The sequence below is a fragment of the Rhodococcus sp. NPDC057135 genome (genome assembly GCF_042670865.1).
Classification (GTDB): domain Bacteria; phylum Actinomycetota; class Actinomycetes; order Mycobacteriales; family Mycobacteriaceae; genus Rhodococcus_F.
In genome coordinates, this window is record NZ_JBHUUU010000001.1 from 1 (window position 1) to 115,343 (window position 115,343).

At 62.7% G+C, this 115,343-nt stretch carries 100 protein-coding genes, 2 tRNA genes and 1 pseudogene (1 of these 103 running past the window's edge); 53 read left to right on the plus strand and 50 right to left on the minus strand.

Features of this window, described 5'->3' with window-relative positions:
- From ACFT1A_RS00005 to ACFT1A_RS00020, 4 genes and pseudogenes are all read right to left on the minus strand, one after another.
- Positions 1–400, minus strand: a pseudogene (locus ACFT1A_RS00005) (sensor histidine kinase); the annotation flags it as partial.
- A gap of 21 nt (positions 401–421) precedes the next feature.
- Entirely contained in the window at positions 422–1,213 is a 792-nt protein-coding gene (locus ACFT1A_RS00010; protein ID WP_378445142.1) for an ABC transporter permease, read from the minus strand.
- Entirely contained in the window at positions 1,210–2,148 is a 939-nt protein-coding gene (locus tag ACFT1A_RS00015; protein ID WP_378445144.1) for an ABC transporter ATP-binding protein, read from the minus strand. The genes ACFT1A_RS00010 and ACFT1A_RS00015 overlap by 4 nt, the downstream gene beginning before the upstream one ends.
- Positions 2,145–2,381: a hypothetical protein gene (locus ACFT1A_RS00020; protein ID WP_378445146.1), complete on the minus strand. Its 237-nt coding sequence runs from the start codon at positions 2,379–2,381 to the stop codon at positions 2,145–2,147. The genes ACFT1A_RS00015 and ACFT1A_RS00020 overlap by 4 nt, the downstream gene beginning before the upstream one ends.
- A 234-nt stretch (positions 2,382–2,615) precedes the next feature.
- Between ACFT1A_RS00020 and ACFT1A_RS00025 the strand changes: the two genes are divergently transcribed.
- Entirely contained in the window at positions 2,616–4,697 is a 2,082-nt protein-coding gene (locus ACFT1A_RS00025) for a PhoX family protein (protein WP_378445149.1), read from the plus strand.
- Positions 4,698–4,776: 79 nt separating this feature from the next.
- On the opposite strand, the gene ACFT1A_RS00030 is transcribed toward ACFT1A_RS00025, so the two are convergent.
- From ACFT1A_RS00030 to ACFT1A_RS00040, 3 genes are all read right to left on the minus strand, one after another.
- The gene (locus ACFT1A_RS00030) at positions 4,777–10,023 is read right to left on the minus strand and encodes an isopeptide-forming domain-containing fimbrial protein (protein WP_378445151.1); all 5,247 of its coding nucleotides are present in this window, start codon (positions 10,021–10,023) and stop codon (positions 4,777–4,779) included.
- 971 nt (positions 10,024–10,994) lie between these two features.
- Positions 10,995–11,741 carry a glycoside hydrolase family 25 protein gene (locus tag ACFT1A_RS00035; protein ID WP_084325600.1) on the minus strand — a complete coding sequence of 249 codons (747 nt, stop codon included), beginning with the start codon at positions 11,739–11,741 and terminating at the stop codon, positions 10,995–10,997.
- A 56-nt stretch (positions 11,742–11,797) separates the two neighbouring features.
- Positions 11,798–13,135, minus strand: a complete 1,338-nt coding sequence (locus tag ACFT1A_RS00040; RefSeq protein WP_378445154.1) for an amylo-alpha-1,6-glucosidase — start codon at positions 13,133–13,135, stop codon at positions 11,798–11,800.
- A gap of 110 nt (positions 13,136–13,245) precedes the next feature.
- On the opposite strand from ACFT1A_RS00040, the gene ACFT1A_RS00045 reads away from it, so the two are divergent.
- The 3 genes from ACFT1A_RS00045 (at position 13,246) to ACFT1A_RS00055 (ending at position 16,441) form a co-directional block, all read left to right on the plus strand.
- Positions 13,246–13,944 carry a haloacid dehalogenase type II gene (locus ACFT1A_RS00045; protein WP_378445156.1) on the plus strand — a complete coding sequence of 233 codons (699 nt, stop codon included), beginning with the start codon at positions 13,246–13,248 and terminating at the stop codon, positions 13,942–13,944.
- A 72-nt stretch (positions 13,945–14,016) separates the two neighbouring features.
- Positions 14,017–14,928 carry a cation transporter gene (locus ACFT1A_RS00050; RefSeq protein WP_378445158.1) on the plus strand — a complete coding sequence of 304 codons (912 nt, stop codon included), beginning with the start codon at positions 14,017–14,019 and terminating at the stop codon, positions 14,926–14,928.
- A gap of 118 nt (positions 14,929–15,046) precedes the next feature.
- Positions 15,047–16,441, plus strand: a complete 1,395-nt coding sequence (locus ACFT1A_RS00055; protein ID WP_378445160.1) for a DUF222 domain-containing protein — start codon at positions 15,047–15,049, stop codon at positions 16,439–16,441.
- Positions 16,442–16,515: 74 nt separating this feature from the next.
- Here the strand turns inward: ACFT1A_RS00055 and ACFT1A_RS00060 are convergent, their stop codons facing one another.
- Positions 16,516–17,517, minus strand: a complete 1,002-nt coding sequence (locus ACFT1A_RS00060; RefSeq protein WP_378445162.1) for a PHP domain-containing protein — start codon at positions 17,515–17,517, stop codon at positions 16,516–16,518.
- 60 nt (positions 17,518–17,577) lie between these two features.
- Between ACFT1A_RS00060 and ACFT1A_RS00065 the strand changes: the two genes are divergently transcribed.
- Positions 17,578–17,988: a TIGR03668 family PPOX class F420-dependent oxidoreductase gene (locus ACFT1A_RS00065; RefSeq protein ID WP_378445165.1), complete on the plus strand. Its 411-nt coding sequence runs from the start codon at positions 17,578–17,580 to the stop codon at positions 17,986–17,988.
- Positions 17,989–18,132: 144 nt separating this feature from the next.
- Entirely contained in the window at positions 18,133–18,882 is a 750-nt protein-coding gene (locus ACFT1A_RS00070; RefSeq protein ID WP_378445762.1) for a cyclase family protein, read from the plus strand.
- Here the strand turns inward: ACFT1A_RS00070 and ACFT1A_RS00075 are convergent.
- The 4 genes from ACFT1A_RS00075 to ACFT1A_RS00090 all read right to left on the minus strand — a co-directional run bounded on the left by ACFT1A_RS00075 (position 18,879) and on the right by ACFT1A_RS00090 (position 23,181).
- On the minus strand, positions 18,879–20,492 hold the full coding sequence (locus ACFT1A_RS00075) for a diguanylate cyclase domain-containing protein (protein WP_378445167.1): 1,614 nt from the start codon (positions 20,490–20,492) through the stop codon (positions 18,879–18,881). The genes ACFT1A_RS00070 and ACFT1A_RS00075 overlap by 4 nt on opposite strands.
- A gap of 149 nt (positions 20,493–20,641) precedes the next feature.
- Positions 20,642–21,520, minus strand: a complete 879-nt coding sequence (locus ACFT1A_RS00080; protein WP_378445169.1) for a metal ABC transporter permease — start codon at positions 21,518–21,520, stop codon at positions 20,642–20,644.
- Between the two features lie 3 nt (positions 21,521–21,523).
- Positions 21,524–22,258 (minus strand): metal ABC transporter ATP-binding protein, encoded by a 735-nt coding sequence (locus ACFT1A_RS00085; RefSeq protein ID WP_378445172.1) that lies wholly within the window; start codon positions 22,256–22,258, stop codon positions 21,524–21,526.
- Positions 22,255–23,181, minus strand: a complete 927-nt coding sequence (locus ACFT1A_RS00090) for a metal ABC transporter substrate-binding protein (protein WP_378445174.1) — start codon at positions 23,179–23,181, stop codon at positions 22,255–22,257. Before ACFT1A_RS00090 ends, ACFT1A_RS00085 begins: the two co-directional genes overlap by 4 nt.
- Before the next feature lie 77 nt (positions 23,182–23,258).
- Between ACFT1A_RS00090 and ACFT1A_RS00095 the strand changes: the two genes are divergently transcribed.
- From ACFT1A_RS00095 to ACFT1A_RS00105, 3 genes are all read left to right on the plus strand, one after another.
- The gene (locus ACFT1A_RS00095; protein WP_378445176.1) at positions 23,259–23,936 is read left to right on the plus strand and encodes an SDR family oxidoreductase; all 678 of its coding nucleotides are present in this window, start codon (positions 23,259–23,261) and stop codon (positions 23,934–23,936) included.
- Between the two features lie 139 nt (positions 23,937–24,075).
- Positions 24,076–24,984 (plus strand): TIGR04222 domain-containing membrane protein, encoded by a 909-nt coding sequence (locus ACFT1A_RS00100; RefSeq protein WP_378445178.1) that lies wholly within the window; start codon positions 24,076–24,078, stop codon positions 24,982–24,984.
- 11 nt (positions 24,985–24,995) lie between these two features.
- The gene (locus tag ACFT1A_RS00105) at positions 24,996–25,889 is read left to right on the plus strand and encodes a TIGR04222 domain-containing membrane protein (RefSeq protein WP_378445180.1); all 894 of its coding nucleotides are present in this window, start codon (positions 24,996–24,998) and stop codon (positions 25,887–25,889) included.
- On the opposite strand, the gene ACFT1A_RS00110 is transcribed toward ACFT1A_RS00105, so the two are convergent.
- Genes ACFT1A_RS00110 through pdhA form a run of 5 tightly spaced genes read right to left on the minus strand, consistent with a single transcriptional unit; the run spans position 25,818 to position 31,713 of the window.
- A complete protein-coding gene (locus ACFT1A_RS00110) occupies positions 25,818–26,924 on the minus strand; it encodes a Glu/Leu/Phe/Val dehydrogenase dimerization domain-containing protein (RefSeq protein ID WP_378445182.1) in 1,107 nt (368 codons plus the stop codon). The genes ACFT1A_RS00105 and ACFT1A_RS00110 overlap by 72 nt on opposite strands.
- 25 nt (positions 26,925–26,949) lie before the next feature.
- Positions 26,950–28,359 carry a dihydrolipoyl dehydrogenase gene (gene lpdA / locus ACFT1A_RS00115; RefSeq protein ID WP_378445184.1) on the minus strand — a complete coding sequence of 470 codons (1,410 nt, stop codon included), beginning with the start codon at positions 28,357–28,359 and terminating at the stop codon, positions 26,950–26,952.
- Complete coding sequence (locus tag ACFT1A_RS00120) at positions 28,359–29,582, minus strand: dihydrolipoamide acetyltransferase family protein (RefSeq protein ID WP_378445186.1); 1,224 nt, start codon at positions 29,580–29,582, stop codon at positions 28,359–28,361. Before ACFT1A_RS00120 ends, lpdA begins: the two co-directional genes overlap by 1 nt.
- Positions 29,579–30,583, minus strand: coding sequence for an alpha-ketoacid dehydrogenase subunit beta (locus ACFT1A_RS00125; RefSeq protein WP_378445188.1), 1,005 nt, complete (start codon positions 30,581–30,583; stop codon positions 29,579–29,581). Before ACFT1A_RS00125 ends, ACFT1A_RS00120 begins: the two co-directional genes overlap by 4 nt.
- A 2-nt stretch (positions 30,584–30,585) precedes the next feature.
- Positions 30,586–31,713 carry a pyruvate dehydrogenase (acetyl-transferring) E1 component subunit alpha gene (gene pdhA, locus ACFT1A_RS00130; protein ID WP_378445190.1) on the minus strand — a complete coding sequence of 376 codons (1,128 nt, stop codon included), beginning with the start codon at positions 31,711–31,713 and terminating at the stop codon, positions 30,586–30,588.
- 154 nt (positions 31,714–31,867) lie between these two features.
- Here pdhA and ACFT1A_RS00135 point away from each other — a divergent pair, with 154 nt between their 5' ends.
- The 3 genes from ACFT1A_RS00135 to ACFT1A_RS00145 are packed head-to-tail and all read left to right on the plus strand — an operon-like array spanning position 31,868 to position 33,532.
- Positions 31,868–32,338 (plus strand): Lrp/AsnC family transcriptional regulator, encoded by a 471-nt coding sequence (locus ACFT1A_RS00135; RefSeq protein WP_378445192.1) that lies wholly within the window; start codon positions 31,868–31,870, stop codon positions 32,336–32,338.
- 46 nt (positions 32,339–32,384) lie between these two features.
- The gene (locus tag ACFT1A_RS00140; protein WP_378445194.1) at positions 32,385–33,209 is read left to right on the plus strand and encodes a DUF692 domain-containing protein; all 825 of its coding nucleotides are present in this window, start codon (positions 32,385–32,387) and stop codon (positions 33,207–33,209) included.
- Complete coding sequence (locus ACFT1A_RS00145) at positions 33,206–33,532, plus strand: hypothetical protein (protein ID WP_378445196.1); 327 nt, start codon at positions 33,206–33,208, stop codon at positions 33,530–33,532. Before ACFT1A_RS00140 ends, ACFT1A_RS00145 begins: the two co-directional genes overlap by 4 nt.
- On the opposite strand, the gene ACFT1A_RS00150 is transcribed toward ACFT1A_RS00145, so the two are convergent.
- The 7 genes from ACFT1A_RS00150 to ACFT1A_RS00180 form a co-directional block, all read right to left on the minus strand.
- Positions 33,521–34,315, minus strand: coding sequence for a family 1 encapsulin nanocompartment shell protein (locus ACFT1A_RS00150; RefSeq protein WP_230816233.1), 795 nt, complete (start codon positions 34,313–34,315; stop codon positions 33,521–33,523). The genes ACFT1A_RS00145 and ACFT1A_RS00150 overlap by 12 nt on opposite strands.
- Entirely contained in the window at positions 34,312–35,370 is a 1,059-nt protein-coding gene (locus ACFT1A_RS00155) for a Dyp-type peroxidase (RefSeq protein WP_378445199.1), read from the minus strand. Before ACFT1A_RS00155 ends, ACFT1A_RS00150 begins: the two co-directional genes overlap by 4 nt.
- Before the next feature lie 69 nt (positions 35,371–35,439).
- On the minus strand, positions 35,440–36,396 hold the full coding sequence (locus ACFT1A_RS00160; protein ID WP_378445201.1) for an SMP-30/gluconolactonase/LRE family protein: 957 nt from the start codon (positions 36,394–36,396) through the stop codon (positions 35,440–35,442).
- A 33-nt stretch (positions 36,397–36,429) separates the two neighbouring features.
- Positions 36,430–37,386: an alpha/beta fold hydrolase gene (locus tag ACFT1A_RS00165; protein WP_378445203.1), complete on the minus strand. Its 957-nt coding sequence runs from the start codon at positions 37,384–37,386 to the stop codon at positions 36,430–36,432.
- 1 nt (position 37,387) lies between these two features.
- Positions 37,388–37,762, minus strand: coding sequence for a nuclear transport factor 2 family protein (locus ACFT1A_RS00170; RefSeq protein ID WP_276117230.1), 375 nt, complete (start codon positions 37,760–37,762; stop codon positions 37,388–37,390).
- A gap of 65 nt (positions 37,763–37,827) precedes the next feature.
- A complete protein-coding gene (locus ACFT1A_RS00175; RefSeq protein WP_378445206.1) occupies positions 37,828–38,508 on the minus strand; it encodes a hypothetical protein in 681 nt (226 codons plus the stop codon).
- 545 nt (positions 38,509–39,053) lie between these two features.
- Complete coding sequence (locus ACFT1A_RS00180; RefSeq protein WP_378445208.1) at positions 39,054–39,365, minus strand: hypothetical protein; 312 nt, start codon at positions 39,363–39,365, stop codon at positions 39,054–39,056.
- A 261-nt stretch (positions 39,366–39,626) separates the two neighbouring features.
- Between ACFT1A_RS00180 and ACFT1A_RS00185 the strand changes: the two genes are divergently transcribed.
- Entirely contained in the window at positions 39,627–40,448 is an 822-nt protein-coding gene (locus ACFT1A_RS00185; RefSeq protein WP_378445210.1) for an HAD family hydrolase, read from the plus strand.
- Positions 40,449–40,716: 268 nt separating this feature from the next.
- Here ACFT1A_RS00185 and ACFT1A_RS00190 read toward each other — a convergent pair whose 3' ends face one another.
- Positions 40,717–42,222 (minus strand): MFS transporter, encoded by a 1,506-nt coding sequence (locus tag ACFT1A_RS00190; protein WP_378445212.1) that lies wholly within the window; start codon positions 42,220–42,222, stop codon positions 40,717–40,719.
- Positions 42,223–42,646: 424 nt separating this feature from the next.
- Entirely contained in the window at positions 42,647–45,493 is a 2,847-nt protein-coding gene (leuS, locus tag ACFT1A_RS00195) for a leucine--tRNA ligase (RefSeq protein ID WP_378445214.1), read from the minus strand.
- Between the two features lie 101 nt (positions 45,494–45,594).
- Here leuS and ACFT1A_RS00200 point away from each other — a divergent pair, with 101 nt between their 5' ends.
- Both ACFT1A_RS00200 and ACFT1A_RS00205 read left to right on the plus strand, forming a co-directional pair.
- Positions 45,595–46,089, plus strand: coding sequence for an SdpI family protein (locus tag ACFT1A_RS00200; RefSeq protein WP_378445217.1), 495 nt, complete (start codon positions 45,595–45,597; stop codon positions 46,087–46,089).
- Between the two features lie 5 nt (positions 46,090–46,094).
- Positions 46,095–47,054 (plus strand): DUF1648 domain-containing protein, encoded by a 960-nt coding sequence (locus ACFT1A_RS00205; RefSeq protein WP_378445219.1) that lies wholly within the window; start codon positions 46,095–46,097, stop codon positions 47,052–47,054.
- On the opposite strand, the gene ACFT1A_RS00210 is transcribed toward ACFT1A_RS00205, so the two are convergent.
- Complete coding sequence (locus tag ACFT1A_RS00210) at positions 47,023–47,718, minus strand: FadR/GntR family transcriptional regulator (RefSeq protein WP_378445221.1); 696 nt, start codon at positions 47,716–47,718, stop codon at positions 47,023–47,025. The two genes, ACFT1A_RS00205 and ACFT1A_RS00210, sit on opposite strands and share 32 nt — an antisense overlap.
- A 162-nt stretch (positions 47,719–47,880) precedes the next feature.
- On the opposite strand from ACFT1A_RS00210, the gene ACFT1A_RS00215 reads away from it, so the two are divergent.
- On the plus strand, positions 47,881–49,050 hold the full coding sequence (locus ACFT1A_RS00215) for an MFS transporter (protein ID WP_378445224.1): 1,170 nt from the start codon (positions 47,881–47,883) through the stop codon (positions 49,048–49,050).
- Positions 49,051–49,054: 4 nt separating this feature from the next.
- The gene (locus ACFT1A_RS00220; protein WP_172932922.1) at positions 49,055–50,035 is read left to right on the plus strand and encodes a bile acid:sodium symporter family protein; all 981 of its coding nucleotides are present in this window, start codon (positions 49,055–49,057) and stop codon (positions 50,033–50,035) included.
- Between the two features lie 266 nt (positions 50,036–50,301).
- Here the strand turns inward: ACFT1A_RS00220 and ACFT1A_RS00225 are convergent, their stop codons facing one another.
- Positions 50,302–50,907 carry a YqgE/AlgH family protein gene (locus ACFT1A_RS00225; RefSeq protein ID WP_378445226.1) on the minus strand — a complete coding sequence of 202 codons (606 nt, stop codon included), beginning with the start codon at positions 50,905–50,907 and terminating at the stop codon, positions 50,302–50,304.
- Positions 50,908–50,961: 54 nt separating this feature from the next.
- Positions 50,962–51,657 carry a TetR/AcrR family transcriptional regulator gene (locus ACFT1A_RS00230; protein ID WP_378445228.1) on the minus strand — a complete coding sequence of 232 codons (696 nt, stop codon included), beginning with the start codon at positions 51,655–51,657 and terminating at the stop codon, positions 50,962–50,964.
- A gap of 134 nt (positions 51,658–51,791) precedes the next feature.
- Between ACFT1A_RS00230 and ACFT1A_RS00235 the strand changes: the two genes are divergently transcribed.
- The 4 genes from ACFT1A_RS00235 to ACFT1A_RS00250 are packed head-to-tail and all read left to right on the plus strand — an operon-like array spanning position 51,792 to position 56,363.
- Positions 51,792–52,733: an NAD-dependent epimerase/dehydratase family protein gene (locus ACFT1A_RS00235; RefSeq protein ID WP_378445230.1), complete on the plus strand. Its 942-nt coding sequence runs from the start codon at positions 51,792–51,794 to the stop codon at positions 52,731–52,733.
- Between the two features lie 54 nt (positions 52,734–52,787).
- Positions 52,788–53,411, plus strand: a complete 624-nt coding sequence (locus ACFT1A_RS00240) for a TetR/AcrR family transcriptional regulator (RefSeq protein ID WP_378445232.1) — start codon at positions 52,788–52,790, stop codon at positions 53,409–53,411.
- Positions 53,395–55,032 carry an acyl-CoA dehydrogenase family protein gene (locus tag ACFT1A_RS00245; protein WP_378445234.1) on the plus strand — a complete coding sequence of 546 codons (1,638 nt, stop codon included), beginning with the start codon at positions 53,395–53,397 and terminating at the stop codon, positions 55,030–55,032. Before ACFT1A_RS00240 ends, ACFT1A_RS00245 begins: the two co-directional genes overlap by 17 nt.
- Before the next feature lie 23 nt (positions 55,033–55,055).
- A complete protein-coding gene (locus tag ACFT1A_RS00250; RefSeq protein ID WP_378445236.1) occupies positions 55,056–56,363 on the plus strand; it encodes an MFS transporter in 1,308 nt (435 codons plus the stop codon).
- Here ACFT1A_RS00250 and ACFT1A_RS00255 read toward each other — a convergent pair.
- Positions 56,347–57,798 (minus strand): CCA tRNA nucleotidyltransferase, encoded by a 1,452-nt coding sequence (locus tag ACFT1A_RS00255; protein WP_378445238.1) that lies wholly within the window; start codon positions 57,796–57,798, stop codon positions 56,347–56,349. The two genes, ACFT1A_RS00250 and ACFT1A_RS00255, sit on opposite strands and share 17 nt — an antisense overlap.
- Positions 57,799–57,990: 192 nt before the next feature.
- Between ACFT1A_RS00255 and ACFT1A_RS00260 the strand changes: the two genes are divergently transcribed.
- From ACFT1A_RS00260 to ACFT1A_RS00280, 5 genes are read left to right on the plus strand one after another with little or no spacing between them, the layout of a single operon-like run.
- Positions 57,991–58,512: an NUDIX hydrolase gene (locus ACFT1A_RS00260; RefSeq protein ID WP_378445240.1), complete on the plus strand. Its 522-nt coding sequence runs from the start codon at positions 57,991–57,993 to the stop codon at positions 58,510–58,512.
- Positions 58,509–60,863: a DUF6049 family protein gene (locus ACFT1A_RS00265; protein WP_378445242.1), complete on the plus strand. Its 2,355-nt coding sequence runs from the start codon at positions 58,509–58,511 to the stop codon at positions 60,861–60,863. Before ACFT1A_RS00260 ends, ACFT1A_RS00265 begins: the two co-directional genes overlap by 4 nt.
- Positions 60,860–64,876 (plus strand): lipid II flippase MurJ, encoded by a 4,017-nt coding sequence (locus ACFT1A_RS00270; RefSeq protein WP_378445244.1) that lies wholly within the window; start codon positions 60,860–60,862, stop codon positions 64,874–64,876. Before ACFT1A_RS00265 ends, ACFT1A_RS00270 begins: the two co-directional genes overlap by 4 nt.
- Positions 64,877–64,923: 47 nt before the next feature.
- Entirely contained in the window at positions 64,924–65,550 is a 627-nt protein-coding gene (gene sigM / locus ACFT1A_RS00275; RefSeq protein ID WP_378445246.1) for an RNA polymerase sigma factor SigM, read from the plus strand.
- A gap of 53 nt (positions 65,551–65,603) precedes the next feature.
- Entirely contained in the window at positions 65,604–66,320 is a 717-nt protein-coding gene (locus ACFT1A_RS00280) for a hypothetical protein (RefSeq protein ID WP_378445248.1), read from the plus strand.
- 9 nt (positions 66,321–66,329) lie between these two features.
- Here the strand turns inward: ACFT1A_RS00280 and ACFT1A_RS00285 are convergent, their stop codons facing one another.
- Positions 66,330–66,896: a helix-turn-helix domain-containing protein gene (locus ACFT1A_RS00285; RefSeq protein ID WP_020909857.1), complete on the minus strand. Its 567-nt coding sequence runs from the start codon at positions 66,894–66,896 to the stop codon at positions 66,330–66,332.
- Positions 66,897–66,994: 98 nt separating this feature from the next.
- On the opposite strand from ACFT1A_RS00285, the gene nox reads away from it, so the two are divergent.
- The 4 genes from nox to ACFT1A_RS00305 all read left to right on the plus strand — a co-directional run bounded on the left by nox (position 66,995) and on the right by ACFT1A_RS00305 (position 71,050).
- Entirely contained in the window at positions 66,995–68,206 is a 1,212-nt protein-coding gene (gene nox, locus ACFT1A_RS00290; protein ID WP_378445250.1) for a 4,4'-dithiodibutanoate disulfide reductase, read from the plus strand.
- Between the two features lie 131 nt (positions 68,207–68,337).
- Positions 68,338–69,369 (plus strand): thioredoxin-disulfide reductase, encoded by a 1,032-nt coding sequence (gene trxB / locus ACFT1A_RS00295; protein WP_378445252.1) that lies wholly within the window; start codon positions 68,338–68,340, stop codon positions 69,367–69,369.
- Positions 69,370–69,407: 38 nt separating this feature from the next.
- Positions 69,408–69,731, plus strand: a complete 324-nt coding sequence (gene trxA, locus ACFT1A_RS00300) for a thioredoxin (protein WP_003942530.1) — start codon at positions 69,408–69,410, stop codon at positions 69,729–69,731.
- A 128-nt stretch (positions 69,732–69,859) separates the two neighbouring features.
- Entirely contained in the window at positions 69,860–71,050 is a 1,191-nt protein-coding gene (locus ACFT1A_RS00305) for an N-acetylmuramoyl-L-alanine amidase (RefSeq protein WP_378445254.1), read from the plus strand.
- Positions 71,051–71,070: 20 nt separating this feature from the next.
- Here the strand turns inward: ACFT1A_RS00305 and ACFT1A_RS00310 are convergent, their stop codons facing one another.
- The 12 genes from ACFT1A_RS00310 to rpmH all read right to left on the minus strand — a co-directional run bounded on the left by ACFT1A_RS00310 (position 71,071) and on the right by rpmH (position 81,029).
- Complete coding sequence (locus ACFT1A_RS00310; RefSeq protein WP_283305626.1) at positions 71,071–71,754, minus strand: GNAT family N-acetyltransferase; 684 nt, start codon at positions 71,752–71,754, stop codon at positions 71,071–71,073.
- Positions 71,755–72,009: 255 nt separating this feature from the next.
- Positions 72,010–73,050 carry a ParB/RepB/Spo0J family partition protein gene (locus ACFT1A_RS00315; protein ID WP_097386590.1) on the minus strand — a complete coding sequence of 347 codons (1,041 nt, stop codon included), beginning with the start codon at positions 73,048–73,050 and terminating at the stop codon, positions 72,010–72,012.
- 1 nt (position 73,051) lies between these two features.
- On the minus strand, positions 73,052–74,053 hold the full coding sequence (locus ACFT1A_RS00320) for a ParA family protein (RefSeq protein ID WP_378445257.1): 1,002 nt from the start codon (positions 74,051–74,053) through the stop codon (positions 73,052–73,054).
- A gap of 81 nt (positions 74,054–74,134) precedes the next feature.
- Entirely contained in the window at positions 74,135–74,815 is a 681-nt protein-coding gene (gene rsmG / locus ACFT1A_RS00325; protein ID WP_019746204.1) for a 16S rRNA (guanine(527)-N(7))-methyltransferase RsmG, read from the minus strand.
- 1,096 nt (positions 74,816–75,911) lie between these two features.
- On the minus strand, positions 75,912–76,397 hold the full coding sequence (locus ACFT1A_RS00330) for a DUF6301 family protein (protein ID WP_378445259.1): 486 nt from the start codon (positions 76,395–76,397) through the stop codon (positions 75,912–75,914).
- 97 nt (positions 76,398–76,494) lie between these two features.
- Positions 76,495–76,695 (minus strand): hypothetical protein, encoded by a 201-nt coding sequence (locus tag ACFT1A_RS00335; protein WP_378445261.1) that lies wholly within the window; start codon positions 76,693–76,695, stop codon positions 76,495–76,497.
- Positions 76,696–77,250: 555 nt separating this feature from the next.
- Positions 77,251–78,183 (minus strand): GNAT family N-acetyltransferase, encoded by a 933-nt coding sequence (locus ACFT1A_RS00340; RefSeq protein ID WP_378445263.1) that lies wholly within the window; start codon positions 78,181–78,183, stop codon positions 77,251–77,253.
- A gap of 223 nt (positions 78,184–78,406) precedes the next feature.
- Positions 78,407–78,970, minus strand: a complete 564-nt coding sequence (locus tag ACFT1A_RS00345; RefSeq protein WP_003942504.1) for a protein jag — start codon at positions 78,968–78,970, stop codon at positions 78,407–78,409.
- A gap of 20 nt (positions 78,971–78,990) precedes the next feature.
- Positions 78,991–80,097, minus strand: a complete 1,107-nt coding sequence (yidC, locus tag ACFT1A_RS00350; protein WP_378445265.1) for a membrane protein insertase YidC — start codon at positions 80,095–80,097, stop codon at positions 78,991–78,993.
- A gap of 4 nt (positions 80,098–80,101) precedes the next feature.
- Positions 80,102–80,482, minus strand: coding sequence for a membrane protein insertion efficiency factor YidD (gene yidD / locus ACFT1A_RS00355; protein WP_007729147.1), 381 nt, complete (start codon positions 80,480–80,482; stop codon positions 80,102–80,104).
- Complete coding sequence (gene rnpA / locus ACFT1A_RS00360) at positions 80,479–80,859, minus strand: ribonuclease P protein component (RefSeq protein WP_378445267.1); 381 nt, start codon at positions 80,857–80,859, stop codon at positions 80,479–80,481. Before rnpA ends, yidD begins: the two co-directional genes overlap by 4 nt.
- Before the next feature lie 26 nt (positions 80,860–80,885).
- Complete coding sequence (rpmH, locus tag ACFT1A_RS00365; RefSeq protein ID WP_003942540.1) at positions 80,886–81,029, minus strand: 50S ribosomal protein L34; 144 nt, start codon at positions 81,027–81,029, stop codon at positions 80,886–80,888.
- 780 nt (positions 81,030–81,809) lie between these two features.
- On the opposite strand from rpmH, the gene dnaA reads away from it, so the two are divergent.
- The 16 genes from dnaA to ACFT1A_RS00445 all read left to right on the plus strand — a co-directional run bounded on the left by dnaA (position 81,810) and on the right by ACFT1A_RS00445 (position 102,151).
- On the plus strand, positions 81,810–83,372 hold the full coding sequence (gene dnaA, locus ACFT1A_RS00370) for a chromosomal replication initiator protein DnaA (RefSeq protein ID WP_003942491.1): 1,563 nt from the start codon (positions 81,810–81,812) through the stop codon (positions 83,370–83,372).
- 584 nt (positions 83,373–83,956) lie between these two features.
- Positions 83,957–85,141, plus strand: a complete 1,185-nt coding sequence (gene dnaN, locus ACFT1A_RS00375; protein ID WP_007729165.1) for a DNA polymerase III subunit beta — start codon at positions 83,957–83,959, stop codon at positions 85,139–85,141.
- A 44-nt stretch (positions 85,142–85,185) separates the two neighbouring features.
- Positions 85,186–86,094, plus strand: a complete 909-nt coding sequence (gene gnd, locus ACFT1A_RS00380) for a phosphogluconate dehydrogenase (NAD(+)-dependent, decarboxylating) (protein ID WP_378445269.1) — start codon at positions 85,186–85,188, stop codon at positions 86,092–86,094.
- Positions 86,095–87,324 carry a DNA replication/repair protein RecF gene (gene recF / locus ACFT1A_RS00385; protein ID WP_378445271.1) on the plus strand — a complete coding sequence of 410 codons (1,230 nt, stop codon included), beginning with the start codon at positions 86,095–86,097 and terminating at the stop codon, positions 87,322–87,324. It begins immediately after the preceding gene.
- Positions 87,317–87,862, plus strand: coding sequence for a DUF721 family protein (locus ACFT1A_RS00390; protein WP_003942471.1), 546 nt, complete (start codon positions 87,317–87,319; stop codon positions 87,860–87,862). The genes recF and ACFT1A_RS00390 overlap by 8 nt, the downstream gene beginning before the upstream one ends.
- Positions 87,863–87,986: 124 nt before the next feature.
- Complete coding sequence (locus ACFT1A_RS00395) at positions 87,987–88,898, plus strand: metal-dependent hydrolase (RefSeq protein ID WP_378445273.1); 912 nt, start codon at positions 87,987–87,989, stop codon at positions 88,896–88,898.
- Positions 88,898–90,019, plus strand: coding sequence for a PDR/VanB family oxidoreductase (locus ACFT1A_RS00400; protein ID WP_378445763.1), 1,122 nt, complete (start codon positions 88,898–88,900; stop codon positions 90,017–90,019). The genes ACFT1A_RS00395 and ACFT1A_RS00400 overlap by 1 nt, the downstream gene beginning before the upstream one ends.
- Positions 90,020–90,058: 39 nt before the next feature.
- Positions 90,059–90,982, plus strand: a complete 924-nt coding sequence (locus ACFT1A_RS00405; RefSeq protein ID WP_378445275.1) for an alpha/beta fold hydrolase — start codon at positions 90,059–90,061, stop codon at positions 90,980–90,982.
- Positions 90,983–91,179: 197 nt separating this feature from the next.
- Entirely contained in the window at positions 91,180–93,216 is a 2,037-nt protein-coding gene (gene gyrB, locus ACFT1A_RS00410) for a DNA topoisomerase (ATP-hydrolyzing) subunit B (protein WP_378445277.1), read from the plus strand.
- Positions 93,217–93,311: 95 nt separating this feature from the next.
- Positions 93,312–95,843: a DNA gyrase subunit A gene (gyrA, locus tag ACFT1A_RS00415; protein WP_378445279.1), complete on the plus strand. Its 2,532-nt coding sequence runs from the start codon at positions 93,312–93,314 to the stop codon at positions 95,841–95,843.
- Complete coding sequence (locus ACFT1A_RS00420; protein WP_378445281.1) at positions 95,843–97,222, plus strand: DUF3566 domain-containing protein; 1,380 nt, start codon at positions 95,843–95,845, stop codon at positions 97,220–97,222. Before gyrA ends, ACFT1A_RS00420 begins: the two co-directional genes overlap by 1 nt.
- 75 nt (positions 97,223–97,297) lie before the next feature.
- Positions 97,298–97,371 (plus strand) — tRNA-Ile (locus ACFT1A_RS00425).
- A gap of 176 nt (positions 97,372–97,547) precedes the next feature.
- A tRNA-Ala gene (locus ACFT1A_RS00430) sits at positions 97,548–97,620 on the plus strand.
- A gap of 289 nt (positions 97,621–97,909) precedes the next feature.
- Positions 97,910–99,019 carry a hypothetical protein gene (locus ACFT1A_RS00435; protein WP_378445283.1) on the plus strand — a complete coding sequence of 370 codons (1,110 nt, stop codon included), beginning with the start codon at positions 97,910–97,912 and terminating at the stop codon, positions 99,017–99,019.
- Between the two features lie 62 nt (positions 99,020–99,081).
- Positions 99,082–100,746: an alpha/beta hydrolase gene (locus ACFT1A_RS00440; protein WP_378445285.1), complete on the plus strand. Its 1,665-nt coding sequence runs from the start codon at positions 99,082–99,084 to the stop codon at positions 100,744–100,746.
- Between the two features lie 127 nt (positions 100,747–100,873).
- Complete coding sequence (locus ACFT1A_RS00445; protein WP_378445287.1) at positions 100,874–102,151, plus strand: lipase family protein; 1,278 nt, start codon at positions 100,874–100,876, stop codon at positions 102,149–102,151.
- Positions 102,152–102,208: 57 nt separating this feature from the next.
- On the opposite strand, the gene ACFT1A_RS00450 is transcribed toward ACFT1A_RS00445, so the two are convergent.
- Positions 102,209–102,661, minus strand: a complete 453-nt coding sequence (locus ACFT1A_RS00450) for a hypothetical protein (RefSeq protein ID WP_283305659.1) — start codon at positions 102,659–102,661, stop codon at positions 102,209–102,211.
- A gap of 90 nt (positions 102,662–102,751) precedes the next feature.
- Here ACFT1A_RS00450 and ACFT1A_RS00455 point away from each other — a divergent pair, with 90 nt between their 5' ends.
- Together ACFT1A_RS00455 and ACFT1A_RS00460 are read left to right on the plus strand one after the other, a co-directional pair.
- Positions 102,752–103,279, plus strand: a complete 528-nt coding sequence (locus tag ACFT1A_RS00455) for a peptidylprolyl isomerase (protein WP_283305660.1) — start codon at positions 102,752–102,754, stop codon at positions 103,277–103,279.
- 17 nt (positions 103,280–103,296) lie between these two features.
- Positions 103,297–104,241, plus strand: a complete 945-nt coding sequence (locus ACFT1A_RS00460) for a rhomboid family intramembrane serine protease (RefSeq protein ID WP_065351693.1) — start codon at positions 103,297–103,299, stop codon at positions 104,239–104,241.
- Between the two features lie 50 nt (positions 104,242–104,291).
- Here the strand turns inward: ACFT1A_RS00460 and ACFT1A_RS00465 are convergent, their stop codons facing one another.
- Positions 104,292–104,819, minus strand: coding sequence for a lipoprotein LpqH (locus tag ACFT1A_RS00465; RefSeq protein ID WP_378445291.1), 528 nt, complete (start codon positions 104,817–104,819; stop codon positions 104,292–104,294).
- Positions 104,820–105,124: 305 nt separating this feature from the next.
- On the opposite strand from ACFT1A_RS00465, the gene ACFT1A_RS00470 reads away from it, so the two are divergent.
- Positions 105,125–106,468 carry an MFS transporter gene (locus tag ACFT1A_RS00470; protein WP_378445293.1) on the plus strand — a complete coding sequence of 448 codons (1,344 nt, stop codon included), beginning with the start codon at positions 105,125–105,127 and terminating at the stop codon, positions 106,466–106,468.
- Here ACFT1A_RS00470 and ACFT1A_RS00475 read toward each other — a convergent pair.
- Positions 106,459–108,324, minus strand: coding sequence for a helix-turn-helix domain-containing protein (locus tag ACFT1A_RS00475; protein ID WP_378445295.1), 1,866 nt, complete (start codon positions 108,322–108,324; stop codon positions 106,459–106,461). The two genes, ACFT1A_RS00470 and ACFT1A_RS00475, sit on opposite strands and share 10 nt — an antisense overlap.
- Before the next feature lie 139 nt (positions 108,325–108,463).
- On the opposite strand from ACFT1A_RS00475, the gene ACFT1A_RS00480 reads away from it, so the two are divergent.
- Positions 108,464–109,831, plus strand: a complete 1,368-nt coding sequence (locus ACFT1A_RS00480) for an FAD-binding oxidoreductase (RefSeq protein ID WP_024487653.1) — start codon at positions 108,464–108,466, stop codon at positions 109,829–109,831.
- A 140-nt stretch (positions 109,832–109,971) separates the two neighbouring features.
- Positions 109,972–110,820, plus strand: coding sequence for a TauD/TfdA family dioxygenase (locus ACFT1A_RS00485; RefSeq protein ID WP_378445297.1), 849 nt, complete (start codon positions 109,972–109,974; stop codon positions 110,818–110,820).
- Here the strand turns inward: ACFT1A_RS00485 and ACFT1A_RS00490 are convergent.
- The 3 genes from ACFT1A_RS00490 to crgA all read right to left on the minus strand — a co-directional run bounded on the left by ACFT1A_RS00490 (position 110,813) and on the right by crgA (position 112,296).
- A complete protein-coding gene (locus tag ACFT1A_RS00490) occupies positions 110,813–111,424 on the minus strand; it encodes a TetR/AcrR family transcriptional regulator (protein WP_378445299.1) in 612 nt (203 codons plus the stop codon). The genes ACFT1A_RS00485 and ACFT1A_RS00490 overlap by 8 nt on opposite strands.
- A gap of 9 nt (positions 111,425–111,433) precedes the next feature.
- Complete coding sequence (locus ACFT1A_RS00495; protein WP_378445301.1) at positions 111,434–111,925, minus strand: PH domain-containing protein; 492 nt, start codon at positions 111,923–111,925, stop codon at positions 111,434–111,436.
- Between the two features lie 107 nt (positions 111,926–112,032).
- Positions 112,033–112,296, minus strand: a complete 264-nt coding sequence (gene crgA / locus ACFT1A_RS00500) for a cell division protein CrgA (protein ID WP_003942576.1) — start codon at positions 112,294–112,296, stop codon at positions 112,033–112,035.
- A gap of 102 nt (positions 112,297–112,398) precedes the next feature.
- Between crgA and ACFT1A_RS00505 the strand changes: the two genes are divergently transcribed.
- Both ACFT1A_RS00505 and ACFT1A_RS00510 read left to right on the plus strand, forming a co-directional pair.
- Complete coding sequence (locus ACFT1A_RS00505) at positions 112,399–113,112, plus strand: DUF881 domain-containing protein (RefSeq protein ID WP_378445303.1); 714 nt, start codon at positions 112,399–112,401, stop codon at positions 113,110–113,112.
- Between the two features lie 22 nt (positions 113,113–113,134).
- Entirely contained in the window at positions 113,135–113,800 is a 666-nt protein-coding gene (locus ACFT1A_RS00510) for an aminodeoxychorismate/anthranilate synthase component II (RefSeq protein ID WP_003942537.1), read from the plus strand.
- Between the two features lie 55 nt (positions 113,801–113,855).
- Here the strand turns inward: ACFT1A_RS00510 and pknB are convergent, their stop codons facing one another.
- A protein-coding gene (gene pknB / locus ACFT1A_RS00515; protein ID WP_378445305.1) for a Stk1 family PASTA domain-containing Ser/Thr kinase crosses the window boundary here: on the minus strand, positions 113,856–115,343 show its 3' portion. The gene runs 438 nt beyond the window's last position; the window shows 1,488 of its 1,926 coding nt (coding positions 439–1,926); its start codon lies off the right edge, out of view; it ends in the stop codon at positions 113,856–113,858.

Here is a 115,343-nt window from a genome sequence, read left to right on the forward strand (position 1 = left end):
CGATCAGCCAGCGCAACGACGTCAACCCCGCAAGCGGCACGACAAGGATTGCCGCCAACCAGAAGTACGGGCCGTTCTCGCCATTGCTTCCCAAGGCAATTCCCGCCGAGCAGAACGCCGACAACGTCATCACGGCAAGGGGAATCTGGACGGGCTTGGCCACGACTCCGCCCAGATCAGGCATCCGAGACACGGCGATGACGCACGCAACGGCACTGATTCCGAGGAAGACACCCGACAGATACCGATCCGCAACGACCTCGGTGACCGCACCGAAGCCACCGAAAACCACTGCGACCATGATGAACGATTGCCGCGTGTAGAGGCGAACCTTGTCGACGTTCGACGCGGTTCGCCACGTCCGTCTCGGATTCCAGCGTCCGAAGTTCTGCGCGATCATGCTCACTACCTTCTCAGAGTTCTACGAACGCGGTTCCCAGCGGAAGTGGACGTTCGCGATCAGAACCGAACCGACGATCCATGCCAGCATGACCAACAGCGGTTGAGCAGCCGAACCGAAGGTGTCGACAAATCCAGCCGCAGCACCGGGCGCATCGCCCAGATCGGCCAGTTCGCCAGTGGTCCGCCCCAGCCATCCGAGATTGAGAAGATCGACTACCGCGGCCAGCGGAGTGAAATCGAGAATGCGAGCAATGTTGTCCGGCACGACATTCCTGATCGAAGACATACCTGCCGTCGCCAGAATCAGAATCGGCATGCAGGTGATTTGCGCCGCTTCTGCGTTCCGAGTGACGGCCGAAGTGATCAACGCCAGCGCGGTGAAGAGCGCGGCGCCGCCTATCACCGCGGCCAGCACCAGCACGGGATTAACCGGAGCACTGCCGCCGAGAACCATCACGGCGATACCGATGACCACCGTCAACAGTCCGGTGAGCACCCACGACGGTACTGCCGGGCCCGCGAGGATCTCGGCGTCGCTGCATTCCCCGGTGCGTAGTCGCTTGAGAACCAACTCGTCACGACGCGTCGCGTACACCGACAGCAGGTTGTAGAAGACCACGAACACGAGCAGGAAGAGCGCAAACACCTCGAGGCCTGCCGACACCGACTTGTCGGACAGTCCGCCGTCTCGCGACAGGTACAGCATTCCCACGGGAAAGATCAACGGGAGGACGATTGCATTGAAGAGCAGCAGTCGATTTCGTCCCAGGAGCGTGAACTCCGAACGAGACAGGGTTGCTATGCGGTTCATGCCGACGCTCCTTCGAGAGTTGCGTGATGATCGAATTGGTCTGCAATGGAGAGGAATACGGTCTCCAGGGATGCCGCGCGGGCATCCAAGCCCGTCAGCAAGACATCGTTGTGCTGCGCCCACAGCAGCAGTTCCGTCAGCGTCTCCTGGACGGTGCGAGTGGTGATCAGCACCAGATCATTTTCGACGCGCACCTCGGCGCCGGCCAGCGCTGGGAGCGGAAGACCTGGGCGGTGCAGTTTGATCTGGGCGGGATGATCCGCGACGACATCCGCCACGGTTCCGCTGCGCACCACCGATCCACGGTGCATGATCGCCAACTGGTCGCACAGGGACTCGGCCTCGTCCAGGTAGTGCGTCGTCAACATGATGGTGACGCCCGACGCTTTCAAGTCAGCGATCAATTGCCAAGTGTTACGACGACTTTCGGGATCCAGTCCGGTAGTCGGTTCGTCGAGAAAGAGGACGAGGGGACGGCCGATGATCGCGCACGCCAGGTCCAGTCGGCGCGCTTCTCCTCCCGAGAGGAACTTCACGCGGGTATCGCCACGGTCACGCATGTCCACGCGCTCGAGGACCTCGTCGACGGGAAGTGGATTCGAGCAGGTTCCTGCCCACATCGCCAAACTCTCGCGGGCAGTGAGATCTTGGGGAAGGCCGCCCTTCTGAAGCATGATGCCCAGTGACGGGCGAATCTGCTTGCGGTTGCGCACCGGATCCATCCCCAGAACGCGCACGGTACCCGCACTGGCTCGCGAAAGACCCTGAATCACTTCGAGAGTGGATGTCTTGCCGGCACCGTTAGTTCCGAGGAGGCCGAACAACTCGCCTTCCTGGACACTCAGATCAAGATTGCGGACAGCATCGAACGCATCCTTGCCCGAGCCGTAGCGCCGCGACATTCCGACAACGTCGATCACGGGATCGCCCTTCATCGCTGCGCCTCCTCTCGGTTCCAGCCGCGCAGTCCGATCACGAATCGGATACCCGCATAGACAGCGAGAGCGGCAACAAGAATCCAGAACACGGGATTGGAGCCGATAATCGCGAACAACAATCCGATGATCGCGATATTCACGACGATCACAACAAGTTCGCGACCCATCGTGGGTGCGGGTCCGATGTCCATCAGGTCCGTCAGGAGGCTTCCCTCATGTGGTTCTCTCATGCATCCAAGCTTCGCGGGAAGTCAGAGCCGAAAACAGTGCACAGCGTCATCACGTGCGGTGACACCGTCACCGATCAGCGATGACAAATGTCATGCGACGTCCCCGCAGGGACGCCTCCTGAACTGCTGGTAAGGGTCGCCTCGTTGTTTTGCCGTTCATTTTTACGTTCCTTTACCCTTGCTTAGAGCTTCTACGGTTCCCGAAGTCCGTACATCGAATCTCGGGAGTTCACGGTGGCTATCAAGCCTTTGGCCTTGTTCGTCAAACACGACGGCGGGTCTGCACGCGCGTCGATCACCTGCCAGTACAAGTGCGGAAATGCGTGCTCTCACGAGGTCCCCAACACCTCGGGCGGCGAGTACTTCCGCGACATCGCACGCACGGCACTGACTCGTCGCGGCATGCTCCGGGGCAGCGGCATGGCGGTCCTCGCGGTAGGAGCCGGCAGCGCCCTCGTCGCCTGTTCGGACGAATCTGCAAGCGCCGAACCGGGAACCGGTTCGGCGAGTGGCAGCAGCAGCGGATCGACACCGGCGGGAACGAACTTCAGCGCTGTCGCTCCCAACAAAGAAGACAAGGTCACCGTCCCTGACGGATACGATCAGGCCGTCGTGATTCGCTGGGGAGACGCCGTTCTCGCCGGCGCACCGGATTTCGACTTCGACAAGCAGACTGCGGCAGCGCAGGAACTGCAGTTCGGATTCAACAACGACTTCGCCGGATTGCTCCCGGTCGACGGACAGCCCAACACCTACCTACTCGTGGTCAACCACGAATACTCCACCGAGCCCGCGATGTTCCGCGGCTACGATGCTGAGAACCCGACCGAGGAGCAGTTCAAGATCGGCTTGGCCAGCCACGGACTGTCGGTCGTCCAGGTCAAGGGAGAATCCGACAACGGCAAGCTGGTGCCGGAGATCGGATCGAACAACCGCCGCATCACCGGAACCACGGAATTTGTCGTGACCGGCCCCGCTGCTGGTAGCGACTTCCTCAAGACGAGCGCCGATCCCACCGGAACCAAAGTGCTCGGCACCCTCAACAACTGCGCGGGCGGCGTCACACCCTGGGGCACAGTGCTTTCCGGCGAAGAGAACTTCAACCAGTACTTCGCGAATGCCGAGGGCGTCACCGATCCCACGGTTGCAGCGCGGCTGAAGCGCTACGGCCTCGCCGGCGCCGCTTCCGAGCGCAAGTGGGAACGCTTCGACAAGCGGTTCGATCTGGTCGCAGAACCCAACGAGGTCAACCGATTCGGATACGTCGTCGAGATTGATCCCTGGGATCCGTCGTCCACTCCGATCAAGCACACAGCGCTCGGACGTTTCAAGCACGAAGCCGCCACCATTTACATCACGTCGGACGGCACCGTCGTCGCCTACAGCGGCGACGACGAGCGCTTCGACTACATGTACAAGTTCGTCTCCAGCCGAAAGATGCAGGACGGCAAGAGTCAAGCAGCCATGCGTCACAACATGACTCTGCTCGACGCCGGAACGCTGTACGTCGCCAAGCTCAGCGGAAACTCTGCCGGCGAGATCGACGGCAGCGGCAAGCTCCCCGCGGACGGCAAGTTCGACGGAACCGGCGAGTGGGTAGCCATCCTGCGCACCGGCGAAGACGGCAAGGGCGAATCGCTGGTCGACGGCATGAGTGCCGAAGAGGTAGCCGTCTTCACCCGCCAGGCCGGCGACAAGGTCGGGGCAACGAAGATGGACCGCCCCGAGGACTTCGAGGCAAACCCGAAGAGCGGCAAGGTTTACGTCGCGCTGACCAACAACACCAAGCGCGGCGTCGACGGCGGCGCAGCGGCCGACGAGGCGAACCCGCGCAACAACAACAAGAACGGCCAGGTCCTCGAAATCACCGACGACCACGCCGGCACCACCTTCGGCTGGAATCTCCTACTCGTCTGCGGTGATCCAGCCACAGCCGATACCTACTTCGGTGGATTCGACAAGAGCAAGGTCAGCCCCATCTCGTGCCCGGACAACCTTGCCTTCGACCCGCACGGAAACCTGTGGATCTCCACCGACGGCAACGCACTCAAGTCCAACGACGGACTGTTCAGTGTTGTCCTCGAAGGCGAAAATCGTGGTGAGACAAAGCAGTTCCTCACCGTCCCCGTCGGCGCCGAAACCTGCGGACCGATTGTGGACGAGAAGCGCGTCATCGTCTGCGTCCAGCACCCCGGCGAGACCGACGATGCCAGCATCGAAAGCCCCGCATCCCATTGGCCCGACGGTGGTTCCTCCCAGCCTCGCCCGTCGGTAGTTGCAGCCTGGAAGAAGGACGGATCTCGGCTCGGCTCGTAATACGCACGAAAACGACTGTGGGGCAGATCGCATACTCTGCGATCTGCCCCACGTCGTTTACCTCAGATTCTCAAGGGAATCAGTTGTCACCATCCTCGCGACGCTTACGCGTCAGGAGAACAACACCCGTTCCCAGCGCCAGCAGCAGAACCAATCCACCTGCTGCGAGCAACGTGGTATTCACGCCACTCTCACCAGCGCCACCACCCGAGTTGATCGTTCCGCCCTGAGGAGTAGACGTCGGCGACTTCGGCTGACCGGGCTGACCCGGGTTTGCCGTCGGCGGCTTCGGCTGTCCCGGTACCGTGCTCGGAACCGGCTGACCCGGAACCGTCGGCGGTACAACGACCGGAGGCACAACGACGATCGGGGGAATGATGATCGTCGGTGTAACCGGCACAGTCGTGGTCGGAACCGTCGTGGTCGGCGGAACTGTCGTGACCGGCGTCGTTGTCGTCGGCGGCGTAGTTGTCGTCACGCCACACGGATCCACAATCTCTTCCGCGACAACTTCCTCTGTGGTGGTCTCCTCCGTTGTGGTCTCCTCCGTGAGGGCGGATTCCTCCGTACCGGTCACATCAGCATCACCAGTAGTGATCGCGCTAGCCGTCGTCGTCGCATCCGTTGTGGTCGGAACCATCCGCGTGGTCGTCGTCGGAGGAACACAAGGCTCCGTCGTGACCGGCGGCGTCGTGGTGGTGGTCGTCGGCGGCACCGTCGTGGTGGTCTCCGGCGGATCTATCGGGTGTTCGGTGCAGAGAGCGTCGCCCGGGACACAGTCCACCGGCGGGTTCTCGCCACCAACCACCAGGTAGTTGTTCAGGACACCCGGAGTGAATCCGGGACCCGACAACGTTCCGATCTCGGGATTGACCTTGACGGTGTACGTCACCGTCGCGCTCGCACCCTTGGCCAGCTTTCCGGTGACCGTGAAGACGTTGTCGACGACACCCGAAACAACCAGCGTGGAAGTGGTAGCCGGATTCTTCGTCATTACTGCATCGTCGAGAACATCGGTCAGATCGTCGTAGAAGCTGACCTCACCATCCGCGGTGCCCACATTCTTGAACGTGAGCGTGTACGTGATCTCCTGGCCGGCAACCACACGGTTCGTGGTGGACGGATCAGAGGACTTCAGTACCTCGATTGCGGGAGTGCCATCAACCGGGTGTTCGGTCGTGACCGGCGGAGGAGTGATCTCCGGACCGGTCGGCGGCTTCGCAGTACCGGTGACCTTGTTGTTGATCAACGAGCCACCAGCAACACCGGCATTGACCTTCACCTGGTAGGTCAGGACTACCGACTTACCGGCCTCGAGTGCACCGGTCCAGGAGAGCGTGGTGCCCTCGAGGGTCGGAGCAGACACATCGACACCATCGACCGTTGCCTTCAGCGAACCGTCCACCAGAGCGGCGTTGTCGAGAACCTTCGACAGGTCATCGGTCAACACCACCGGATCAAGAGTCGTGTTACCCGTATTGCTACCGGTCACCGTATACGTGATCGTTTGGCCAGCAGCAACATTGGTACCCGATACCGGATCAGCGGCCTTCGCGACCGTGAACCCCGGAACCTGAACCGGATGCGTCGTGCACAGCTGCGTCGCCGGATCACACACCTCCGGAGGATCCACCGGCGGAGTCGTACCCGGAACAACAAAGTTCAGCACCGTGTTGTCCGCATTTGCTGCAACACGATCGGCATCAGCCTTGACCTTCGCCGTGTACGTCACCGTCTTCGTTTCACCAGCGCCGAGGGTTCCCGTCACCGAGAAACCATCGCTACCGACCATCGCAGCAGCCAACGGATCCTGAGCAGACAAGCTGCCGGCAACCAGATCAGCATCATCGAGCAGACCACGCAAATCATCGAAGTACGCAACCTCACCCGCACCACTACCGGTGTTCGAGAACGTGAGCGTGTACTTGATGTCCTGACCGGCAACAACATTCGAACCCGACACCGGATCAGAAGACTTCACCACAGCAATCTTCGGAGACACCACCGGATGCGTCGTGCACAGCTGCGTCGCCGGATCACACACCTCCGGAGGATCCACCGGCGGAGTCGTACCCGGAACAACAAAGTTCAGCACCGTGTTGTCCGCATTTGCTGCAACACGATCGGCATCAGCCTTGACCTTCGCCGTGTACGTCACCGTCTTCGTTTCACCAGCGCCGAGGGTTCCCGTCACCGAGAAACCATCGCTACCGACCATCGCAGCAGCCAACGGATCCTGAGCAGACAAGCTGCCGGCAACCAGATCAGCATCGTCGAGCAGACCACGCAGATCATCGAAGTACGCAACCTCACCCGCACCGCTACCGGTGTTCGAAAACGTGAGCGTGTACTTGATGTCCTGACCGGCAACCACATTCGAACCCGACACCGGATCAGAAGACTTCACCACAGCAATCTTCGGAGACACCACCGGATGCTCGGTCGTCACCGGCGGAGGAGTGATCTCCGGACCCGTCGGCGGCTTCGCAGTACCGGTGACCTTGTTGTTGATCAACGAGCCACCGGCAACACCGGCATTGACCTTCACCTGATAGCTCAGAACGACCGACTTACCCGCCTCGAGTGCACCACTCCAGGAGAGCGTCGTACCCGACAGCGTCGGAACAGTCGCGTCGACACCGTCGACCGTTGCCTTGAGCGAACCGTCCACCAGAGCGGCATTGTCGAGAACCTTCGACAGGTCATCGGTCAACACCACCGGATCAAGAGTCGTGTTACCCGTGTTGCTACCGGTCACCGTATACGTGATCGTCTGACCAGCAGCAACATTCGAACCCGACGCCGGATCGGCAGTCTTCGCGACAGTGAAACCGGGAACCGAGTGATTCGTCTCAACCGGCGGAGGAGTGATCTCCGGACCGGTCGGCGGCTTCGCAGTACCCGTCACCTTGTTGTTCAGAACTGTTCCTGCGGCAACGCCGTCGTTGACCTTCACCTCATAGGTGAGGACAACGGACTTACCGGCTTCGAGAGCACCCGTCCACGAGAGTGTGGTGCCCGACAGAGTCGGAGCAGCGACAGGAGCGCCGTCGACAGTCGCCTTCAGCGAACCGGGAACGATGGCAGCATTATTGAGAACCGCCCCCAGATCATCATTGATCTTTACGGGATCGAGCTTCGTCTTGCCGGTGTTGGTACCGGTGACGGTGTACTTGATCGACTCGCCGGCCTGAACCGTTGAACCGGAAACCGGATCAGCGGTCTTCTCCAATTTGAAGCCGGGAACCGAGTGATTCGTCTCGACCGGCGGAGGAGTGATCTCCGGACCCGTCGGCGGCTTCGCAGTACCCGTCACCTTGTTGTTCAGGACCGTGCCTGCGACAACACCGTCGTTGACCTTCACCTGATAAGTCAGAACAACAGACTTGCCGGCCTGGAGATTGGCGGACCACGACAAAGTGCTGCCCGACAGAGTCGGAGCAGCGACAGGAGCGCCGTCGACAGTCGCCTTCAGCGAACCGGGAACGACAGCGGCGTTATTGAGAACCGCACTCAGATCATCGGTGATCGTCGCGGGAGTCAGGGCCGTCTTGCCGGTGTTGGCACCGGTGACGGTGTACGTAATGGTGTCGCCGGCCTGAACCGTCGAACCGGAAGCCGGATCCGCCGTCTTGGTCAGCGTGAAACCAGGCATGGGATGTGTCGTGCAGAGATTGGTTGCAGGATCACATGTTGTGGGGGGAGTTGTAGTCCCCGGAACCAGATAGTTGTTCAGGACTTTGTTGCCGCCGTCTTTGACAGTGACGGTGTATGTGACTGTCCCCTTGCCGCCGGCCGGCAACGTGCCGCCGACCTTGATCTTGTCGGCGCCGTTCAATGCGGCGGTGAGTCCGCCGGTTGCAGCACCGACCGCAACCGTTCCGTCATCAATGACGTCGGCGAGGTAGTCCGTGTAGTCGATCGTCGCCGGCGCAGTGCCCGGATTCTCGAAATTCAGAGTGTAGGTGATTGATTGGCCGATATTGACCGTCTCACCGGTAGGTGGTGACGACGACTTCTTCACGAGAACCGGGGTGTTCTTGACCTTGCAGTACACGTTGTCACCCGGTGTAAGTGCTGCCTGCGCAACGTCACCGACCCTGAGGGCCTGGGTCACGCCGTTTACCTGGCAATCCCATGACGTCGCGTAGTTCGCCGTCTTGGTCGCCGAATTAGTGGGCTTCTCCCAGAACGTGACAGGAGTGGGTGTCGTATCCGCGAGGAGCGTCCGCCAGCCAGTCGATGCAGTCGTATCAGTAGCGCCGGTTGTGGTGCTCTTGATCTCCGTCGCTGCTGCTGCACCCGCGTTGGCATGGTGCCCGGTGCTCATGCCGATAGTGAAGTCGTCACCGGGGGAGACACGCGTGAGGTCCTTGTCGATCTTGACCTTCGACAGCAAAACACCGAACGCCAGACCCTGACGAGAGGTGTCCAGAACAGTATTTCCGAACGTCGCCGCGAAGTTGGTCGGAGCGGTCGATGCCACAACCAAAGTTCCTGGCGAATACTCCTGGCTGTTGACCAGGTTCCACGAATCACATCGGACGGTGGTGGCGGGCATAGCCGTCAGCCCACCGTCACAAGCCCGAATTCCGGGGTAGCCGGGTTCATCCGCACCAACCGTGCGTGCGATCTGGCGGAGTGGCTTGTCCGAATTGAAGGTCAGGAACTCTTTGTCGGTCGACGTGTTGGCGTCAGTCGACTCGGCGTCGGCAGCGACGAGGCCGTAGTTGTAAATCGGGCCGTTCGGCCCGGTCATCACGATGTTCTTCAGCGACACCGTTCCGCCGGATTGTCCATTCACGGATGACTTCTGATAAATCGCCGGCCTGATCGTCGACGGCACACCCGTATATGCGGAAGTCCCAAGAGCTGCGTAGCGCAAGGTGGGAAGTCCCTTGGTTTCGATTCCCTGGTGATTCTTTCCGGCAACCGAGTTGGTGAGGAAAGCCTTGAAGTTGATCTTGTAGCCCTCGGTGAGCTGGATTTCCATCGACTGCCCGGCCGCGGATGTAGCCGCAGCCTCATTGAGCGCCGACATGTCGATCCAGCAGATGTTCTGCGAGAAAGGACCGGTGCTGGGGGCGCTGAATGCGCAACCATTTGCGGGTTGTTCGTCGGGAAGAACAGCGGCGCGAGCCGGTGCCTGAGCCTGAACGGGACCGCCAAGGGTCGCGACTGGCTGCGCGGACGCAACCACTGCCGTCGCGCCGGAGATACCGAGAATCATCGCGATGGCGGTCCACACCACCGTCCACGCTCGCACCCAGGGCGGTAGCCCTGCGGTGAAGATGGCCGACCTGGTCGGCGGTAAGTCGTTAGGCATTTCTTACTCCCCTGGATGTGCCTGATCGATGTTCAGTGGACTGAGATGCGAGAGCGCTGGTGCGAACTCCCAATGGATCGGTTGGTTCGGGTCGATGCGCCTGCATTCGGCTGATCAACCTCGCACCGGACGCTGCTGCCGGTCCTGTCATTCGGGCTCCTCTTCGGAAACACGTGTGTGTCGGAAGGGCCGCCCTGAGCAGGACCTTGGCCCTCGAAATCCGTGCCAATCGAGAGCAACCTTCCAGTTATCTGGATCAAGATAACAGATAACCGGGAGCTTGCCCATTGAAAGCAGGACAAAGCGGACCGTTCGCCGTTTTTGTTCGTAGATCGGACAAGCTGCGCCGAGCGGAGTTGTTCAGACGGACAATTCAGCCGACGGGGCACGCCACTGTGACTCGCACGTTCATTTTCGACATTTGCGCTGAACAGACCGAGCGATCCACTACAGCGAGCAGGAGGTCAAATCTGGACAAATGACCAATATGGATAACGCCTGTTGGATGCACCACATCGACTCAAACAAGGACCGGAAGACCAGCGCTGAATGGGGCTTGGCGACCGCGCCAACGCGCCGAAATCGATTGAACTGATCCCGATCGGGCCGAGACACGGCTGCTCGTAACGAAGCGCGACGAGGCCCCGATAATTGACTAGCAAGCGCCGAATTTGATCGAAACCGGACGGCCACCCTCGATCCAGACCGAACTTTAAGTCCGTTTTGTGGCTTTTTTCGCGAGGCAGTTTTGTTCATTTTCTGCCGCAGTTACCTTCTGATCCCGCTCCGTTGGTCAGATGTTCAGCGACCCGGCTACCGTTCGGCAGAATTCTCGTAACCGGAGAGCAACAACCGGACTAACCAGCTAAACGTCGTAAAGACGCCAAAAAGGGCCCTTCCGGGTTCCTCGAGACGGATACCTCGAAGGCGGAAGGGCCCAAAACGGGCACTGCGAGGCCCAGCAGCAGAATCTAGCTGCTACCGAACCCCACACTGTTGGCGTAGCGATCGAAATCGCCCTGGGCTCCGCTGTAGACGTTGATGTCGGTATTCCCGGTGATTCCGGGGATGCGTCCGGTGCTTGTGTACTGCCAGAAGGTCCAGTTGGACCAACCACCGGGTAGCGGTCCCGGGGCATTCTGCCCGTTGTAATCGGCGATCCACAGCGGGTAGTGGTTGAACTCAGTGGTGTTGGCCATCTGAGTGCGCCAGAAGTTGGGGTACGTGTAAATGATGGGCTGCCGCCCGGTGAGTGCCTGGACTGTATTCAGGTAGCGATGAGTCCAGTCGATCACCTGTCCGGCAGGCAGCCCCTTTGCGTCCTCGAGATCCAGAACGGGCGGGAGGTCACCGGGTCCGTTGATACCCAAGACGATCGCCGAGTAGAAGGCGGCCTGGGCTTCGGGGGACTGGCGAACATCTGCGTAGTGGTACGCCCCACGCGAGACGCCGGCAGCACGCATGACCAGGCAATCCTGGATGAAGTACGGATTGACGTAGTTGAGCGACTCGGTGGCCTTGACCATCGCGAACTCGTGCCCTGACGCCTTGACCTGGAACCAGTCGATTCCGGTTCCGTCCACGTGCTGCCACGAAGAGACGTCCGGGCCGCGTGGCGCGTCGGCCGCGGCGAGGCCGGGTGCCGTGATCGCGATGGCAGCAGCCATCGCGATCGGGGTGAGCTTGCCCAGTGTCCTGACGATCCGTCGCTCGGCCATTTCCCGAGGGTAAGGTCGATCGGTCCGTTTTGTCCGCTAATTCAGGGAATGTTCACTCAACCGAGCCAGTCGAGAACGGCCGCCGCGGTCCACGACTGTTGCATGCTCCCCAACGGTTCTCCGGTGAAAGGCTCGTAATACTCGGCAAATGTTCCGTCGCTGGCCTGCCTCAGCCCCTCTGAACGTAAGACGTGTGATCGCTCGGCCCATCCCCGGCGCGCGAACGCCCACGAGAACAACCACGTGATGACCGGCCACACCGGGCCACGCCAATACTCGCGCGGGCGAAAATCACCGGAAACCGGAGACGTGGACGGCGGAACGGCAAAACGCATGTCCGGGTGCCCGCAGAATTTGGGCCCCTCGAAAGTGCGCAACAAAGCGCGCTCGGCGTCCCGACTCAAGCCGCCGCAGAGCAACGGCGCAAACATCGCGATGGTCTCGGTATGAACCCACCGTCCAGTGCGCAGGTCGAAATCCTTTGCCGCGCCGGATCGTTCATCGGTGGTGGCAATCACGCCCTGCCGGAAGCGATCTGCCCATCCGCGTAGATCTCGGACGTCGGAGTTCGGCCGGGAATGCTCCTCGCCGATCGTCGCCAGGACGTCGCACGCCATCGAGAAGACCGCGCTGACAAACACGTCCTCGACGGCAAAACTCATGGCCGTGGCAAGCTGCGAGTCCTCGTACCGCACGGCCTTCATCTCTTCGAGAAGCCAAAGGTAGCGGTCGTATTCGTGATCCGTGGGCCGCTGAGACAGGTCGGTCACCACCGTGAGATCCGCCCGCTGATAAGCAGGCACTTGCCCCGCAACAACATTCGCGTAGGCCAGATCCCAGCGCGGGGAATTGTCCATCCCCGATTCCCACCCGTGGTAGAGCGCGATGCGGCCGTTACCGTCGAGATCCCGCGCCTCCGCCAACCACCGGTGCCACCGAACAAGATCGCTCCAGCGACGGTCGAGAAACTCTTCGGCCACCGCACGCGTCGTCCGTCCGTGCCGACGCGAATGATCGAGAATCCGCTGCACCGCAATCGCGTGGACGGGGGGTTGGGTGATTCCCGACGTAGCGGTTCCCAGAGGCGCGTGCGCCGCCAAGGCGTTGACGTCCCACCGCGTCGGGCCGGGGAAGTAGCCGTCGACTCCGTTCGCGAACACGATGTGCGGAATCATCCCGTTCTTCCACTGAGCCGAGAGCAAAGTATCGAGCTCTACTACCGCCCGTTCGACGCTGAGCGGCGCCAAACCCACTGCGACGAACGCGGCGTCCCAGCTCCACATGTGGGGATACAACTTCGGGGCGGCGCTGGTCATCGTGCCCAAGTCGTTTCCGCGCAGCAGGTAGGCAGCTCGGGCGGCGAGCTGAGTCGGGGTGAATCCGCGGTCGGCCATAGATGTCTATTTTGCGACGCGTCGAGCCTTTGCGCTCATCGAGCACGAATCGGGCGCGGCAACCGCGCTAGGGTGGCATCACCGTCAGGCGATCTCGGGGTGGAGGCCTTGTGCGCGAGAAGATCAAAGCACTGCTGTTCGACGTCCAGGGCACAGCAACAGATTTTCACAGCACTCTCTGCAGAGAGGCCCGTCGCATCACCGATGCCGACGTCGACTGGTCGCGATTCGTCAATCTCTGGCGCGCTGAATACTTCGCGAACACCTCCGAGGTCGGCGACGCTACAGGCGAGTGGGTGACAGTACATTCGGTGTATCGCGAGGCTCTGCGCAAGCTGTTGGCCCGCGAGAACATCGAACTGTCCGACGCGGAACAAGAAGAACTCACCGCCGCCTGGAAATTCCTGGACCCGTGGCCTGACACCGTCGCTGGTCTGACAACCCTGCGTCAGCAGTACACCGTCGCTGCCTTGTCCAACGCCGACGTGAACGCTGCAGTCAGCATCTCGCGGCACGGAAACCTGCCCTGGCATGCCGTCTTCACCGCCGAGATGGCCGGCGTGTTCAAACCCGATCCGAAGATCTACCACCTGGCTGCTCGATACCTCGGCTACGACCCGGCCGAGATCATGATGGTTGCCAGCCACAAATACGACATCCGGGCGGCCAAAGCTCTCGGATTCCGCACCGCCTTCATCGCCCGACCCCTCGAATTCGGAGCCAAGGGCAATCCCGATGTGTCATTCTCCGACGAGTTCGACATCAACGCCGAGGACTTTCTCGATCTGGCAGCGCAATTGGTGCTCTGATGCCGTGCCCGCGCGTCGTTGCTGGTATTCCTACGTGAAGGAATATCGAAACGGACAGGCGGTTTGGAATTCATGGGCACCAAGGAAGACAGCGCTACCCGCGAACGCAAGGCCCTGCGGTACTCACTCGTGGTCGCCACGGCGTTGGCTGTGCTCGCCGCATTCTGGGGCTGGATCTCGCAGTCCCAGGTGATCCTGCTCGACGGTGTGTACGCCCTCATCGGAATGGTGCTCACGGCGCTGTCACTGCGGGTCTCGCGGATAGCCGACTCGGGCCCCACCGCACGCTTCCCCTTCGGCAAAGAGGCGTTGATTCCCGTAGTCATCGCCGTCCAGGGGATGGCACTACTGGCGACGCTCGCCTACGCCGCAGTCGAGGCAGTTCGTGTCATCCTCGCGGGCGGGGCCGACGTCACCGCGGGATCGTTGGTGGCATACGGCGCTGTCAGCGCAGTGGTGTCGATCGTCATCTGGCGCTACGTCGGACAAGTCGACCGCACGTCCGATCTGCTGGTCGCCGAAGCCAGGCAGTGGGGAGCGTCGGCTGCCTTCAGCGCGCTGGTAGCCGTCGGCGCTGTCGTCGCAATGATCCTGGGCCGCACCGATTTCTCCGACGCCGACCGATACGTGGACTCCGTCTTGGTCCTCCTCGGCTGCGCGATGTTGGTCCCACAACCATACGCACTTCTGCGAACCGCACTGATCGAACTCCTCGAAGGCGCTCCCGGAGAACAGGTTCAGACCCGCGTCCGCGAAGCCATCGCCGCCATCCGTGCCGAATTCGGTTTGGACGAACCGACTCTCACGATGAGCAAAGTCGGTCGCAAGCTGTATATCGAAGCGACGTTCATGGTCGCACCGCACAGCTGGGACATCGACGGTGAAGACGCGGTACGACGCTCGTTCGCCGCCAGCCTCGCCGACCTTCCCTACGAACCATGGCTGAACATTGAACTGACTACAGATCCGGCACTGATGCTCTAGCGACGGAATCTGCTCTCGAACAACAGAATCACATCAACGCGATCGTCTTCGCCTTCCAAAACAATTCCTTGACTCGAAAGTTTGTTCGAGTACGATGGGAGATGGAACGGGGGTTCTCATGACGATCAACATCACCGACGACGCTGTCACTGGCAATGATGCTGTCACCGACGTGGTGAACAGCTCCGCAGTGGGTGTGCGTGCACGATTGTGGCGGCTGCACCCCACCGACGTCCGCGAGATCGCCATCGCTGCATCAGCGGAAATCCTTCGCCTGGAAGCCATTCGAGTAGCCGCTCTCGACACCTTGACGTTGAATCCCGACGAACAAGTGCTCTGCTACCGCGGCACCGGAGAATGGCTCGCGAACCACACCATGCTGCAAATCCCCGCCGGCAGAAGAATCGCAGCCCTGGGAAAAGCCCTACGATCATTTCCCGAGATCGAGAACCAATTCGACGCCGGTGACCTCACTTTCGAACACGCAGCACTGATCGTGGCGTTCTGCGAATCTCCACCCAAGGCAATGCCCGAAGCCGCGCTGCCGTACTGCCGCGACACACTTCTCGCCGCAGCATCCGGAACCGAAGCAACCACCGTCAAACTGCGCTACGCCATCAGCGTCCTCGAGCACATGTTCGAATCCGACGACCCACCACCAAGCGAAGACACCGACCGCAACGAACTCCGCATCGCCGCGACCCTCAACGGAAGAGTCGTCGTCCGAGGCGATTTCGACGGAGTGACCGGCGAAATGCTTCTCTCGGCCCTCTCGAGCCTCTCGATGCCCACCCCCGCCACAGACGGCACACCCGACAAACGATCCGCCGCAAAACGCAACGCAGACGCCATGGCAGAACTGATCCGGCGCTACCTCGACAACGCGGCCACTGGCATCGACGGCGGCCAACGCCCGCACCTGAACGTGCACATCAACGCCAAAGACTTAGCGCTCCATCGTGAATGCGCCTCCACCGCAGGCCACTCAACAGGCGAAGCCTCGACGCACGACCTGTCCGACGGTGACGATCACGACACCCTGGACCTTGGCATGCCAGATCTCGACATGCAAGATCTCGATGTCGGTCACATGCCGTGGATGGGGCCACTGAGCGTCGGTCGCACCCGCATGATCGCGTGCGACTGCATGCTCTCTAGCGTCCTCCTCGACGAGAACGGTGCCCCACTCGACGCCAGCCCACTGAAAAGGCTTGTCACCGCGGCACAGCGAACCGCACTGATCGCCCGAGACAAAGGGTGCGCCTTCCCCGGTTGCGACTGCGTCCCCGCCTGGACCGACGCACACCACATCGAACACTGGGCCAAAGGAGGACCGACAGTCATGGACAACCTGGTCCTGCTCTGCCGATCCCACCACACCCTGATGCATCGAAAACCTGGATTCACCGGGCAATGGGAAATCCGGATGGGCACCGATCACCTGCCCTGGTTCATCCCACCACCGGGCATCGACCCGGACCAGAAACCCCGCCGCTCCACCACACGACTCTGAACCCGGAGGTCACCGAGCAAACGCCTCGGTGACCCATTCCGGCGTGCTCGGAGTGCACTCACTTGCCTGTGATCTCAATTGCCCGCCCACTCCAGAAGGTTTTCGGCGGTCCAGGTATTGATCACCCGATCCGCTTCGACGCCGCACTTTTCGGCCCGGTCACAGCCGTAGCCCTGCCAGGCCAGCTGACCAGGAGCATGGGCGTCGGTGTCGATGGAGAAAAGACAATCCAGATCGCGGGCCAACTCGATCAAACGCGATGGCGGGTCACGACGCTCCGGTCGAGAGTTGATCTCGACGGCGGTGCCTGATTCTCGGCAGGCCTCGAACACTTTCTCCGCATCGAACTGCGACTCGGGGCGGGTTCCGCGAGCACCCTCGACGAGACGTCCGGTGCAGTGTCCGAGGATATCGACACGCGGGTTCCGCACTGCAGCAAGCATTCTGCGGGTCATCGCTTCGCTCTCTGACCGCAGCTTCGAGTGCACGCTCGCCACCACGATGTCGAGTTCGTCGAGTAGATCTGGATCCTGATCCAGTGAACCGTCTTCGAGGATGTCCACCTCGATTCCCGTGAGGATGCGGAAGGGCGCCAGTTCGGCATTCAACCCGGCTATGACGTCGAGTTGAGAACGTAGACGCTCCGCGGACAGCCCGTTGGCAACAGTGAGGCGAGGCGAATGGTCGGTGAGGGCGCAGTAATCGTGGCCCAGTGCTGCAGCGCGTCGCATCATCTCTTCGATGGGGCTTCCGCCGTCGGACCAGTCGGAGTGTGTGTGGAGATCGCCGCGCAGGGCTTGGCGCAACGGGCCGTCCCCGATGGGCTCGGCCTGCTCGCGCAATTCTGCGAGATATTCGGGGACGCCGTCGTACGACTGGGCGATGATCATTGCAGTCTTGGGGCCGATGCCGGTGAGAGCCTTCCAACTGTCGGCTTTTCGGCGAGACTCCTTCTGCTCGTCGGACAATCCTGCGAAGACCTCCGCGGCTCGGCGATAGGCCTTCACGCGGTGCGTTTCGGCGCGTGATCGTTCGAGCCAGTAGGCGATCTCCCGAAGCGCTTCATCCGGTTCCATGAGACCACTGTTCCGTCAGCAGCGGCTTGCGGCAACCCTTGATCCATTTACGCTGTGGTTATGGACGATCCGAGAGCACGATTTGAAGCCGCGCGGGTGGCTCACCTGGCGACGGCTGACGCGGCCGGCGTTCCGCACATCGTGCCGCTGGTATTCGCCCTGGTCGGCGAAACTGTCTATTCCTGCGTCGACCACAAACCGAAAACCACCACCGCGCTTCGCAGGCTCCGGAACATCACCGAGACGGGGCGAGCAAGCCTTCTGGTCGATCATTACGACGACAACTGGTCCGCACTCTGGTGGGTCCGCGTCGACGGACACGCGGAGGTTCTCGAACCCGGCACCGAGGAGTCCGAGAGCGCAATCGATGCGTTGGCCGCGAAGTACCCGCAGTACGTAGATGACCGACCGCACGGGCAGGTGATAGCTGTCCGCGATGTGAAGTGGTCGTCATGGTCCGCGGCAGCCTAAGGTTCTGCTCTAGTGTTCAAGGAGCGAAAGTGATTGCAACACTCTCAATTCGGACAAAATGGTGGGGGATCGATGAAACGGCGACAGTTACTTCAGCGCGCAGCCACAGGTCTGGCGCTGGTAGCGGGACCTCAGGTGATCGACATGGGTAGCAGTTCCGGAAGCAGCCAAGACGCGGCAACGCCGGACGAGCTGTTGTCAGTTGTTTCGCTCTCGCACGTGAACGACCCCGCGACGACGCCGGTGTTTCCCGGCGATCCCGAGTTCACTCTCGACACAGCGGCAACCATCGCAGACGACGGCTACTACCTCCAGTACGTCAAGGAGGGCGAACACACGGGCACACATTGGGGTGCGCCGGCGCACTTCCAGGAAGGTGGACTCACAGCCGACCAACTCGATCCGGCCGACCTCTTCCTGCCCGCGGTGAAGATCGACGTCCGAGACAAGGCTGCCACCGATTCGGACTATGCGCTCACCGTCGCGGACATTCAGGAGTGGGAATCGCGCAATGGCAAGATCCCCGATGGAGCGGCCGTAGTTCTCTGGACCGGATGGGAATCGCGCTGGGGTAGCGAAGAATATGCCAACGCCGACGCCGAGGGTGTCACCCACCAGCCCGGCTTCTCGGTGGACGCGGCGCAGTGGCTGATAGACACCGGACGTCTGGGCACCCGCGGAGCATTGGGAACCGACACGTTCGGTCCCGACCTCGGAAACGACGAGACCTATCCCGTCTCGACGCTCCTGTACGACAAGCATCGAATCAGCCTGGAGAACCTGAACAATCTTGCCGCCCTGCCAACGACCGGGGCGAGCATCCTTGTCGGTGGCGCAATCAACAAGGCCGGGTCGGGTTCACCGGCAACGATTTTCGCACTCCTACGGCGCTAGTCTTTGCTGCGGTCGCGATAGACGGCGGTCGCGAAAGACGGCGGTCGCGAAAGACAACGATCACGGTAGACAACGACAGCGCCCTTTCCACTTCTCTTCGCGTCGTACATCGCCGCATCGGCCTGGCGAAGAAGAGTGTGCGCACTGAGTGGTTCGTCCCCGCACCCGAACTGCGCGGACCCGGACTGCGCGGCCCCGAACGACGCGACGCCGACGCTCGCGCCTACCGATACCGAAATGTCGCCTGCAATCCCATCACTACTGAGAGCGTCGACGATCCTTCGAGCTACGACGACGGCTTCGTCGATCGGGCCTTGCAGGAGCACTGTGAACTCGTCGCCCCCGAATCGAGCGACAAACGCACTCTCGGGAACCGCTTCGCGCAGACGTGCTGTGAGGGCAACCAGTAAACGATCACCGGCTGGATGCCCGTACTGATCGTTGACCTGCTTGAAATCGTCCAGGTCGACAAGCATCAGCACCCGTTCGGACTTCGTGTGGCGATAGTCGTCGATGGCACTTGCGAACTGCTCGTCGAACGCGGCCCGGTTGGCGAGCTCGGTGAGTGGGTCGTGATGTGCTCGGTACCGGAGCTCGTCCTGGGCAGCGGATATCTGTTGGAGGAGCGCGTCGTTCTCGAGGAGCGTGAGTATCTGACGCACCAGCGCGAGAACCAGCACGACGACGCCGAGTATCACGACCACGGCATCGAGGTTGCCGACGATGAGTGCCTGTACCGTCACGATCGTCGCGATGACCGCGATCAACAGGTACGGCAGCAGCAATTGAGTCCGATCACTTCGCCATTGTTGTAGTGCTGTGCGCGGCCGTGGCTCAGCGCGTTCGGTCAACGCCGCCAGCGCGATCAACGGCGGGCCGGCGATGAACCCCGCGTCGGCGATGGTCGGCATACTCTCGGCACCGATCGCCACCAAGTACGCGTACAGGCTGTCCGAAAGGGAGAGCATCACCAACCCGCACCCGAGGAACGTCAGCGGTTCACGGATCTCGGCTACGGCCTTCGGTCCGATGACCATCAGCAAGACCATCGCGATCAGAACGAAGTCGGTGATCGGATACATCACCGCGATGAGAAAGCCGAGAGGCCCGGTCGGACCGGTGTGCACGACGGCGCCGAGGGCAGTCGTCCACGTGAGGATGAACAATCCACCGACCACGACTAGGCCGTCGAGCGTCAGCACCATCCAGAGGTGGATCGGACCGATCGCCTCACGTCGGGGCGACTGGCGCACAAGCGACAGAAGCGCCGGCACGGCAAACACCGGGAACATGAAGAAACCGATGTCCGCAATCGACGGCGACGGAAGGGGAACGTGCAGAACCGAGCGATAGAACGCCCAGAAGAACATCCCGAGAGTCCAGCCGGCCATACCGAGAGCCATCAGAATTCGCCAACGACGCTCGACGCCGTGATGGCGCCGCGATGTCCACCAACAGACCGCAGTCGCGGTGGCTCCGCCGACGAGCTGGGCGATATCGTCCACCAGAACCGAAGCTCGTGGGCTGAGCAGCCCGGATCCGGCGAGGGCGATGACCGCGACAACGACGCCGAGAACCAGCCACGTGCGTCGTGCTCGGAACTGCGTCATCGAAGAACCCATCGGTGTTCAAGGCGTCACCACCGATTGTCTTGCGGCCGGCATCGTTGCGGCCGAAATGTTTGTGGTGACGAATGCCCGTACGAACCTACCCGATTTGGTAGCGGATTGTTAACTGGACGAACGATCAAGACCGCTCGCTACGCCACGGCGCTGTATTCCACCCGGGCTCTACGGCGCTGCGAAGTCCATTTCGCGATGACCCCTTGCGACGGGCTGAACAGGTACACCAGGGCGAACACGATGCCCTGTGTCATCACGACCATGCCACCGGAAGCCGTGTCGAGGTAGTAGCTGACGTAGATACCGGTAATCGCGCATAGTGCGGAGACGACGGGGGCTATGAACAGCATCCGTGAGAACTTGTCGGTGAGAAGGTAGGCCGTCGCCCCGGGGATGATCAGCATCGCCACCACCAGCACAACTCCGACAGCTTGCAGCGCCACAACCGACGTGAGCGCGAGCACTCCGAGGAGTAGGGCGCCGAGACGTTTGGGGGAGAGACCTATCGCATTGGCATGGACCGGGTCGAACGCGAACAACGTCAGATCGCGACGCTTGATCAACAGAATGCCCAGCGCCAACGCGCCGAGTATCGCGACCTGCAGAAGATCGGACGAGCTCACACCCAGCAGGTTGCCGAAGATGATGTGATTGAGATCGGTTTGGCTGGGGGTCACCGAGATGAGAACCAAACCGAACGCGAAGAGAGTCGTGAAGACGATTCCGATCGCGGCGTCCTCCTTGACGCGACTGGTGTTACGGATGAGCCCGATCAGGGCGACGGCGATCAACCCGAAGATCAAGGCCCCTATGGCAAATGGAGCGCCGACGACGTAAGCCAGAACGACACCGGGCAGTACAGCGTGCGAGACGGCATCACCCATCAGCGACCACCCGATGAGCACCAACCAGCAACTGAGCACCGCGCAGACAACCGCCGCCACAACCGCAACGGCCAACGCGCGCACCATGAATCCGTACTGGAGAGGATCGAGGAGCAGTTCTACGATGTTCATCGATCAGGTCCTGTCCATCACGTCGAGACCGAAAGCCAGGGCGAGGTTTTCCGGTTGAAGCACGGTGTCCGGGTCGGAATGCACCAGGACCTTGCGCATGAGTAGTACCGCCTCGTCGCAAAGTTTCGGCACCGCGTGGAGATCGTGGGTCGAGACCAAGATCGACCGGCCGTCGGAAGCCAACTCTCGTAGCAGCGTCGAAATCGTTGCCTCGGAACGCTTGTCGACGCCCGCAAACGGCTCGTCCAGCAACAGTATCGACGCGTCCTGCGCAATGCCGCGTGCCACGAACGCGCGCTTCTTCTGACCACCCGAGAGCTGTCCGATCTGGCGATCCGCGAATTCGGTGAGTTCCACCCGCTCGAGCGCCTCGGCCACCGCCTCGCGATCTGCGCGCCGCGGACGCCGCAAGAACCCGAGATGGCCGTATCTGCCCATCATCACGACGTCATGCACGCTGATCGGGAAGGTCCAGTCGACGTCTTCACTCTGCGGCACATATCCGACGCGGCCGCTCTTCCGCGCAGCGGCTGCGTCGAGGCCGGCGATTCTCACAGAGCCGTTGTCCGGCTTGATCATTCCCATGATGACCTTGAACAGGGTGGATTTGCCTGAACCGTTCATGCCGATCAGTCCGCAGACGCTACCCGAGTTCAACGTCAGATCGACGTGGTCCAGTGCGTGAACCTCGCCGTAGTGAACGCTGACATTTTCGACGCGAATGGCTTGTTCCGTCATGATTTACCGCCGGTCAGACCGCCGAGGATGACGTCGGTATCGTGGCGAATCATGTCCAGGTAGGTGGGCACGGGACCGTCGGCTTCGGACAGCGAATCGACGTACAGCGTTCCGCCGAACTTCGCGCCGGTCGCCCCGACGACTTGCTGCATGGGCGCATCCGAGACCGTCGACTCACAGAAGACGGCGGGAACTGAATTGGCCCGGACGAAGTCGATCGCGGCGATGATCTGCTGCGGCGTCGCCTGCTGCTCGGCATTGACTGGCCAGATGTACGCCTCGCTGAGTCCCGCGTCCCTGGCCAGATAGGAGAACGCACCCTCGCAGCTGACAAGTGCGCGCTGACCTGCGGGCAATGCCGCCAGGCCACTGACCAGGCCGTCTTGCACCGCTTGCAGTTCCGCCTTGTACTTCGCGCCGTTCTCCGCAAATGCCGCGGCATTGTCCGGATCGAGGTCACTGAACGCCGTCACCATGTTGTCGACGTAGATCTGCGTATTCAGTGGAGACATCCACGCATGCGGATTGGGCTTGCCCGCATAGGCATCACCGGCGATCGGGATGCCTTCGACGCCATCGCTGACCACAACGTGTGGCACATCCAGTCCGTTGACGAACTTGGCGAACCATGCTTCGAGGTTCATGCCGTTGTCGAGGATCAGGTCCGCCTCGTTGGCGCGGCGAATGTCCCCGGGTGTCGGCTCGTAGCCGTGAATTTCCGCTCCTGCCTTGGTGATCGACTCGACGCGCAGATGATCACCTGCGACGTTCTGGGCAATGTCCGAGAGCACGGTGAACGTGGTCAGCACTACCGGGCGGTCGTCGTCGGAAGCGGAATTCACTGCCGAACAGCTGGAAAGAAGCAGGGCGGCGAGGGCAGCAATTCCCAGGCGGCGGAAATTCTTCGCGTCGCGAGTCGTCATGTTCAAACTCTAATATGTGGGTAAACAAATACACAAGTTCGTCTCGCCGAACATTCCTCACTCGATAGGCTCGGACCATGCGTCCTACTGCCTTGATCACCGGTTCCAGTCGCGGCCTCGGAGCTGCCATCGCACGCGAACTGGCGCCGACACACGACCTGCTGCTCGGTGCACGATCCCCGCAGGCCCTCGAGCCGATCTGCGCCGAACTGCCCGGATCGACGCCTCTGCCCCTCGACCTCACGGACTACGACGCCGTCGCAGTCGCCGCCTCCTCCATCACGACGCTCGACGTGCTGGTACACAACGCCGGCGTGGCTGACATCGGAACCATCGAGGAATCCTCGGTCGATCAGTGGCGACGCACCCTCGAGGCAAACGTCATCGCCGTCGCCGAGCTCACGCGCGTACTTCTGCCCGCGCTTCGTGCAGCCGGAGGTCACGTCGTGCTGATCAATTCGGGTGCCGGGCTTCGCGCCAACGCCGGCTGGGGCTCGTATGCGGCCAGCAAGTTCGCCCTGCGCGCTTTCGGAGATGCGTTGCGCCTGGAAGAGCCGTCACTGCGAGTCACCTCCATTCACCCCGGACGGATCGACACCGATATGCAGCGCGACATCGTCGCCGGTGAAGGCGACGAGTACGACCCGGAGCGCTTCCTGAAGGCCTCCACCGTGGCCCGAGCCGTACGCACTGCCGTCGAAACACCGTCCGACGCACACCCCACGGAGATCGTGCTCCGACCTACCGGCCGGTAAATCCCCAGTTCGCCGGTAACGGAATGGTGACGATGACCATCCGGATATCGCTTTCCACGGGACTGGCCCGATACTGACATCAGTTGTCGGACAAAGAGACTGGATCTGTTCTCAGGAGTTCATCGAGAGGTGGTGTGCAATGCATAATCATACGGATACGTGGGGAATTTCCAGCCAGACCTTCCTTCAGTGGTACCTGGTGGCAGCCGCCGTCGCGATCGGGCTCTCGCTCTACAGCCGAATGTCTGCGCGCCGGTCACCCGTGGTCGTCGACGCGGTGCGTCGATCGCTCACTCCTCCCGAGATCGGCGCTTTGACCAGTGACTACCAGGCGGTGCTGGCGTCGATGGCTATTCTGCGCAGCGCCGAGCTGATCAGCACCGAAGGCAAGACCAAGCTGGCGCTCACTGCCGAGGACAAGAGTCGTCTCGACTGGTTCACCCGCACGGTGCACAAGCGGCTCGGCAACGGAAAAGTCCCGCTGCGGCAAGTGCGTCTGATGGGGCGGCTGAACGTCGCACTCGCACAACTACGTACGACGCTGATCGACGAGGGTTACCTGCAGCGCCCGCAGGACGGCCTGACTGCTGCCCTTCGGACCGTTCCGATCGTGGTGGTAATTGCTCTCGGCATCGTCCGACTCATCGCCGGGATCGCCGGCGGCAAGCCGGTCGGGTTTCTGCTCCTGACCATCATCGTTCTCGCGCTGATGATTCCGCTTCTACGAATCAAGCGTCGCCGTACGGCGTTGGGCGACAGCGAGCTTCGACGTCTCAAGCACGAAAATTCCTACCTCTCGCCGAAACTGCGACCTTCGTACACCAGTTACGGTCCGTCGCTCGCCGGACTCTCGGCAGCGCTCTTCGGTTCGGGCGCTCTGGTTCTGATCGATCCGGCGCTCGCGGGGGCCGTGGCTGCGGGCGCTGCGTACAGCCCGGGCGGTGCCAGTTCCAGCTACTACAGTTGCGGCTCCTCATCCGGATCATCCGGCTCGGACGGCGGTGGCGGCAGCGGAAGCAGTTGCGGCGGCGGCGGGTGTGGGGGATGACGGTGCCGGGGGTGAGCACTCACGCTGCCGACACCTGGGGGATCCCCAGCGAGGACTTCCTGTACGGCTACATAGCCATGTCAGTCACGCTTATGATTCTGACTCTGGTGTGGCGTCTGATGATTCGGGCACGCCGGTACAGGTATTCCACCGAGCACGGGTATTCCGCCGAGCAACTGACGCCTCCGGAAGTCGGAATGCTCACCGGCGCGTCACGCGCCCTCGCAGCGTCGTTGGCAATCCTGCGTGGCGCTGATTTGATCACCACCGACGGAGCCGTCCTGCGCCCGTTGGGCCCTGGCGACGAGACCCTGGACTGGTACACCCTCACCGTGTACCAGCGCCTCGCCCAGCAGGCCCTGCCCCATCGTCGGCGGCAACTCGCCGAGCGCATGACGGTGGAAACAGCTCGCCTACGAAACTCGTTGGCGGACCGTGGATACCTGACGTCGGACAACGCCAGGCGTTCAGTCCTCCTCGCGACACTTCCGCTGAAAATCCTGGTGGCCGTGGGGATCGTCCGCATTGCTTTCGGACTGCACAACGACAAGCCTGTCGAGTTTCTGATTCTCGCCGTGCTCGTCACCGGGTTCAGCATCCCCTTGCTCGGCATCAACTTCGCTCGGACCAGCTCGGGCAATGCGGCACGTTCGGAACTGACCAAGGCACACGCCTACCTGTCCCCGCGCAACAAGCCTGCCTTCTCCGCCTACGGGCCGCGCTTGGCCGGAATGTCCGCCGCCCTCTTCGCCGGATCGGCAATGCTGATGATCAATCCCGCCTTGGCCTCCGCCGCCGGAATCGGTGCCGACGGCAGCGGAGGTAGCGGTGGTTCAGACGGGGGAGGCGGCAGCTGCAGCGGGGGCGGCGGATGTGGCGGGGGCGGTGGTGGATGCGGGGGATAGCCGCGCCCGGGCGAGCAGGAGCGCGGCCTCCTCGGTAGTGATGCCACGTTCCTCGCTCAATGAATACACCTCGTCCAAGGTCCGGCCGATCCCTCGGGTTCGCTCCACGACGTCGTCTTCGTTCCACCCCAGGACTTCTCGCCCCACGAGGTGAAACGCCCCGCCCGCATTGGCCACAAAATCAGGGGCACAGAGAACCCCGCGGCTTCGCAGAACCTCGCCGGCAGCCGCATCGGCCAAGATGTTGTTCGCTGCGCCGGCCACTGCGAGAGCCGGAATCGACGCAGCAGCAGCGGAATCGATGATGCCTCCCATCGCGCAGGGAACAAAGAGGTCACACGGAGTTCGGAGTACCTCGTCCGCAGGAACGACCGTGTGCCCCGCGAGCGACGCCGCCTCCAGACGCTGCGGGTCCGTATCGGCAACCAGCAGACGTGCGCCAGCCTGCGCTGCGAGACGGACGACATCGCCGCCGACGGCGCCGAGTCCCTGTACGAGTACCGTTCGGCCGTCGAGTGTTCCGAGTCCACGGCGACGCGCCGTGGCTTTCATCGCTTCGAACACCCCTAGTGCCGTGGCGTGCGCGCTGGAACCGGCGCCACCGTTGTCGACCGAACGCCCGAAGACGTATTTGGTGGTGCGGCTGAGCTGATCCATGTCGGAAGAGTTGGTGTTGACGTCAGGGCCGGTCCAGTAGTTTCCTTCGAGCTTGTCGATGTTCTCGGCGTGGATGTCGAGGATACGGGTCCAGGTTGCGGCGTCGATCTGACTGCGCGGTGCAGGTAGCGCAATGACCGACTTCCCGCCACCCATCGGCAGATCGGAGACCGCCATCTTCAAAGTCATTGCGCCGGCGAGCTTCCCGGCGTCCGCCAATGCGTGACCGATGGAGGGATAGTGAGCGGCCCGCGTGCCACCCGACGCCGGTCCCAGGCGAGTGGAGTCGATTCGAATCACGAAAGTCGTGCCGGTCTCCCGATCATGGCGTGTGACGGTCAGTTCACCGTCCCAGCGCAGTTCGTCGTCGATACTCATAACAAATCCTCTTCCAGTCTCGGGGTCAGTTGTGCGCGTGCAGTGGTGTTCCCGCGAGTGCGAGCATGGCCTCGCCCAACGCTTCGTTCTGGCTGGGGTGTGCGTGGATGAAACGCCCCACTTCGTCGGGAAGTGCCTCCCAGGCAACGGCCAACTGCGCCTCACCGATCAGTTCGCCGACGCGATCTCCTACCAAGTGGACACCGACAACAGGGCCTTTCGTTCCGCTGCGAATCACCTTGATTCCTCCGGTAGTCCGCAGGATCTGGCTCTTGCCGTTACCCGCCAGGTCGTAGACGACGGTGCAGATGTCGCCGTACTGCGTGCGCGCCGCCTCTTCGCCGAGTCCGACAGATGCAACTTCCGGATGTGAGTACGTCACGCGAGGAATCAGATGTTCGGCGACCGGTATCGGATCCTTGCCGGCAATCTGTTCGGCCACAAAGATTCCCTGCTGGAAGCCGCGGTGCGCCAATGCAAGACCGGGCACGATGTCCCCGACCGCGTACACACCGTCCACGGCCGTACGGAGTCGTTCGTCGGCGACGACAAATCCCTTGTCAAGGTTGATTCCGTTTTCTGCGAAACCGATACCGCTCGTGCGGGGTCCGCGGCCGACGGCGACCAGCAATACGTCGGTATCGAGTATTGTTCCGTCGCCTAGTTCGATGCGGACCGAATCAGCCGCTTCTTTCGCGGAAACCATCTTCGTACTTGTCTTGCACACGATTCCGCGTTTATGATAGGCCCGTTCGAGTTGCTTTGACGACCACGGATCCTCAGCGGCGATCAGTCGGGGGAGTGCCTCGACGATGGTCACTTCGGCGCCGAAGGAGCGCCAGAGGCTTGCGAACTCGACGCCGATGACACCACCGCCCAGCACTGTTGCGCTGGTGGGCACCTGGTCGAGTTCGAGTGCCTGGTCACTGGTGAGGATCCGTCGGCCGAGTTCGATGCCGGGGAGCCCCCGCGGATACGATCCGGTAGCCAGAACGAGTGACGTTCCGGTGTAGCGGGTTCCGTCGACGTCGATGCTTCGCCCACCGACATACGTCCCGGATCCGTTGACGATGGTGATCTTGTGTTGCGCCAGCAATCCTTGCAAGCCACCGTACAGCCGCTCGACTGTCCCGTTCTTGTAGTCGTGAACCTGTGCGATGTCGATGCCGTCAAATCTTGCACGGACTCCGAATTGCTCACTGGTGCGTGCAGAGTCGGCAACCTCGGCGGAATGCAACAGTGCCTTGGTCGGGATGCATCCGCGGTGCAGGCACGTTCCGCCGACCTTGTCTGCCTCGATCAGCGTGACCGACAACCCGAGTTGGGCGGCGCGGATGGCGCAGGCATAGCCGCCGGAACCGCCGCCGAGGACCACGACATCACTGTGCCGTTCGCCGGTAGTCATCGGAGCCTTGGTCATCGGCGCCTTGGTCATCAGAGCCTCCCCAGGACGCGGATCGGGTTCTCGATGTAGTCACCGAACAGCCTCAGGAATCCACCGGCTTCGCCGCCGTCACAGACGCGGTGGTCGAAGCTCAACGAGATCTGTGCGACCTTACGAACGGTCAACTCGCCGTTCACCACCCACGGCTTGTCGATGATGCGTCCGATGCCGAGGATCGCCGCCTCGGGGTGGTTGATGATCGGAGTCGATCCGTCGACGCCGAATACTCCGTAGTTGTTGAGTGTGAAGGTGCCGCCGGTCAGGCGGGCGGGTTCGAGTTTGCCGTCGCGAGCGAGTTCGGTGGACGTCCGAAGTGCTTGTGCGAGTGCGACGGTGCTCAAAGAATCAGCATTGCGAATGACCGGGACCATCAATCCCTTCGGTGTCTGTGCGGCGATTCCGAGGTTAATGTGGGCGTGTCGGACGATCTCGCCTCGAGCAGTGTCAACCGACGAGTTCAGTTCGGGGTACTGCGCCAACGCGGCGGTGGTCAGCCGAGCCAGCAGCGCCATCAGGCTGATCTTGTCGGAATCGGGCAGTGCTTTGTTGATCTCGGCACGCGCCGTGAACAGCTCGGTGGCGTCGACGTCGACCCAGGTTGTTGCGTCCGGGATCTCGCGGCGGCTGGTGGACAGCTTGTCGGCAACTACCTTGCGTAGCCCCTTGATCGGGATTCTTTGGTCGGTCGCGTGTGATGTTTCCGTTTCCGGGCCGAAGTTTGCCCCGGCCTCGACGTCGGCGCGCGTGATGACTCCGCCAGCGCCCGATCCGGAAATCGTGGCTAGGTCGATACTGTTGTCAGAGGCCAGTTTACGAACGATCGGCGAGATCACACGTACCGACGGAGCAGCTCTGCGGCGGCGCAGAGGTGCATCCTCGCTGGTGCCGTAGCCGATCAGGACGTTGCCCGAACCGGCGCGTTCCTCTTCGCGGTAGCGCTCGTGGTTGGCCGAGACGACCACGTCCACACTCTCGCTGCCGCTCACAGTGATCAGCGGCGTACCCACCTTCAGGGTGTCGCCGTCTTTGCCGTGGAGTTCGATCACGGTTCCGGCGAACGGGATGGGCACGTCCACAGCAGCTTTCGCAGTCTCGACCTCGACGACGATCTGATCGATGGTGACCACATCGCCGACCTTGACGTGCCACTCCGCGATGTCGGCCTCGGCCAGACCTTCACCCAGGTCAGGGAGCATGAATACCTGATTGGTCATGCCGTCACCGCCCAGCGGGTGTCGGGAGCGTCGTTCCACTGCAGGCGGTCGACGGTATCGAGGACTCGGTCGACGCTGGGCAGGTGGTGACGCTCGAGCTTGGGGGCGGGGTAGGGGATGTCGAATCCGCTGACGCGGAGCACCGGGGCGTGGAGATAGTGGAAGCACCGCTCCTGCACGCGGGCGGCGATTTCCGCGCCCACACCGGCAAATCCTTGCGCTTCCTGGATGACGATGCAGCGTCCGGTCTTTCGCACCGATGCGGTGACGGTCTCGTCGTCGAACGGCACTATCGAGCGGATGTCGATCACCTCGATGTCGCGGCCCTCGGCTGCTGCGGCGTCGGCGGACTTCAGTGCAACGTCCACGGACGGGCCGTAGGCGATGAGCGTCGCATCACGACCGGAGCGCCTGACGACGGCGCGACCGATCGACTCACGTGCGGTCAGTTCGACATCTGCTCGCGCGAAGTACAGCTTCTTGGGCTCGAGGAAGATCACGGGGTCGGGGTCCTCGATTGCCGAACGTAGCAGCGAGTACGCATCTTCGACCGTGGACGGCGCCACAACCTTCAGTCCGGGTGTGTGCGCGTAGTAGCCCTCGCTGGAATCACAGTGATGCTCCACCCCGCCGATACCGCCGGCAAAAGGAACGCGGATGACGATCGGGATCGACAGCGCGCCCTTGGTGCGGTTGCGGATCTTCGCGACGTGGGAGGCGATCTGCTCGAACGCCGGATAGGCAAACGCGTCGAATTGCATTTCCACGACCGGACGAAAACCGGCCATTGCCATACCGATTGCGAATCCGATGATGCCGGACTCGGCGAGTGGAGTGTCGAAGCATCGGTCGTCGCCGAAGTCGCGGGTGAGGCCGTCGGTGACGCGGAAGACGCCGCCGAGAGTGCCGACGTCCTCACCGAAGACGACAACGTTGTCGTCCGCGGTCAACGAGTCCCGTAGTGCGGTGTTGAGGGCCTGAGCCATCGTGAGCATGGGCATTGTCAGTTTCCCCCTGTGTCAGCGGCTTCGGCGGCAAGTTCGGTCTCGAGTTGCGCTTGTTGCTCACGCAGCTGCGGTGTCTGCTCGGCGAAGACGTACCGGAACAGATCGAGCGGATCGTGCGGACGGTCGACATTCATGCCGGCGCGCAGTGTGGCGGCCTCTGCCTCGGCCTCCGCGGTCAGTGATTCCACGAATGCGTCGTCGATCAGATCGTGTGCACGCAGATACTTTTCGAGTCGCAGCAGGGGGTCTCGCCCGAGCCAGGCTTCAACCTCCGCGCTGTCGCGGTAGCGGGTGGCGTCGTCGGCATTGGTATGTGCGTCGATGCGATAAGTGTGTGCCTCGACGATCACCGGCCCGTTGCCGTTGCGGACGAAGCGCGCTGCCTCGTCCATGACGGCCATCATCGCGACGGGGTCGTTGCCGTCGACCTGCTCGCTGCCGATCCCGTAGCCGACGCCCTTGTGCGCCAACGTCGGTGCTGCGCTTTGGCGCGACAGTGGCACGCTGATCGCAAATCCGTTGTTCTGCACCAGAAAGATCACCGGCGCCTTGAAAACGGCGGCAAAGTTCAGTGCTTCGTGGAAATCGCCCTCGCTGGTGGCGCCGTCACCGCAGAGCGCCAGCGCGACGGTGTTCAAGCCCCGGCGGGACTCGCCGTAGGCCACTCCCGCTGCGTGCAGCAACTGCGTCGCCAGCGGGGTGCACTGCGGCGCACTGCGAAGTGCAGCCGGGTCGTACCCGCAATGCCAGTCACCGGCAAGCATGCTCAGAATCTGCACCGGATCGACACCTCTGGCGGCCAACGCCATCGAATCCCGGTAGGTGGGGAAGAGCCAGTCACGCGGTTCCAGACTCATCGCTGCTGCGATCTGACATGCCTCCTGGCCCCGTGAGGACGGGTACACGGCCAGGCGCCCCTGTTTGGTCAGCGCCGTCGCCTGCTGGTCGAAGCGTCTGCCCAGGAACATCTTTCGATACATCTCGATCAGGCGATCGTCGCTCGGTTTTGCGTAGCGGGCCTCGCTGCGCGTCAGTTCTCCGGCAGGGTCGAGGTATTGCACCGCGGAATCGGCCGGCAGGAACTTTTGATAGCGCAGTTCCCCCAAGGGCTCGACAAGTGTCACTTCTACCTCCAGAAGACGTTGTGTCCATCAGTATTCGCACTTCGGCGACGTAATGGCAGAAGGCGTCGAAGATTCAAGACAAACGGCCTATCATGGGGATTCGGGCAGCAATATGTCCATCAACCGAATGGACTACCGAAGCAGGAATGGACAGATGGCCACCGAACCGCACACTCTCGATGCGATCGACCGCCGCATCATCGCCGAACTGGTCGCTGACAGTCGCATCTCCATGCGCGCGCTGGCCGAGAAGGCGCACATTTCACGCGCTCACGCCTACGTCCGCATCGAAAGGCTCGAGGACGCCGGAATCATCACCGGATTCACGACGCGGATCGCCCACGAGAAGGCCGGGCTCGGCTCCTCGGCATACGTGGCGCTCTCGATCAGGCAGCACTCGTGGAGGGGTCTGGCGGCGTCCTTGAAGGCCCTGCCGTTTGTCGAGCACTTCTCGCTCCTCGGCGGCGACTTCGACGTTCTGGTGCTGGTCCGTGCCCCGGACAACCGGGAACTACGCCACACCGTTCTCGAACAACTGCAGGGACTCGACGGGGTTCTCTCGACCAAAACATGGCTGATCTTCGAGGAGGGCAACGGACCGGGACCCAACTGGCTGCCCGCCTGATCCGTCTATAGTCGCCGTTAGCAGTTGCACACGGGAGGTGACTCGAATGACCCTGCACGGCCTGGGAATCGGTTGGCGCCCCGAGGTCTCCGGAATCATCTCGCAACTAGACGGCCTGGCGTTCTGCGAAGTCATTGCCGAATCCATCGGAAACGAGATACCTCAGCACCTCGGCTCGCTGGGAGTTCCGGTGATCCCTCACGGCATCTCGCTCTCACTCGGTGGGGCCGAGGCGGTAGATCAGGCTCGGGTCGATCACCTCGCGCATACAGCCCAGCTACTGGACGCCCCCTTGGCGAGCGAGCACATCGCATTCGTGCGGGCGGGCGGCATCGAGGCCGGGCACCTGCTCCCACTGCCGCGCACCTACGAAGCCGTCGACGCCTTGGTACGCAACATCACCCGGACTCAGGACGGTCTACCGGTGCCGTTTGCCGTCGAAAACGTTGCCGCCCTGTTCGACTGGCCGGACGACGAGTTGACCGAAGGGGAGTTTCTCGCGGAGATCGTCGAGCGAACCGGGGCCCTGCTGGTTCTCGACATCGCGAACGTCTACGCCAATGCTCTCAATCGCGGGCGTGATCCGTGGACCGAACTGAGCCGGCTGCCGCTCGAACGAATCGCATACTGCCACATCGCCGGTGGCAGTCTCAGCGACGGCAGATACCACGACACGCACACCGATCCGGTGCCCGAAGCCGTGCTGGAACTCCTTGCGCAGTTCACCGCCGCCGGTCACCATCCCGCGATCATGCTCGAGCGAGACGGCAACTATCCGCCGGCACTGGAATTACTCGACGAGCTCGATGCCATCGCCGACGCAGCTGGTCTGGATCGCATCACGGCGGGCACCGATTGGTCACGCACATGAGCACGCTCGGTGAGCGTCAAGAGGCGCTGATTCGGGCTCTGGTGGCGGGCGGCGAACTACCCGAAGGCTTCGACAAAGACGATGCTGCCGTTGTCTCGACGGCACTGCTCCGAAAGCGCGCGGGAGAAGTGGCGCACCACCTTCCGGTGGTGCGCCACACTCTCGGCGATCGTTATCTTCAGTTGTTCACAGCGTGGGCGGACGGGCGACCGAAGACGTCTTCGCATGCGGACGCCCAAGCATTTGTCGCCCATCTCCAGGACATCGGCGAACTGCCTGGCCCGCCCTGGTATCAGAGATTTCGAAGGCGCTTACGCAAGTGAGACAACAGCTTCGCTGGTGTACATGAGGAACGTCATCGATTCCTGGAAGTACAGCTCCACGGAATTCGCATCGTGCGAAAGATAGCCGATGGACAGGTCCTGACCCAGGTGCAGTTCGTAGTCACCGCCACGCGTCGAGAGCAGGAAAGCGCCGTCAATGGCCGGGGCCCAGATGATCTCGCCGTCGAGGACGCGTCGCAGGTGCTCGCGGATGGGGTAGCCGTGATCGGAGGTCTCGTTGATCGCGGTGAACGCGTCGGCGTTCAGGAGCAGTGAGTACGGTCCGTTGACACCGGCCAAGCGCAGCGACGTGATCGCCTGGCTGATGGCCTCCGGGTAGTCCTTGGCGTCGATGGGGAGCTTGAGTTCCGGGTTGGAACCGCTGGCCCGCACGCCGGTGATGCTGGCTGCGGGGTATCCCTCGAAGATGGCGCGGTCCTCGGCGAAAGCGATCTGCTTGGCTGCGTCCTTGACGGGCTGCCAGTCGGAGTCCTTGGCGCCGCGCTCGACGTCGTCGATGGCCTGTCGGCTGATGGTGAACGGAACCCGCAGTTCGATGATCGGCTGTGACTGACGAGCATGTGCGATGACACCGTCGGCCAGGGGATTGATCGGCACCTGATGCCCGAGCGGGATGGCCGCGAGATCGTCACCCGACGGCCCCTCCACGTCCACGACACGACGACCGGCGACGTGACGCTTGAAGGTACGGCTGGCCTCTTCCTCGATCTCGGCCCAGGCTGCTGCCGAAATGGGTGCTAGGTCGCGGTGCAGGTTTGTCATTGCTGGGCACTCCTTTTGAGGCTGCCGATTCCGAGAGAACCGTCAGAGATGGGCGCTGTGAACGTCGCTTCGGGAACGAGCCTGGTCGGCAAGTCCGGGGGATCGTCGAGAAAGTCCGCCGTCGGAACGAAGAAGTTGATTCCGGTGACGGCGGTGGAGAAGTCGAGAATGCGGTCGTAGTTGCCGACGGGATTCCCGATGAACATGTTGGTGAGCATCTGCTCGGTGACCGTCGGCGACGCCGAGTAACCGATGAAGTAAGTACCCATCTCAGCGGAGCCGACGTGGCCGAACGGCATGTTGTCGCGCAGGATCTGGATCTGCTCACCAGATTCGTCTTCGATGACGGTGAGAGCGGTGTGGGAGTTGGCCGGCTTGGTGTCGTCGTCCATCTCGAGGTCTTCGAGCTTGGAGCGTCCGATGACGTTCTCCTGCTCCTCGACCGGCAGGGAATTCCACTCCGACATGTCGTGGAGGTACTTCTGGACGATGACGTAACTGCTGCCCGCGAAGTCCGGATCGTCGTCGCCGACGGTGACCGCGACGTATGCGGCCTGCCCGGACGGGTTCTCGGTGCCGTCGACGAAACCCATGAGATCGCGTTGCTCGAAGTACTTGAACCCGTGGACCTCGTCGATCACGGACGCGGCCCCGGCCAACCTGTTGGTCACGACCGTGGCGAACTCGAAACACAGATCCATCTGACGGGCCCGGATGTGGAACAACAGATCGCCCGGCGTGCGCGGGGCGTGGTGTTTGTCACCTGTCAACTCGACAAAGGGATGCAATTCCGCGGGCCGTGGGCCGTCGAAAAGCCGGTCCCACGCATCCGAACCGATTCCGACGACGGCGGCCAAGCCACCTGCGGGAACCCGGAATCCGATCGAGCGCTGCAGCCCGGAAATATCGGCCAGAACGTCGTGAACTGGCTGCTCACCACCCTCGTCGATGGTGAAAACCAGGAAGATCGCAGCTTCTGTGAGCGGGGTCAGCAACGGCTGCGGTATCGCGGGAAGGGCCACTTCGGCCTCGTCGATCTCACTCGTTTCCGCCATGCAGACCAGTATGGACGATTCCGGCAGTCCCGGCATCAGTAGTGGGTAAGTAGCGACAAGGGTGTCGCGTTACGGTGTTGCGGCCTGGGCGCCCGCGTCGAAGCCCGCCGGAATCTCGAAGATCTTTCCGTCGAACCCAGCGCGGTAGAGATGCCCGGCCGCGAAACTGGAATTGCCGCGCCCGTAGGTCAACACGCTCGACGCCTGCAGTCCGCTGGTGAGCGAGCAGTACTGGCCGGGGCCGTCGATACGCCACACCTCACCACTGATGTCGGTGGGGACAATGGCGCGATCTCGCGAGTCCAAGGTCAAACCATCTGGGGCAGAGAAGGTTTCGAAACCGCCGAGATCGACCAACGACTCCGAATATCCTGGATTGTCGACGGAGATGCGGCTGACACCCGGGTTTGCGAACGTGCGCGAGACGTAGAGCCAGCGATTATCGGCACTCAGGGCAGCGCCGTTCGCGCTCGGGAAGGTTGCCCACGCCGGGTCGACGGAACCATTCGGGCTGACCTTTCCGATCAGCGCGCCGAAATCGTTGGTGGCGTAGATCGTTCCGTCGTGCGCGACGGCGAGGCCGTTTGCAGCGCTCAGACCACCGGCTATCGGCGTCACGGCGCCCGAGTTCACGTCGACCCGCGCGACCGACGCAGCCCGCGTCAGATCGCCGATCAGAACACTTGCGTTTGCTCCGGTACCCACCAGCAGTGAACCGTCCGGGCTCCACGCGAGTGCGCCCGCACCGCCGGGAACCGTCGCGATCGGAACTGCAGCCTGACCAGGCGCATCGACGCGGAAGATCTGCCCGCTCACCAGGTCCGTCGTGTACAGGCGGCCCTGCCCGTCCACCGTGACACCCTCGAGAGCCGCGCCCGGAATCTGAGCGCTGAGTATCGCGGGCGACGATCCCGGACAGAGTGGAGCGGCCGCGGCACCGGACACGCCCAGAGCCAGAAGCGAACCGGCAACAAGAGCACCGGTGATACCAACACGAATACCGCGATCGAAGATCTGGGTGCGCATCTGCGCAACGCTAGACCCTCTGCCCGATTTCGCCTAGAGAGCCCGAAGGAAAGAGATCAAAAGTTCATTGACCTCGCCGGCGCGTTCCTGTTGTACGAAGTGCCCCGCACCGCCGAGGAGATGTACACCCCGCAGGTCGGGGACGGTGTCCTTCATCCGGTCCAATGCCTTGGGGCCACTCATCGCGATGACCGGGTCCTCGGCACCCGCGACGAAGAGCGTCGGGACCTTGACGTGCGCGCCGTCCAGATCCGCACTGCGTTCCCAATTGGCGTCGTACGCTCGGTACCAGTTCAACCCTCCGGTGAAACCTGTTGCAGCAAAGCTTTTTACATAAACGTCCAGGTCGTCCTCGGTGAGCCACGACCAGGGCAGCGCAGGCGCCTCGGGAAGTACGTCGAGATAGCCGTTTCCTTCGGACGGGTTCTTCCAGACGTCGAGGTACCGGTAAGCCCCGGACAAAGCGTGAAAGAGTCGCTGAAGGAATTCACGTGGGCGGGCGTCGAGTTCGCGCTCCGCGACACCCGGTTCCTGGAAATAGTGAATGTGCAGAAAGTGCTTGCGCGCCAATGCGGCGTAGATCGTCGAGGGCTTGGCCGGGAACCTGTCCGGCGCATACGGGACTGCCAACGAGACCAGTCCCGCAACACGATCCGGGTGGCGCAGAGCGGTGGTCCACGCGACCGGAGCGCCGAAATCGTGACCGACGAACACCGCCTTGTCGATTCCGAGAGCGTCGAGCAGGCCGATCAGCCGGTTCGCGACCGCGTCGTTGGTGTAGTCGTCGACGGCCTCCGGGCGGGCGGTGCCGCCGTACCCGGGCATGTCGAGTGCAATCGCTCGAAAACCCGCTTCCGCCAACGCTGTCGACTGATGCCGATAGCTGTACCCGAGGCCGGGAAAGCCGTGACACATAACCACGGCTGTCCCAGAACCGGAATCGTCAATCTGCCAACGGAATCCGTCGACATCAATCGTCTTCACCGTCATGTCAGGAGGTGATCATGTCTTCCTGGTTCCAGAATGCGCGCATCGACAGGATCTTGCCGTCGTCGTCGAAGGTCATGACGTCGATGGGTGCGATGGTCAGAGTCTGCTCGCCGAGCTTGGTGATCAGCGAGAAGTGGAATGCCGCTTCGTTTCCGGCAATGCGGAGGGTCTGAAGGTGAGCTTCCTGGTCGAAGTTCTCGATCACGGAGTAGAACTCGAGAATGGACTCGCGGGTGGTGCGCACGTCGGTGCCCACCGGATCTTCGACTGTTGCACCCTCGGCATACAGGGCCACAACCTGGGCGGCAGTGCCCGTGGCAACTGTCTCGATGTAGGCGTCGACGGTCTTGCGGATTACCTCTGCGGACGGTGCCATGGTCTACCCCTCGTAGTTAGAACAGGTTCTAATTCTGAGGATAGCCTACGTCCCTGATCCACGGGTCAGGTTTCGAGCACCTTGCGCAGCCGGGCCTTCTTCCGGTTCTCCCGCACGATCCAGACGACATCTGCGTCGTCCGATGCCTCCAGGGAGACGAACGCCGGCACCGCATTCTCCGGATCCGCTGCGACCGCGACGCTCCAGCAGTATCCGAGCGCCTGCCGGAGAGTCCGTGTGTCGGCGTCACGACGGGCATCAGCTGGTTGCGAGACGATCCACTCGGTAGCGTCTCGGCACACCTGAACGGCCAGCGCAGCGTTGGCCTTGTCCTTGAGCAACCTCGGCTCGCAGATCCCGGCAGCGGCCGCGCGCAGCGTCAATGGATGCGTGGAGCGTGCCCACTTCTCGATGATCGCCCGCACCAGCTCCGGATCCGCGTCACCAACCGCTTGAACAGCCATCGCGGCAGCTTCACGTGCTCGCCACGAAGCACTGGTGGTTGCCTCCGTCAGACTGTTCAGGACAGCCTTGTCGCGTGAACGAACAAGGATGAACCCGAGCCCGACGATCCCACAGCAGCGGATGTATTCGTCCTCGGACTCCACCGCCAGCAGGATGTCGTCGTCATCGGCGCCGCGCGCGAACTCGAGCATGAGCGCGAGGTTCGCGCGCGGGCCGGGCAGTCCTGAACGCTCCGTCAGGTAACTCCACAGTTCATCGCCGTCCAGATCCGCGAACGTCATGGGAGTCCTTTCGTCGGTACGCCCAATCCTGTCATCGCGGATTTACACGCGCAGCCTTTCCGATCAGTGAGCAGGTAGGAGGGACGTATCGTGCGCCGCGCCCGGGCCGGCGTCAACGAAAGCGGCACTCGTCGCACGAGCTTTGCAGGACGGGGTCATCAGCATCGACGACCTCTGAACCCAGAAGACCGAATTGATCGGAGCCCGCGGGATGGGCGCTCTCGCATCCGATGGTTATGTCGCGGAAACACCGACCGGCAGCGCATGCTGTGGGAGCAAGTTCGCACGGCAAAGGGCAGTGGTCGGGAGCCGAACCGAGCTGTCGAGATTTCGGCTTATGAGCCGAATCCGGCGCTACCGACGACCCGGACGCTCCGGTAGTTGGTGGTTTCGTGGTCGGTGGCGCGGTGGGTGCAATTGTGGGAACTGTTGGTGTGAATCGATTTTCGTCGAAGTCTCGTTCTGTGATGGTGAGCATTTGTTCTGCTGTGCCCGGGGCCGTTCGACTCAGCGTGACGGGAACACTGTAGTTCGGGCCGACGCCGTCAGCCGGTGACACCACTATGTGGTGCCCCGGCGGGCAGGCGCTCCGGCAGAACGACATTGAGTGCGGCGATGCCATCGTCATGGGTCGTGGCGGTTCCGAGATAGACCGGATCGGAATGGGTGTGGAAGTTCAGCGTTTTGTTCTTGCCATTGATTTTCACCACGATCGAGGTCGCGAGATCAGGTGCAGCCATGCAGCGAGCAATGCAGACCCTGGCTGAACCAGAACAGTCAGAACGTGCGGCCAGCACAGTCGAGTTCGCCCAGCGCGCAAAGGTATCGCGGTCCGCGAGTGACGAATCCTTGCTCACACGACTAGAACTCGCACACCAGAAGATTCGTGATCTAACACAAGAGAACCGTGAACAGCGAAATCGAATCGCACACACTCTGGCGACCTGCGCACCGTACGCCTCGGCATGCGGATCGATGAAAATCACAAATCCCATTGACCTTCCCACCGGTACTCTGATCGGGATCCTATTGCTTGAGGTAGAAGCACCGGTTCGAGTAGGTTGCACTTTGAACCGACCTACAAACGGGCAGGCGGTGAATCTATCGAAGGATGATCCTTGGTTTTCGAGTTGGGTCACCCGACGATGGTGGCCCTGGACATTGACGGCACCCTGCACTGCGCGGAGGACACGAATCCGCTGGCGCACGAAACCATCAGTGTCGCTGTGCGGGCCGCCGTGCGAGCCGTCGTCCTATCCGGCGCCCATGTGGTGCTGTGCACCGGAAGACTTGCCCCGGCGACACGGCCTTTCCTGCGCGAACTCAACATCATTGCGGGTTTCGCGATCTGTTCCAACGGAGCGGTACTGATCGATGCCACGACTGGAAAAGTAGTTGAGCAAGCCTTATTCGATTTGCGTGATCCGATCGCTGTACTGCGCGAACAACTGCCTGGTGCGATCTTCGTGTCGGAGAACCCGGGCGTCGGGGTCAGAGCGACAGGATTCGTAGACGACGCGGATATGCATCACGGTGAGGTCGAGCTGGTCGGTATCGACGAACTCGCGACCATGTCGACCACCCGGCTGGCCGTCCACTGGCCTGGACACAGTGGGCAGGCGCTGACCGAAATTTTGACCGGTGTCGACCTTCCAGGCATTCGAAGTCTCTGCTACGAAGACGAACCGTTAGCAGATTTGACAGCCGCCGGGGTGAGTAAGGCTGCGATGTTGGAACGGCTGCGTATCGAGCTGGGCGTAGCCGCGACGGAGACCCTGGCCGTCGGCGACGGCATCAACGATTTGGAAATGCTGGACTGGGCAGCTCATGGCGTGGCAATGGGGCACGCACCCGCTTCCGTGCTTGCCGCAGCAGACCAGATTTGCCCCCCGGGGACAGAAGATGGCCTTGCCACCGCATTGTCGGGATGGTTTCGATAGTCGAATAAACGACTCTGATTCCGAACCGCTGAACGGGCTGCGGACCATAATCTGCGGGCAAACAGGCACGTCGGCGACACTTTCCACGACAGGAACCGCGCGCGAACTCGAGCATGAGCCCAAGGTTCGCGCGCGGGCCGGGCAGTCCTGAATGCTCCTTCAGGTAACTCCACAGTTCATCGCCGTCCAGATCCGCGAACGTCATGGGAGTCCTTTCGTCGGTACACCCAATCCTGTCATCGCGGATTTACACGCGCAGCCTTTCCGATCAGTGAGCTGGTAGGAGGGACGTCTCCTGCGCCGCGCCGTCTTCTGCGCCGATCTGGACGATGTTTCGCGGCAGGAATACGGCTGCGATCGCACCGAGAACTGCTGCAGCAGCACCGATCAGGAACGCGATGCGCATGCCCTCGTCGGTGTAGAACACAGCGCCCTCCATCGCCATCGCGATGTGCGAATTCAAGACCGTGAAGGCGATGACAGGAAGCACTGCGGGGAAGATGCTCTGGAAGACCGCAACCATGCTCGCCGTGGTTGCCTGCAACTGCGGCGGCACTGCTTCGATGAGCAGGTTCGGGATGGAGGCGTAGCCCATACCCATACCGACACCGAAGATTCCGGCAAAGATGATGAGCAGCGGCTTGTTGTCGTGAATGGTGGCCGTCAAGGTGAATCCGACTGCCATGAGGATCATTCCGGTGATCATCAGCAGACGCGGTCGGATGTTGCGTCCCACGAGGAAGCCCACAATCAAGCCACCGACCACCACCATGCCGCCAAGCGGTGCCTGGAAGATCGCGAATCCCTCTGCCGTGACGCCGAATCCGTATCCCAGGCCGAGAACTGCTGGGGTCATCACCATCATCGGCAGCAAAATCGTGAAGACTCCCGACGCGCCGTAGCAGAATCCGGCACCGACGGCGGTGAGCATCACCGAACGCTTGCCGAAGTAGCGCAGGTCGATCAAGGGCTCGCGGATGGCTCTGGCAGAGGCAACCCAAGCCACCAACAGTGCGACGCCGCCGATCAGGTAGGCCAGTGTCGAGCCGTTCTTCCAGCCCCACGTCGGTCCGAAGCTTACGCCGATCAGAATTCCGGCGATGCCCGATCCGAGCAGCACCGCACCGACCAGGTCCAGCGAAGAGCGCAGTCGCACAGCTGATTCCGCCGTCGAAGCGAAGATCATGCCGCCGAGGAGAACCAGCCCGATGACGAAGAACCAGAAGATGCTCCGGAAACCGTGATTATCGATCAGCCAACCGGTCAGGAACGGCGCCGGGATTGCGATCAAACCCATACCGGAAGTCGCGATACTGACGGCCAAGGCAACAGTTTTCGGCGGAAAAACATCTCGAATGAGGGAGTAACTCAGGAACAGGCAGGGAACGAGCAGACCCGTCAGCGACCGGCCCAGAATCAGGATCGCGTAGCTCGGCGCTATCGCCGAAATGAAGGATCCGACCGCTGCGCCGGCGACGGCAAAGAGCAGGACTTTTCGTTTGCCGTACATGTCGGCGAGCTTGCCGAGCAGAGGAGACGCGACCGCGCCCAGCAGCAGGAACGAGGTGAGCAGCCAGGCTCCCTGCGTCGTTTGATAGTGCACCGAGATGGCAGGGAGAGCAGTGGAGATCATCATGTAGCTCACTGCGAGCATCTCGAGAAGTAGAACAATCGACGCCAGGGAGAACACCAGTCGCGGAGTCCACCGCTCGGGTATCGATGTCGGTTCGGGCAAGCTGGGAGACGAACCGTCGCTGTGGACATGAGACGCCATGGCTGGAAGATCCTTTCGGGACACCTACGAATTCGATTGACCCCCTGTCGAATACCGTCGACGGGGGCCTTGCCGGGAAGTGCAATGGAACGACAGCTACCGATCTCGGTAACGTGTTACCTGCATCACAGCCCTCGCTTCGAACGCGCGCTACGGAATGTTCCGCGGAGCGGGACATTCAGGACAACGACTGATTGGGGTCACGAACTCGAACTCGACCATGGATTATGAGCAACGGCAACGATTTTCGGTTCGAACTTGAACGTGGAGCCATTCCTACCTTCGAAATACCGACCACCCAGTACTTGACGATCCCGCCTTTGAGGTTCTCCCTCGGTGTCAACGTCGGGAATCATCCCCAGATACGACTGTGCGCCGTTTCGGTAGCGGTAACTACCAAAACGGCGCACAGGGGCCGAAGGCCCTACAGAACTATGTTCACCATCTTGCCCGGCACAACGATCACCTTGCGCGGTGCGTTGCCCTCGAGCAGAGCGACGATCTTCTCGTCCGCCAGCGCGATCTCCTCGACAGCCTTGCGATCGGCATCCGCCGGGACGCTGATGCGGCTACGAACCTTGCCGTTGACCTGGATCGGGTACTCGACGGTGTCTTCTACGAGCCACTTCTCCTCGACTGCCGGGAAGGGTCCGTGCGCAAGGGATTCCGTGTGACCCAGACGCGACCACAGCTCTTCCGCGAGGTGCGGCGCCAGGGGAGCGAGCATCAGCACCAACGGTTCGACAGCAGCACGCGGCGCACCGCCCGGGAACGCCTTGGTGAGGTGGTTGTTGTACTCGATCAGCTTCGCGGCCGCCGTGTTGTCGCGCAGGGCCGTGTAATCCTCGATGACACCGGAAATCGCCTTGTTGAGCGCACGCAGAGTCTCTTCACCGGGTGCTTCGTCGGTGACACGGGGCTTGCCGGTCTCCTCGTCGATGACGACGCGCCACACGCGCTGCAGGAATCGCGCAGCACCGACGACGTCCTTGGTCGCCCACGGACGCGAGGTGTCCAGCGGACCCATCGACATCTCGTACACACGCAGGGTGTCTGCACCGAACTCGGCGCAGATCTCGTCCGGCGCAACGGCATTCTTCAGGCTCTTGCCCATCTTGCCGTACTCGCGGTTGACCTCGGCGCCCTCGTAGAAGAACTTGCCGTCACGCTCGACGACCTCTTCTGCGGGCACGTAGACGCCACGGGCATCGGTGTACGCGAATGCCTGGATGTAGCCCTGGTTGTACAGGCGGCGGTACGGCTCGCTCGAGGACACGTAGCCCAGGTCGAACAGAACCTTGTGCCAAAAGCGCGAGTACAACAGGTGCAGTACCGCATGCTCGACGCCACCGACGTACAGGTCGACTCCACCGGGATCGTTGGGGCCGTGCAGTTCCGGACGCGGGCCCGTCCAGTACGCCTCGTTCTGCGGGTCGCAGAAGGCGTCCTGGTTGGTGGGGTCGATGTAGCGCAGCTGGTACCACGAGCTGCCAGCCCACTGCGGCATGACGTTGGTGTCGCGGTGGTACGTCTGCAGTCCGTCGCCGAGATCGAGCTCGACGTTGACCCACTCGGTCGCCTTGTTCAGCGGGGGAGAGGGCTCGGAGTTGGCGTCGTCCGGATCGAAGGACACCGGCGCGTAGTCCTCGACCTCCGGAAGTACCACGGGCAGAGCCGAATCCGGCAGAGCGTGCGCGTTGCCGTCCGCGTCGTAGACGATCGGGAAAGGCTCGCCCCAGTAACGCTGGCGCGCGAAGAGCCAGTCGCGCAGCTTGTACTGGATGGTGCCCTTGCCCTGGCCGCTCTCCTCGAGGCGGCTGATGACGGTCGCCTTGGCCTCGGCCACGTCCAGACCGTCGAGGTAGTCGGAGTTCACCAGCGGGCCGTCACCGGAGTACGCAGCCTCCGAAACATCGCCACCGGCAATAACTTCGAGAATGTCCAGACCGAACGCGTTCGCGAACTCCCAGTCACGGTGATCATGTCCCGGAACTGCCATGATCGCGCCGGTTCCGTAGCCCGTCAGAACGTAATCGGCGATGAAGATCGGAACCTTGTGTCCGTTAACCGGATTGACCGCGTAGGAACCGAGGAAGACGCCCGTCTTCTCCTTGTTTTCCTGGCGCTCCAGGTCGGTCTTGGCGGCAATCGACTTACGGTATGCAGCAACAGCTTCCGCCGGAGTCGTGGCACCGCCAGTCCAGCGCGCGTCGACACCTTCGGGCCACTCGTCCGCGACGAGCTTGTCCACCAAGTCGTGCTCAGGAGCCAGCGTCACGTAGGTGGCGCCGAACAGCGTGTCCGGACGGGTAGTGAACACATCGACGCCGTACTCGCCTGCAGCAAAGGTAACTTCGGCGCCGTAGGAGCGTCCGATCCAGTTGCGCTGCATGGCCTTGACCTTGTCCGGCCAATCGAGGTACTCGAGGTCGTCGACCAGGCGGTCGGAGTACGCGGTGATGCGCATCATCCACTGCTGGAGGTGCTTACGGAAGACAGGGAAGTTTCCGCGGTCACTACGACCGTCGGCGGTGACTTCCTCGTTGGCCAGCACCGTACCCAAACCGGGGCACCAGTTGACCATCGAATCCGACTGGTAGACAAGGCGGTACGAGTCCAGAACCTTGGCCTTCGCGGCCACGTCCAACGAAGCCCACTCGCGTCCGTCTTCCAGAGCGCGCTCACCGGAATCGAACTCGGCTTCCAACTCGGAGATACGACGCGCCTTGCCGGCTTCCTTGTCGTACCAGGCGCCATGGATCTGCAGGAAGATCCACTGCGTCCAGTGGTAGAAGTCGACATCCGTCGTCGCGAGGCTACGACGCTCGTCGTGGCCCAGACCCAGGCGTCGCAACTGGCGCTTCATGTTGGCGATGTTGGACTCGGTGGTGGTCCGCGGGTGGGTACCCGTCTGCACCGCGTACTGCTCGGCCGGGAGCCCGAAGGCGTCGTAGCCGAGGGTGTGCAGGACATTGCGGCCCTGCATGCGATGGAAGCGCGCGAAGACGTCCGTAGCGATGTATCCGAGCGGGTGACCGACGTGCAGGCCCGAACCCGAGGGGTACGGGAACATGTCCTGAACGAAGAGCTTGTCGGCGGGAACACCGTCGGGCGAGGAGAGCGGACCGACCGGATTGGGCGCGTTGAACGTGCCGTCCTCACTCCAGCGGTCCTGCCAGTGCTGCTCGATCTGGCCGGCGAGCTCCGCGGTGTAGCGGTGCTGCGGAGTTGCGTCGGCTGGTGAATCGGGGGACTGCGGAGACTCGGTCACTGTGGTCGCTATCTACTTGGCTGACGGAAATACCGATAACCAGGGTAGAGCCTGCGCGACCCGGGCATACCATCAACTCCACCCGCGCCTATCCTGTATGGGTGATCGTTGTCGCTGTGGTGCTATTCGTGCTCGCTGTCGCCGTCGGTGGAGTTGGTGTCGCCGGTCTGATCGGCAAACTCCCGCGCAACCGCTGGGCCGGTGTCCGCACCGAGGATTCCCTGCGGAGCGAGGAGTCGTTCGCCCTCGCCAACAAGGTGGCCGGTCCGACCATGCTCGCGGCCGCTGGAATGTTGGTCATCGGCGGAGTCGCAGCACTGACCATCGGCGGAGTCTTCGGCATTGCCGTCGCGATCATCGCCGTCGTCGTCGCCGTCCTCACTGCCGGTTTCGGTGGAGGCATCGGCGCCCGCGCAGCCGCCGCACTCCCGCAGCAGAGCGGATGCGGTAACGACTGCAACTGCGGCGGCCACTCCGCGCCGGCCGCAGACGAGCCGGTGGCAGAGACCCCCGAGGTCAAGGCGAACGCTGCCGCTTGCGGTACCGCTTCCTGCGGTGCCTGCGCGCTCAAGGATGCTTGCCAGCCGGCTCATTGATTCACGTGAAACATCGCGTGATCGACCCGGCCGGGGTCGTATTCGGGCTAGTGGTTCCGCTGCTGTGTGCGGTCTTCGGCTTCGTCCTGACCAAGATTTGGGAGCCTCGCCTCCCGGAACAGATCGCAACTCACTGGACCACCACCTCGCCGGACGGCTTCTCCACCCCGTCGGCCAACGCATGGACGATTGCACTTCTGACCCTGCTTTTCGGTGGCGGTCTCAGCGCGATTGCCGCTCTTGCACCCGCGATGTTGATGATGCGCCGCTTCATGTTGGTCGTCGGGCTGAGCGTGGTCGGGCTCATCACGACAGTGAACTTCGCATTGCTCTACAACCAACTCGATGTCGCCGATCCGTCCACGACGTCACTCCCGCTGTGGTCTATCGGTGTCGGCTTTGGCGTGGGCGGGGTGCTGGGGTGGATCGGAGCCTCGTTCCTGCGTGACTACCGCGTCCGCGCGGTTGCCGCAACCAAACCCTCGGCTGGGTTGCCGCGAAGCAGCGGCGCTCTTCCCATCTCCGACGACGTCGGATTCAGCGCCAAGGGGTCGGTGATCCTCACGGCGATCACTCTGTCGCCCGGGGTTGTCATGGCACTGGGGACACGGTCACTCTGGCCGCTGTTCATCTTCGGGGCACTCGGCCTGCTCGTAGTCAGCCTGGTTCGCTTCCGGGTGATCGTCGACGACCGGGAGATCCGGGTGATCAACATGGGGATGGCTGCGATGACCTACGACATCGACGAAGTTGTCGGCGCCGACGTCGCGGAGATCAAACCGTTCGCGGACTTCGGCGGCTGGGGACTCAAGGCCAAGGGTCGTCGCAACTACGGCGTCGTCACCCGCACCGGACCCGCGGTGGTCATCACGTTCGCCGGTGGCGACCGACTCACGATCACGACGCCGAAGGCCGAAGACATCGCCGGGTCCCTCAACCGATTGGCCGACGCCCGGTCTCGGTAACCGCCGAGCCCGAACCGATCGCTTCCTGAGTCTTCTCGAGATACCCGCATGCCGCCGCCCTGGCTTTGGTGACATCGCGTTCGGCAATTGCTTCGGCAACTCCCTGATGATGCGAGGACGTCAGCGACGGCGGATGAACGCCTTCGGTCACCTCGTACGTGGCGCGGACGGTTTCGAGGATTCCGGCAAACAGATCTTTCAGCACGGGATTGTGGGCGGCATCGACGACGGCAATGTGAAACGCGAGATCGACGTCGACGAAGTTCTCGGCCGGGACGTCACGCTTGGCGGCCAGCTCACGAAGTATCCGGACGTCGTCGTCGCTGCGACGCTCGCACGCCAAGCGGACTGCCTCCATCTCGAGCGCACGACGCACTTCGAAGACGTATTTCATCTCGTCGACGGACGCATGCTTGCCGAGCAGTCCGCCGATGTCGGTCCGTGCCCGCACGAAGGTCCCTGATCCGCGACGGATCTCCAGGACTCCCGTCGAGGTCAATGTCTTGATCGCTTCGCGCACGGTGTTCCGGCCGACGCCGAGAACACTCATCAGCTCCGGCTCGGTGGGAACACGGTTGCCGACGGTCCAGGCGCCGTCGGAGATCTGCGCGCGCATCCAGTCGAGGGATTGCTCGTACGCGGACTCCTTGCGAACAACGGTCATCTACTCATCCTCACAGCATTCGCGGCGATCATTCCACTCACCTACGATACGTAGGACGACCCATGTATTTTCGAACTCTGTCTTCAGGAGGGGCTTCCCACGTCCGCCACAGCTGTCGCCACCGAAGAACGCACACGCCGCACCAATCGACACTTCTACGGCGTGGGCTACGTCCTCACCGTGATCCTCTTGGGCGCGAACATGCCCACCTCCGTCTACGGGCTGTACCGGACCGAGTTCGGATTCGCGCCCACCATCCAGACGCTCATCTACGGCGTCTACGTCGCCGGCCTCGTTCCGGCGTTGCTGTTCTTCGGACCGCTGTCCGACGCGCTCGGCCGGCGGACCGTGCTCCTTACTGCACTCGCACTGAGCGTCGTCGGCACGCTCGTTCTGGCCTTCGCCGACGCGACGGTGTGGTTGTTCGTAGGCCGTGTCGCTCAGGGAATCGCGGTGGGCGCGGCCAGTGCCGCAGGCAGTGCCGCGCTGGTGGAGCAGGAACCGAAGTTCGATCACCGACGGGCCGCGCTCGTCTCGACGGTGACCGGCGCGTTGGGCGGTGCACTCGGACCACTCGTGTCCGGTGCGATCGCCCAGTATCTTCCGCAACCTCTGCGATTGCCGTATCTGATCTTCCTCGTCGCGTTCATCCCGGCACTGACCGTGTTGCTGCTACTGCCGCGGATCGGGGACATCACACGCCCGAAGCGGTTCTTCCAGATGCCACATGTTCCCGCCGCCATCCGAGAGACATTCTGGCTGAGCTCGCTCGCCGTCGCGCTGTCGTGGGGCGCAGTCGGGCTCTTCCAGTCGGTGGTCCCGTCATGGATGACCGACCTGCTGAACATCGACAACCTTCTACTCGGCGGTGGGGCGGCTGCGCTGGTGATGATCTGTTCGGTGATCGCGCAACTCGGCGGAAGTCGCATGGACCCGCGCACGTCCGTCACCGTCGGCCTGGGAATCCTCGCCCTCGGAATGATCGGGTTGCTCGTGGTCGACCTCGTCCCGAGCCTGGCACTGCTGAGCGTCATCACCGTCGTGGTCGGTGCCGGACACGGTCTGGCCTTTGCCGGCGGAATGAAGCGCGTCAACGCGGCCGCCCGAACCCACGCCCGCGAGAGCCACGGCGGAGTTCTGGCCGCGTTCTTCACCGTCAGCTACGCGGGACTGGCGATCCCGTCGATCATCGCGGGTATCGCCATCACGATCCAGGGAATGCAGACGGCCATCATCGAGCTGTCGATCATCGGAACGCTGCTGTGCCTGGCCGTGATGGGCTTCAACCTTCGTGGGGCTCGAGAGCCCGCCCGAGCACGCCGTTATCCTTAGCCAGGTGAAGTTTCTCAGCAGGTTCTACATCGACGGGTTCATCCTCGGCATCATCATCGCCGGCGTGCTCGGAAGTGTGTTCCCGGTATCGGGTACCGCGGAGAGCATTCTGAACTGGGCCACCAAGATCGCCATCGGCTTCCTGTTCCTGCTCTACGGCGCGCGACTCTCGCCGCAGGAGGCGTGGAAGGGCGTCAAGCACTGGCGACTGCACACCGTCGTCCTCGCGGCGACGTTCGTGCTGTTCCCACTGATCGGCCTAGCACTGCGATTCCTGTCGCCGACCCTGATCAGCGACGAGCTCTACACCGGCATCCTCTACATGTGCCTGGTTCCGTCGACGGTTCAGTCTTCGATCGCGTTCACCTCGATCGCCAAGGGGAACGTCGCGGGCGCGATCGTCAGTGCGTCGTTCTCCAACCTGATCGGCGTCTTCATCACACCACTGCTGGTGGTTCTGCTGATGAACACCACAGGCCAGGCGACAGTCGACTTCTCGTCGATCCTCGACATCGTCGTGCAGTTGCTGATCCCGTTCATCGTCGGTCAGCTGATCCGCCCGCTGGTGATCGGATGGCTGCAGAAGTACGCCGAACCCACCAAGTACGTCGATCGCGGATCGATCCTCCTCGTTGTCTTCGCCGCCTTCAGCGAAAGCATGAAAGAGGGAATCTGGAGCACCATCACGATCTGGCAGATCGTGATCCTCACAATCGTGTGCTGCCTGATTCTCGCGCTGGTTCTCGGCGTGACCACTCTCGCGGGGCGCAAGCTCGGGTTCGATCTTCCCGATCAGATCGTCATCATCTTCTGCGGCTCGAAGAAGTCCTTGGCGACGGGCCTACCGATGGCAGCTGTGCTGTTCGCGGGCCAGCCCGTCGGCCTGATCGTGTTGCCGCTGATGATCTTCCATCAAATCCAACTGATCGTCTGTGCTGCGATGGCGCAACGCTTCGCGAATCGGGATCCGGTCAGCGTCAGCTAGCGAGCAACTCGTCTCGGGTCGCATCGACACAGCCACAACCACCCTGCAGTTGAGCACAATCGATGGACAACGCATGGCGGACCGATGCCAAGTCGACGCAGTTCACGCCGGTGCATTCGAGTGATCCGTCGGCATGTCGCAGCAAAGAATCGTGGCAGTGATCGACATCCGAAACACAGTCCGCGCACTGGATCTGACGCTCAACGATCATTACTGCCACCTCTCTCGAAAACGATGACACAGGAATATCATCGACCTCCGACAGGTCAGTTCCGTTCAACCTCGATGGGGTGGCTGGCCAGCATCGCTACGGGGAGCGGTTGGCGTCGCAACACCCGCGCCCAGAGGTCGACACGTGGCGGCGTCAGTACATCCGAAGGCAGTGAGCTGATCACCATCCAGTCCTCACGCTCGAGCTCCGAATCAAGCTGCCCCAGAGTCCAACCCGAGTAACCGGCAAAAATGCGGATCCCTTCGACCAGCGGAGCGATGACCGCTGGGTCCGAGTCAAGGTCCACCATGACAACTTTGCCGTCCACCCGCCGCAGGCCGGCGACGCCGTCGATCCGTGCACCGTTACGAGCGATGCCCAGGCACAGCGCCGAGTCACGCTTGACGGGGCCACCGATGTACAGCGCCGAAGGATGCGCGGTCAGCGGCGACCACTGCGGCAGCACGTTCTGCACGGCCGTCTCACTCGGCCGATTGACGACGACGCCCAAACTCCCGGCGTCGTTGTGCTCGATCATGTAGATGACGGTGCGGCGAAATGCAGGTTCCGTGAGATCGGTCGACGACACCAACAAACTGCCCGGACGAACCTCCGGTTCTATCCAGGCCATTCGATCCTCGGGTTCTTCTGCGTGCGCCACAAAGACATCATCTCACCGACGACTGCATGCAGTGGAACGCAGACACAGGCGTGTTCAGGTCAGACCCGCCACATCGGCAAGTAGTGCCAGATGCCGCTCGAAAATCTCACCCGCGTCGGTGAACGTGTCGCTTCCGTACTGCCCGAAAACCTCGAAGTTCACCGAACCGAACAGCGATACCCAGACGAGAGTTGCGCGCACTGCGGCATCCGGCGGCAAGTCGGTGCCCAGTTCTTTCCGCACTCCCTCGAGGTCCGTTGCCAGCGTGACGCTCAGATCCGGGCCCTCTCGCACCGTCAGTGCGCCCGCTCGGTGGGCACCGTCGATGATCCCGATCAGCCGGGTCACAACGAGGGTGCCAGGGCCGGTGGTCTGTTCGCCCGGGGCGTCGTAGCCGGGGACAGGGCTGCCGAACAACAGACCGTAGCGGGCCGGTTCCCGGATCGCCCAGCTCCGGACAGCGCGCCCGAGAGCCATGAACCGCCCGCGGAAGTCTTCTGCTGCAACGGCATCCACGGCAGCGTCTACCTCCGCGCCCAGTTCTGTGTACCCGTCCACCACCAGCAAGGTCAGCAGTTCGTCGCGACTGGCGACATAGCGGTACACCGCTGATGACACGACTCCCAGATCACGTGCGACGGCCCGCAGGGACAAGGCTGCAGCGCCGACGGCAGCGAGATGCTCGCGCCCGATCCGGGTGATGTCCTGCAGCGTCTGTTCGCGCGCCCGCTCGCGGGGAGTTCCAACCATGAGTCCATCTTGCCTCATTCCCGAGAGCAGTATCAACAAAAGAGAGCACTGCTCTTGACAGCACTGGAGCGCGGGTGCATACTTGAAAACGAGAGCAGTGCTCTCAGTTCACCTGAAACGAGAAGGAGCACATCATGTCGAACCTCGAAATCGTCACCGGAGCAGGACCCGTCGGATCAGCCGTCGCGCTACAGCTCGCCGAGCAGGGAATCAACGTCCGCATCCTGACCAGGTCCGGCAGCGGGCCCGAACACCCGCTCATCGATCGTCGACGCGTCGACGTCTCGGATTCCGAGGCCCTGCGCGCCGTCAGCGAAGGCGCCTCGGCGATCTACCACTGCATCCACGCCGCCTACAACGCAGCCGATTGGGAGAGGGAACTCCCGGCGGCCGAGAAGGTTGTGCTCGACGCGGCCGCATCCATCGGTGCCGTCGTTGTCTTTCCCGAAAGCCTCTACGCCTACAACTCCGACACCCTGATGACCGAATCCGACCCGCGCAACGCCACTGGCGGCAAGCGCGGAGTGCGCACCGCACTGCTGCGTGCTCGCGAGGCCTCGGCAACACCCACCGTCAGCGTCGCGGCCTCGGACTTCTTCGGTCCTCGTGTCCGGACCGCTCACGCCGGCGAGCGCATGGTTCCGAAGGTCATGGCAGGTAAGAAGATTCGAGTCATCGGTTCCGCAGATCAGCCGCACTCCTTCACCTACATTCCCGATCTCGCAGCAGCCATGATCGCGGCAGCACACAACCCCGAACTCTGGAACTCCGTCCTCCACGCACCCACCGGTCCCGCGCTCACCCAACGCAAGATCGCCGAGGCCTTCGCCCGCGCCGCCGGGGCGTCCCCCGCCAAGGTGGGCGTCCTGCCCGCCTGGGTGCTCGACGCCGTCGGCAAGATCAACACCGACAGCCGTGAACTCGCGGAGATGAACTACCAGTTCACCAAGCCGTTCGTCATGGACTCGAGCGCCAGCGAAGTGCTGCTCGGACTCTCGCCGACGCCGCTCGATCAGGCTGCCGAAGAGACCGTCGCGTGGTGGCGCGCGGAACAGGCTCGCACCGTAGCTGCCTGAACCTGCAGGTGGGCGCTCTTGACGCAAGAACGGAACGGGTGTTCACTTCTTGACATGGCCTATCGCCGCACTCCGGCAGTACAGGAAAGATTGGACGCCCAACGCGCCCGACTGCTCGAGGCCGCCACGACGGCAGTGGCAACCCACGGTTATGCGGGGTGTTCCATCGCTACGGTGGCCAAAAACGCCGGCGTCGGCACCGGGACGCTGTATCGACACTTCGACGGCAAGGGTGGACTGTTTGCCGAAGTGTTCCAATCAGTCTGCAGCCGTGAGGTATCTGCGGCCCGCGACGCCGGAGACAGCGCCCGAAGCCTGGCAGGCAATCACCGCTCCGCGGTATCGGCGTCGGTTCGCACTTTCGCCGAACGTGCCATGCGTGCACCGGTTCTCGCCTATGCACTGCTGGTGGAACCAGTCGATCCTCTCGTCGACGAACAGCGGTTGATGTTTCGCGAATCGTTCCGCGATTGCCTGGCCACCGCAATTCGCTCAGCAGTCGAATCCGGTGAGATACCGCCACAGGACGCCACTCTGACGGCAGCGTGCATCGTCGGGGCAATCGGTGAGGCCCTGATCCTTCCACTGCGCGGCGGCACCACCGATCCCGCTGCGATCGACGCCATTCTCGCCTTCACCCTCCGATCGTTAGGGAGCTTCGATGACACCCACGCATGAAGTCACCAATCAGGTTCCGCCCCTCATCGATTACGACGCAGCCGAATACGCGCCGATCCTCGAGGCACTACACCGCGAAGGAGCATCGGACGCACTCGAGGGGGTTCATCGCGTCGGGATCCGCGCCGGCAGTGCTCAGGCCCAGGAGTGGGGCGATCTGGCCGAGGAGCACCCACCCGTATTGAGAACCCACGACCGCTACGGCAACCGTATCGACGAGGTCCGCTACGACCCCGCCTATCACCAACTCATGAGCACCGCAGTGGAATTGGGACTGCACGGCGCTCCGTGGGTTGACCCGAATCCACACGCACACCTCGTCCGCGCCGCGAAGATGGCCGTGTGGGGTCAAACCGACGCCGGTCACGGCTGTCCCATCTCCATGACGTACGCCGTGATCCCCGCGCTGCGGCACAACGCGGATCTGGCCGCGCAGTACGAACCCCTCCTGACCACGCGGCACTACGATTCGGCGCTGAAAGCTCCCCTCACTAAGCCCGGATTGATCGCCGGTATGTCGATGACCGAGAAGCAGGGCGGTTCGGATGTTCGTGCCGGAACCACAAGGGCAGTGCCACAATCCGACGGCAGCTACCTGCTGACGGGTCACAAGTGGTTCACCTCCGCGCCGATGTCGGACGTGTTCCTCGTCCTCGCCCAGGCACCGGGTGGTCTGTCGTGCTTCTTCCTGCCTCGGGTCCTGCCGGACGGCTCGCTCAACAACATGTACCTGCAGCGTCTGAAGGACAAGTTGGGCAATCATTCCAACGCGAGTAGTGAGGTCGAGTACCGCGACGCTCTCGCATGGATGGTCGGCGAAGAAGGCCGGGGCGTGCGCACCATCATCGAGATGGTCAACATGACCAGGCTGGACTGCACGATCGGCACGGCCACCGGCATGCGCGTCGGCACCCAGCAGGCAGTTCACCACGCGAATCATCGAAGTGCGTTCGGCGCCAACTTGATCGACCAACCTTTGATGCGCAACGTTCTGGCAGATCTGGCGGTGGAATCGGAAGCGTCCACCACGGTCGCGATGTGGCTGGCTGCTCTGACCGACCGCGCAACGGCAGGCGATACCCACGCCACCGCATTACGACGCATTTCGTTGGCCGTGAGCAAGTACTTCGTCTGCAAGCGCGGACCGATCCACGCCGCCGAAGCACTCGAGTGTCTGGGCGGAAACGGATACGTCGAGGAATCCCGGATGCCGCGCCTCTATCGCGAGGCTCCGCTGCTCTCGGTGTGGGAAGGATCGGGCAACGTCGCGGCGCTCGACACACTGCGGGCGATGGCGAAGCAACCTGAAACGCTGCAGGTGTTCTTCGACGAACTGAAACAAGCGAGTGGAGTGGACAGTCACTTCGATCAGGCAGTGCGGGACCTCGAGGCGGCATTCGGCGATTTCGACGACATCGAATACCGGGCGCGAAAGATCGTCGGTGACATGGCACTCGCACTGCAAGCCTCGCTGCTGCTCCGTTACGGGCACCCTGCGGTGGCCGACGCGTTCTGCGCGAGTCGGCTCGGAAGTAGCTGGGGGAGCGTGTTCGGAACGCTGCCGCGGGGCGTCGACGTCGCGCCGATCCTGGAGCGGGCCACCGTCAAGATCGGCGCCTGACCCACCCACTACAGTGACCGCTTATGAACCGAGCCTCGAACCGCCGCGAGGCCTGGCAGCGCGTACTGCACACCCTGCGTGAATCACCCGGCCTCGGAAGGCTGGCGCTGGTCCGCTTTTCCAGCCAGTTCGGCGACGGAATGTTCCAGGCCGCGCTCGGTGGCGCAATTCTCTTCAACCCGGAACGCGAAACCGATCCGGTGGCGATAGCGGCCGGCTTTGCCGTACTGCTCCTTCCCTATTCGGTGATCGGGCCCTTTGCCGGAGCTCTGCTGGATCGCTGGGACCGCCGACTGGTGCTCCTGTGGGCGAGCGTGCTCCGCGGGCTCTTCATCCTGACCACCGCGGTGCTGCTGGTTGCCGGTGGTGGCGACACACTTTTGTTGACGTGCGCACTGGCTGCCATCGGAGTCAGCCGCTTTGTCGGGGCAGGCGTATCTGCAGCCCTACCGAAGGTCGTCCGACAATCGTGGCTGGTGGCCACCAATTCCGTTCTCACAACGGCTGGTTCGGTGGTGGCCGCCCTGGGCGCTTCGGCAGCGGTGGCGATCATCGGTGTGATCGGCGCGGGCGATCGAGCGTCAGGCGCAGCTGTGGCCGTCGCAGCACTGGGATCGGTGATCGCTGCCCTCGCCGCGGCCAGGTTCACCGCCCGCTCACTTGGTCCGGTGGCCGACGAAGTGGTCCGTGCCAGCGCCGTTCGTTCGGTAACAGCCGGACTGCGAACCGGTGCAACCGCAGTCTGGGAGGCGCCCGGCGTCACCACGGCAATGATCGGAATCGGAGCGCACCGCATCTGCTTCGGCATCAACACCCTCATCATGGTGCTGGTCCTACGCGACACCTCGAACGGCTCCCAATTGCCTGGAGGGATGGCCGGATTCGGCGTCGCAGTCGGCGCAACGGCAATCGGAATGCTGATCGCGGCATTGATCACACCGTTCCTGATCCCGCGGATCGGCCGCTCACGGACGATCACCTACGCCCTGGCGTGCGCGGTTCTCGTCCAGCTCGTCTTCGTGACCACCCTGACTCAGGGATCGCTGCTGATCGCTGCGTTCCTGCTCGGCATCGCCGGGCAGTCCGTGAAACTCAGCGGCGACGCGGCCATGCAGATCGACATCGACGACGACCGTCGTGGCCAGGTATTCGCCTTGCAGGACACCGTGTTCAACGTCGCGTTCATCGGTGCGATCGCGGCAGCGTCGACGGTGATCGCACCCGACGGCAAGAGCGTCGGCCTGGCCATTGCCGGTGCCGGCGTCTATGCCGCGGGCTTGTCAGCGGTGCTGATCAACCGCAAGAAACGAGAAACTACCCCTGCTGGGTAGCCCACCACTTCAGCAGTTCGGCTTCGGCCTCGTCACGATCGAGCGGGCCGCGATCCAGACGCAGTTCCTTGAGGAACGTCCATGCCTTGCCCACCTGCGGGCCCGCCGGGATGTTCAGCAGTTCCATGATGGCGTTACCGTCGAGGTCCGGACGCACCCGAGCAAGGTCTTCCTGCTCCGCGATGCGCCCGATCCGCTCTTCGATGTCGTCGTACGTGGCCTGCAACTGCGCGGCGCGGCGCTTGTTACGCGTGGTGCAGTCCGCCCGGACGAGCTTGTGCAGCCGGGGGAGCAGCTCGCCCGCGTCGGTGACGTACCGCCGCACAGCCGAGTCGGTCCACTGCCCCTTGCCGTAGCCGTGAAAACGCAAGTGCAGGAACACGAGCTGCGAAACGTCGTCGACCATCTGCTTCGAGAACTTCAAGGCACGCATGCGCTTGCGCACCAGCTTGGCACCGACCACCTCGTGGTGGTGGAAGCTGACGCCACCGCCTGGCTCGTTGCGCTTGGTATCCGGCTTTCCGATGTCGTGAAGCAGTGCGGCCCAACGCAATACGAGGTCCGGGTCGCCTTCTTCGAGATCGATCGCCTGCTGGAGCACCGTGAGGGAGTGCTGGTAGACGTCCTTGTGCTGGTGATGCTCGTCGATCTCGAGCTTCATCTGCGGAACCTCCGGCAGCACGTACGCGGCCAGCCCGGAGTCGACCATCATGTTGATGCCGTCCACCGGGTACATGCCCAGCATCAGTTTGTTCAGCTCCACCTGCACGCGCTCGGCGGTGATTCGCTCGATCTGCGACGCCATCTCCTTGATGGCCTCGAAAACGCGATTGTTCAACGTGAAACCAAGCTGCGAGACGAACCGGGCTGCGCGCAGCATCCGCAACGGATCGTCGTTGAACGAGTTTTCCGGCGCCGACGGCGTATCGAGCTCTCCGGCCAGCAGAGCGTCCATGCCGTTCAGTGGATCGACAAAAGTGTAGGAACCGTCCGCGCCGATCTTCATGGCCATCGCGTTGACGGTGAAATCGCGGCGCACCAGATCGTCGGCCAACGTCGTGCCGTACTCGACTATCGGGTTACGCGAGACACGGTCGTAAGCGTCGGCCCGGAAGGTCGTGATCTCGATCTCCTGGCCGTGCTTGATGGCGCTGATGGTCCCGAACTCGATGCCGGTGTCCCACTGCTTGTCCACCCAGCCCTTGAGCAGAGCCTGCACCTTCTCCGGCCTGGCGTCCGTCGTGAAGTCCAGATCACCACTGAAGCGGCCGAGAATCGCGTCGCGAACACTGCCACCCACCAGGAACAGCTCGTGACCGGCCGCAGCAAAACGCTCACCGAGCGGGTTCAACACGTCGGACAACGTGCCGAGCGTTGCAGTGGCGTCGGCAAGCAGTCGTAGGCGGCGATCAGCGTCGGAGGTAGGGACAGTCACGTGAAAGGAGCTTACTTAAGGTGCGCAAATAGCAGAACGCGCATACGAACGCGATAGACCGCTTTGCGCGGGTTACCGGGCAACGCTGCAAGGCCAACTAGTATCGATGAGGTGTCTGGTGCCGAACGAACAAACAGGAGTCGCCGCAACCCGCGGCGTCGACCTGCCGTCGGCAACCCCGATAAACCTTTGATGCGAACCGTCCGCGAAACTTCTGCGGGCGGCTTGGTCGTCGATGGCTGGGGCGGACCCCCGGAACGCCTCTGCGCTGCACTGATCGGCCGAACCGACCGGCGCGGACGCCTGCTCTGGTCGCTACCCAAGGGCCATATCGAGCAGGGTGAGACCGCCGAGCAGACCGCGATGCGTGAGGTCGAAGAAGAAACCGGTATCCAGGGAACCGTCCTGGCGCCGCTGGGCAGTATCGACTACTGGTTCGTGACCGAAGGTCGACGCGTCCACAAGACCGTGCACCACTATCTCCTCCGCTTTCTCGGCGGTGAACTCTCCGACGAGGACATCGAGGTCACCGAAGTCGCCTGGGTGCCGCTGACGGAACTGCACTCGCGGCTCGCGTACGCCGACGAGCGCAAACTCGCAGAACTCGCGTCGCAGATGATCGCCGAGATGCCGAGACCTGAAATCCAGCGACCTGAAATGCAGCGACCTGAGATTCTGCGAACACAGCACCCGAAGGAACCGGACGCCGGATGAGAATGGCTCTGCGGCGGGCCGGTGTGGCCGCTCTGGTGATGGCCGCTGTCGGTTTCGGGCCTGCAACGACGGCCGTCGCAGGTCCAGCACCGGCCAGCCAGCCCAGTGAGCGCGCACCGGCGCGAAACACCAACGATGCCAAATTTCTGCAACTGACCATCGACTCCACCGCACCGACCACGGTGACGACCACCAGCGACCGCAACGTCGTGGTCAAGGGCACGGTGAAGAACGTCGGTGACCGTCCCGTCGAGGACGTCGGAGTGAGGCTGCAGCGCGCTCCCGCGATCGACTCCAGTTCGGACGTGCGCGCAGCACTCGATTTCGACCAGGCTGTTTTCGACACGGTCGGCGAATTCGACACCGTCGCCACCACCCTCGACACCGGCCAGTCCAAGCAGTTCACGCTCACCCTGCCGCTCCGGAGCACAACCGGGTTGTCCCTCGACATCACCGAACCCGGCGTCTACCCGATGCTCGTCAACGTGAACGGGACCCCGGAGTACGGCGGTGCCGCCCGACTCGACGACGCACGCTTCCTGCTCCCCGTCCTCGGTGTGCCGGCCGCAGCCGAATCGAACGCCACAGCCGGAACCCCCAGTTCGTCCGCCACGGCCGTCGTTCCCCCCGACACATCCGCCCCGATCGGCGTCACGCTCATGTGGCCGCTGGCCGACGCTCCCCGACTCGTCGGCGGAATCCCCGGCGCGGTCAACGAGCCCGTACGTCTGACCGACGACGAACTTGCCACCGAACTTTCCGACGGCGGACGTCTGGACGCGTTGGTCGATGCGGTGGAGAACGCCACCAAACCCGAAAGCGATACCGATCGCCGCGTCACGGATGCACTCTGCCTGGCAATCGACCCCGACCTTCTGATCACCGTCGAGAACATGACTCGCGGATACCTCGTCGCCGACAACTCGTCCGACCCCACCGGGCCGTCGCACGAAGGCCGCGGCAGCGACGCCGCCAACCAGTGGCTCGGCCGGGTGAAGACGCTCGCCTCCTCGATGTGCACGACGGCGGTTCCCTTCGCGCAGGCCGATCTCGCCGCGGTCACCTCGGTGGCCAATCCGGAGTTGACGGCTACCGCGCTCGCACGCCCGGCGGACATCGTCGACAACATCCTCGGCGTGACCTCGTTGCGAGATTTCGTCTGGCCCGATTCGGGTGTCCTCGACTCGGCCACTGCAGAGGTGCTGAGCGTGAATCCCACCACAGCGATGGTGGCTGACACCTCCGTCGACTCGGCGGCCCCGCAGCTGTCGTCGCGGATAACCGGCTCACTCGACGCGCTTGCCTTCGACACCTCGGCAGCCGCAGCCTTGGCCGCCACCGGCTCGGAGCCGCAGGTCCCGTCGTACATCCCCGACGACACCGCGCCGACCATCGACATCGAATCGCGCAGCGCCCGGCGTCAGGACGCGCTGGGAGCGATGGCCTGGGCCGCGCTGACGCCGACGTCGCTGCCGCGCAATCAGATCTTCGCGCCGCCGCAACTGTGGACCGCCGACAGCAACGACGCCACGGCGGTGCTCTCGATGCTCGCGACCCTCATCCGGTCCGGGCTCGCCTCACCTCAGGCCCTGCCGGCGCTGCTCGGCAGACAACCGGGCGCGACGGACGCCGCAACTCTCGACTACCCGGACCGGGCTACCCAGGACGGTCCGCAGACGTCCGTCGTCGAGACCGCAACCACCCAACTTCCGCGTATCGACGGGCTCGAAGCATCGCTGGTGGACGATCCGGCGGCTTCGCTCACCCCCCGGGGATTCACGGCGCCGCTCCGCGAAGATCTACTCCGCTCGATGACCTTGGCCGATCGCCGCAACGTCGACTCCGCTTCGGTCAATCGGGCGGAGCGCGCTGCGACCATCCGCGCCGACAACGTCACCGAAGCCGTCGACGGGATGTACCGGGCCGTCAGTGTCGTGTCGCCGGGCGGCGTCTACACACTCGCGTCGGGGCAGAGTCCGCTCCTGCTGGTCGCGCGCAACGAGCTGCCCATCGCCATCAACGTCGACCTGCGTGTGGAAGCCCCACCCGAGATGCAGATCAGTGACATCGGTCCCAAACAGCTGCCGCCGCGAGGTAGCCGACAGTTGACTGTGCCCGCGGAAATGAACGATTCTCGCAAGCTGGAAGTCAACTTCTCACTGACCACGACAGATGGCCGCCAATTGGGTACGCCGACCAGCGTGACCGTACGGTCGAATGCGTACGGTCGTCCCCTGGCCGCCGTGACGGCGACAGCGGGAGGGTTGCTGCTGTTCCTGGCAGGGCGACGGCTGTGGCATCGATTCAAGGGTCAGCCGGACCCAGCAGATGAAGGGTACGAACGCTCATGACCGGGAATCCACCCGAGGAGGGTCGCCGCTCGGCGATCACCCGCAAGAGTGCCACGACCCGTTCGCATCCTCGGATGCCACCGTGGGAGCGCGGCTACCCGATTCAGCCGGTCAACCCGGACGCACGTTTCGACGACGCACCCACCATGACCATCCCGGTGATCCGCGACTACCCCCGGTACCGCGAAGCCGAGATGGAATTCGCCGACCGGCAGACGACCACGTCGGACGAGTTCGACACCGACGCCCATGTCCAGGTCGGGGAGCGCAAGGAGACCAACTCTCGACTCCTCGCGGCAACCGGTTCCATCGCGATTGCGACGCTGACGAGCCGCATCACTGGGTTCGCCAAGCAGTTGATGATCCTGATGGTCCTCGGCCCCGCCATCGCCAGTTCGTTCACCGTCGCCAGCCAGATCCCGAACATGATCGCGGAACTGGTTCTGGGCGCCGTGCTGACCGCCATCGTCGTTCCCGTGCTGGTTCGCGCCGAACGGGAGGACACCGATCACGGCGAAGCGTTTGTCCGACGCCTCTTCACCGCGTCGCTTGTCCTACTCGGTATGGCCGCGCTGCTCGCGACCCTGGCAGCACCCGTACTCACCAAATACGTCTTCCTGTCCGAAGACGGCAAGGTCAGCACCGACCTGACCACCGCGCTGTCGTATCTGCTTCTGCCGGCGATCCTGTTCTACGGGCTGTCGGCACTGTTCACAGCGTTTCTGAACACCAGGCAGATCTTCAAGCCCGGAGCCTGGGCTCCCGTACTCAACAATGTCGTCGTCCTCGTGGTGCTCGTGGTCTATCGCCTGACTCCGGGTGAGATCTCGCTGAATCCGGTCTCGATGGGCGATGCAAAACTGCTCACCCTCGGTATCGGCATCACCATCGGCGTCATCGTGCAGGCCGCCAGCCTGATCCCCGCGCTTCGCCGCGAGAAGATCTCACTCAAGCCGCTGTGGGGCCTCGACGATCGCCTGCGCCAGTTCGGCGGCATGGCCGTCGCCATCGTCTTGTACGTCTTGATCAGCCAGATGGGCATGATCTTCGCGACCAAGATTTCCTCACATGCCGACGAAGCCGGCCCTGCCATCTACAGCCAAGCCTGGTTGCTCCTGCAGCTCCCGTACGGCGTGCTCGGAGTGACGGTTCTGACGGCGATCATGCCGCGCCTGAGCCGCAACGCAGCAGCCGACGACACCCCGGCCGTCGTGGACGATCTGTCGGTCGCGACGCGTCTGACCATGATCACGCTGGTTCCGATCATCATGTTCCTGACCTTCATGGGTCCGCAGGTCGGTGAAGCGCTCTACGGTTACGGCCGCTTCGGACCCGAACAGGCCGAACGACTCGGTACCGCCGTGAGCTGGTCGGCGTTCACGTTGATTCCGTACGCGCTGGTCCTGATCCAACTTCGAGTGTTCTACGCCCGCGAACAGGCCTGGACGCCGACGTGGATCGTTCTCGGCATCACTGCAGTGAAGATCGCTTTCTCGGCACTGGCTCCGGTCTTCGCCTCCAACAGCGATCAGGTCGTGATCCTGCTCGGTGCGGCCAACGGCCTCGGCTACATCACCGGCGCCGTCATCGGCGGATACCTCCTGCACCGCAGCCTCGGAAACCTGCAGATGGCCAACGTGGGCAAGACGGTCTGGTCCGTCGTACTCGCCTCGCTGGCCGGTTCGCTGACCATGCTCGCGGTCGACCGAGTCCTCGGATTCGATCAACTCACCGAGCGTTTCGGCGGACCCGGCTCGATGGTTCGCGTCGCCGTCGGCGGCATCCTGATGCTCGCGATCACCTTCACGATTCTGTACTTCAAGAAGGTTCCGGAAGTTCTGTCGGTAACGGTTGCGGTCTCCCGCAAGATTCGTTCACTGACAGGTCGCGCCGAACCGGACACACGTAACAACACCGACGACGACGTCACCGAGCTGATTCCTGCAATCAGAACGGAATCAAACGAGCAAGAACGACCGGGTGCGCTCCCGTACCCTGGTCATGGGCGTACAGGATCGCAACCCGCGCGTATTCGGGGACGGGCTATCGATGGAGAAGGAGCGAGGGTGAGCGACGACAACGTTTCCGGCAACAAGAGTGCCGGGACTTCTGCCGTGAAAGCGTCCGAACAGAAGTCAACGGCATCGTCGGGCACACCTGCATCCACGAGTTCCTCCGCATCTGTCGGCCAGAAGCCGCAGCAGGGTCAGAAGCCACAGCAGGGTCAGAAGCCACAGCAGCCTGCCCAGCGGCCGGTCCAGAAGCCACAGCAGCCGGTGCAGAAGGCCGCTCCGCCGGTGCCTCCGGTCAGCGTGTCCAAGACACCTTCGGCGCCCGTGTCGAAGGCACCTTCAGCACCTGTGTCGAAGACACCCGCACCGAAGACGCCTGCTCCGGACAAGAAGGCACCCGAATCTCCGAAGACGGCTGCCGCTCAGACTCCGCCCGCTGCGCCTCGTTCGTCTGCCGCCGGATCCGCATCACGACCGGCACAGCGACCGATGCCCCGTGGACCCAAGCTCATCCCCGGCGCATCTGTCGCCGGCGGACGCTACCGTCTGCTCGCCCCGCACGGCGGAACCCGCGGGCTTCAGTTCTGGGAAGCTCTCGACGTCAAGCTCGACCGTGAAGTAGCCCTGACGTTCGTCGACGCCGATCAGCGCGGCGACGACGACAGCCAGTCCGGACCGCAGGCAGTTCTTTCACGCACTCTGCGCCTGGGACGAATCAACTCGCCCGGTCTGGCTCGCGTCCTCGACGTCGTCCGCGGAAGCTCGGGCGGAATCGTCGTCGCCGAATGGACTCCCGGTCGCTCGCTGCGTGAAATGGCCGAGACGACGCCGTCGCCGATCGGTGCAGCGCGCGCCATCCGCGCCCTCGCGGCCGCTGCCGAGGCCGCTCACCGTACCGGCGGTGCGCTGTCCATCGATCACCCTGACCGCGTTCGCATCAGCATCAACGGTGACGCCGTACTGGCGTTCCCGGCGACGCTTGCCGACGCCGATTCCACCAGCGACGTCCGCGGCCTCGGCGCCATGCTGTACTCGCTCATCACGGCACGCTGGCCGCTCGCCGAACCGTCCGCCGGTCCCGTCGGTGGTCTGCTTCCCGCCGGCCGCGGCGCCGACGGCAACATCGTCGAACCTCGGGTCGTCCGTCCGGAGGTCCCGTTCGACATCTCGGCCGTCGCGGTTCGAGCCTTGCAGTCGGAGAGTGGAATCCGCACAGCTGCCACCGTGCAGCACATCCTCGATCAGGCGTCCGTCGTCAACGACAAGACGGAAATGATTCCGGCACTTCGTCTCGGCCACCGCGAACAGGGAGCGTCGGGTCATGCACTGAACGACCCGGAAGCCATCGAGGCCGAGAAGAAGAAGTCGACGCGGATGCTCGCGGCACTGACGGCGCTCGGCGTCTTCACCGTGATCGTCCTGATTCTCCTTGTGGTGTGGGTTGCGAGCTTCCTCTCGGGCGGCAGTAACGACACCCCGCTCAGCGAGCAGAGTTTCGGATTGACCACCGAAGCCACTGCGCCCGAGAACAATTCACCCGCGCCCGCACCGGCGGCGGCAACCGTGCCGGTAGCCGCCTCGGCCGTAACGGTGTTCTCACCCCAGGGCACGCCGGACCAGCCGGCGACGGCCAAGAACGCCATCGACGGCAATCCAGCCACCGCATGGTCGTCGGACTCGTACTTCCAGCCCTTCCCGTCACTGAAGAACGGCGTCGGCCTGATGGTGACGCTCGCCGATGCGGCCAACCTGAAGAACATTGCGATCACGTCTGATTCGCCCGGAACCGTCGTTGAAATCCGTTCTGCCCCTTCTGCGAATACTTCGCTGGATCAGACCAAGGAAATCGGATCCGGTGTACTGAAGAACGGTGTGACCGACATTCCGCTCTCGTCGGACGGCTCGGGTCAGTATGTCCTGGTTTGGATTACGCAGCTCAGCACCGAATCCGGACAAAACCAGACATCCATCTCGGAGATTGCATTCACTGCTGCAAAGTGATCGCCCTTGGCCCGTCTGAAACCTACCGACTGGGCTAATATCCGCCCGTGCACAGTTATCGGGGGGGCACCGGGGGCGGAGCCGGAAAATTCGAATCCAGAAGTTTCGAGAACACAAATCTCGAGACGACGGATTTCGAATTGTTGACTGCTCATGTGGCAGGCGATCGGCATGCGTTCCGTGAACTTCTGACCCGGCATCAGGATCATCTATGGCACGTTGCCCGGCGTACGAGCTACTCGGACGAGGACGCGGCAGACGCGCTCCAGGAGGGTCTGCTGTCCGCGCACCGCAAGGCGGCGAAGTTCCGCGGCGACGCGGCGGTGCGAAGCTGGCTCCACACCATCGTGGTCAATGCCTGCCTTGACCGGATCCGACGCAACAAATCACGGGCCGCGTTCTCTCTGTCTTCCGAGAATGCGGAGGAACCTCGAGATCACCGCGACTACGCAGCGACAGTGGACATGAGCCTGACCGTCGAACAGGCACTGGCATCGCTGCCCCCTGAGCAGCGTGCTGCCGTCGTCGCCGTCGATGTCGAGGGGTATCCGGTAGCCGAGGCCGCCGAAAGATTGGGAGTGCCCGTAGGGACCGTGAAGAGTCGCTGCGCCCGCGCCCGAAAGCGCCTCGCCGCCCAGTTGGAGGACTTTCGCGAAGGCGGGAACCATTCGTGAACCGGCCGCGTCCTATCTTGTAAGCGTCCACACCGACTGCCGAGGGAGGGTTCATGACAGATCCGTCTGTCCGCGTTCCGTCTCCTCCGTTTTCGGAAGACCTCTTGGCGGATCTTCACGCCGGGGTTCTCGATTCCGAAACCAGTGCATTGCTGTGGCCGCTGGTACACGCCGACCCCGCCGCCCATGCATTTGTCACCACTCTCGACGGCGTCACAGCTTCGCTTGCGGCACTGAACTCACGCGAGACCCCTCACGACCGGATCCCGAATTCGCTTGCTGAGCAGATCAATTCGGCACTCGAATCACAGTCCAGCCACGTCGATCCGCCTGCAGAGACAACCGTCGTGCCGTTCCGGCGGCGCCCACAAACGTGGGTTCTCGGTGCCGCTGCAGCCGTAGCGGTGGCTTTCGTGATCGTTGTGATCGGAACCCGAGATTCCGAACCTGCCGAAAGCGTTGTCGCTCAACCGAGCACACCGGCGACGTCGGCTGTCGACGATCCGGATTCGGTGTCGCTGCTCTCACTCATCGGATCCAAAAATCTTGGACCACTGGATGATCCGTCCAAACTGGCCGGCTGCCTACGTGCCAACGACATCGACGAGGGCAGGCCCCTGCTCGGTTCGGGTGAGGTTCGCATCGACGAGGCACCGGCGATAGTCTTACTCTTCGCAGGATCGCAACCGCGTCAGATCACTGCTTTGACTGTCGGCACCGACTGCAGCGAGGGCAATCCGAATACGTTGTCGGTCAAGAACATCGGCTGAGGTCGACGGTCAGCGCGGCGTTGCGGCGGGTAGCAGGAGTTCGAGAATTCTCCCGCGCAACGCATCCGTATCGTCCTCGACCGCTATCAGACTCGAGAACATCGCTGCTCCGGCCGCCAAAACCAGCACGGCCTTGGCGTCGAGCAGCGCCGATTCGGGATCTTCGGCGTTCTGAAGGAAGAGTTGCGTACTCGGCCCACTGAACCCGCGCCACAATTCGTTGCGCAGATCGTCATGGTCGCGCAATGCTGCCAGCAGTCCCGGCGACGCGGCGCGAACCTCGGGCCGCGAGAAGAGTTGGGCACTTCCCTCCACCACCCAACGGATCCAGCCGTCGCGATCGGTGCCCTCGAACGGCGTCAGGTCAGGTGTCGCGCCCAGGATCGATCCGAGCACGAGGTGCGCCTTCGACGGCCATCGCCGCGACATCGAGGCCCGACTGACCCCTGCCCGTGCCGCGATCGCCCGGAGGCTCAGTTGCTCCCAACCGACCTCCAGGAGCATCGCTCGGGTGACCTCGAGAACTGTGTCGTCGATGCGTGGGTCTCGTGGGCGACCTGATCCTGTGGCATTCATCGTGTCGAATTGTCGGACAGATTGGGAGAAGGCGCTATATCGTCGTACATACGAGTCCACTGGCATCGTAATGATCAGGCCGTCGCAGGAAGCAGAAAATGACCACAGCGCCCACACCGTCGATATTCGAACCCGCACGTCTCGGCCCTCTGACCTTGCGCAACCGCATTGTCAAAGCTGCCACTTTCGAGGGCGTCATGCCCAGGGGAGCGGTCTCCGACGATCTGATCAACTTTCACGCCGAAGTGGCCCGCGGCGGAGCCGCGATGACCACCGTCGCCTACTGCGCTGTCTCACCGGGTGGACGAGTGCACCGCGACACCCTTGTCATGGACGAACGCGCACTACCTGGGTTGCGCAGACTGACCGATGCCGTCCACGCCGAAGGCGCACTGGCCGCGGCGCAGATCGGCCACGCGGGACTGGTCGCCAACACTCTCTCCAACAAGACGAAGACTCTGGCGCCGTCGACCCGGCTGAGTCCGCCGGCAATGGGCCTCGTCAAAGGCGCGACACTTGCCGAACTCGACGGTGTTGTCGCCGACTTCGAACGGACCGCCCGCGTCGCCGTGGATGCGGGATTCGACGCCATCGAGGTCCATCTCGGTCACAACTACCTACTCAGTTCATTCATGAGCCCCAATTTGAACAAACGCCATGATCGATACGGCGGCAGCGTCGCCAAGCGCGCGGAGTATCCGCGTCGAGTCATCGAAGCGGTGCGACGAGCTGCTGGATCCACCGTGGCGGTCACCGCGAAATTCAACATGTCCGACGGGGTTCCGAAGGGTCTGTGGCTCGACCAGAGCCTGCCGATCGCACAGATCCTCGAGGACGACGGTCATCTTGACGCGATGCAATTGACCGGTGGCAGTTCACTTCTCAACGGAATGTACTTCTTCCGCGGTGAGGTACCACTCGCAGAATTTGTTGCCTCCCAACCCAAGCTCGTCGGGTACGGGCTCAAGTTCTACGGCCCCAAACTCTTTCCGACGTACCCGTTCGAGGAGGGATTCTTCCTTCCCTTCGCTCGCCAGTTCCGGCAAGCGCTGAAGATGCCGCTGATCCTGCTCGGCGGCATCAACCGCGTCGACACCATCGAGCACGCACTGGATGAAGGGTTCGAGTTCGTCGCCATGGCGCGTGCGCTCCTCAGGGACCCGCAACTGGTCAACAAATTCCAAGCCGAGAGCGCCGTCGAGGGTCTGTGCATTCACTGCAACAAGTGCATGCCCACCATCTACACCGGCACGCGCTGTGTGGTTCGGGACGCGCTTGTGGTTCGGGAGGCAGCACGCCCCGCCCAGTGAGTCCCACACTGTGAGCTGCGGACTGTGAGCCACTTTCCAACCGAGTGCGGGAACAACACCCCTTATCCTGGTGTTGATCGGTACGGCTCTCCAAGAAGCGGAGGGTCTGCACTCACTATTGGAAGGCTCGCATGACCACCCAGCTGGAAAACACGCCCGCGGTCCATGACGTCATCATTGTCGGTTCCGGACCGGCCGGTTACACCGCTGGTGTCTACACCGCGCGTGCTGAACTCCAGCCCGTGCTCTTCGAGGGAACCCAGTTCGGTGGCGCCCTCATGACCACCACCGAGGTCGAGAACTTCCCCGGATTCCGTGAGGGAATCATGGGCCCGGACCTGATGGAACAGATGCGTGAGCAGGCACTGCGCTTCGACACCGACATCCGCACCGAGGACGTCGAGGAAATCGACCTGAGCGGCCCGATCAAGACGGTCGTCGCGAACGGCGAAACGTACGCCGCACACGCGATCATCCTCGCGATGGGCGCGGCAGCGCGTTACCTGGGGATTCCCGGCGAAGAGCGTCTCCTCGGCCGCGGCGTCAGCGCCTGCGCCACCTGCGACGGCTTCTTCTTCCGCGACCAGGACATCGTCGTGGTCGGCGGCGGCGACTCCGCGATGGAAGAGGCAACCTTTTTGACCCGTTTCGCTCGCTCGGTCACCCTGGTGCACCGCCGCGAGGAGTTCCGCGCCTCACGGATCATGCTCGAGCGCGCCAAGGCGAACGAGAAGATCCGCTTCCTGACCAATACGGAGCCCGTCGAGGTGCTCGGTGAGAACAGTGTCGCCGGCCTGCTCGTGCGTGACACCGTCACCGGTGAGACCTCCACCCTCGAGATCACCGGCATGTTCGTCGCCATCGGCCACGACCCGCGCAGTGAGCTCGTCAAGGGCCAGGTCGATCTCGACGACGCCGGATACGTGCGCGTCGCTCCCGGTTCTACCGCGACGTCCGTCGACGGCGTCTTCGCTGCCGGTGACCTGGTCGATCACACGTACCGTCAGGCGATCACCGCTGCCGGCACCGGATGCTCCGCAGCAATCGACGCCGAACGCTGGCTGGCCGATCGTGGCGACATCACCGCCAACACGCTCGACGCTGCCGGCCACACGGTCGACGTCGAAGGCGTAGCCGACAATGCCACCGTCGGCGCTCCCTGATTTATCAAGCTGTCGTACCCAACCCTCGAGGAGTAACAGTGTCGAATACCGTCACCATCACCGACGATTCCTTCAAGCAGGACGTCCTGGGCAGCGACAAGCCCGTTCTGGTCGATTTCTGGGCAACCTGGTGCGGCCCGTGCAAGATGGTCGCCCCGGTCCTCGAGGAGATCGCCGGTGAGAACAGCGAGAAGCTGACCGTCGCGAAGCTCGACATCGACGCCAACCCGGCGGCCGCCCGCGATTTCCAGGTCATGTCGATCCCGACGATGATCCTGTTCAAGGACGGCAAGCCGATCAAGACGATCGTCGGCGCCAAGGGCAAGGCTGCACTGCTCAAGGACCTCGCAGACGTTCTCTGACGGCTAGTTGAGCATCATGGATTCTCGCAATCCACAGAATTTCTGAGATAATCGATCGATGTGCCTGATCGGGTCTACGACCAGGCACATCGATCGAATTCGTTAACCGATCCGAGAGGCTTTCACGCATGCACAGACTCCGACACGGCGATCACGGCCCGGCCGTCGCCGAGATTCGGGGCACATTGACGAAGCTGGGATACCTCCATCACGGAACTTCCGGCATTCGACGTGAAAGCGCCGACGGTGCCCACTGGGTTGCACCCGACGCCATCTTCGATCATCAACTCGACAGCGCCGTTCGCGCCTTCCAGCAGCAGCGTGGGCTCCTCGTCGACGGCATTGTGGGTCCGGCAACGTATCGCTCACTTCGTGAGGCCTCGTACCGCCTGGGTGCCCGTACGTTGATCTACCAGCTGTCCGCGCCGCTGTACGGCGACGACGTCGCAGCTCTGCAGGCAAAATTGCAGGACCTCGGCTTCTATGCGGGTCGGGTCGACGGTTTCTTCGGCCCGCAGACCCACGAATCTCTCTCGTCTTTCCAGCGTGAAATCGGGATCGCCGCCGACGGTATCTGCGGTCCGCAGACACTGCGTTCGCTGGACCTGTTGGGAACCCGCGTCACCGGTGGTTCCCCGCACGCCATCAGCGAAGAGGAGCTGGTGAGGCGCAAGGGCCCGCAGCTGGGCGGCAAGCGCATCGTCATCGATCCAGGCCTCGGTGGGCCGTCCACCGGCAACATCGTCAACGGCATCTCCGAAGCCGACATCCTCTGGGATCTGGCCATGCGCCTCGAGGGACGGATGGCGGCAACCGGGATGGAAACTTTCCTCTCCCGCCCGCACAACGCCGATCCGACCGAGGCCGAGCGCGCACTGACGTCCAACGCGTTCGACGCCGATCTCATGATCTCCTTGCGTTGCGACAGCAACTCGAGCCCGTCGGCAAACGGTGTCGCGAGCTTCCACTTCGGTAACTCGCACGGTTCGGTCTCGATGATCGGGCAGGTGTTGACCGGATTCGTTCAGCGCGAGATCGTTGCGCGAACCCCGTTGCGGGACTGCAGAACTCACGGACGCACGTGGGAGTTGTTGCGCCTGACCAACATGCCGACGGTGCAGATCGATCTCGGCTACCTGTCCAACGCGTCCGACGTTGCGGTACTGACGAATCCGCGGATGCGTGACACCATCGCCGAAGCCATTTTGATCTCGGTCAAGCGGCTGTATCTGTTGGGCCAAGATGATCAGCCGACCGGTACCTTCACCTTCGCCGAGCTTCTCGCAGAAGAACTTTCGGTAGCCGACCGCATTTCGTAGGTCCTGCGGTCGGCACCTGCTCACACTCTGGCGAGCTCGCTGATCTCCACCATTTCGAGAGCTGCGGCCTTCAGTAGACGGTCGAGGGCTTCTTCGACGTCGACTTTCCATTCGTGGTCTCGATTGAGCTCGAGACGAAGCCGCGGATAACGATGGTGCGGAGCCACGACCTCGAAACCGTAGTCCTCGAGGAACTCGGCACTGATCATGCATTCTGCGGGTGAACATTCCAAAGCTGCGGTTGCGCTGGCCACGTCGGACGCGGGTCCCAGGCCGTCGCTGCGGATACCGAACGCCTCGAGCGCACGAACTCCGCGTCGAACGAGATCTGTCACGACAGCGGCCAGCAGGCTCGGCCCAAGTTCTTCTTCGATGCCCGAAGGCTCGAGCCGAAGGCTTGTCAGGAGCACTGCGTCCGAACTGACCGGACTGGTCGGAAACAGCTGCGCGCGCGGGATCGTGCGGGGAGGGGCGTACAACGCACTACCAAGCGGCTTTCCGTCTCGGACGGCGACCTGTCCGCACGAACCCCACTCGAGCATGACCATCGACAGCCATGCTTCCTTCTCGAATTCCTGATCGCAGAATCCTCGGGCGTCGTGAAGCGCGCCCGGATCCATCTCCCAGAACACGCAACGACGTGCATGGGCGGAAAGCTGATCGAGGGTGTCGAGCGTGAGCGAGGTGATGACGTGAGTCGACACTGACTAACTCACTCTCCGTAGGTCCCCGAAGCGGTTTTGATGCTCGCCCGCCGCTTTTTTCTTCTCCAGGATAGGCCAGCTGCGACAAGTCGGCAGTGGCACGAGAGTTGATCGCTTTAATGTATTGCTGTTCAACATCTTTCGTCCCGGTTCAAGATTTCGAGAAGCTCGGACCACCTAGATTTGTCACAGTGACGAAAATAGGTGGTGTGCCCGTTCATCGTCATTACGTCACCAAACGGGCTTCCGAGTTCACTACGTGGATTTCTGTGCTTCCATCATCCCGACGATGCGTTGCAGGTCGTCGACCGAGCCGAATTCGACCACAATCTTTCCCTTCCGCTTGCCCAGACTGACAGTCACCCGGGTGTCGAACGAGTCCGACAACCGCTCGGCCACATCCTGCAGACCCGGCATCACGATCGGCTTCCGCTTCTGCTGGGGAGCGATCTCATTATCCGCCCGATTGGCGAGAGTGACTGCTTCCTCCGTTGCACGAACCGACATTCCTTCGGCGACGATGCGCGCCGCCATGACTTCCTGAGCGTCGGCACCCGCCTCGAGGGACAACAGTGCGCGCGCATGGCCGGCCGAAAGTACACCGGCCGCAACGCGACGCTGAACCGCCACCGGCAGCTTCAGCAGACGAATCATGTTGGTCACGACGGGACGCGAACGTCCGATCCGATTAGCCAATTCTTCGTGGGTGACTTCGAACTCCTCGAGCAGCTGCTGATACGCCGCTGCCTCCTCGAGGGGGTTCAACTGCACTCGATGGATGTTCTCGAGGAGCGCGTCGCGCAGCATCGAGTCGTCATCTGTTTCACGAATGATCGCCGGAATCTTCTCCAGCCCGGCTTCCTGGCTCGCGCGCCAGCGACGCTCACCCATGACAAGTTGGTACTTGTCACCGTGACGACGGACCACGATCGGCTGCATCAAGCCGAACTCGCGGATCGAGTGAACCAACTCCGCGAGTGCTTCCTCGTCGAAAACGCTGCGGGGCTGCTTCGGGTTCGTCTCGATCAGGCTCGGTTCGATCTCGAGATATACCGCGCCGGTCGGTTCGAGTTCTGTCTCCGGCTCCGCTTCGACAGGGGCCTTCGCGGCCGTCGCCTTGGTGGCTTTCGGTGTTTTCGGGGCCGCCTTGGTCGGTGGGGGAGGGGAGGGGTTGCGCTTGTCGACGCCGATTACGACGTCCGCTGCAGCCGATCCCAGACCCGGCGCCGTGGCCGGCCCAGTGGGGATGAGAGCAGCCAAGCCTCGGCCCAATCCACCCTTGCGTGCTTGACTCATCTCACTGCTCCTGGGACGTCGTGGTGGCAGAGCGGGCGGCAAGTTCACGGCCGGCGTCGAGGTAACTCATGGCGCCACGTGAACCCGGGTCGTAATCGAGAACTGTCATCCCGTATCCGGGAGCCTCGGACACCTTCACGCTGCGCGGAATCACAGCGCGCAAGACGGCCTCACCGAAGTGTTTGCGTACTTCTTCAGCGACCTGGTCGGCCAGCTTGGTGCGCCCGTCGTACATCGTCAGAAGGACGGTGGAGACATGCAGATCCGGGTTCAGATGAGCCTGGACGAGTTCGATGTTCCGGAGCAACTGACCGACCCCCTCGAGGGCGTAGTACTCGCACTGGATCGGGATCAGAACTTCCTTGGCAGCGACCATCGCGTTGACGGTCAGCAGTCCCAGCGAAGGCGGGCAGTCGATGAGGACGAAGTCGACGTCGAGTTCCGCGAGCACCTTGTCGTTGAGCGCGCCTTTGAGTCGATTCTCGCGGGCAACCATGGAGACCAATTCGATCTCGGCGCCCGCCAGATCGATCGTCGCGGGGATGCAGAGCAGCCGCTCACTGTGCGGGCTCGTCTGGATCGCCTCCGGGGCCTTCACTTCGCCTATGAGCAACTCATAACTGGAGGGGGTGCCCGAGGTATGGACGACACCCAGAGCCGTGCTGGCGTTGCCCTGAGGGTCCAAATCGACCACCAGGACCGTGAGGCCTTGAAGTGCGAGCGCCGACGCAAGGTTCACTGTGGTCGTCGTCTTACCGACGCCACCCTTCTGGTTGGCGATGGTGATCACGCGGCGGAACGCCGGCTTCGGCAGTGTCACCGAATGGGGATGAAGCACCTGGCTCGCTCGATGTGCGGCGGCCCCGATGGGAGTCTCCTCCGAAGAGATCGCCGCATAGGGGGCGGTGAAATTGTCGTCGTCGTTGACGATCTGATCCGCACCCGCGCTCGTTTGCTGCTTCGGTGTTTCACGTGAAACGGCGGATTCAGATCGACCCGACATTGACTGCTCCTTCGATTGGGAATCGATCACTAGGTGCTCTCATCATCTGTACATTGCTCTCGATTGCATGCGTGTAAATCATCAACGCTGGCGACGCTTCGGGAGACGTTCGGCCTTCACCACCACGGTGGGGGTGCGGAGAATCTTGGCTCCACATTCGAGTATTTCCAACTTACCTGCGCCCAACTTCGTGAGCGCCGTACGGTCCCGCTCGATCTCCTCGGCGGCACTCGAACCCTTGAGTGCGAGCATCCGACCGTGCTCGTGGATGAGTGGAAGGGACCAACGCGCGAGCTTCTCGAGGGGCGCCACAGCGCGCGAGGTGACCACGTCCGCGCCGCCCGCTTCCTTCACGACACCCGATTCCTCGGCTCGCCCTCGGACAACCAAGACGTCCAATCCGTTGGACTCGATGAACTCCGCGAGGTACACCGAGCGTCGAAGCAACGGTTCGACCAGAGTCACCTTCAAGTCCGGGCGGGCGATTGCGAGAGGGATACCGGGTAGGCCGGCGCCGCTTCCAACGTCCACAACCGACTCGCCTTCGGCGATCAACTCACCGATAACGGCGCAATTGAGAAGGTGGCGCTCCCACAGCCGAGGGACTTCACGGGGACCAATCAGGCCGCGCTCGACACCATCCGTCGCGAGGGATTGGTAATACCGTTCCGCGATCTCATATCTGTCACCGAACACTGCGCGCGCAGTCTCTTGTTCGTCCCAGTCAACCGACGCCGCACCATTCTGTTCCACGTGAAACATCCTCCCGCGTAAACCGCGAAATCAACAATCAAGACCGAAATCATTATCCGCTCTGGAGCCGACATGTGTTCGCTTCTGCATACCGACTCGCTGTGAGTCTGCCGACTCGTTCAATCTTTGGGAAGTATTCGGCCCAAAATTCAAGCAGGGGAGGGGAGGGGTTCACGTTCCACGTGAAACATCGCGCTGATAAATCTTCCAATTCTGACGCGTTTCACGTGAAACATAGCCGGCCGGCCGAATGCCGATAGCAGCGCAATTCTTAGTATCATCACAGTGACGAAACTGCCATGGGTAGTTACATGGATGGAATTCTGACTCAAAATGGGCAATTTTCAACGAAAAGGGTTGCCGAAAATTGCTGCCGTCGGACAGCCGGACGGACTCGGTCAGTCTGACCCAGTCCGTTCTAGACGCGGATGATTTTCGAGTCCAAGTCCCGGACAGCTTCGGTATCTCATCGCCGGTTGCTGCGAGCCATTCATCCGTCGACTTGATTCTCCTGTTGCGGGAGACCGGAGCCTTGGCATTACAAACCGAGAATCAATCCAAGGAGCTTCGCACCAACCGATGCGCATCGGAGAGTTCGCCCTCGACGTGGAGTCTGGTGTCGGCGGGAAGATCACAGTCGAGCAGGGGAGCTGCCCTATTCGCGGGACGAATTCCTGCGCTCTGCCTATTACGATCCGGGCACCGCGAAGGCATCCCACCTCAAACAGCCCGGATCTTCCCTCGTGCCGGCACCAACAGCAGGTCTGGGCGCGACGCCGATCGCGCACACCCGGCGAGTCAACCGAACTCAGGGCGATCCCGTGATTACCCCGACCCGGCCCGCAGTGTATTGACCGGAGCCCTTGTGGATGAGGTCGATTCCGGTTCCCTTGGCAATGTAGTTGCCGCCGATCTCACCCCGAAGCCCACAACAGCATCATCGACCTTGCGTGGCAACGAAGCCCACGAGGATGAGGATCTCTCTACCCTCCCAGTCGCCCGAATCACTTAGTAACTAGCCACCATTCGATGTGGGTGGACCGATTCGTGTGAGGAGCGCCCAAACCTGTTCCCGCACCGGATGCGATCTCGCCGACCTCGATCGCTAGTCCTCGTACTCCGGTTCCGGCTCATCCATCCATGCCTGATACTTCGGACTCTTCAGAGCGACGTGGATCGCACTGAAACCCCGGTGCAGTGTAATGACCGCTTTCGGCAGATCCCACCGGATAGTTGCCTCAGATCCCGGTTCGGCGCTCGTGGCTGTCCCCAGGAGTGCCGTAAATGCCACATCGAGGTTCGTGAACCCCTCGACCAGCAACGGGCGCACTTCTGCCTTGGGAACACCTAGATCTGCCAGGTCCGAGACGAAGATTGAGATGTAGTGCATCGAACGGTTGCGCCTGAACATGCTCGCCTTCGGCCGGCTGACATGAAGGTTCGTTCGTATCGAGCCGCCACCTTGCCGGAGTTCGACGAGTTCCCATCCAGCTTGTGCGCAGAAGGGTTCCAGGTCGTCGACGGCCCAGGTCCAGTCGAATTCTGCGGCGAGGCGGGCGATCCGGGTGGCGCCTTCGATGTCGACGTGCATGTGCGGATGCTATTTCCTTCATGACCGTTGTTGACGACGCCCCAATCGGGGGCCGTCGAAGTGAGGGCCGTCGAAGTGAGGGCTGGCGGGTTGTCGGTCATCGGATGCCAGCGCCGAAGGTCAGCACCTTGCCAGCCTCGCGTGGGTCGACATCCATGACGGCCGGTTGCGGCATGCTGATGTTGACGACCATCGACTGGTCGACCTTCTTGTCGGTGTCCGCAGGCCACCCGAGGCCGGCCAGGGCGGGCAACGCCAGCGCGGTCCACACGTTCAGGTTGTTCAGGCCTGACGACATCAGATCGGTGATCCATTGTGATGACAATCTGGGGCCGCGATCGAGGGCTCAGGGCAACAACCATCGATCCGGTTTCACGTGAAACGAAGGGCCGACTATTCCGGCTGGGGGAGGGGAGGGGCGCACATTCTCTGCAGCAATTCGAAGACCACGGGCCAGTAGCTCAGGCCGCACACGAGTATCCCGCTCCAAGCACCCAAGATCGCCGCCCGCCTGCGAGAGATGTTCGGGATCGAAGTCTCGGTCGCTGCCGACCTCGATTCCGACTCCACCGTGGCGGCGGTGACGATGAGATTGACCGAGCGTATCGCCGAATGTGCCAAGCCGGCCGTGCGCGCGCAACCGATGGTTGTACTTCCGCGACCGGGTGACCGGATCTGGAGACCTCCATTTTCGTACGACACCGTTGCACCAGGGTATGTGGGTCGAGTTGGAACCTCGCCACCCTTACCCCTTGTACTCGGCGGTCTCCGCGTTACCCCTTACACCGTCGGACAAGCTGGACAGAAAGGCCCGAGCCGGCGCGAGCCGGCGAACCTCCGATTGACGCCCGACTCAGCCCGCCGTGGCCTCGAACACCATCCTGACCTCGGTCACCCGGTAGTTCGCCCGCTTGAAGGCCGCGGCCATGGGCGTGTTGGGCACGTCCGTCGTCGCGGTGATGCGATTGGCGCCATCGGCTGCGTGAACGCGGGTGATCTCGCAGAGGATGTCGTCCACATAGCGACACCCGCGCAGCTCGGGCACTACTCCGAGGTATCCGACGTTGCGGTCGTAGGGCGTCGCGGACGGGATCGCGAAGCCGACCAGCGTCCCGTCCATGGTCTCCGCCAGCCGCCACCACGATCGTTCGCCGGGGCACGACCGGTAGAACTCGAGATCGTCCCGGGCCTGGTTGACGATGTCCGTGGCCGCGATGCCTCGTTGCGTGGCGACGTCCAGGCTGCCGACAGCGACCCGCTGGAACACCGCGAGGAACTCCTCATCGGAGGCGGGACGGAAAATCAGACGCGAGGAGGGGGCGGGCACACCGGCCGCAGGCGTCCACTCGAAACGCAGCCGCTCGATGATCTCGGTCAGTCCGGCCGCCTGGGCCGCCTCGCGACGCCAGGCCACGGCGTCTGCGACGGCGGAATCCGCGTCCTGCCCGGCGGTCGGCACGATAAGCACATACTCGGGCTTCGCGTGGAACTCGGTGTGCGCCCGCGACATGAGTTCGGCGGCGATCGCGGCACGATCCGGCACGTCAGCCAGCACGTGCAAGAAATCAAGGGCGAGCGGACGCTCGCTGTCCTCACGCCCCCACCACAGGGCACGCGCGACGATCCTCGAGCCGTCAACGGCGAACCAGCTCCATTCCGGACGAAGACGTCCGGCCGCCACCTCTTCCCGGAGCGAGTCAGCATCGACGAACCCGACCGGATCGTTCACCGCGAACCCCGCGGACTCTTCCAGCTCGGCCCGTGTCGCGGGTCGGATCAGCACCATTGCATCCCTTCATGTCGGACATGGCGACGAGTACGCGCCGGTCCCCGCCATACCGGTTCACGCCATCAATCCGAGAGGGAACCCGGAACGCTCGTGGGACATGTCGACAACGATAGGCACCTGACCTTCACCGTGCCGCCGGATTCGGTTTCACGTGAAACACTCTCGGACACAAAAGCGGGCCCCGGAAAATCCGGGGCCCGCATTCGATCAAGGGGGAGTGTCAGTCCTTGAGGACAACCACTCGGCGAGACGGCTCAGCGCCTTCGCTCTCGCTGGAAACACCGGCGACCTTAGCGACGGCGTCGTGCACGATCTTGCGTTCGAACGGCGTCATCGGAGCAAGCTCTTCGCGTTCGCCGGTCTCGAGAACACGCTGTGCAGCTTCCGCACCGAGAGCACTGAGTGCCTCGCGACGGCCCGCACGCCAGCCGGCGATGTCGAGCATCAAGCGGCTGCGCTCTCCAGTCGACTGCTGAACTGCCAGACGAGTCAGCTCCTGGAGGGCATCCAGAACCTCACCCTTGCGTCCCACGAGCTTGGTCAGATCGTCGCCGCCGTCGATGCTGACGATCGCCCGATCGCCCTCGACGTCAAGGTCGATGTCTCCGTCGAAATCGAGAACGTCGAGCAACTGCTCGAGGTAGTCGCCGGCGATCTCGCCCTCTTCGATCAGGTCGTCATCGGAATCGTCGATGTCTACATCCACATCGGTAACCGGCGCAGTGGTCTCGGTGCTCACGTCTGCGTTCTCTCCATCCACAACGATGTCAGCTTCACTGGACATTGGTCGTTCTCTTTCCTGGATCAGCGCCGTTTATTGCGCTTGGGGGAGTTGCCGCGGTTGCTCTGTGGCCGGTTCTGTTTGGGTTTCGACGTGGAACCACCACTGGAACCCGAGGGCTTCGGCTGTGGCTTCTTGAGCGAAACTTCCGGGGCGTCGCCGTCGTCGTCAGCTGATTCCGCGGTCTTCAGCGCAGCCGGGGATCCCTTCTTCTTATTGGGATCCGGACGAGCACCGGGCTTGGGCGCATTGTCGTTTCGGCGAGTGATCGCTTCCTGCTTCTTGGCTTCTTCTTCGGCGTCGATCTTGCGGAAGACGAGGTGCTGCTGACCGTAGGTCCAGATGTTGTTCGACACCCAGTACAGGAGGATCGCGATCGGGAGGAACGGTCCACCGACCAGAACACCGAGCGGGAAGACGTACAGCGCGAGCTTGTTCATGATCGCGGACTGCGGGTTCGCGGCAGCTGCTTCGCTCTGACGGGCAACGGAAGCGCGTGAGTTGAAGTGCGTCGCGATGCTGGCGATGATCATCAGCGGAGCGGCCACGAGAATGATGTTCAGGCGTGACGGAAGCTCGGGAACGTTCTCGGTGACGTAAGCCTGAAGCTGCGCAACCGGCGTCGTGATCGCGGCCGAGATGGGCGCGCCGAACAGACGAGCATCCAGGAATGACTGGACGTCAGTGGCCGAGAAGACGTAGTTCGGAGTGTTGAGGTTGTCCTCGGCACTCATGCTCAGCTGGCCCATGCCGGTGCCGGTGCGGTTGAACGAGCGCAGGACGTGGAACAGACCGATGAACACCGGGGCCTGAGCCAAGACCGGGAGACAGCCCATGATCGGGTTGAATCCGTGCTCCTTCTGGAGCTTCTGCATCTCGACGGCCTGGCGCTGACGGTCGCCCGAATACTTCTTCTGCAATGCCTTGATCTGCGGCTGCAGTTCCTGCATCTGGCGGGTCGTGCGGACCTGCTTCACGAACGGCTTGTACAGAACCGCACGCAAGGTGAACACCAGGAACACCACGGAGAGCGCCCAGGCTATTCCGTTGTCCGGGCCGAGAATGAACCCGAAGACCTTGTGCCAGACCCACAGAATCGCGGATACCGGATAGTAGATGAAATTGAGCACGGCTCTAAGTACTCCTCTGTTCGTCCGTCGGACTGTGACACGCTGCGCGTGCTTCCGGACAGCTATGGCGGCTACCCGCATCACGGTCACGACGGGCAGGGACAGGGTCCCACCCTCCAGAATGCCAGGGGGCACACTTCGCCAACCGCACCACAGTCAAGAAAAGGCCTTTGATCGCCCCGTGAGTGCGCAGCGCTTCGACTGCGTATTCACTGCAGGTGGGGGTGAACCGGCAGGTCGGCATCCTCAAGGGCGACACATACGTCCGGTACAACTCGATACAGAAGATGAGAACAGTGGCGGGAGCGCGACGCACAGCCTTCAACACCGTGATGACACGGGAGGCTCTGGGAGTCTCGATCTGCTCAGAGAGCGGAGTACTCATGGCTCTTCACTTACCGACACCAATAGGTTCATTTTGGTCAGGCCCCCACGCAACTGCTTGGCCAGTTCGGCTGAACTGGCGGTAGCTGCGCCCGGAAGTGCGCGGATAACCACGTCTGTCTCCGGCAAAACCTGTCCGACGAAATCTGCACAGATATGACGAAGCCGGCGTGCGACTCGATGTCGAATCACCGCCGGCCCGACAGCCTTGCTCACGATCAGCCCGAAACGGGGACCGTGATTTGTTACTACCAGCGCCTCTACTTGCTCGCGATCGAACGCGTGCACGACAAGGTCGCGTCTTCCCATACGACGCCCACGTCGCACCGCCACGGAGAAATCCGCGTGGCGACGCAACCGGAACGGCTCAGGCAACACCCCGAGCTCCTGAACTCGAAATCAGATCAGGCGGTGAGGGAATCGCGGCCCTTACGGCGACGCGCCGAAACGATTGCACGACCCGCACGGGTACGCATACGAAGACGGAAGCCGTGAACACGCGCGCGGCGGCGATTATTCGGCTGGAACGTCCGCTTGCCCTTGGCCACGGTCAACACTCCTCGAAGTTCATTGACGCCTCCCGGCGTCATTCAGTGATCGACGCCTTACGGCGCCTTTGGATCCAACAGGTACAGAACAATCAACTTCACTCGTTGTGGCTTGGAAGACCGATCCGACCTGACATATGTAGCCAGCACGAAGCGATCACCACCAGCGGGTGACCGTTCGAGGTTACTTACCACCGTTGCCAAGGTCAAACCAGCCCGATTCGAAGCCCTTCCGCGGCAACTGCGACGACACGCCGACAGCTGCATTATTCCGCAGATTCCGATTGCGGTGTGCATACGGCCGTGACCTCGAGCGAGGCGGCAAGTGTGACCTTGGCAACAGTTCCGCTACGGACTGCAGGTGGCTTGAAGGCAAGCCGGACGGTTCCACCGGCGCATGCTCGCGACAAGGCCTCATCAGCACATACGGGCATGAGCGCCGGACGCGACCCCGAATCCCGAGTTTCCACATTCATCCACAGGGCTGTGAGTGTTGACGCATCCCCGACACCAAGTGGCGAACGCCTCGAGTTCCGACAAAGTTGCAGGTAGATCAATTTCTCGGTCACGTCAGCGAATTTGGTTGACGAAAAAACCGACTCAGTGCAGGTTTGTCCACATCTGTGGATAATTGTGTGGAAACACAGCCCAGGTGGCATATTCGTAGCCTGTTACGGGGTTCTCACCCCGGGTGGTAATCCACCGAATCATTCGACGCCGCAGCCATACGCTCGGCAGCTGCAGCACACCCACTGTCGGCGAAACACGGGAAGGAACCACGTGAACGACGATCCCAACGCGCTCGCACGGGTCTGGGTCGACGTGGTTGCAGAACTCACGAGTGATGACCCCGGAAGTAATCTTCCGGCTTTGAGCAGTAAGCAGAAGGCGTTTGTCCGTCTGGTGAGGCCTCTCACACTTGCTCAGGGTTTTGCACTCCTCTCGGTTCCATCGCCATTTGCTCAAGAAACGATCGAGCGCGATCTACGCGAGCCGATCCTGCAGGCACTCGGACGCCATCTCGGCGGCCAGGTCGAAGGACTCGGTGTCCGCATCGCACTCGAAGACGATGCCGACGCACCCGCCGAACCGGTCGAGGAGCGCACGGGCAGCCGTCAGTTCGAGTCGGTCAACAGCTCGGGCGCATACCGTCGTCGCAGATTCACCGAAGGCGACGGCGAACCCTCGGACTCCGAGACTGCCGAAACCGAAGAAGTCGACGACGACCGCGAAGCACTCGCGAGCGTTCACGAATCGTGGCCGTCGTACTTCACGAAGCCGCCCGCTACTCCTTCTGCTTCGGGGTCCGGCGCCAACAGCCTCAACGCGAAGTACACCTTCGACACTTTTGTGATCGGTTCGTCCAACCGATTCGCCCATGCCGCTGCGGTCGCGATCGCGGAGGCGCCGGCGCGTGCCTACAACCCCTTGTTCATCTGGGGAGCTTCGGGACTGGGCAAGACGCACCTTCTTCACGCCGCCGGCCACTACGCACAGCGTCTGTTCCCCGGAATGCGGGTCAAGTACGTCTCGACCGAAGAATTCACCAACGACTTCATCAACAGTCTTCGTGACGACCGCAAGGTCGCGTTCAAGCGTCGCTACCGGGAAACGGATGTCCTGCTGGTCGACGACATCCAGTTCATCGAGGGCAAGGAAGGTATTCAGGAGGAGTTCTTCCATACCTTCAACACCTTGCACAACGCGAACAAGCAGATCGTCGTTTCCTCGGACCGTCCGCCCAAGCAGTTGGCAACCCTCGAGGAGCGTCTGCGGACGCGCTTCGAGTGGGGCCTGATCACCGACGTTCAGCCGCCTGAGCTCGAGACGCGTATCGCGATTCTGAGCAAGAAGGCGAGGATGGATCGCCTCGAGGTCCCGCACGACGTCCTCGAGCTGATCGCCAGCCGTATCGAGCGCAACATTCGTGAACTCGAGGGCGCGTTGATCCGCGTCACCGCTTTTGCCTCGCTCAACCGTCAGCCGTTGGATCTGACGTTGGCCGAGGTGGTCCTGCGAGATCTGATGCCCGATTCGTCGAGCCTCGAGATCAACGCGGCGACGATCATGGCTGTGACGGCCGAATACTTCAACATGTCGATCGACGACCTGTGTGGGCCGGGTAAGGCCCGGCCGCTCGCTCAGGCCCGCCAGATCTCGATGTATCTGTGCCGTGAGCTCACTGATTTGTCATTGCCGAAGATCGGTCAGACGTTCGGCCGTGACCACACGACGGTCATGTACGCCGACAAGAAGATCCGTAAGGAAATGACGGAACGCCGCAAGGTGTACGACCAGGTTCAGGAGTTGACCGCAAGGATCAAGCAGCGCTCCAAGCGTTGACCTGCACTTATTTCGATCGATGCCGCTCGAGGCAGAGGTTTCCCTCGAGCGGCATCGGTGTATTCGAAGGGGTTATGTGCGGTCCCCTCGAGGGCGGTTGTCCGCCTCGAGGGACGACACGCCGGAGTTGGACACGCCGATGAGAACAAACTCTTCGTTTCTTGTGAAAAGTATTCACATCTGTGGATAACTGTGTTGATAACTCTCGAAGTCTGTGGAGTTCTCGAGGAGGAATCCGAAAACTTTCAGAGAGTGCACAGAGGGGGTCGATTGGTCCTCGAGTCTGTCCTCGAGAAGTGCACAGGCCCTCGAGGGGACCTACCAGCGTCGACAACCGTTGCTCCACAGATTGCACAGGACTTATTACTACTACTGAGAATTTCCTAGGAAAAGCTCTTTGAAAATAGTTCTGGGGACAACTCCTGTTGAGAACCTCGCCTCAGGCTGCGCTCATCCCGGCTTCGGCTTTCCACTTGCGCCCTCGAGGGCATACGGTGGGCATCGCTTGGTCTGTGTCAGACTTCAAGTGAGCTGATGCAGATCCGCAGCAGACGAACATGCCTACCGAGAGGAATAACCCGGCGATGGAGCTTGGAAGCCTGAAGTTTCGCGTTTCCCGGGAAGAGTTCGCTGATTCAGTAGCGTGGGTTGCTCGTAGCCTGCCCTCGAGGCCGCCCGTGCCGGTTCTCGGCGGAGTTCTTCTCGACGCAACCGAAGCCGGCCTCACCGTTTCCGGGTTCGACTACGAGGTATCCGCGCAGGTCCGCGTCTCGGCAGATGTCACAACTGCAGGTCAGGCACTCGTCTCCGGTCGCCTCCTTGCCGATATCACCAAGTCGCTTCCCAACAAGCCGGTCGATGTGACCCTCGAGGGCACTCGCGTGCTCATCTCGTGCGGAAGCGCCAAGTTCTCCCTGCCCACGATGCCGGTCGAGGACTACCCGCAGCTTCCGACGCTTCCGCAGCAGTCCGGGTCCATTCCCGTCGACCTGTTCTCCGAAGCCATCAGCCAGGTAGCCGTTGCAGCCGGCAAGGACGACACCCTTCCGATGCTCACGGGTATCCGTGTCGAGATCGAACAGAATTCGATCGTCCTCGCCGCTACCGACCGCTTCCGTCTCGCTGTGCGTGAACTCGAGTGGACTCCGGCCAATCCCGACGTCCAGGCTGCTGTTCTCATCCCGGCCAAGACTCTGTCCGAGTCCGCGAAAACGCTTGCCGGCAATGCAAATTCGCCGGTCGAGTTGGCTCTCGGTTCCGGTACGACCATCGGAAACGACGGACTCCTCGGCATCGTCAACGACGGACGCCGCACCACGACGCGTCTCCTCGACGCCGAGTTCCCGAAGTTCCGTCAGCTGCTGCCCGCTCAGCACACCGCGATGGCAACCGTCGAGGTCACGCCTCTCATCGAGGCCATCAAGCGTGTAGCACTCGTCGCCGAGCGTGGCGCACAGGTTCGCATGCAGTTCTCCGCTGACGGTCTGCTCCTCTCCGCTGGTGGCGACGACGCCGGCCGCGCAGAAGAGACGCTCAACGCGTCGTTCCAGGGCGAAGCACTCACCATTGCGTTCAACCCCGGTTACCTGATCGACGGGTTGAACTCGCTTCACAGCGAAAACGTTCTGTTCGGCTTCACCACTCCCAGCCGTCCGGCTGTTCTTCGCCCCGCGGCCGAGGAAGAGCCCACGGCAGACGAGTCCGGTAACTTCGCTGCGCCCTCGAGCGAGTACACGTACCTGCTGATGCCGGTTCGCCTTCCGGGCTGAGTGGTACCCCGCACTTCAGTTCGCGCCTGACCAGGGAGAACAGTATGAAGATCGGACTCGTAGGTCTCGGCAAGATGGGTTTCAACATGCGTGAGCGCTTGCGCGCGCATGGCCTCGAGGTAATCGGATACGACCCTCGACCAGAAGTCACCGATGTCGGGTCACTTGCCGAACTCGCTGCTTCCCTCGAGGGACCTCGAGTCGTCTGGGTGATGGTTCCGGCTGGTGAAATCACCCAGAGCACGATTGCCGAACTCGCGGCTTCCCTCGAGGGCGGCGATCTGGTCATCGACGGTGGAAACTCTCGCTACACCGACGACGCTGTCCATGCGGAGCTGTTGGGCGCCCGTGGGATCGGTTTCCTCGACTGCGGTGTCTCCGGTGGCATCTGGGGCCGTGAGAACGGCTACGGCCTGATGGTGGGCGGATCCGAGCCCGACGTGGCGAAGGCAATGCCGATCTTCGACGCTCTGCGCCCCGACGGCGACGCCGCCGACGGTTTTGTCCATGCCGGCCCGGTCGGTGCTGGTCACTACGCGAAAATGGTGCACAACGGCATCGAATACGGGCTGATGCAGGCGTATGCCGAAGGGTACGAGCTCCTCGAGGCGGAAAGCCTGATCGCGGACGTTCCGGGTGTTCTCCGAGCTTGGTCGAAGGGAACCGTCGTACGTTCGTGGTTGCTCGATCTGCTTGTCGACGCCCTCGAGGAGGATCCGGAGCTCGCGCAGATCACGGGCTATACCGAGGATTCCGGTGAGGGCCGCTGGACGGTAGAGGAAGCCATCAAGCACGCTGTCCCCGCTCCCGTCATCTCCGCTGCTCTGTTCGCGAGATTTGCTTCACGACAGGATGATTCACCGGCCATGAAGGCGGTGTCGGCCTTGCGCAATCAGTTCGGTGGTCACGCGGTCAAGAGCGCTTCGCCCAAGAATTCGGCTTCTGGAAGCTAAGTGTTCGTTCGTAGATTTTCGCTGCGTGACTTCCGATCCTGGGATTCGCTGACGCTCGACCTCACGCCGGGAACAACCGTGTTTCTCGGTTCGAACGGGCACGGTAAAACGAACGTCCTCGAGTCGCTCGGGTATCTGTCGACGCTGTCGTCACATCGAGTGTCCGCGGATGCACCGATGATCCGCAGCGGTTCCGCCAGTGCCTTTGCCGGTGCAACGGTGGTCAACAACGGGCGTGAACTGACCATCGATGTCGAACTGATCGAGGGAAAGTCCAACCGCGCCAGGATAAATCAGTCTCCGACGCGTCGTCCGCGTGAAGTGTTGGGGATTCTGCAGTCGGTGATGTTCGCGCCGGAGGATTTGTCGTTGGTACGCGGCGATCCTGGTGATCGTCGACGCTATCTCGACGAGTTGTTGACGTCCCGGATTCCCCGAATGGCCGCTGTCCGTGCGGATTACGACAAGGTGCTACGCCAGCGTTCGGCGCTACTCAAAACTGCCGGTGCGGCTTTGCGTCGCGGTTCTCGAGGTGGCGAGTCCGACAACGTCCTCTCCACCCTCGAGGTGTGGGACGGGCATCTGGCTGCTCACGGCGCACAATTGTTGGCCGGGCGCCTCGAGTTGGTCCACGATCTGGCGCCGCACCTGGCAGAGTCGTATCGTTCCATCGCGCCCGAATCGCGGCCGGCGTCGATTCGATACAAGAGCAGCCTCGGTGCGTCGTTGGATCCTGAATTCACCGACCCTGCAAGGATTTCCGGTATCGATGACGTCGCGTACCTCGAGGAGCGATTCCATCTCGAGTTGGCGCAGATGAGGTCGAAGGAAATCGATCGTGGAGTGTGTCTGGTCGGTCCGCATCGGGACGATCTGGAGCTGATTCTCGGCGACAGTCCGGCGAAAGGCTTTGCCAGCCATGGTGAATCGTGGTCTTTTGCGCTTTCGCTGAGACTGGCAGGTTTTGCCCTACTGCGTGCAGACGGCAGCGACCCGGTTCTGATGCTGGACGACGTGTTCGCGGAATTGGACCGTCGTCGCCGTCGTGCGCTCGCGACCGTTGCCGCTACCGCCGAACAGGTACTGATCACGGCTGCTGTTCCCGAGGACGTACCGGACGAACTCGAGGCGGCCAAGTTCGGCGTCGAAGCCTCCGATACCGGAGACGGTCGGATATCCCGGATAGTGCCCGTAGGCTCGACAGATCAGGAGGTCGAGTTCGATGACTGAAGACAGCAGCGCGGCTCCGGAGCCCGAGCTCAAAGGGATCGATCTGGCGCGCCGTGCCCTCGAGGAGGCGCGCGCGACGGCCAAGGCCAATGGCAAGGCCGTCGGGCAGGGGCGTTCGTCGCCAAAATACGGAAGCGGCCGCCCGCGTCGGCGCAGCGGTTGGTCCGGCCCCGGCCCGGATGCGCGGGACCCTCAGCCGTTCGGTGCCCTCACCAGTGCGATCTCCAAGTCGCGTGGGTGGTCCCCCAAGGTGTCCGAGGGCACGGTCCTCGGCCGGTGGCCGCAGGTCGTCGGTGAAGACATTTCCGCACACGCCGAGCCAATTTCCCTGAAAGAAGGTGTTCTCAGCATCTCCGCCGAATCGACGGCGTGGGCGACCCAGCTGCGCATGATGCAGTCGCAGATCCTGGCGAAAATTGCCGCTGCCGTGGGTGACGGCGTCGTGAAGACGCTGCGTATCACCGGACCGAGCGCGCCGAGCTGGCGCAAGGGTGAACGGCATGTGAAAGGCCGCGGACCTCGCGATACGTACGGCTGAGGAAAACTCAACCAGGCTCTGGTTCTACCTATTACTTCGTGTTACAGTTAAAACTCGCTAGTGAGTGAACTGTGTCACAAGGCTGTCGTTCCCCACCGTTCGGCAGGCATGAAGGAGTAGCCAGATGTCGCAGAAGATATCGACACCCGCTTCGTCGTTCGCCGAGCCGGATCACATCCTGTTGCAGGCTCGCAATGTCGAGTTCGACTGGTCTGATCTGCCCATGCACTGGATTCCGGGCGATCCGTTCAGCACACACGTTCTCAACGTGCTTCACCTTCTCCTCCCTGCCGGTGAGGAATGGTTTGTCGAGACCTTCAAGGAAGCTCTTCCCCTGATCGAGGACGAAAAGCTCCGCGAAGACGTCGTCGGATTCATCGGCCAGGAGGCGATGCACTCCAACGCGCACTCGGGTGTGCTGGTCCATCTCAGGGAGAACGGCCTCGATCCGACGCCGTACACGCAGCAGATGGAATGGACCTTCTCGAAGCTGCTCGGTCCGCGCCCGATGACGGGACTGCGCGCCGAAAACCACCTGGTGGAGCGTTTGGCGATCATCGCGGCCATCGAACACATCACCGCTTTTCTCGGCGACTGGGTGCTCAACGCCAAGGGACTCGACAAGGCCGGCATGCACCCGACCATGCTCGATCTGCTCCGTTGGCACGGCGCCGAAGAGGTCGAACACCGCTCCGTCGCGTACGACGTCATGCGCTACTTCGACAAGCGCGAGACACGCCGCATCCGAACGCAGATCGTCGTCACGCCGGTACTGGTGTGGCTGTGGATTCGTGGCACCAGGTTCCTCATGCGCAACGATCCCGAACTTGCCGCTCAGGCTCCCAGCCGTCGACGCCCCCACCTGTCCGATTTCATCGCGGCGGGTAAGCGAGGCACGGTTCCCACCTCGTTCGAGCTGGTCAAGCGGATGTCGACGTACTTCAGCAAGTCGTACCACCCCAGCAAAGAGGGCTCGACCGCCCAGGCGGTGCAGTACCTTGCGTCGTCACCCGCAGCACAGGCGGCTGCACGGTGATTTCACTCTCGAGGGTCAAGGACGTCATCTCCGGTCACGACGGGTTGCCGCGGTTTCCGGCGCCACCCGATCTGTCCGGCAAGAACCGTCCCGACCGCGCCATGCGCATCACGGAGTTGTTGGCGGACAAGTACCTTCGGGTGTTGACGGCCTACGACTACAACCCCGAGATCGCGGGCCACAACCCTGACACGGCCATGAACATGGTGGTCAGCACGCGTGAGGTGGTGGCAACCGACGAGAACGTCGTTCGCCTGCGCTTCGAATCCGCCGACGGCTCACCGATTCCGCCGTGGCATCCGGGTTCGCACCTGGACTTCCATCTACCTTCGGGTCTGCGGCGTCAGTATTCGCTGTGCGGCGACCCTGCTGATCGCACGGGATACAGCGTCGCGGTGCGCCGGATCCCCGACGGCGGTGGTGGTTCCATCGAGATGCACGCCCTGCAGCCCGGTGAGCACGTCACGGTACGCGGACCTCGCAACGGCTTCCCCTTCGTGGGCGAAGGCAGCGCGTTGTTCGTCGCCGGCGGTATCGGCATCACACCGATCATCGCAATGGTCCGTGCGGCAAGAGAATTGGGGATGGACTGGTACTTCGTGTACTCGGGCCGCTCCCGTGAATCCATGCCGTTCCTCGACGAGATCGCGACCTGGGATCCCGAACGTGTCTTCGTGCGCCCGGACGACGAGTTCGGATTGCCCACCACCGCAGATCTTCTCGGACGAGCGCCGGTCGGCGGCGCCGTGTACTGCTGTGGCCCGACGCCGATGCTCGACGCCGTCCGCCGTGGATTCCGCGATACACCCTCTGCCGCTTTGCATTTCGAGCGGTTTGGGGCTCCGCCGGTGATCGACGGCAAGGAATTCGAAGTGCAGCTGGTCAATTCGGGTCAGGTGCTCACCGTGCCGGCCGACGAGTCCGCGCTCGACGTCATCAAGAAGACGTTGCCCGGGGTCGGGTACTCGTGTCAGCAGGGGTTCTGCGGAACCTGTCGTGTGAAGGTGCTCGCGGGTAAACCCGATCACCGCGAAAGGCGTCTGACCGATACCGAGCAGGAAACGGAGATGCTCATCTGCGTATCCCGTTCCGACGGTGGACGTCTCGTTCTCGATCTCTAGATTTCCCAGTCCGAAGGATTAACTCCGAAGGGTTCAACAATGTCCAAGCACTCTCCTGTCCATGCCGTGACCGCGCGTCGGGTGACCAACGGTTCCGTCAGCCTGGCCGTGTTCGAGCAGGGCAAGGCGGACGGCGAGACCATCGTCCTGGTGCATGGTTGGCCCGACACCCATGAATTGTGGAATCGCGTCGTGCCTTTGCTCGCAGACGACTTCCGCGTCGTCAGCTACGACAGTCGCGGGGCCGGCGAGAGCACGATCCCCTCGAGGGTGCAGGACTACCAACTGAGCGCACTGGCCGGCGATCTGTTCGCCGTCATCGACGCGGTCAGCCCGGGTAAGCCGGTACACGTCCTCGCTCACGACTGGGGATCCGTCGAAACCTGGGAAGCGGTCTGCGAGCCGGGTGCCGAAGAGAAGATCGCGTCGTTCTCTTCCATCTCGGGCCCGAATCTCGATCATCTCGGTAAGTGGATCCGGGCGAGCGCATCCAAGCGTCGTTTCCTCGGCCCGGCGGCGCAGGGAATCGCGTCGGCCTACACCGTTCTGTTCCAGATTCCCGGCCTGTGCACCCTTCCGTTGCGTCTGTGGTTCTCCAAGCACTGGCCGGCATTTCTGGGGTTCTTCGACGGTCTGGACCCCCGTGTGGTCAACACCGCGCCCACCATCGCCGACGACATGGTGAACGGACTCAAGCTTTATCGGGCGAACATCCGGCCGTCTCTCGGCAAGCCGCGGGATCGGTACACGGACGTGCCCGTTCAGCTCATTCTGAACAAGTACGACAAAGCCGTTCGTCCGGTGGGATACGAGGACGCCGAAAAATGGGTCTCCGACCTGCAGCGACGTGAAATTCCCGCGGGACACTGGTCGCCGTTTTCACATCCGGGCGAGGTTGCCGAACATGCGCGGGCATTTATCGCGAGCCTGAGAGAGCGTCGCTCGGAGAAGCAAAGTTCCTAGCGTTTCACCTTCAGTGGATCGTAAAAATTCGTCTGCGGCGCAGCCAGGGGTGTCATTGGCCGCTTCTAGTCGGTGCTTACCAGTAAGATGGTCAACGGTAACTAGCGGCAACATTCTCGAACCCGCTCCGACGACACCCGCAAGGGCTTGCTGACGGCTGCGCTCGAGTATTGACGGAGAAGGAGAGCTACCCACCCGTGGCTGCCCAGAAGTCAGATACAAGCACTTCCAGCAAGGACTACAACGCGTCGTCCATCACCGTCCTCGAAGGACTCGAGGCGGTACGTAAGCGTCCAGGCATGTACATCGGTTCCACCGGTGAACGCGGCCTGCACCACCTCATTTGGGAGGTCGTCGACAACTCGGTCGACGAGGCGATGGCCGGACACGCCACCAAGGTCGAGGTCACCCTCCTCGAAGACGGCGGAATCCGCGTCATCGACGACGGCCGTGGCATCCCGGTCGGCATGCACGCCTCCGGAGTCCCCACCGTCGAGGTCGTGCTGACCCAGCTGCACGCCGGCGGCAAGTTCGACTCCGACTCCTACGCCGTCTCCGGTGGTCTGCACGGCGTCGGTATCTCGGTGGTCAACGCGCTCTCCACCCGGCTCGACGTCGACATCAAGGTCGACGGCTACCGGTGGCAGCAGACGTACACCGATTCCAAGCCGGGAGAGCTCGTACAGGGCGACCCGACGAAGGAGACCGGCACCACCGTCAGTTTCTGGGCCGATCCCGAGATCTTCGAGACCACCCGCTACAACTTCGAGACCGTTGCGCGTCGTCTGCAGGAAATGGCCTTCCTCAACAAGGGCCTGACCATCACGCTGACCGACGAGCGCGCCGAGGTCATCGACGACGAAGCTGCCGAGGTAGCCGAGGCTCCCAAGTCTGCTGCCGAAGAAGCCGAAGAAGCTGCTCATGCAGCGCCGCGTAAGTCCAAGACCCGCGTCTACCACTACCCCGGTGGACTCGAGGACTACGTCCGGCACATCAACAAGAGCAAGACTCCGATCCACAACTCGGTCGTCGGATTCACCGCCAAGGGCACCGGCCACGAGCTCGAGGTCGCAATGCAGTGGAACTCCGGTTACTCGGAGTCCGTCCACACCTTCGCCAACACCATCAACACCCACGAGGGTGGTACCCACGAAGAGGGCTTCCGCGCCGCACTGACCGCAACGGTCAACAAGTACGCGCTCGAAAAGAAGCTGCTCAAGGACAAGGATCCCAAGCTCACCGGTGACGACATCCGTGAAGGACTCGCGGCCATCATCTCGGTGAAGGTCGGCGAACCCCAGTTCGAGGGTCAGACCAAGACCAAACTCGGCAACACCGAGGTCAAGTCCTTCGTGCAGAAGGCGTGCAACGAGCACCTCGCGCACTGGTTCGAGGCGAACCCTGCCGACGCGAAAACCATTGTGAACAAGGCTGTTTCGTCGGCTCAGGCCCGCGTTGCCGCGCGTAAGGCGCGTGAGCTGGTCCGTCGTAAGAGCGCGACCGACCTCGGCGGCCTGCCCGGCAAGCTCGCCGACTGCCGCTCCAACGATCCGGAGAAGTCCGAGATCTACATCGTGGAGGGCGACTCCGCAGGCGGCTCGGCCAAGTCCGGCCGAGACTCGATGTACCAGGCGATCCTCCCGCTTCGCGGAAAGATCATCAACGTCGAGAAGGCGCGTATCGATCGCGTCCTCAAGAACACCGAAGTCCAGTCGATCATCACCGCGTTCGGCACGGGCATCCACGACGAGTTCGACATCGCCAAGCTGCGCTATCACAAGATCGTGCTCATGGCCGACGCCGACGTCGACGGTCAGCACATCGCAACGCTGCTGCTCACACTGCTGTTCCGCTTCATGCGGCCGCTCGTCGAGCACGGCAAGGTCTACCTCGCGCAGCCTCCGCTGTACAAGCTCAAGTGGCAGAAGGGTGCGCAGCCGGAATTCGCGTACTCCGACCGCGAGCGCGACGCGATGGTCAAGGCCGGCCTCGAGTCCGGCAAGAAGATCAACAAGGACGACGGCATCCAGCGCTACAAAGGCCTCGGCGAGATGAACGCCAAGGAGCTGTGGGAAACCACGATGGACCCGACGGTGCGCGTTCTGCGTCTCGTCACGCTCGACGACGCGGCTGCTGCCGACGAGCTGTTCAGCGTGCTGATGGGCGAAGACGTCGAAGCACGACGCAGCTTCATCACCCGCAATGCCCGGGACGTTCGTTTCCTCGACGTGTAGGGCCTGCGGCCCTGTGAGCGGTTGAGGAGTCCCCGGACTCCTTTTCCGCGCACAAGGCGCCCACGCCCCTTCGTTCTTCTTAAGAAAGTGAGCTCATGACCGACACCACGTTGCCACCGGACGGTCCGCAACACGACCGGATCGAACCGGTCGACATCCAGCAGGAAATGCAGAACAGCTACATCGACTACGCCATGAGCGTCATCGTCGGTCGCGCTCTGCCGGATGTCCGCGACGGACTCAAGCCGGTGCACCGCCGCGTGCTCTACGCGATGTACGACAACGGATATCGCCCCGACCGCGGATACGTGAAGTCTGCCCGACCGGTCGCCGAGACCATGGGTAACTACCACCCCCACGGCGACTCCTCGATCTACGACACGTTGGTCCGTATGGCCCAGCCGTGGTCGCTGCGTTACCCGCTCGTCGACGGTCAGGGAAACTTCGGCTCCCGCGGCAACGACGGCGCAGCCGCCATGCGTTACACCGAGTGCAGGCTCACGCCGCTCGCGATGGAAATGCTGCGCGAAATCGACCACGAGACAGTCGATTTCACCCCGAACTACGACGGCAAGACGCAGGAACCGACGGTTCTGCCCAGCCGTATCCCGAACCTTCTGATCAACGGTTCCAACGGCATCGCCGTCGGTATGGCCACCAATATTCCGCCGCACAACCTGCGTGAAGTTGCCGACGCCATCTACTGGGCGCTCGAGAACTTCGAGGCGGACGAGGAAGCCACCCTCGCGGCCGTCATGGAGCGCATCAAGGGACCCGACTTCCCGACGCACGGTCTCATCGTCGGTGGACAGGGCATCCAGGACGCCTACACCACCGGTCGTGGATCCGTCCGTATGCGCGGCGTCGTCGAGATCGAAGAAGATGCCAAGGGCCGCACCACGATCGTCATCACCGAGCTGCCCTACCAGGTCAACCCGGACAACCTGATCACCTCCATCGCGGAGCAGGTTCGTGACGCCAAGATCGGTGGCATCTCCGACATCCACGACGAGTCCTCGGACCGCGTCGGCATGCGCATCGTCGTCACCGTCAAGCGTGACGCTGTTGCCAAGGTCGTGCTGAACAATCTGTACAAGCACACCCAGCTGCAGACCAGCTTCGGCTGCAACATGCTCTCCATCGTCGACGGAGTGCCGCGCACGCTGCGCCTCGACCAGATGATCCGTCTCTACACGACGCATCAGCTCGAGGTCATCGTTCGTCGTACCAGGTACCTGCTTCGCAAGGCACAAGAGCGCGCCCACATCCTGCGCGGTCTGGTCAAGGCGCTCGACGCTCTGGACGAGGTCATCGCCTTGATCCGTGCGTCGCAGACCGTCGACATAGCTCGCGCCGGATTGATGGAACTCCTCGACGTCGACGAGATCCAGGCCGACGCGATCCTCGGCATGCAGCTGCGTCGTCTCGCCGCCCTCGAGCGTCAGAAGATCGTCGACGAGTTGGCCGAGATCGAACTCGAAATCGCGGACCTCGAAGACATTCTGGCTCGCCCGGAGCGTCAGCGCGCGATCGTTCGTGACGAGCTCAAGGAAATCGTCGACAAGTACGGCGACGACCGTCGTACCCGCATCATCGCCGCTGACGGAGACGTCAACGACGAGGATCTGATCGCCCGCGAAGACGTCGTCGTCACGATCACCGAGACCGGCTACGCCAAGCGCACCAAGACCGACCTCTACCGCTCGCAGAAGCGCGGCGGCAAGGGTGTTCAGGGCGCCGGCCTCAAGCAGGACGACATCGTCTCGCACTTCTTCGTCACCTCGACGCACGACTGGCTGCTGTTCTTCACCACGAAGGGCCGCGTCTACCGCGCCAAGGCTTACGAACTGCCCGAGGCGAGCCGTACCGCTCGCGGTCAGCACGTGGCCAACCTGCTGGCCTTCCAGCCGGACGAGCGCATCCAGTCCGTCATCCAGATCAAGACGTACGAAGACGCGCCCTACCTGGTGCTCGCCACTCGCAACGGTCTGGTCAAGAAGTCCAAGCTCACCGACTTCGACTCCAACCGCAGCGGTGGCATCGTCGCCATCAACCTGCGTGGTGAAGACGAACTGGTCGGCGCTGTTCTCTGCTCCGCCGACGACGACCTGCTTCTCGTCTCGGCACAGGGCCAGTCGATCCGCTTCTCGGCCACCGACGAGGCACTGCGTCCGATGGGCCGCGCAACGTCCGGCGTCCAGGGCATGCGCTTCAACGGTGACGACGAGCTGCTCTCGCTCAACGTCGTTCGTGAAGGCACATTCCTCCTGGTCGCCACCTCGGGCGGTTACTCCAAGCGAACCGGCATGGAGGACTACCCGGTGCAGGGTCGCGGCGGCAAGGGCGTGCTCACGATTCAGTACGACAAGAAACGTGGCACTCTGGTCGGTGCGCTCATCGTCGACGACGACGACGAGCTGTACGCGATCACCTCGGGCGGCGGCGTCATCAGGACGGCGGCCAAGCAGGTTCGTAAGGCAGGACGCCAGACCAAGGGCGTGCGTCTGATGAACCTCGGCGAAGGCGACACACTGCTCGCGATTGCGCGCAACGCCGACGAGCCCGAAGAGCTCGCTGCAGAGACCACCGACAACGCAGACAATGCCGATGGAGCTAAGGAGTCCTAGTGAGCACTCCCAACCAGCCGGGCAGTGACCAGAAGAGCGGAAGCCCTTCAGGTTCGACGCCACCGAAGCCGGAGCAGGCAACTGCTCCGGCGGGGCCGCAGACCTCGAAACCTGCAGCTCCAGCGGACGGCGGACCCAAAGCTTCCGAGGCGGCTCCGGCGCCCAAGGCACCTGAGCCGCCTCGCGGCCCGTCGGCTCAGAAGCCGGCGGGTGGGGCTTCCGACGCTGCGGGTGCGGCCAAGGGTCAGGCTCCTTCCGCTCCTTCTGTGGCTCCGGCTGCGCCGGTAACTCCGGCGAAGGGTGACGGTCAGGCTCCGCCGCAACCGGTTGCCAATCAGGCTCGTGGCAGCCAGGCACCGCCGTGGCAGCGCGGACCCCAGCCGTCAGGTCAGCCGCAGGGGCAGCCAGCTCAAAATCCGGCTGCCCAGAGTCCGGCCGCTCAGAGTCCGGCGTCGAAGGCTCAGGCACCGCAGAATCAGGCTCCGCAAAGTCAGCCGCAGACCAACATCACGCGCCCAGCCGGCGCTGGTGCTCCGGCGGGTCGACCGGCAGGTCCTGCCGGGGGTAAGCCGCCTGCCGGTCCGCAGCGTCCTGCAGCGGCCGGCCCGGCGCAGGGTGGCCCGGCCAAAAACCCCGCGCAGGGTGGTGCGCCGAAGGGACAGCCCCAAGCGGGTCGTCCTGCCGTCGGTGCACAGGCAGGTCGCCCTGCCGGCAACCCTTCGGCGCGTCCCGTCGTGACGGGAACCGCGGCGGCCGCAGCTACCGGTGGCGTCGCCGGCGCGGCAGCAGCCAAGGCTGTTAAACCCTCGGGCGCAAACCCCAAGGCTGCAAATGCCACAGTCGCCAATCCCACGGTCGCAAATCCGAAAGCAAAAGCTGCTGCGATCGACGGGCCCACTCGGCACATCGATCGCAAGGATCTGCCGAAGGACATGCCTGACCTCTCCGAGGCCAAGCATCCGTTGCCTGCTGCGGTGAAGGGTGAGAAAACTCACGCCGTATCGGCTTCGGTCGTCGACGGTGCGCCGCTGCGCGCAACGGTGCAGATCCGTCGTATCGACCCGTGGTCCACGCTCAAGATCACGTCCGTGATCTCGGTGTCGCTGTTCTTCGTGTGGATGGTGGCCGTCGGGCTGCTCTACGTCGTTCTCGACGGAATGGGCGTCTGGGATCGCCTGAACAACGCGTTCACCGACATCGTTGCCGACGGCGGCTCCGACGGTCTGGTGACGGCGGGCCAGGTGTTCGGCTACGCGGCGCTGATCGGTATCGCGAACATGGTGCTTTTCACGGCACTCGTCACGATCGGATCGTTCATCTACAACCTCTGCAGCGACCTGGTTGGCGGCGTAGAGGTAACTCTCGCCGACCGCGACTGACCTGCGAAAACATTGCTCCGCCGGGCCCGTTTTGGTGTCAGCGGCCCGGTGGGGTAATCTTTGGAATCGGTTCAGGGGCCTATAGCTCAGGTGGTTAGAGCGCTTTACTGATAATGAAGAGGTCGGAGGTTCAAGTCCTCCTAGGCCCACTCCCATGTGCCGAAGAAGGGTTGCTGGAATGAAGGTTTTCCTGCTTGTCGGGGCCGGAATTCTGGTAGCTCTCGGGGTCACCAAGCTGATCAAAAGTCAGCGCGGAGACAAGGTTTGGCACGATTTGGAAACAGGATAGAACCTAGGTACTCTGACTCCGGTCAGAAAACCGAACGGGGCCTTAGCTCAGTTGGTAGAGCGCTGCCTTTGCAAGGCAGATGTCAGGAGTTCGAATCTCCTAGGCTCCACAGTACGAAAACACCCTCCCGGGATCCGGGAGGGTGTTTTTGTATGCCGATGTACCCGGCGTCTGCCTTGTCTGCCCCAGTCATGCCCGACTTGCCCGACTTGTGTGCCCCCGTTTTTGAGCGAACGGCACTTTCGGCGCACTGGAGGCGATGAACATGCCGTTCGCTCGGAGTGGGGTGGCCAGAACCGCGCCCACTATGGACCGTTCGTCCCGAATTCTCCGGAAAGTCTAGTGGTCATAACCAGCTGGGCGTACCGTGGGGAGAACCCGATTTCAGGAGGTTCGTAGTGCTTCACAACGACATTCCCAGCCACGGTGAAATTGCCGCACTCGCGGAGGTGGAGGGGCCCACCTGCATCACCATCGTTACTCCGACTGAAGATGCACCGCAGGATTACGACAAAGCGCGCATAGCCTTCAAGGACCAGGTCCGCTCGGCACTCGCGTCGGTGGAGGATCCCGCCGAGCGCAAGCAGTTCGAGGCCGAATACGCAGAGCTCGACGACGACGACGATTTCTGGCGCTTCCAGTCGCGCTCATTGGTCACGTACGCGACGCCGGAGCGTCTGGTGACCTTCCGCCTCCCCAACCGTCTGCAGGCGCTCGAAACGGTCAGCGATCGGTTCCACCTCAAGCCACTGCTCCGTTCGGTGACGTTCCCCCAGACGGCGTTTGTTCTCGCCCTGGCAGAGGGTTCGGTGCGATTGATCGAGATCGCCGCCGATCAGCCCGCCGACGAGGTCCGTGTTCAGGGAATGCCGAAGAACGCTGCGGATCACGCGGGCAAGTCGTCGATCAACAGCCGTACCGAAGCGGGTCGGTTGTCGGGGTCGGACAGCCGAAAGTTGCGCGTCAATCAGTACGCCCGCGCAGTCGATCACGAGGTCCGCGGTGTGCTCGCCGGCCGTGACGTCCCCTTGATCCTGGCCGCTGCCGAACCCATCGCGTCGGTGTATCGCTCCGTGAATTCGTACCGCCACCTGGTCGACAAAACCGTCGAGGGAAACCCGGAAGCCTTGTCGACGCAGGAAGTGGCGGACGGTTCGCGTCCGGCGCTCGACGACTTCCACGCCGAGCAGCTGGCGGCGGTGCGGGACACCTTCAATGTGCGCACGGAACAGGGACGCACTCAGACGGACGTCGCCGACGTGGCAACAGCCGCGACGTACGGACAGGTCGACACCGTTTTCATCGACATCGATTCCGTCGTACCCGGAAGTCTCGATCCCCAGACGGGCGCTCTCACGACCGGTGAGTCGACCAACGGAAGCACCTACGGTGTCGTCGACGAGATCGCTCGTCGTTCACTCTTGACGGGCGCTCGGGTGCTCGCTGTTCGCGCGGAGGACATTCCGGGCGGCGGCGCAGTTGCCGCGATTTTGCGCTTCGCTCCGTAAACAGACTGGACGCGTGTGCGCCTCGTGACCTGATTCGGGCACGGGGCGCATACGATTCCGGCATGAAACGTGTGTGGGAACGGCTGCGCCTCTATTGCAAGACGCTGCACCCGGTCGGGCTTGCCTTTGCTCTGGTCTTCTTCACCTGGTCGATGAGTCCGTCCCTGTTGCCGCGCGCGTGGTACCTCCAGGGCGTTGCGACGGGCATCTCGCTCGCGATGGGATACGGCGTCGGCGTCACGGTTGCCTGGATGATCCGCAAGTGCGGCGTCGAACCGCAATGGTCCGATCGCACCAAGAAGATCGGCTGGCGAATCCTGCTGGTGGCGGCCGTCATTCTGGTTCCGACGTTCTTGGTCCTCGGTTCGTGGTGGCAGCAGATCGTTCGCGATCTCGTGGAAGCTCCACGCACCAATCAGGCGAATTACCTTCTGGTGCTGATGATTTCGCTCGGAATCTGGTTCATCCTGCTCGAGGCTGGTCGTGGTCTTCGGTTCACCACCAACAAGCTCACCGCAGTCGCGCTTCGGTTCGTTCCCCTCGAAGCGGCGAAGGTCGGCAGCTTGATCGTCATCTTCGCTCTCAGCATCTTCATCGTGAACGGTGCGCTGTACAACGGGCTCATTGCATTCGCGAACTGGAGTTTCTCCGGCGCCGATCACGAAACTCCTGACGGCATCGAACAACCATTGATCGCCGAGCGCAGTGGTTCACCGATGTCCGCCGAGGCTTGGGATTCTCTCGGCCAGGAGGGGCGAACCTTCATGGGCAGCGGTCCCACCGCAGCCGAGATCTCTGCGTTGACCGGACGTGAAGCGAAGCAACCGATCCGCGTGTACGCCGGACGGGAATCCTCGGACTCGATCAACGGGGTGGCACAGCGCGTCGTCGACGAGTTGGAGCGCACCGGTGGATTCGACCGCGGAACCCTCGCGGTCGTGACGACCACCGGCCGCGGTTGGGTGAACGAGGACGTCGCGTCGGCGTTCGAGTACGTCGAGGGCGGCGACACGGCGATCGCGTCGATGCAGTACTCGTTCCTTCCGAGCCCGTTGGCCTTCATCGCCGACCGCGAGACGCCGATGATCGCCGGGCGCGCGCTGTTCAACGCGGTGTACGCCAAGTGGATCGACCTGCCTGTGGAGACGCGCCCCGAGTTGGTTGTCTTCGGTGAGAGCCTCGGCTCCTACGGTGGCCAGGCCGCATTTGCCGGCGCTCAGGACATGATGACGCGTGTCGACGGCGCACTGTGGGTCGGAACCCCCAACTTCACTGCTCAGTGGCAGGAAATCACGGACAGTCGTGACTCGGGTTCGAAGGAAATTCTGCCGGTGATCGACGGTGGACGCGCCATTCGGTTTGCCGGTGATCCGGAGGATCTGGAGCTGAAGTCGGATTGGGACGACGACCGCATCGTGTACTGGCAGCACGCCAGCGACCCGATCACGTGGTGGTCCTTCGACCTGCTGCTCAACAAGCCGGATTGGCTCAAGGAACCGTTGGGTCGAGACGTGGATCCGGGAATGACGTGGGTGCCGCTCGTGACGTTCTGGCAGGTCACCCTCGACATGGTGTTCTCGGCTGACGTCCCGTCGGGGCACGGTCACAACTACGGCGAGGATGCGGCAGACATGTGGGCCAAGATCCTGCATCCCGAGGCCTGGACCTCGGCCGATACCGACAAGCTTCGTTCGCTACTGACATCGAATCTGGAGCCCACGAAGTAGTTGTAAAGGGTTGTAATACAGCCTGTTAAGGCAAAAACCTCACGAAAAAGTGTTACGTGAGGTATGTGTTACTCTGCGTTCGCTGTGTGCCAAGCCACAGCGCAGGCGAACGTGGGGAGATCGAAACGTGAAGAGCAGAGCATGGTGGGTGGCCGGGGTCTCCGTCGCAGCACTGGTCATGGGTGCTGTGACGGCCCCTGCCGCAATGGCTGAGCCGGCGGATTTCTACACACCGCCGTCCGAGCTTCCGGCAGGTGCCAACGGAGATCTCATCAAGAGCGAGCCGTCACCACTGCTGCTGAGCGTGCCCGGATCGAACGGTGCATGGCCGGCGATTGCCACCAAGATCATGTACCGAAGCGAGGACGCCAAAGGCGCCCCCGTTGCCGTGACGGGCACCTATCTCGAACCGTCGAATCCGTGGACCGGGCAGGGGGCGCGTCCACTGGTTGCCGCAGCGGTGGGAACGCATGGACAGGGCGATCAGTGCGCACCGTCCAAGCTGTTCAACACCGGTATCGAGTATCAGTTCCCGACGGACGTCATGGTCGGCTACGAGTCCATCTGGGTGAACACGTTGCTGCTCAACGGCATTGCCGTCGTTGTCACCGACTACGAGGGTCTCGGAACTCCGGGCGATCACACCTACGTCAACCGTGAAGCCGAAGCGCATGCCGTTCTGGACTCGGTGCGCGCCGCTCAGCAACTCCCGAACACGAGCATTCCCGCCGACGGCCCCGTCGGACTGTGGGGTTACTCGCAAGGTGGTGGAGCTGCCGCTGCCGCAACGGAATTGAAGCCGTCGTACGCTCCCGAACTTGATCTCAAGGGCACGTACGCAGGCGCACCGCCCGCTGATCTGGCGGCGACGCTGCAGCAGGTCGACGGCACGTTCCTCACCGGAGTGATCGGCTACGCGCTCAACGGAATCGTCGCGCAGTACCCCGAGGTCCAGCCGTTGCTCGACGCCGAGATCAACGATCGTGGCCGACAGATGTTGGCCGCCACGAAGAACCAGTGCGTCGCGGAAAGTGGTCTGCAGTTCGGCTTCCAGCAGTCGTCGAGCTTCACCAATTCCGGTGAATCGCTCTCCGCAGTTCTGGCCCGCCTACCCATGGCGCAGGCGATCCTCGACGAACAGAAGATCGGCAAGCTGACGCCGGAGTCGCCCGTGCTGATCCAGCACGGCCGCTCCGATGACATCGTTCCGTTCGGTCAGGGACAGCAACTGGCGCAAGACTGGTGCGGCAAGGGCGCGACGGTGCAGTTCTCCGTCAACGAACTGCCCCCGATCATTCCGGGACTGGCAATCAATCACGCGACGCCGTATCTGGTGGGTACCCCCGAATCCGTCGGGTACATGATCGATCGCTTCAACAACGTCCCGGCGCCGTCCAACTGCTGACGGCCAGGCATCGAAAAGCCCCGGAACACAGTGTGTTCCGGGGCTCTTGTATGTCGACTACGCGGTCTTCTCGGCCGAGTTCTCCTCGAGGCGCGGGGGTGCGGAAGCGACCGGCGGATGTTCGCGTCGGCGGCTCTTGAAGAACACCGCGCCACCGATCACCGCAACACCGGCGATGACGAACACGGTGACGCGCTTGCGGCCGCGAGGCTTCTCGGCGCGTTCCGCGGACTTTGCCGGGATAGCCTTGGCGCGCTCGACGCCCTTCTTGGCGAGGACTTTGCCCTGACGGCCAAGGAACAACCCGACCTGTCCGGCGCCGCGAGCGACCGACGTCGCGACCACCGCGGCGATACGGCGCGCGTTGTCGGCTGCCTCGGACTCCTTGATACGAGCCGCTGTCTCTTCGAGGTAGGCGGCGGTCTCGTCGAAGGTGTCCTCGACGCGGGCGCGCGCGTGATCGAAGGTGTCGGGCAACTGCGTGCTGAGGGACTCGGTCACTCGTGTCATGACTTCACTGTGCCATAACAGTGGGGCGAGGACAGGGAGAGTTTTACGGGGCGACATCCGCGAGAACGTCGGCAATGGCACGATGGTGGTGTGACTTCAACTCATCAGACCGCAACCGCAACGCTGCACACGAACCGCGGCGACATCAAGATCGCTCTGTTCGGCAACCATGCGCCGAAGACCGTCGAGAACTTCGTCGGCCTCGCCGACGGCTCGAAGGAGTACACCACCGCAAACGCCGCCGGTACCAAGACCGGCCCGTTCTACGACGGTGCCATCTTCCACCGCGTCATCGACGGCTTCATGATCCAGGGTGGCGACCCCACCGGCACCGGCACCGGCGGCCCGGGCTACAAGTTCGGTGACGAGTTCCACCCGGAACTGCAGTTCGACCGCTCCTACCTGCTGGCCATGGCCAACGCAGGCCCGGGAACCAACGGCTCGCAGTTCTTCATCACCACCGGCCCGACGCCGCACCTGAACCGTCGCCACACCATCTTCGGTGAGGTTCTCGACGACGATTCCAAGAAGGTTGTCGACGCCATCTCCTCCACCTCGGTCGATCGTGGCGATCGTCCGGTCGAGCCCGTCGTGATCAACAGCATCACCATCTCCTGAACAGGTAAAACAAGCAGATGACGAACCCCGGTTGGGGCGGCGGTGCGAGTGAGGGCATCCCGCCCCAACCGCGGTGCGTCCGCCATCCAGATCGACCTACCGCACTTTCCTGTAATCGTTGTGGACGTCCGGCGTGCCCGGACTGTCTCCGCGAGGCGGCGGTGGGATACCAATGTGTTGACTGTGTAGCTGCCGGTCAGCGTGATGTCCGTCCCGTTCGGGGCGTCGCCGGAAACACCGTGAGCCCCACCCGTGCGGTCCCGGTCGTGACGTACACCTTGATGGGGCTCAACGTCCTGGCGTTCCTCGCGACCTTCGCGCAGTCGCGAAGCATCATGAACAACCAGGTCGGATCGTCGATCTTCGCGAACTGGGCACTCAATCCCGGTCTGGTTGCCAGCGGTGACTGGTTCCGGCTCATCGGCTCCGGGTTCCTGCACTTCGGAATCCTGCACCTCGCGGTCAACATGTACGCCCTCTACATTCTGGGGCGCGACACCGAAATCGTGATGGGCCGCTCGCGGTACATCGGCATCTACCTGGTTTCGCTTCTCGGCGGTTCAGCCTCGGTGATGGCGTTTCAGCCGGTGTTCTCTTCGCTCACGGCCCTGTCCTGGACTGCCGGAGCGTCGGGCGCGATCTTCGGCATCATGGGGGCTCAGGCCGTCCTTCTGCTGCGTTTGCGTCGAAGCCCGGTCCCGATCATCTCGGTGATCGCGATCAATGTGATCATCAGCATTTCGCTGCCCGGGATCTCGTTCTGGGGCCACGCGGGAGGTCTGGTGGCAGGTGCCGCAACAGCCGCTGCCTTCCTGTACGCCCCGCAGTGGTTGGGTGCCGGTGAGAACCGCGTGAAGGCCGTACGTATCGGCTGGATCGCTTTTGGCGCCGTCACCGTGGTGACGTTGGGAGTCATAGTGCTGCGCGTCGTCCAACTGCGCGAACAGTTGGGGATCAGTTAGCGAGAATCGTGCACCTGACTAGAGGTGCACGATTCCTCTGCTTCTACAGCTCAGCCGCCGATGACGGACTTGCAGGCGAAGGTGATCTCGAAGCTGGAAGTCGCGGTCGGGTTGCTCCTGTCCCGGGCGCCGATTCCCTCGCCCGTCACCACGAAGGTATTGCCGTCCTGCTTGGCACTGGCAGACCCACCGGGCAGGCCCGGTGCAAATCCGGCGGTGTACGGCAGACCGTTCGATCCACCCTCGCTTCCGGCGATTCCAGCAGTCTGAACCGCGCCGGATTCATCGACGATGGCAGAGACGGTCAACCTGCCGTAGGTGGCATTTTCCGCGTCGAGCAGTGTCATAACTGTCGTGTCGCCGTCCTTTGCACATTTCGTCTCGAACGTGGCGTCAAGCGCCTTCCCGCCGACGGTGACCGAGGACGTAGCGGAGGAAGCGCCGGCAGCGGTTTTGTCCGAGCCAGTCTTGTCGGAGTCGCTGCCGCAGGCGGAGGCGAATAGAGCGACCGCCGCGATGGTGGCAGCGAAAGCGGTGGAGGACCGGCGGGTCATCGTGGTCCGAACCATCTTCGTCATGTTCTGTCCTTCAAGTCACGCGGTGCGTCCGCACTTGTTCTGGCTATTTCGGCGACAACACTAACCACTGACTCGGTGCTCGTAGCTCTAAACCCCCAGCTCAGACGGGTTTGTCGTCTTCGACTGTTTCAGGGGCGTTCGTCAGGCTGCTGCTGGTCGTCCTCCGGATCGTTGGGAGTAAACGCACATGCGAGGACGGCTTCTGTAGAGATTGTCCACATAGGTTGAGCTCGGTGGTCCTTCTACTGTGGCTTGAGTCACTTCGTAGATAGCACCGCTGACCTTTTCCGAGGAGTACCCCTGCCATGACCTCCACCGATAGCACCACCACTGACGGTGGGGTTGCGCCGAGCGAGATCGAATCTCGCGTGGTGAAGAAGGTAGCGCGACGGCTGATCCCCTTCCTGATCCTGCTCTATTTCGTGAACTATCTGGATCGTACGAACATCGCTTTTGCGAAGCTCACCATGAGCGCCGACCTCGGGATGACCGAGACGATGTTCGGGCTCGCCTCCGGACTCTTCTTTGTCGGCTACCTGCTGTTCGAGGTGCCGAGCAACCTGGCCCTGCACCGCTTCGGCGCCCGGCTGTGGATCGCACGCATCATGCTCACCTGGGGCATCCTCGCCGCTGCGCTCGCATTCGTGCCGAATGTCGGCAGCCTCTACTTCCTGCGCATCCTGCTTGGCATCGCCGAGGCCGGCTTCTTCCCCGGAGTTCTTCTCTACCTGACCTTCTGGTTCCCGAAGAAGTACCGCGTACGCCTGATGGGCCTGTTCCTGCTGACGCTTCCGCTCTCGTCGGCGCTCGGCGCCCCACTCTCGGCCGCCATCATCCAGTACGGCGACGGTCTGTTCGGCCTGGCCGGATGGCGCGTGATGTACCTGATCGAGGGTCTGCCCGCCGTGATCTTGGCGTTTGTCGTCTGGTTCTACCTCACCGACCGTCCCGCCGACGCCAAGTGGTTGACCCTCGAGGAACGAACCTGGCTGATGAAGTCGATGGCGGACGAGGAAAAAGAACTCGGCGACGCCGGTCATCAGTCGGCCGGTAAGACCTTGCGCGATCCCCGTGTCATCGGTTTCGGTCTGGTCTACTTCGGAATCACCTACGGCCTCTACGCTTTGAGCTTCTTCCTGCCCAGCATCGTCGCAGGATTCAAGCAGACGTTCAACACCGATTTCTCGCTCGTCGAGACCGGGCTGATCGTGGCGGTCCCCTACGCGATCGGCGCCGTCGCGATGGTGCTGTGGAGCCGCCATTCCGACAAGACCGGTGAACGAATGTGGCACGTCGCAGCGCCGACGCTCTTGGGTGCGGTGTCCATTCCGATTGCGCTGTACCTGGATTCACCCTTCACTGTCATGATTGCGGTCTCGCTCACCGCCGTCGGCGTGCTGTGTGCGCTCCCCGTCTTCTGGTACCTGCCCACCACGTTCCTGACGGGCGCCAGTGCGGCCGCCGGTATCGCGATGATCAACTCGATCGGCAACGCGTCGGGCTTCGGCGCTCCGTACATCACCGGCTGGCTCACCGATGTGACCGGAAATGTCAAGGCAGGCCTGTGGGTGGTGGGCGCCGTGATGCTCTGTGCCGCAATACTTGTTGTGGCGCTGGCAAAGCGATCGAGTAAGCCCGCTCAGATCTGACCGAGCTTCCCCGCACTGGCACGCAGCCGGATCAGGAGCGCGAGATCGAGCGCCTGATCCGGCTGACGCCACTGTGTACCGATCAACCTGTCGATCGACTCGAGGCGTTGGTACAGAGTGTTGGCGTGAATCGCGAGCGCGGCGGCGGTCGCGGAGTGCTTGCAATTGTGGGAGAGGTAGGACGCCAGGGTGTCCAGAAGTGGAACGCCGCGTCGCTGCTCCTCCTCGAGGAGGGGGCCGAGAGCACGCTGCGTCAGTGCTTCCAGTTCGTCGCGGCCGGTGCGACTGAGGAGAATTCGGTAGATGCCGAGTGAACTTGCCGGTTCGACATGTGAGGCCCGTCCGAGCGTCTCGAGGACGTCGACGGTGTGCTGCGCCTCGACATAGGCCCGAGCCAGTCCTTCTGCTCCAACGGCCGGATCGGCAATTCCGACGGTCGGGTTCTCCGCCGGCTGCACCCACGCTGCCGCAACTTCTGTTGGTGACATTCCGGGAATCAGGGCAATTACCCGTGAACCATGCTCGGCAACAACGGTTCCCGAAGGGAATGCAATTTCCTCGATGCTACGACGCGTCCGGTCGACGGCATCGGCCGGGCGGGCCACCACGACGGTGTACGAACGGTCGGGGTTGAGCCCGGCCAGGCGGAACTGCCCGGTGACTTCGGCCGGCGTCGGCGCAGGCCTGGTAATCAGATCGACCAGAAATGCGTCGCGTGCTCGGCGGGTGGCCTCCCGGGCTGCCCGTTCGCCGACCAGTGCCAGTGCAATGGCAGGAGCAGACCTTTCGAGTGCCAACCTCATGGCGGCGGTGGGTTCCTGGCGTGCGAGCAGGAACAGAATTCCGAGTTGGTCACCGGCACTGCGTACTTCGGTGGCGAACAGGAACTGCTCACCGACGACGAGCGTCACTTCCTGCTCGCGTCGGTCTGCGGAAAGTATGTCGAAGACCCGATGCACGCTCTCGCTCACCCGTTGCAACCCTGGCGGGATCTCGGATGTTCCGGTCACGAAGAACACTGGTGAACCCGTCGACGCCGAGGTTTCCTCCACGAGTTCACGGACTCCACCGCCGCGCAGGACAACCTGAGTGAGCGAGCGATCCCAGGTCAGGGTCTGTTCGAGAAGTGCTGTGCGCTCGGCAAGTTCGGTGTTCGCGGCGTTCACTTCCGCAACCGTCGCGCGATAGCGTTCGAGAGAACGGGCATTCTCGATGGCCACCGAGGCATGGGCTGCGAGTGCGGACAGCAACGCAACTTCTTCATTGCCGAATCGACGCTCCTGACGCTTACAGGCGCACAGCGCACCCAGGATCTTGCCGTTCAATGTCAGTGGCACGGCCAGCAGGCCGCGCATGTTCTCGGCTCGCGCTGCGTCGTCGGCGGGCCCGATGTGTGCAAACGAGGGATCGTTACGGTAGTCGGAAGACCAAGCGGGAGAAGAGTTCTCGACTACGCGACCAATCAGACCTTCGCGGAAGGGAACCGTGAGGCCGAGTAGCTGGGACGTGTACGCCCCACTCGTGACCTCGATGATCAAGATGTCGTCGTGAATCAGAGCAAGGTACGAAAGGTCTACGCCGAGTAGTCGTTTGGCCTGGTCCACGATCTCTTGCAGGAGGGCATGATGATCGTGCATCGTGGTGAGCAGAGACGCGATGTCGTTGAGCGCCCCCAGTTCGGTGGCGCGCTGTCGGCGCTGAGCCAGGAGACTTCGTAGCTGAAGTGCCGATCGGGCTTCTCGCTCGATCTCGGCGGCGGCCTCGGGGCCTGAGCCTGCGGCCAGTTGATCGCGATGCTCGATCAGTTCCTCGGTGGATGCCTCGGCCAGGAGAAGCTGTAGCCAGTTCTCGTGCATCCGCACTCCCTTGTCAGGCCAACTTGTCAGGCCAACTTGTCAGGCCAACGATGAGTATGGAGAGAATGTCCATACGGTTTCCGGTTTCTCGGAGTAAATCTACATGGGGTGGTGTAGTCGCCGTCACTATCGTGGAGGCATGACACTCCTCGAGGCGCTCGGCTCGCAGATCGATGCGGATCGACTGATCACCGACCCCGACATCATGGCGAGCTACATCCACGACGACGCCGAGTGGGCTCCGTACGAGATGCCGGTCGCCGTGGTCCGTCCGCGCACAGCCGAGCAGGTACAGACGGTTGTGCAAGCGTGCATCGCCCACGGTGCGCCCGTCGTGACGCGCGGCGCCGGTACCGGATTGTCGGGCGGAGCCAACGCGGTCGCTGGTGGCGTCGTGATCGCCTTCGACGCGATGAATGCCATCAAGGAGATCAACACCCTCGAGCGTTTGGCCGTGGTCGAACCCGGAGTGGTCAACGATCACCTCCGCGACGCGTGCGCCGAGCACGGCCTCTGGTATCCGCCCGATCCGGCGAGCGCACCGTGGTCGACGATCGGCGGCAACGTCGCGACCAATGCCGGCGGCCTGTGCTGCGTCAAGTACGGCGTCACCAAGGATTACGTGCTGGGCATGCAGGTGGTCACCGGAACCGGCGAGCTGGTTCGGCTCGGGCGTCGAACTGCCAAGGGAGTGGCCGGGTTTGATCTCTCGGCGCTCATGGTCGGCTCCGAAGGAACTCTCGGTGTGATCACCGAGGTGACCGTCAAACTTCGTCCTCAGCGCGATCCCGAACGCACCATCGTCGGGTACTTCGACTCCATCGTCGCTGCGGGCAAGGCTGTCGAAGCTGTAGCTGCCGACGGTCTCACTCCGTCCGCCCTCGAGTTGATCGACCGACAGTGCCTGCTTGCCGTCGACGCCTGGAAGAACATGGGCCTCTCGGCCGACGCCGAGGTGGTCCTGCTCGGCCGCATCGACACACCCGGCGAGATCGGCGACGCCGAAGCCGAGCGAATGTTGGCCTGTTTCAACCGCTCCGGAGCCACCTGGAGTGCCAGGTCCACCGACCAGGAGGAAGCCGACGCCTTGTTCTCTGCCCGGCGTCTGGCGTACCCCGCCCTCGAGCGGCTCGGCCCGGTGCTCACCGAGGACATCTGTGTTCCCAAGGCGGCGGTCCCGGAAATGTTGGCGCGCATCGAGGCCATCTCGGCCAGGCACGACACGCACATCGCGAACATCGCGCACGCGGGTGACGGCAACCTACATCCGCTGCTCATCACGCCACACGACGACGAAGCGGCACGTCGACGCGCTCAGGCCGCTTTTGCCGAGATCATCGACAACGCCCTCGAACTGGGTGGAACCGTCACAGGTGAACACGGAGTCGGCCTGCTGAAGATGGGCGGCCTCGCGCAAGAACTGTCACCGGCGGTTGTCGCGATGCATCACGCGATCAAGGGCGCACTCGACCCGCACGGAATCATGAACCCCGGCAAGGTGATTTGAAAAGCCGGGTGATTTGAAAGGCAGGGTGATCTGAAGAGCCAGCTCCGTAACCGAATCGGTTTCCGGAGTTACACCGCCGAAACGGCGAGTCCCTACGCTGAGTTGAACCACTTGGTTCAACTCGATGTAAGGAGTCACGGATGTTCTCTTCCGACTTGACGCAGGCAAGTGTCGTTCCCCGGCGCGTGGACACGGTGGCAGCGGTTCGGGCTGCGATCGCACTCGACGGCGCCGCGGTTTACGGCGGGCTGCACACCGAGGAGGACGCGATTGCCTTTGCGTCGAAGTTGCTCGGTGAGAAGTACATTCGCGTCGGCCGACAGTTCGAGGCAAGCGCAAGAAGTCAGGATGCCGAGGCCGCCGTCGTCGACACCCAACCGGTGGACGAACGCGGCCGGAAGCGCTCGTTCGGCATCTCCGGCGAGCGGATGACTGCCCACAACGACGGTTTTGCGTTCGGTGACTACGCGCCCGACTATCTGTTTCTGTGGTGCAAGCGTCCGGCGTATCCGAGTGGCGGCGACTCGTTTCTCATCGATGCGCTCAAACTGACGCGGTTGCTCGCCTTCGATCCCGCAACCGCTGAATTGGCCGAATTCTGTTGGAGCACAGACATCGACCATTCGGAGCCGAACTTCCCGCAGAACTCCTTTGCGCCGATCGCCAGGACGGTCCCGAGTGGACGCAATCAGGTTCGGTATCACCCGTATCTCGCGCCGATCGCCGGTGAATCGGAAGTAGCGCAGTGGCCGCTGGTGAAGCAGTGGAGTGAGGCTGTGATTCACGTGCGCGACAGCGGTCCGATGTTCCGCGCCGAAGCCGGCGAGATGATCTGCATCGACAATTACCGGGTACTGCACGGCCGCGACGGATACACCGACCCCGGCCGTGAGCTGTACTCGATCTGGGGATGGTCGAGCGACGCCGTGGCAGTGCCGCAGCAGGCTCTCGACATCGTGCAACCAGACCTGGCGGCGCTCGCTATGTAATCGGCCTCGCCGCAGAATGCACGGTGGCAACAATCGATTCCGTCAGATGCCGGGCGGCACGGTCGACCACTGCGCGGTCGCCGCCACCGATCAGCGTCATCTGGAATCCGCGCCAGGCGGCGACGATCTCGTGTCCGAGAGTTTCGGCAAGCTCGGCGTCGACGCCGGTTTCGGCTATGGCGCGGGCAGTTTCGTCGGCCCATTCGTTGGCAACGCCCTCGAGGAGCGGGCGGTACTGCTCCGAGTCGAATGCGGCCACACCGAAGAGTTCGAAGAAGAGCCGATGGTAGGCAACAAGTTCGGGGTCGGCGAGGATGCCCCACGCGTAGTGTAGACGGTCCGCGATGGGGATCTCGGAATCGCGGATCAGATCGAGGAGGTGGGCGATCCCGGGAAAGCGAAGCCCGGCGCGGCGCAGTGCCTCGAGGAGCAGTCCGGCCTTGCTCCCGAAGTAGTACAGAAGCATACGATTGTTGGAGCCGAGTGCTCGGCTGAGCCCCCGAAGCGTTGCCGAGGAGACGCCGAACTCGAGGACGTAGTCGGCGGCGAGGTCGAGAAGGCGGTCGCGTTCTGAACCGCTTTGCGACCCGGGTGGACTACTCACCGCTCGACCCTACTTCTCGGGCGGCACCAAACCGTGGACAGCGAGCACGTCGAGGACGTCCTCCGGCGAGGTACCGAGATCCCAGCGTCCGAAGATCAACAGCTTCTCGGTGTCGGTGGGCCGGTCGACGATGTCGATCTCGAGCATCGGGACGCGTCGACCCAGACGCGGGTAGCGGACAAGCCGCACGCGGTCGATCTGTTCGCGGGTAAACGTGTGCCGGGCGCGCAGTCGCTGCACCGCGATCGACTTGGTTCCCCCGTCTTCGATCACGGCCAGGCGGGGACGCTGACGCAGAGCGAGACCGCCCATCACGAACAGCCCGATCACCGCGAGGGCGAGCAGGAAGCGTCCGGCCGGCTCCGTGGGCGCGACGATCGAGGCGATCGCGAGGGCAATTCCGCCGCCGAACATCGCGTAGACAACACCCATCGGAGTGGCCCACGAGACGACCTCCGTGGCGTTGTCACGAGGCTGTGGATGAAATTCATCCTCGAGCATGTGGATAACTTCCTAGGTTGTCCACAGGAGTTATCCACAATGGGGATGAATGACACCCATGTAATTGAAAGACGGTCACGATCCGGGTCGAATCAGATACTCGCTGGTCAGCGCCATCTCATGGTCATGACAAGGCCGACAACCATGAAACCGAAGCCGACGAGGAAGTTATAGTTTCCCAAGTCGTTCATCCACGTGATCGAATCCGCGGCCAAGTAGTACACAATCAACCACGCCAGGCCGACGAGCATGAATCCGAGCATCACGGAGACGTACAACGTGCTCGACGGACCCATCTTCACCTTCACCGGAGTGCGGTTTGCCGGGTTGACTGTGTAGTCGTTCTTCTTACGGACCTTCGACTTGGGCATGACGTCCTCGCTCTACGGTGTGACCTGCATGTGTTACCTACACGCTAACGTAGCTGTGTCCAGTTGGTCACCGGCCGACCTGCACAATCCGGGAGGAGCCACGTGTCTTCGGGTGAATCTTCACGAAGCGTCTGGCACATCGGTGTACTTGCCGTCTGCCTGGTAGCCGGTCTGATGGTCGCCACGGCGCAGCGATCCGCCGAGGAAAATCAGCTGCAGGTCACCGAAAGCACCAGGCTCTCCGATCTGGTTCGCAGCGCCCAGGCCAATGCCGAAAAAGTCTCGGCCGACCGGGACGAACTTGCCGCCCAGCTCGATTCGCTGCAGGAAGACGCCGCTCGGTCCGACGCCGGAGTGGCCGCAGCTCTCGGTGACATCAAGAACATCTCCGCCGACGCGGGACTGACGGAGATGACCGGACCTGGTGTTGTGGTCACCATGACGGACGCCCCGCGCAACGCCGACGGCAAGTACCCGGTCGACGCCACCCCGGACGACCTCGTCGTGCATCAGCAGGACGTCCAGAGCGTCCTGAACGCACTGTGGGCGGGCGGCGCCGAAGCGGTGGGCATGCAGGACCAACGGATCATCAGTACGTCGGCGCCGCGGTGCATCGGAAATACCCTCCTTCTTCACGGTCGCACCTACAGCCCGCCGTACGTGATGAGTGCCATCGGCGACGTTGCGCGCCTCGAGGCGGCACTGGCCGCCGAACCGGGCATTCGGATCTACAAGCAGTACGCGACCCGCTTCGGCCTCGGGTACACGCAGGCAACGCCGTCGCAGATCACGGTCCCCGCCTATACCGGCGGATAGCACGGGCGTTTACCCTGCTCTCATGAGGATTCTCGTCGTCGACAACTACGACAGCTTTGTGTTCAACCTGGTGCAGTACCTCGGCCAGCTCGGAACCGAAGCCGTGGTCTGGCGCAACGACGATCCACAACTGACGGCCGACCTCGAGGGTGCAGTAGCTCAGTTCGACGGCATTCTCCTGAGCCCGGGCCCCGGAACTCCACAGCGCGCGGGAGCGACGATGGATCTGGTGAAGGTCTGCGCCGACACCAAGACCCCGCTGCTCGGCGTCTGCCTCGGACATCAGGCGATCGGTGCGGCTTTCGGCGGAACCGTCGATCGCGCGCCCGAACTGCTTCACGGCAAGACGAGCCTGGTGCACCACAAGGACGTCGGCGTCCTGGCCGGACTGCCCGATCCGTTCACCGCTACCCGCTACCACTCGCTGACGGTTCTCGAGGACACCATTCCCGAGGAACTCGAGGTGACTGCCCACACCGAGAGCGGCGTCGTGATGGCGATGCGTCACCGCGAACTTCCGATTCACGGCGTCCAGTTCCACCCCGAGTCCGTCCTCACCCAGGGTGGACACCGGATGCTCGCGAACTGGCTCGCAGTCTGCGGTGAGGCGCCCCCGGAAGGACTCGTCGCAGCCCTCGAGGCCGAGGTGGCGTCGGCGCTCGGTGGAGCCCTACCCGCAATTCTCTGACACCTGTCCACAAAAAAGTGCCTCCCGGAAATCTCCGGGAGGCACTTTTCACTTGCTAGCGGTTGGGGATTCCCAGCGCTCCGACGCTGACGGTGATGACCGCGTCCTTGGAGATCTCCGATCCCGGAGGCTGCGTCTGCGACATGATCTTGCCCACCATCTCCGGGGTGAGCGTCGTGCTCTGGTTCTGCACCAGCTGCGACGCGGTTCCCGCCCAGCCGGCTGCGCGAAGCGTGGTCAACGCCTCCGACACCGTCTTGTTGGTGAGATCCGGCATCGCGACCTGGTTGCCGTTGGACACTCGCAGCGTCACGGTCGAACCCTTGGTGGCCGACGTGCCGCCAGTCGGGTCGGTCGAAACAACCTGTCCCTTCGGCAGACCCGAATCGATCTCCGTGATCTGCACGACGAACCCGGCCCCTTCGATGTTGGGCCTCGCCACCTCTTCACGCTGACCGGTCACATCCGGGACACGAACCTGCTCCGGACCGGTGCCGACGGTGATCGAGACCGCGGAATCGAGAACAACCGACACTCCGACGGCAGGATCCTGATTGACGATCTTGTCGACCTCGGCAATGGTCGACGCGGCCTTGCCGATGGTCGGATCAAGTCGGAGTCCGACGGAGTTGAGCTTCTTCTCGGCGTCGTCCTGGCTCAGGCCGGTCAGGCGCGGGATCGCGACCTGCTCGGGTCCGGTGGACACGTCGATGGTGACGGTGCTGCCCTTCTCGATGCGCACCCCGGCAACCGGACGCGTCGTGATGACGTTTCCGGCGGCGATCACCTTGTCCGTCTTCTGCTGACGCTCCACCTGGAATCCGGCGTTTGTCAGCGTCGCCTCGGCGACGTCGGCGGGCTGGTTGGTCAGGTCACCCGGAACGGTCACCATCTCGACCTTCGGCGAGTTCACCCGAATGAGGAAGAACGTCACCAGACCGATCACCAGAAGCGCCGCGATGCCCATCAGGGCGTAGCGTCCGCCCTTCTTCTTGGCAGGCGGCTCGGCAGCGCGAGTTGTCCTCGTAGCAACCGGCTCGACCGGATCAGGAGCAGTGCGGTAGTTCCCGGTGTCGGAGCCGACGGCGCCGAGGATGGTGGTACGGTCCTCGTCGTTCATCACCATCGGAGCACTCGGACGCTGACCGCCCAGAACGCGTACCAAGTCGCTGCGCATGTCGCCGGCGCTCTGGTAGCGGTTGGCCGGGTTCTTGCTCATCGCCTTGAGAATGATCGAATCCAGCTCGCGCGGAATGTCGGGATTGATTTCCGACGGCGTCTGCGGATCCTCACGAACATGCTGGTACGCGACGGCGACGGGTGAATCACCCTTGAACGGCGGCTCGCCCGTCAGAATCTCGAACAGCACACAGCCGAGCGAGTAGACGTCCGAACGCGCGTCCACCTGCTCTCCGCGCGCCTGCTCCGGCGACAGGTACTGAGCGGTGCCGATCACGGCCGCCGTCTGCGTCATCGGACTCGACGCGTCGGAAATGGCACGTGCGATACCGAAGTCCATCACCTTCACGGCGCCGGCGCGGTT

Excerpts from the sequence above, each read along its gene's own strand:
- ACFT1A_RS00250 (WP_378445236.1), top strand. The coding sequence starts at position 55,056 with ATGAACCGAGCCTCGAACCGCCGCGAGGCCTGGCAGCGCGTACTGCAC.
- ACFT1A_RS00190 (WP_378445212.1), bottom strand. The coding sequence starts at position 42,222 with ATGGCGTCTCATGTCCACAGCGACGGTTCGTCTCCCAGCTTGCCCGAA.
- ACFT1A_RS00245 (WP_378445234.1), top strand. The coding sequence starts at position 53,395 with ATGACACCCACGCATGAAGTCACCAATCAGGTTCCGCCCCTCATCGAT.
- ACFT1A_RS00055 (WP_378445160.1), top strand. The coding sequence starts at position 15,047 with ATGACGATCAACATCACCGACGACGCTGTCACTGGCAATGATGCTGTC.
- ACFT1A_RS00010 (WP_378445142.1), bottom strand. The coding sequence starts at position 1,213 with ATGAACCGCATAGCAACCCTGTCTCGTTCGGAGTTCACGCTCCTGGGA.
- ACFT1A_RS00440 (WP_378445285.1), top strand. The coding sequence starts at position 99,082 with ATGAAACGTGTGTGGGAACGGCTGCGCCTCTATTGCAAGACGCTGCAC.
- ACFT1A_RS00270 (WP_378445244.1), top strand. The coding sequence starts at position 60,860 with ATGACCGGGAATCCACCCGAGGAGGGTCGCCGCTCGGCGATCACCCGC.
- yidD (WP_007729147.1), bottom strand. The coding sequence starts at position 80,482 with ATGAGTACTCCGCTCTCTGAGCAGATCGAGACTCCCAGAGCCTCCCGT.
- ACFT1A_RS00150 (WP_230816233.1), bottom strand. The coding sequence starts at position 34,315 with ATGACAAACCTGCACCGCGACCTAGCACCCATTTCGGCAGCAGCCTGG.
- ACFT1A_RS00460 (WP_065351693.1), top strand. The coding sequence starts at position 103,297 with ATGACGAACCCCGGTTGGGGCGGCGGTGCGAGTGAGGGCATCCCGCCC.
- ACFT1A_RS00035 (WP_084325600.1), bottom strand. The coding sequence starts at position 11,741 with ATGGCCGAGCGACGGATCGTCAGGACACTGGGCAAGCTCACCCCGATC.
- ACFT1A_RS00100 (WP_378445178.1), top strand. The coding sequence starts at position 24,076 with ATGCATAATCATACGGATACGTGGGGAATTTCCAGCCAGACCTTCCTT.
- gyrA (WP_378445279.1), top strand. The coding sequence starts at position 93,312 with ATGACCGACACCACGTTGCCACCGGACGGTCCGCAACACGACCGGATC.
- ACFT1A_RS00020 (WP_378445146.1), bottom strand. The coding sequence starts at position 2,381 with ATGAGAGAACCACATGAGGGAAGCCTCCTGACGGACCTGATGGACATC.
- ACFT1A_RS00395 (WP_378445273.1), top strand. The coding sequence starts at position 87,987 with ATGTCGCAGAAGATATCGACACCCGCTTCGTCGTTCGCCGAGCCGGAT.
- ACFT1A_RS00260 (WP_378445240.1), top strand. The coding sequence starts at position 57,991 with ATGCGAACCGTCCGCGAAACTTCTGCGGGCGGCTTGGTCGTCGATGGC.
- ACFT1A_RS00175 (WP_378445206.1), bottom strand. The coding sequence starts at position 38,508 with ATGACGTTCGCGGATCTGGACGGCGATGAACTGTGGAGTTACCTGACG.
- ACFT1A_RS00155 (WP_378445199.1), bottom strand. The coding sequence starts at position 35,370 with ATGGCGGAAACGAGTGAGATCGACGAGGCCGAAGTGGCCCTTCCCGCG.
- ACFT1A_RS00280 (WP_378445248.1), top strand. The coding sequence starts at position 65,604 with ATGACAGATCCGTCTGTCCGCGTTCCGTCTCCTCCGTTTTCGGAAGAC.
- ACFT1A_RS00485 (WP_378445297.1), top strand. The coding sequence starts at position 109,972 with ATGTTCTCTTCCGACTTGACGCAGGCAAGTGTCGTTCCCCGGCGCGTG.
- ACFT1A_RS00470 (WP_378445293.1), top strand. The coding sequence starts at position 105,125 with ATGACCTCCACCGATAGCACCACCACTGACGGTGGGGTTGCGCCGAGC.
- ACFT1A_RS00495 (WP_378445301.1), bottom strand. The coding sequence starts at position 111,925 with ATGCTCGAGGATGAATTTCATCCACAGCCTCGTGACAACGCCACGGAG.
- ACFT1A_RS00265 (WP_378445242.1), top strand. The coding sequence starts at position 58,509 with ATGAGAATGGCTCTGCGGCGGGCCGGTGTGGCCGCTCTGGTGATGGCC.
- ACFT1A_RS00070 (WP_378445762.1), top strand. The coding sequence starts at position 18,133 with ATGGGTAGCAGTTCCGGAAGCAGCCAAGACGCGGCAACGCCGGACGAG.
- ACFT1A_RS00230 (WP_378445228.1), bottom strand. The coding sequence starts at position 51,657 with ATGGTTGGAACTCCCCGCGAGCGGGCGCGCGAACAGACGCTGCAGGAC.
- ACFT1A_RS00060 (WP_378445162.1), bottom strand. The coding sequence starts at position 17,517 with ATGGAACCGGATGAAGCGCTTCGGGAGATCGCCTACTGGCTCGAACGA.
- crgA (WP_003942576.1), bottom strand. The coding sequence starts at position 112,296 with ATGCCCAAGTCGAAGGTCCGTAAGAAGAACGACTACACAGTCAACCCG.
- ACFT1A_RS00135 (WP_378445192.1), top strand. The coding sequence starts at position 31,868 with ATGGCCACCGAACCGCACACTCTCGATGCGATCGACCGCCGCATCATC.
- ACFT1A_RS00210 (WP_378445221.1), bottom strand. The coding sequence starts at position 47,718 with ATGACCGTTGTTCGCAAGGAGTCCGCGTACGAGCAATCCCTCGACTGG.
- ACFT1A_RS00465 (WP_378445291.1), bottom strand. The coding sequence starts at position 104,819 with ATGACGAAGATGGTTCGGACCACGATGACCCGCCGGTCCTCCACCGCT.
- ACFT1A_RS00315 (WP_097386590.1), bottom strand. The coding sequence starts at position 73,050 with ATGAGTCAAGCACGCAAGGGTGGATTGGGCCGAGGCTTGGCTGCTCTC.
- ACFT1A_RS00235 (WP_378445230.1), top strand. The coding sequence starts at position 51,792 with ATGTCGAACCTCGAAATCGTCACCGGAGCAGGACCCGTCGGATCAGCC.
- ACFT1A_RS00165 (WP_378445203.1), bottom strand. The coding sequence starts at position 37,386 with ATGACGGTGAAGACGATTGATGTCGACGGATTCCGTTGGCAGATTGAC.
- ACFT1A_RS00080 (WP_378445169.1), bottom strand. The coding sequence starts at position 21,520 with ATGAACATCGTAGAACTGCTCCTCGATCCTCTCCAGTACGGATTCATG.
- ACFT1A_RS00095 (WP_378445176.1), top strand. The coding sequence starts at position 23,259 with ATGCGTCCTACTGCCTTGATCACCGGTTCCAGTCGCGGCCTCGGAGCT.
- ACFT1A_RS00110 (WP_378445182.1), bottom strand. The coding sequence starts at position 26,924 with ATGAGTATCGACGACGAACTGCGCTGGGACGGTGAACTGACCGTCACA.
- ACFT1A_RS00030 (WP_378445151.1), bottom strand. The coding sequence starts at position 10,023 with ATGCCTAACGACTTACCGCCGACCAGGTCGGCCATCTTCACCGCAGGG.
- ACFT1A_RS00390 (WP_003942471.1), top strand. The coding sequence starts at position 87,317 with ATGACTGAAGACAGCAGCGCGGCTCCGGAGCCCGAGCTCAAAGGGATC.
- ACFT1A_RS00305 (WP_378445254.1), top strand. The coding sequence starts at position 69,860 with ATGCACAGACTCCGACACGGCGATCACGGCCCGGCCGTCGCCGAGATT.
- ACFT1A_RS00345 (WP_003942504.1), bottom strand. The coding sequence starts at position 78,970 with ATGTCCAGTGAAGCTGACATCGTTGTGGATGGAGAGAACGCAGACGTG.
- ACFT1A_RS00140 (WP_378445194.1), top strand. The coding sequence starts at position 32,385 with ATGACCCTGCACGGCCTGGGAATCGGTTGGCGCCCCGAGGTCTCCGGA.
- ACFT1A_RS00335 (WP_378445261.1), bottom strand. The coding sequence starts at position 76,695 with ATGTCGTCAGGCCTGAACAACCTGAACGTGTGGACCGCGCTGGCGTTG.
- ACFT1A_RS00125 (WP_378445188.1), bottom strand. The coding sequence starts at position 30,583 with ATGCCCATGCTCACGATGGCTCAGGCCCTCAACACCGCACTACGGGAC.
- ACFT1A_RS00320 (WP_378445257.1), bottom strand. The coding sequence starts at position 74,053 with ATGTCGGGTCGATCTGAATCCGCCGTTTCACGTGAAACACCGAAGCAG.
- ACFT1A_RS00075 (WP_378445167.1), bottom strand. The coding sequence starts at position 20,492 with ATGACGCAGTTCCGAGCACGACGCACGTGGCTGGTTCTCGGCGTCGTT.
- ACFT1A_RS00480 (WP_024487653.1), top strand. The coding sequence starts at position 108,464 with ATGACACTCCTCGAGGCGCTCGGCTCGCAGATCGATGCGGATCGACTG.
- ACFT1A_RS00285 (WP_020909857.1), bottom strand. The coding sequence starts at position 66,896 with ATGAATGCCACAGGATCAGGTCGCCCACGAGACCCACGCATCGACGAC.
- gnd (WP_378445269.1), top strand. The coding sequence starts at position 85,186 with ATGAAGATCGGACTCGTAGGTCTCGGCAAGATGGGTTTCAACATGCGT.
- ACFT1A_RS00330 (WP_378445259.1), bottom strand. The coding sequence starts at position 76,397 with ATGCACGTCGACATCGAAGGCGCCACCCGGATCGCCCGCCTCGCCGCA.
- ACFT1A_RS00050 (WP_378445158.1), top strand. The coding sequence starts at position 14,017 with ATGGGCACCAAGGAAGACAGCGCTACCCGCGAACGCAAGGCCCTGCGG.
- nox (WP_378445250.1), top strand. The coding sequence starts at position 66,995 with ATGACCACAGCGCCCACACCGTCGATATTCGAACCCGCACGTCTCGGC.
- ACFT1A_RS00240 (WP_378445232.1), top strand. The coding sequence starts at position 52,788 with ATGGCCTATCGCCGCACTCCGGCAGTACAGGAAAGATTGGACGCCCAA.
- ACFT1A_RS00145 (WP_378445196.1), top strand. The coding sequence starts at position 33,206 with ATGAGCACGCTCGGTGAGCGTCAAGAGGCGCTGATTCGGGCTCTGGTG.
- ACFT1A_RS00170 (WP_276117230.1), bottom strand. The coding sequence starts at position 37,762 with ATGGCACCGTCCGCAGAGGTAATCCGCAAGACCGTCGACGCCTACATC.
- ACFT1A_RS00160 (WP_378445201.1), bottom strand. The coding sequence starts at position 36,396 with ATGCGCACCCAGATCTTCGATCGCGGTATTCGTGTTGGTATCACCGGT.
- ACFT1A_RS00120 (WP_378445186.1), bottom strand. The coding sequence starts at position 29,582 with ATGACCAATCAGGTATTCATGCTCCCTGACCTGGGTGAAGGTCTGGCC.
- ACFT1A_RS00015 (WP_378445144.1), bottom strand. The coding sequence starts at position 2,148 with ATGAAGGGCGATCCCGTGATCGACGTTGTCGGAATGTCGCGGCGCTAC.
- rsmG (WP_019746204.1), bottom strand. The coding sequence starts at position 74,815 with ATGTTTCACGTGGAACAGAATGGTGCGGCGTCGGTTGACTGGGACGAA.
- ACFT1A_RS00510 (WP_003942537.1), top strand. The coding sequence starts at position 113,135 with ATGAGGATTCTCGTCGTCGACAACTACGACAGCTTTGTGTTCAACCTG.
- ACFT1A_RS00475 (WP_378445295.1), bottom strand. The coding sequence starts at position 108,324 with ATGCACGAGAACTGGCTACAGCTTCTCCTGGCCGAGGCATCCACCGAG.
- ACFT1A_RS00065 (WP_378445165.1), top strand. The coding sequence starts at position 17,578 with ATGGACGATCCGAGAGCACGATTTGAAGCCGCGCGGGTGGCTCACCTG.
- ACFT1A_RS00405 (WP_378445275.1), top strand. The coding sequence starts at position 90,059 with ATGTCCAAGCACTCTCCTGTCCATGCCGTGACCGCGCGTCGGGTGACC.
- dnaN (WP_007729165.1), top strand. The coding sequence starts at position 83,957 with ATGGAGCTTGGAAGCCTGAAGTTTCGCGTTTCCCGGGAAGAGTTCGCT.
- ACFT1A_RS00085 (WP_378445172.1), bottom strand. The coding sequence starts at position 22,258 with ATGACGGAACAAGCCATTCGCGTCGAAAATGTCAGCGTTCACTACGGC.
- ACFT1A_RS00040 (WP_378445154.1), bottom strand. The coding sequence starts at position 13,135 with ATGGCCGACCGCGGATTCACCCCGACTCAGCTCGCCGCCCGAGCTGCC.
- trxB (WP_378445252.1), top strand. The coding sequence starts at position 68,338 with ATGACCACCCAGCTGGAAAACACGCCCGCGGTCCATGACGTCATCATT.
- ACFT1A_RS00090 (WP_378445174.1), bottom strand. The coding sequence starts at position 23,181 with ATGACGACTCGCGACGCGAAGAATTTCCGCCGCCTGGGAATTGCTGCC.
- lpdA (WP_378445184.1), bottom strand. The coding sequence starts at position 28,359 with ATGACCAAGGCGCCGATGACCAAGGCTCCGATGACTACCGGCGAACGG.
- ACFT1A_RS00450 (WP_283305659.1), bottom strand. The coding sequence starts at position 102,661 with ATGACACGAGTGACCGAGTCCCTCAGCACGCAGTTGCCCGACACCTTC.
- ACFT1A_RS00340 (WP_378445263.1), bottom strand. The coding sequence starts at position 78,183 with ATGGTGCTGATCCGACCCGCGACACGGGCCGAGCTGGAAGAGTCCGCG.